Source organism: Lacrimispora xylanisolvens, from assembly GCF_002934545.1.
GTDB lineage: Bacteria > Bacillota > Clostridia > Lachnospirales > Lachnospiraceae > Lacrimispora > Lacrimispora xylanisolvens.
Map to the genome: position 1 here is coordinate 173,015 of NZ_PTJA01000003.1, position 115,343 is coordinate 288,357.

Consider the following 115,343-nt stretch of genomic DNA (forward strand, 5'->3'; position numbering starts at 1 on the left):
ACGGGACAAATATATCCATTCAGGAACTAGAGAAGCAAATTGTAACGGATTGGCTTCCAACATCAGGATATGAATATGGGAATGCACCGGATGTTGAGGTTTATATTAATCCAAACCCGGAAAATGCAATATATGAAGTTTGGATTCCTGTAGTTAAAAAGAATTGAGGAGCTTATAATGGTACATTTAGTATATTGTGAAAATATTGGTGTGACAGGTAAGAGAGTATTAGATAAGATTAATAGTGGAATAAAAACTATGGTTGTAAGGGGGGCGGCTGGACGCAAGATACCACATAGCAGAGTTTTTGAAGGTGAAATGTTATATTTTATGGAAAAAGGGACAGCAAAGATATCCACGAAAGCTATCGTGAAATCTGTCCAAAATTACGTAAAGCTAACCGATGATGAGATTGTAAAAGTACTTGCAGATAATCAGGATAAACTCAATTTAACAGAAAAACAAAAAATACGTTGGCACAAGAAATGCTTATGTCTGATAGAATTTCAAAATGTTACAGCAATTACTCCTGCGCTTGACTTTGACCATCAGGGAAACATGGATGATTGGTTTATGATTGAAAAGATTGATGATGTTGTTGTTGGGACAAGTATTCCATATACTTATCAAAAATCAAAGTTTTAGTTTATGTTGATGAGAAATTCTTGGCGGAGCAACGATAAAAATATGGAATGTGATCGCTTTTTTTGTAAGTGTATTTGAAAAAGCTAAGGGAGAGTAGCTTGCAGCTTGCTGTTTTCAAGTATAAACGACTCAATGAACAGTACCACCGTCAGGACTTTTTCTTTCTACAATTTGCGTATCGTGGCGACTATGATGCCCTAAGTGCAAAATAGATTGCTATATTGGACAACCCTATAGTGGTTATGCTGCTAAAAGAGAATCAGATGAAGAAGGTATCATTATCGGTGTGTTAATTCGGAAAGAAATATTTATTCGGGAATTTCTTGCGTCATTTTCCACAGACACTGCTATGCTCAATTTCTTTCTTGAACAGCATAAAAATCAGTACGCAGATGAATTCGTTCATTTAAGAATCCCAGATTCTTCTCCCAATAGCAGCAATTTCTATAAAGCATTTAATCAGTATTTTGGAACTTCTCCAAGACAGTTGTGACATCATTCTGTAATACTATATTCTCATAGAGTAATTTTTACCTCGTCATTACCTCGATAAACTATAATAATAAGGTATTGACTTAAAGTTAACTTAAAGGTTTATAATAAATTATGAGGAGGTAATCTAACATGAGATATATGAAATTGGGTAAATCTGATTTACAGGTGCCAACTATTGCAGTTGGCTGTATGCGTATTAATGAGCTGAGTACAGCCGATGCAGAGCGTCTTGTTCAGACTGCTCTGGAGGGCGGAGTGAATTTCTTCGATCACGCAGATATTTATGGCGGCGGAACATGTGAAGAATTATTTGCAGAGGCCATACACATGAACAGTACTGTCAGAGAAAAGATAATCCTGCAATCCAAATGTGGCATACGGAAAGGGATGTTTGATTTTTCAAAGGAACATATCTTAGAGGCGGTTGACGGCAGTCTGAAACGGTTGAAAACCGATTATTTAGATGTACTTCTTTTGCATCGCCCGGACGCACTGGTTGAGCCAGAGGAGGTTGCTGAGGCATTTGATAAGCTTTACAGCAGTGGGAAAGTACGTAATTTTGGCGTTTCAAATCAGAATCCCATGCAGATTCAGCTGCTTGAAAAATTTTTACACCAACCAATTATAGCAAACCAGTTACAGCTTAGTATCACCAATGCCACTATGATATCCGCAGGACTCCATGTCAACATGGCAGATGACACTGCTGTTAGCCGTGATGGAAGTGTACTTGATTTTTGTCGCTTACATGATATTACGGTACAGCCATGGTCTCCATTTCAATATGGATTTTTTGAGGGAGTTTTTCTAAATAATGATAAATTCCCAAAACTAAATGCGGCAATTGATAAAATAGCAGCAAATTATGAAGTGTCAAATACCACAATTGCATTAGCATGGATTCTTCGGCATCCGGCACATATGCAGCCTGTGACAGGAACGATGAATGCTGACAGGCTAAAAGACTGTATGAAGGCAGCGGATATTTATCTGACCCGTGAGGAATGGTATGAAATCTATTGTGCAGCCGGTAATGTTTTACCATAGTTTTGCGGAAGGTCCCATGCGGGAAACTTCTGTTTATATTTATTATATTGCAGACACGAAAATTGAATATACTAAATAGTTTTATTAACTAATTGGGTAAGGGGAAGCCTTGAGGGTATAGTCTCTCAAGGCTCTTTATTATCCGCTTTACAAAAGAAATTAGAAGAATACCTTCTAAATTAAGATAAGGAATATAGATAGCAAATGGATCAAAATAGTGATTTTCTAAGAAAACCGATACAAATAGAGAAAGTATATTCGATACCGGGAATCTTCCTGGTATGTTTTGCGACCGTACATAGCATATCACTTATTTTAGCAGCCGTTAGTACACTTGCTGCAATCCTGACGACTCTGACCCTGATTACATCTATTATAATTGTTCCCGTTCTACTTATAATAATTATCGTGCAGGTGATTATGAACCGGAGACAAAAATCATATTTAATAAAAGGTCTGGGATCTGTTTGCTTATCGTTCGTACTCATTGCTGGCAGCTGGCTGGTAGAACCATATATATCACCTTTGCTGACAAGTTATAAAACAGATTTACAGATTAGCAGGTATCAAAAAGTCGTTGATAAAATCCACAGAGGAGATAATAAGGAAGATATGGCCTATTCTGTAGGGGGGAAAAGTGGACATGAGGATGTGGCTTTTCTACAATATGCAATTCGTTTCGGGGCATCTGAATTTATCGTTTATTCAGAGGACGAGGAGATTGAAACGAATTTATTGCTGGAATATGATTATGATCAAAGAACCGATGTAAAAATTAAAGAAAACTGGTATCGAATAAACATTGAAAATTAAAAAATAATTTTTGAGGGGGATAAAATGAACAACATAGAGAACTCATAGAGAACTATACCATTAGAATTGAACAGGCAAAGGATCACTGGAATGTGGAGGATTTAACCAGAAAGGCCTTTTGGAATTTAAATGTTCCGGGATGCAGTGAACATTATATGGTACATGTCATGAGAAATCATCCGGATTTCATACCTGAACTTGATCTTGTCCTTGAAAAAGACAATCGCATTATCGGAAATATCATGTATACCAAGGCAAAGCTGGTAGATGAGGAAAACTGTGAAAAGCAGATACTTACCTTCGGGCCCTTAAGTATTCATCCTGACTTCCAAAGAAAGGGATATGGAAAAGTCCTGCTTGAATACTCCTTTGCAAAGGCAAAAGAAATGTCCTACGATGTGATCGTAATTTTTGGAAATCCGGATAACTACGTTTCCCGTGGATTTAAAAGTTGTAAAAAATTTGATGTTTACGTTAGAGAAGGCATTTATCCGGCAGCCATGATGGTAAAGGAGTTAACGGAGGGGTTCCTGGACAAGAGAAAGTGGCGTTATGTCGAAAGCGAAGTCTATGAGGTAGATGAAAGAGCGGCAGAGCAGTTTGATACGAATTTTGAAAAAATGGAAAAGAAATTCCAACCAAGTCAGGAAGAGTTTTATATTCACAGTCATTCAAGAATTGTTTAAAGTCATGGAATTATAATGAACATAATGGAATTATAAAAACAAATGCATCTTGAGAAAGCTATTAAAAGCCCATTCAAGATGCATTTGTTTTATATTGGGATATATTGCAGCTAAAGAGGAATTATGGCACCTGGTTTTTATTTTTCGTTGATGATCGAACGATCAGATTAGGAAGAGTTACAAAGGATTGAACTTGAAGCCCCGGATTCTTAATCTTCCTCAATAAGATAGAGGCCGCCTGTTTCCCCATTTCATGGACATCTATATCAATCACAGTCAGAGGAGGGTCAATGAGCTGTGAGAGAGGATAATCGTCAAATGTAATAAGTCCCATATCCTTTGGTATGGATAATTGATGTTTTTCTATTGCCCCAACGGCCCCCATTGCAATCTGATTATTTTCACAGATAACGGCATCGGGGAGAGTGGGCTGACTTAGGAGTTCTTCCATCATTAAAAATCCGCTTTCTTTTGTATAGGTACCGTATTTTATAAAATCATCTTGTATGGTGAGTCCATTAATATTCATATACGATACAAAACCTTGCAGGCGGTGCCTTGATATTTCATCGCTTTTAGGTCCTCCGATAAAAGCGATCTGAGAATAGCCGCATTTTTCCAAATATTCCATTGCCATTTGTCCGGAAACACGATTATTGGTATCGATCCAGGAAGAGGGACTGGCAAATGGGGGCCTCCCGATAATAATGTGTGGAAAGTTGTTTTTAGATAAAAAGTCAACCAATGCCCTTGAAGTGGCAGAACCATGGATCAAAATACCATCAGCTGTGTTACAACCAACGATTTTATTTGCTGAATCAAAAGCATCTTGTTTGTCAGATACGCCCAGGAAAGACAGATTATAGTTTTTGTCCCGGATTACATTTTGCGCACCGCATAGAATTTCAAACATGTGAGGATTATAAAAGGCAGTATGTATTTCCGTAACAGCAAGAAAGATAATGTTGCCAGTACGTTTGCATTTGAAATTACTGGCTTGTGCATTGGGATGATAATTGAGACGCTTCATTACTTCCATGACACGCTGAGTCGTACTTTCTGAAATATAAGGCTTGTTGTTCAGTATTTTAGATACCGTAGCCGTGGATACTCCGGCTTCCCTGGCAACATCTTTTATTGTAACAGCCATTGGACACCCCTTTCTTAAACTCCATTAGAATAGTATATCGTTTACCTAAAAAAATCAAGCAATATGTATAAAAAAACTTTGTTATTAGGAGTGACATTGTTATAATTTGCTTATAAATACCGGTATTTTATAAAACAGTAAACTACATATCAAGAATGGAGAAGGAAGGGGAAATGGTATTGAAAAAGATCTTAAAACGTATTGTAAGCTTTGTACTTTGTTTTATTATGACAATGCCTCTGTTACCTCCAATGGAGGTAAATGCAGCCGATAGTCTACGGGGAGAGTCTATTTATCAGATTATGGTTGATCGTTTTTATGATGGGGATAAAACGAATAATGCAACTGGAGAAGCTTTTCGATATGCAGAGAACTCAGAAGAAGATTATCGTTATATGCACGGTGGTGACTGGCAGGGAATCATAGATAAGATTTCTTACATTAGGGAAATGGGATATACCGCAATCTGGATTTCACCGGTATCTGACCCACAGCTATGGGGAATACCGGATTCCAGTGGCAAACAGTGGCCAACTGCCTATCATGGCTATAATGTATTTGATCCCAACCGGGCCAATCGTTATTTCGGTTCAAAAGATCCACAGGCCAGCAAGGATAAGCTAAAGGAATTAGTAAACATTTGCCATGAAAACGGAATTAAGGTCATTTTTGATGTAGTTCCCAATCATGTAGGAGATTATCTGCAGGGAATCGGAAGCAATGCACATTATACCAACGGTACAGGATTAAAGGAGGGCACTCAGTTACAGCCTGCGGCGCCGTTTAATAATGTCTCATGGTATCACAATAAAGGAGATATCAACTTTAACATAGAGCATCCTCATACATCAACAAGCACACAGATGCTTGAAGATCATGATCTGGGTGGACTGGATGATATTGACTTTGATAATAAAGATGCCAAGGGTGCAATGTTCGACTCTATAAAAAACTGGTTTACCTATACCGGGGCAGATGGGGCCAGAGTGGATGCGGCAAAATGTATGAAACCATCTGATATTCATGAATTACAGGAATATTTGGGAGTTGTAACCTTTGGCGAGAACTTTGATATGCATGTGGAATTTATTAAAGATTGGGTTGGAGATAACGCTGAAACAGGTATGCTTGATTTTCCTCTTTTTCAGGCTATTGTAAATGATTTTGCATATGGTAAGAATTTTAACAACACATCGGAAATCTCACTTCAATCCATTTTGGCACAGGATTATCTTTATGGCACTCACCTGAATGATATGGTTACATTTATTGATAATCACGACAGAAATCGTTTTCTGACAGAAGCTGGGGGTGATGTTGATAAACTCCATAATGCGTTAACGTTTATATTTACAGCAAGGGGAACCCCGGTGGTCTTCCAGGGAACAGAGCAAAACAGAGGAAATGCCAATGGTCAGGGGATTAATGGGATTGCAGATACCTGGAATCGTTGGTCCATGGTAACAAAAGATCAAAATGGCAATGTAATAAAAGATTATTTTAACACATCCACCAATACATATAAGCTTATCCGGACTTTAAATGATCTTCGGGAAAAATATGAAGCTTTAAGCTTTGGAACACAACGTGAGATGTGGACTTCCATGCATACTTATGCGTTTTCAAGAAGAATGGATAGCGGAAAGAATGCTGGACAGGAATTAATTTGTGCGTTTCATAATTCAAAAGGAACGGATACTGAAACGATGTCAATACGTGCCGAAAGTTCCATAAAGGCAGGGACTACGTTAGTAAATGTAATGAATCCCAATGATAAAATAACCGTATCCCAAGATAAGAAAGTTACAATAACCCTTACCGGAGACACCTCTAAAATATATGTGGCTGATGAAAATGCAGGTGATACCATTCCCGTGACCATTCATATTCGCAATACGTCTACGGACTGGGGACAGAATGTTTATATTCTAGGGAACTGTGCTGAACTTGGTAACTGGGATCCAAGCAAAGCAGCAGGGCCTGCGGCCTGTCCCAATTATCCAGAGTGGATTTTAACCGTATATATTCCGGCAGGTCAGAAAATTGAGTTTAAAGCAATTAAGAAGAATGCGGCAGGAAATGTCATTTGGCAAAGTGGAGATAATCGCAGCTTTACGGTGCCAGCGTCGGGGGCAGGAACAGTGAATATAGACTGGTAAGAGATTCGTAACATAGTTTTTAAATTTTGAATGGAGGGCATGAGAATTGAAGAAGATGGCACTGATTTTGTGTATTGCAATGACTGCAGCAATGTTTACAGGATGTAGTAAAAATACGGACAGCGTTGCAGCAAAGCAGGGGAATAAGGAAGCACTCAATACCATCCGTATCTGGCATGATGGAGATAAGGCAATGATACAGCTGATGGAAGATCATCTAAATGAGGCTTTAAGTGATGATGGAATCAATGTAAAATTCGAGCAAAAGAGCGGGTTAACAGATCAGATTAAGCTATATGGAAGCGATGAGGTGAATGGACCGGATCTTTATATGTATGCCCATGATTCTCTTGGAATGTTTGTGGAAATGGGGGCTTTGGCACCAATTACGGATGTGATTGATAAAACCGTTTATGCGGATATGCTTCCCATGACGCTGAAAGCAGGGAATTATAAGGATGCTCAATACCTGATGCCTGTCTACTTTGAAACACTGCTTTTTATTTATAATAAGGATTTGTGGGAGGGAGAAGTGCCTTCCACCACAGAAGAACTTTATTCCTACATGAAGAACCATACAGATGCCACTACAGGAACTTATGCTTTGGTGAACCAACATTCAACTGCTTATAATGTAGCTCCCTTTATAAACGGATTTGGCGGGTTCATTATCAATGAGCAGGCGAAGCCAGGACTAAATGATAAAAAGACCATGGAGGCAATTGAATATAATAAAAAGTTTGCAAAATTAGAAGCGGACGGGGACTATAATACGGTGAATGCCCTGTTTAAAGACGGAAAAGCCGCAGCAATTATTGGCGGACCATGGCTGATATCAGGTGTGAAAGAAGCTAAAATCAATTATGGAATAAAATCCTTATGTGATTTCAAACTGCCAAACGGTAATACACTGGTGCCATATTCAGGTGTGCAGGGAGTTGGTGTTATGAAGCATGCAGCCGAAACTAAAAAGGATGCGGTGGAAAAGGTGCTGAAAGAAATTGCTGAACCCCAGCTTGGAATTGATCTGGCTGAAAACTCCAGATGCGCTCCTGCGAATCAAAAATCCTATGAAAATCCAACGGTGTCAAAGGATGAAATGATAGCTGCTATGAGAAAGACTGCTGATACTGCCCAGCCAATGCCAAACATTCCCCAAATGAGCGTAATGTGGGGACCGGCAGAATCACTTCTTGCGGCAGTTAATAAATCTGGCAAAGATTTAAACAGCGTTGCGGATGAATATCAAAAGCAGGCAGAGACTGCAATTGCAGATATGCAATAAAAGTGTATGTACGTAGGAAGTTAGCAGAGGGTGTTTTTTAGCTCTTTGTATGACCGGTTAACTTGTTTTATATAGTTAATCGGTCATACAGTAGAAAACTTGTCTTACGATTATGTAGAGACACCTACCTGTCCTTTATAGGATAGATTGCTGCAGATTGGGGATATAGGAGTAGGCAATTTATGAACAAGAAAAATAAAATTCTTCCATGGGAATATAGTTTTCCCTCAATCATATTAATCGGATTAATTGTAGTATTTCCCATTATATATACCATATATATTTCGTTTACAAATATGAATCTGTATCATTGGACGGACTATGAATTTATAGTCTTGGATAATTATAGACGTGCATTAACCAAACTGGATTCAGGTTTTATGTCTGCATTATTAACTACAATCATTTGGACCGTTTTAAATATGGTCATACAGATTTTGGCTGCCTATTTGATTGCACTGGGATTGAATGCAAAAGGGCTAAAACTGGCGAGACTTTATAAAACACTCCTGATGTTTCCTTGGGCGATGCCGGCTTATATATCCATTTTATTATGGAGAGTAGGTATTTATAATCCGCAGTATGGTTTGTTGAATAAAATACGTTCTGCGCTGGGGCTATCCAGCATGGACTTTTTATCTGAAAACATTCCGGCTTTTATCTCTTGTATGGTGTTAAACTTATGGATGGCGCTGCCATTTCTCATTATGATGATGGATGGGGCGTTGCAGAGTGTGGATATCAGCTATTATGAAAGTGCAAGATTAGATGGAGGCGGATGGTGGGCTCAAAATTTATATATCACAATACCATGCATTAAGCCCATATTAGCTCCTTCCATAATTATGACGACATTTACCACCTTTAAGCAGTTTGACATTATCTATTTATTAACGATGCAAAAGGGCTCTCTTACAGGAGCAACTCTTCAGACAGTTATTACCTATGCGCACCAAAATGCGTTTGTATCTAATAATTATGGTCTTTCTTCCGCTGTATCAATTGTGATTTTTGGATTTATTATTCTATTTTCTTTATTTGTCAATCGAGGCATTCGGGAGGAACACGTATGAGAATAAAAACAGCAAGACGCATAGCCCGTTTAAGTATCTTAAATGTATTTTTTGTATTGTTATGTTTTATTACTTTAATTCCTATTCTATATGCATTTTTGCTTTCCGTAAGCAGTGATAGTTCTGCATTTGGAAACGGATTCTTACTTCCCCAGAGTCCTACCTTAAAAAATTATAAAGCCATCCTGGTGGAGGAGCCATTTCTTATTTGGCTTAAGAATTCAGTCGTTCTTAGTCTTGGGACCATGATACTTGCAATGGGAACTTCGGTGACAGCGTCGTATGCATTTTCCCGATTTCGGTTTCGGGGGAGAAATGAGATGTTAAAGCTATTGTTAATTTTGAATGCGTTTCCACAAATTTTATCGATGTTTGCTATATTTAGATTATTTAAAAACATGAATCTATTAAATAATTACATTGGTTTAATCCTGATTTATGCGGGAAGCATGTGTATATTCAGTATCTGGAATATGAAAGGTTACTTCGATACCATTCCTATCGAAATTGAAGAATCTGCAAGAATTGATGGCGGAAGTTCAGGACAAATCATATGGAAGATCATATTACCCCTTGCCAGACCTTCCATTATTGTGACTGCTGTCATGGTATTGATTTTTGTATGGAACGAGTATCTGTTTGCAACTACATTTATAATGAAAGAGGAGAACTATAACCTTGCAGGCGGTCTCTATCAGCTTCAGGCCAATGATTACAGCAGAAGCTGGTCGTTATTTTCAGCAGCCGCAATTTTAGTTTCAGTACCTATTTTGATCCTGTTTTTTTCCATACAAAAATATATGGTATCAGGATTGACTACAGGAGGAGTGAAAGGATAATGAAAAACAACATGAAAATAAATCATGAGGCTGTTTTGCATATTCCGTTATCAAATTATGCATTTGCCAATTCGGAACATAGATTGACCATAAGAATACGAACAAAAAAGGACAATGTTTCAGCGTGTACCTTATACTATGGTGATCGGGCTTGCCCTGTAACACCCGTCGTTTTTGAAGAAATTCAGATGGAAATAAAAGCAAGGGATGAATTTTTTGATTATTATGAAGCGACCTTTGAAACACCATATACCCGTGTATGTTATTATTTTAAGCTGCAAAATGAAGGAGAGTGGACTTATTATTACTCAGAACGTTTTTCAAATGAACTTGCAATTCTTTATTTTGAACGTAACATTATGGAAGAAAGAAGCGAGTATTATCAGTACCCCTACATATTAAGAAATGAAATACCAGATGTGCCAGCCTGGTTTAAGAAGGCTGTTGTCTATAATATATTTCCCGATAGCTTTGTCGGTGAGGAATCTGGTTCGCTTACACAGCCAAAGGAAGTGGTATTAGAAAATGGAAAGGTCTGTAGATCAAGATTAGGAGGAACGCTAAAAGAAGTTATAAAAAATCTGGATTATATCCAGGCACTTGGCGTTAACTGCATTTATTTTAATCCCATATTTGCAGCAGGAGAATACCACAAGTATGATACCATTGATTATTATCACATTGATCCGTGTTTTGGAACCAATGAGGAATTTAAACACTTAGTGGAAGAAATTCACAAACGAGAGATGAAGATCATTATAGATGGTGTATTTAATCATTGCAGCTGGGAATTTTTTGCCTTTGAAGATGTTATGGAAAAGGGAGAAAATTCAAAATATATTGATTGGTTTTATGACTTAAAGTTTCCGGTTTGCCGGCCGCAGTCGGAAAAAGAAAAACCTGGTTATGCCTGCTTTGCTTATGAGCCTAAGATGCCCAAACTAAACACTTCAAATGAAGAGGTGCAAAAGTATTTTGCCAATGTAGGTACTTATTGGATTCGTGAGTATCAGATAGATGGATGGCGACTAGACGTAGCAAATGAAATCGACCGAATTTTTTGGAGAAAGTTCAGGGAAGCAGTAAAAAAAGAAAATAAGGAAGCAATCCTCATTGGCGAAGTGTGGGAGAATGCAGAAAGCTGGCTTCGGGGAGATATCTTTGATTCAACCATGAATTACGAATTCAGACGAATTTGCCGTGATCACATCATCGGTGATAATAAAAATGCGATAACAGCTGCCAAACAGCTGGAACAGATGAGGCTTCGTTACCCTACCAATCTTGTAAACGGGCAGCTGAATCTTCTGGATAGCCATGATGTACCCAGATTTTTATCTCTTTGCAGGGGTGAACTGGGAAAATGGAAATTAGCTTGTATCCTTCTTATGCTGTTCCCGGGGGTCCCCAGCTTATTTTACGGCGATGAACAGGCAATTTGCGGAATGAAGGAACATGAATACAGGAATCCCATGGTATGGAACCAAAATCCACAACTATATGAATTTGTGCAGAAGATCATAGAGATAAGAAAAGAATATATAGAGAAAGACACTTCCTATGAAGTATTATGGAAAGAAACCGATGAACGAGTGTTGACTTTTGTGAGAGATGGAAGAAAGGGAAGATTATTTGTAAGTCTGAATGTTTCAGAAATGGATCAGGAGTGGAATAGAGGGGATAAAAATATGATTCTTGCCTCCACAGAAAATGAAGAGCTTCTGGAAGCAATGGGATATAAACTATATTTATAGATTTAATGGAAAGCGGTATCTTGCCATTTGTTCAAATCATCAATGGCAGGGTATCGTTTTTTTGATTGGTCAACAAGATACCAGGGGAATTGCATGGTACACTTTCTCTGTTGTAAATGATATTTTATTATGATAATATAGCAGTATTCTTGCTGCGTTTCATAGTAATTGCAGCTTAAATTTTTTTAGTGACACTGGAGCACTGTATAAAATAGGGGCTTTTCGTTGATGATAACGCTGTGTTTGCTTCGTCATATTAGTTATACTAAATTACACTTTACTACAATCAGCAATAAGGAGATAAAACTATGAATCCAATCATTCAGGTTAAAAACTTCACAAAAAAATATGGTGACTTTATCGCAGTAAATGATATCTCTTTTGATGTGGAAGAAGGCAGTGTATTTGCATTTCTGGGACCAAATGGTGCTGGAAAAAGCACAACCATAAATACGTTATGTACCATTTTTGAAAAAACTTCCGGTACGTTATTGATCGATGGAAAAGATGTGAGCAGGCAAAAAAGCGAGGTACGGTCTTCCATTGGAGTTGTATTTCAGGATTCCACTCTTGATGCGAAAATGACCATTGAAGAGAATTTAAAAATGCACTGTGTATTTTATAACATTCCAAACAAGGAAGTGGATGAACGAATTAAGTTTGTTCTCAATCTGGTGGATTTAACAAATGAAAGAAAGAAAATGGTTTCCGCTTTATCGGGAGGAATGAAACGGCGTGTTGAGATTGCCAGAGGCCTGGTGCATTATCCGAAGGTTTTATTCCTTGATGAGCCAACAACAGGGCTGGATCCCCAGACCAGGGCACATATATGGGAATATATTATGAAGCTTCAGAAAGAAAGAAACATTACAATCTTTCTAACCACCCATTACATGGAAGAAGCCGAGATCTGCAATAAGATAGCGATAATGGATGGCGGGGTAATTGTAGCACATGATACTCCTTACGCATTGAAGAAAATGTATACGAAGGATAAAGCTTATATCAATACAAATGATGAAGAAGAGTTTAAACGCCTGCTGACGGAGCATCAATTAAACTATTCAAAAAAAGATGGTTATTATAAGGTGGAAGCAGAGTATCTGGACCGCCTGCTGGAGGTGTTAAGCGTTCATAAGGAGCACATTACCAATATTGAAATTAAAAAAGGAACCTTTAATGATGTGTTTTTAGAGATAACAGGAAAAAAGATCAGGGAGGAGGGGTAATATGAATACAGTACTCGCCTTATGGAAAAGAGGGTTAAAAGCATTTGTACGAAATAAAACCGGGTTAATATTTTCGCTCATATTTCCTTTTTTCTTTGTATATGTGTTTGGTGCAATATTTAAAAATGATTTCATAGAAAATCCCATCGCTTACATGCTTTCCGGTGTTATTATCACCACTGTTTTTGAAAGTGCGCTAAACCTTGCGTCTTCAACGGTTGATGATATGGTCAGTGGTTTCATGAAAGAAGTTTTGGTCTCCCCTGCAAAGAGAGTTTATGTTGCGATGGGACAATTACTGTCTGCAGCAACGGTAGCCACCTTACAGGGTATCCTGATCCTGGTAATTGGTTTATTTATTGGTATAAAGTTTACCAGCTGGAAAACTCCTCTGTTGGTGCTCGCTTCCATGATTTTTATCGGCATCGTATTTTCTGGCGTTGGGTTATTTTTAGCCACGAAGGTACGCAACGGTCAGACATTCCAGATCGTCAAAACAGCAGTAACGATGCCCCTCACATTTCTGTCCGGTGCCTATGTTCCATTGTCCATGCTGCCAGGCTCTTTAAAGTTTGTAGCTTACCTTAATCCAATGACTTATGCCACAGCATTTTTTAGAATGATCGTCTTGGAAAAAGGGAATCTTCCTGTTTCCGAACTGATTAAAGAAGGTTTGGTAGTTGAAATAAATGGGTATGCAATTACTCCGATTATGACGTTTGGAGTTATTCTGGTCATTGGTTTGGTGTTCCTGCTTCTTTCAACTATATCCTTTGTTAAGACAGATTTTTCCCGTTTGAACCGAAGTGCCACCGATGCGAATGCGCTTTGGGGATAACAAATAGTCTGGTTATAACAAGCCTTGGGGGATATCGCCTCAAGGCTTGTTTTTTTATATCAGTTACCAATTACATACCAGTTGACATCTGGTTTAATCAGGCTATAATTGTTTCAGGGGAATAGTCTAATTAGACTAATAGTGTATTGAATAATTATAAACAAAAGAGAGGATAAACAATAATGAAATCTTTTTTAATGATCGGGCAGTCTAATATGGCTGGACGAGGTTTTGTTCATGAGGTGGCGCCGATTTATAATGAAAGAATACAGATGTTACGTAATGGCAGATGGCAGATGATGACCGAACCCATTAATTATGATCGTCCTGTTTCAGGAATAAGCCTTGCTGGTTCTTTCGCTGATATGTGGTGTCGTCAGAATCAGGAAGATGTGATTGGTCTGATTCCCTGTGCGGAAGGTGGCAGCATGCTGGATGAGTGGGCTGTTGACGGGGTACTATTTAAACATGCCGTAACAGAAGCTAAATTTGCGATGCAAAGCAGTGATTTAGCGGGAATATTGTGGCATCAGGGAGAAAGCGACAGCTCTAATGGAAACTACAAAGTATATTATGATAAATTGTTATTAATCATTGAGACGCTAAGAAAAGAGTTAAATGTCCCCAATATTCCAATTATCATTGGCGGGTTAGGTGATTTTTTGGGCAAAGAAGGGTTTGGGAAAAGTTGTACGGAATTTAAATATGTTAATCAGGAATTAGAAAGATTTGCATTTGAACAAGATAATTGTTACTTTGTCACTGCAAAAGGTTTAACATCAAATCATGATGGGATACATTTTGATTCAATTTCTCAAAGGAAATTTGGGGTACGATACTTTGATGCATTTTCTAATAAGCATCATGTATCAGAGCCATTGATGAATGAGAATGAACTGTTAAGCCTTATTCAATCCAGAACATATACCAAAACAGAAAAAAGTTATATAAAAAGTATGGAGTTTGCATTGGGGAAAATATCATATGAGGAATTCATATCCCATGTAATGTAGATTAATCATTCTTTAGAGGAGGTATTTCTTGATCCCATTACTAATTTTAGGTTTATTGAAACAAAATCCCGGATCTCACGGTTACGAATTATTATCCTTAATGGAAGAGAGACATTATAAATATATTGTTAATTTCACCAAAGGATCCTTTTATTACAATCTTCAACAATTAGAAGAGAAAAAATATATTGAGAAAGTTAACCAGTCAGAGAGTACAAGAGAGACAAATAATTATATTATCACTGAGTCAGGTAATCGGGAATTTGAAAAGCTGATGTTCAAGTATGGCTCTAAAACCGACTATATAAATTTATCCTTTTATATAGCCATGTTATTTGGTAATGAGTATAATGATAATGAACTGAAAAAATTAATAGAAATACAAATTGAAGAAACCAAAAAGAAAATATTGCTATTAGAACAATCAATTCAGCACGATAAAACTATCTCTGATAATTTTAGAAAGATGCTGGAAAATTCACGTTCTCATCACTTGGTTAATGTTCAGTGGTTTGAAGGTCTGTTAAAGGATATGGAGCTTTAGGGGTCAGTATTAAGAAGGGGGTATCTAAATATATGGAGAAGGTTAATATTAATCCGGATTGGGTGTTTAGTCCACAGCCAATGTATATCATTGGTACAAAAAACGAAAATGGCACTCCAAACTTTTGTATTATCACATGGATAGGATTTTCATTTGATAAGACACCACATTTAATGATGACCATAGGCGGAAGCAAGCTTACCAAGTCAAACATACTTCGGGATAAAATGTTCTCTGCTAATATGATTACTGAGGATAATCTCTGGCTTGCAGATTACTTTGGTAATACGCAAGGTGAGGAAGCCATGAAAAACAAAGTATCTTATAGCTATGAATGGGGAAAATGCCTGGAAGTTCCTATCGTAGAGGAATGTCACTGGGCATATGAATGTGAAGTATCCAAAATAATTGAGCTTGATGGTGCCCATCTATTTCTGGCTGAGATAAAAAATATTCAAATTGATAAAAAATATGAAACCATGGATCTGAAAAAAATTGATTTAACCGAATTGAAACCTGCAATCTATGCTCCTTATCATTATTTTTCCATTGGAAAGAAATTAGGTGAGATGGGTGAGTGGGAACGATACATTGAGTAAATTTATATGCAAACAGGATATAAGAAGTCTTAGTGGCTGCTTATATCCTGCATTCGATTGCTAATTTATCGTCTCTGATCCCTTTAAAAACTGGCTGCCGGAAGCTGTCTTTTTCGGTTGGCATGGATTCAACAATACATACCAGTTCCGGCGCCAGCCAAACAGCATCTTCGTTACCTTTGGGCACATAGCCAAAAGGAGAATAGTCAATAATCTGATACTTATGCTCATTTAATATCCTGAGACTTACCCCCAGGGTAACATGTCCCTTGTACACTAATAGATCATCGTCGTATTGACCCAGTATAAGGCTGGTCATGTTATTTTCCTTTGGTATATAACCGCAGATAACACAATCATCTGAAGCCATTATTTTACACTTAATCCAATCTTTTGATCGATTCCCCGGCCAGTACAGGCTGTCTTTTCTTTTTGCAACAATTCCTTCTAACCCTTTTTCTTTTACAAGGTTAAATAACATAATTCCATTGTTCTCAACATATCGGGAGACAGAGATCAGATGATTCTCAATAATCGCATCATCTAGATATTTCTTACGTTCCATAAGTGGGAGCATGGTGATATCTTTATCTTTGTAATATAAGATATCGTAGGCGATAATACTGGCGGGATATTTACTGGCAGCTAATTTAATTTTAAACTGATTGCTCATTAAAGCTCTTTTCTGGACTTCGTAGAAATCGGGCACTCCGTTTCTAAGAACTAGCAATTCATGGTCCAGAATGCACTTTACTTTTACCTGTTTATATAAGTCTTCCAACTCCGGGAATAGAGGTATCATTAATTTATTTCTTTTATTCCGCATATCAGTTTTATCGCTTAAAAATGATATGCATCGAATTCCGTCCCATTTTATCTCATAGATATGATCTGGTGAGTCAAAAGGGGCTTTCATCTCATAGATCAGCATGGGACTTACATTCTTACTGTCAAATAGATCCATCAGGCTAACCCTTTTGTACCTTTTGCCATCTCAACCGTTCTCTTCATGGCTTCCATCAGGTCAATGATATTATTCTGACTTTCCGTATCTGCGTTTACAATCTCTTTGCCTGCTATTTTTGTTTCAATGGCCTGGCGCAGTCTTTCCTGGTATTCGTCATGATAAAGGCCTGGATCGAATGTGGAAGTCATGGAATCAATTAAAGTTTTCGCCATATCTATTTCTGCCTTATTTACCTCCGCCTTGGCTGTTGCAACAGGTACTGCCTGAATTTCTGCCTGATAGAATAGGGTCTTTGCAATAATTCCATCTTTCGTCGGGTACAAAACCATTAAATTCTCAGTTGATCCGATTACTGTTTTTGCAATACCAACTTTCTTTTGTGACAGCATTGCCTGACGCAGCAATTCACAGGCTTTTTCTGCTCCCGGCTCAGGAACAACATAATAATTCTTCTCATAATAAATTTGATCCACGTCTGTTAATTTTGCAAAATGCTCAATATGGATTGTTTTATCTTTCTTGGTCTTGATTTTTTCCAGTTCATCCTCGGTAAATGTAACATACTTACCCTTTTCATATTCATAACCTTTAATGATTCCGTCAGGTTCCACCTCTTTATTACAGGAGGGACAGATCTTTTTGTATTTTACCCGTTCATGAGTATCTTTACAAAGCTGATTAAAACTAACAGAAATATCTTTCGTGGTTTTATATAATCCAACGGGGATATAGAGCATTCCTACACTGATTGCACTTTTATGAGCTACGGCCATTGTAACGCCTCCTTTTATTTTTATTATTGTTTGATAAAAGAATAAAAATATTCATTACGGAGTGGTTTTGAGCCATATTTTACGGATAAAGGTCACCTCAAGTCCAGTGACAGATGCCTTTTAAGAATGATCATTTCCTCACCGGTAACTGCTGCCGATTAACCCGCTCCATAACCTGTTTTAAAAAAGGAGCTGGTCCAACTACTCTAACTACCGGACCGAATGCAAGCACTTGAATTAACAGTTCGGTTTCCCTGGTTTTGTCATAGTAAATGGAACAGAGGTATTTTCCCGTTTCCTCCATCCGTTCCACTTTTTTCTGATAACTGGAAAAATGAAGCATGGTTCTTTCCAATGCATTGCGCTCATCTGAAATTTCCATAACCAGTGGTTCCTGACAGAGTGTATCATCTGCAAGTCTGTCTATTTGGACTGGTTCTTTGATGTAATATCCTGTTTCTTCTATTTTAACAATACGTCCAATATGTAAAACATCCATGCGCCAGCCATTTCTTCGTCTATATAGGGCGTAAAGCCGAAACTTGCCATCTTTGGCGGAATATTCAATCCAGCAGGGAAGATAAGTAAATTCAATCAGCCGCTGTTTGACCGAATAATAGGAGATTTTAAGCGTCTGGTGTTGTTCCACCGCCTTTAAAATCAGCTGAAAATGATGACGGAAAGAGGCGTTTATCACATCGTGATCCTGAAATTGATCAAAATAGTGAAAGGCCGATGGATCATAAAGCGGTGAGGCATCTGCTAATTCCTCCTGAAGCAGTTCCAGCTGTTGGTCAGTAAAAAACAGACGGATCCGTTCGTCTTTAAGCAGAACTTTCAGCCAGGATTTTTGAAGAGAAGTTAGCGGAAAACGAACGGGATTGCACAGGCGTGAAGTGAACTTTTTACCGCTGTCATCAGGTGAAAATAAAGCCCAGTCCCCATTTAGCAGATGGGGGATGATTGACAAGGCACTTTCATCGTAACCATATCTTTGGGCAATTTCCGTCATCTCGTTCTGGCTGACAGGCTTATGGGCCGCTTCCTCCAGTATTCGGGCGACAACCTGATAATAACAATTATATATTTCTGAAAAGAGTTCCATGTTACTGTCCTCCTGAAGGTATTGTATCAATATTTTCCCAGACATACATCTGCTGCATTTTCTTCATATCGTTCCAGAAACGTTGTTCCACCCGTTTATTTGAGCAGGTGAAATCAAGAATCCGTCCGGTGAAGGTTCTGATCCAGGGAAGTATTTCGGCGCTGTCCCAACATTCAATGGTATATTCGTAAATATCTGGCTGTATCCGTTTCAGCTGGCCTTGTCGGCCTTCCCGGTTGATCCTGTTAATCAGATAGCGTTCCGTCTTTTCTTCTATACTGAGCTGCAGGCATACCTGTTCCGGTTCCCTGCGGCAGCCAAACGAAACACCCCAGATATAATCGCTGTTATTCTCATAACCCGCCAGATACCGGTCGTAATTTATATCTGACTTAAGAAGGGATACAGTTTGTATGCTGTCCAGCCGATACGAAGCCAGACGTCCGTTTGTCAGTCTTCGTACACATACGTAGCGGCGGCCGGTCTGGGTACTGATCCGTATTTTTAAGGGCACACACTCAAATTCGTTGATATTACCGCTTCGAATATATTTGATTTGCATTCGTACTCGCTGTTTCTCCCTGATGGCCGTAAGAAGCGGAAGCAAAATCTCATCCTCCAGGGTGTGGGCCAGATAATCGTGTCGAAACCGAAAGTGGTCGTTTCGGCATCGCATTGAATCCAGTATGGTGCTTCCAATAAAACCAAAAGGAGCAGCAGTCTGATAATAGGAGGCAGCTTCTTTTAGACCATGATATAAATCCGGATGGCTGGTCAGCAGATCCGTGCATGCCGTGTACAGGTGCTGACGGCCTTCTTTTCTTACTGAGAACAGTCCGTTCTGCTCATATTCTATCAGTTTCTTGCGAACTGTCTGCACCTCAAACAGAGTCAGATAGCGTTCCTGTAATTCATCATTTATTGTTTCCACACTGCGTGATTTTCCATCCTGCATCAGATCCAGAAGAAAAAAGTGCAGCATGATATCGTTATTTGTAAAGCTTTTGCTTTTCCATACATGAAATAAAGGGTTACTGTCCATTCGGTTACTGTCCATGGTGATGGCAATTGATTTCTTATGGCTGGAGTCATAATCATACTGAATGTAATCAGCAAACCAGCTTTCGATCCGCCTCCGTTCATTATCATAAGTGCGTCTGCCAGATTCCGGATAATCCATACGGGATTTAAACCCATAGACATAGAAATCACGTACATAAGTGCGTACTTTATTAAAATGTTTGATCAATTCATTAAATTCTGCCATGTATTTTAGCTCCTGCACGATTAAATTGTGTTTATTTAATCTATTATATATGGATAATAGTTAAGTTCGCAACTTTTTTTAAATGATTAAAAGTATTTACGGTGCTATGATATAGCCATGGTAAGAAATGGAAACGGAGGAATCAATATGTTTGTTATTTATAATGAAAAAACAAGAAGGCCAATTAAGGTATGGCTGGAGAATATAGATCAGATTGAAAAAAGCTGTTTGGAGCAGGCGTATCACCTGGCTGATCTGCCATTTATACATAAGTGGGTTTGCCTGATGCCAGATACACATACCGGAAAGGGAATGCCCATTGGCGGAGTGATCGCCACCGAAGGTGTTATTATACCCAATGCCGTTGGAGTGGACATTGGCTGTGGAATGAACTTCATCTCCACTAATATTAAAGCTGCAGCGCTAAAAGAAGTGGTAACTGGGAATGGCACGCTTGTGCAGACCATAATTGCAGATATAATGCGGGAAATTCCTGTTGGTTTTAATTCACATACGGAAAAACAGACTTCCCATGTACTGGATCAGGCACTTGAACAGGCCGAAAAATATGATAGTAATCAGGAATTGTTTCCCTTAATCGAATCTGCCTATTTTCAGGTGGGAACTCTGGGCGGCGGAAATCATTTTATAGAGCTTCAGGAAGATCAGGATGGTCATTTGGGAATTATGCTTCATTCCGGCAGCCGCCACTTTGGCAAACGTATCTGTGATGCTTATCATAAGAAAGCAAGAACTCTAAATGAGATGTGGTATTCACAGGTTCCTGATGAGTATCGTCTGGCATTTCTTCCGGTTGATTCAGAAGAAGGGCAGGAATATATTACCTGGATGAATCTGGCTATGGATTACGCCTTTGAAAACCGCGCCAGAATGATGCAGCGCGTAAAAGATATTGTGGCAGAGAAAATTCAGAAACATTCTGATCAGAAGGTTGTATTCGGCGAAGAAATTAACTGTCACCATAACTATGCGTCTTTGGAACATCATTATGGTAAAAATGTCTGGGTACACAGAAAGGGTGCCACCAGAGCAAGAAGCGGTGAGCTGGCAGTAATACCCGGTGCAATGGGATCTTATAGCTATGTGGTAAAAGGCAGAGGAAATGAAGAAAGCTTTTGCACCTCTTCTCATGGTGCCGGACGTGCTTATTCCCGTAAAGGTGCAATGGAAACATTTAGCTGTGAAGCCGTATTAAATGATCTGAAAGAACAGGGTATCGTTCTTGGTAAAACAAAAAAGGCAGATGTGGCAGAAGAAAGCCGCTTTGCTTACAAAGATATTGAAACTGTAATGGATAATCAGAATGATCTGGTTGAGATTGTATCTAAATTAAAGACCATTGCAGTAGTAAAAGGATAATTATCTGCTATATACCAGCGTTAAATGCTGGATGGTGCCGGCTGTAATACAGTTCGGTATGCCGCAGAAATTATATAAATGCGAGGTGTGGGAAAAACCACATTCGCCCAAATGATTATTTGCAGGTTCGAATCCTGCCGGTTATGAAACCGATTCTCAATGGAAGAGAGATCATACAGACACCTGTCAAGTGTCCAACTTAATGAAATGTAAATATGGTATCTGCCAGTCAGTTCGCTTTCAGTGCCAGAAAACCGGCATTCTCAGTTTTTTGGAAAATTCCGGTGCTGGTATCTGCCAGCTATGACAGCAGAGCGGCAGCTTTGTACTGGTCGTTTCCTTCAGAACAGTTTATGGTCCCATTTCCTACAGGATGGAGAGTCAAAAGAAGGCTTTCCGGGCAGCAGGAAACCGGATCAGAAACCAGGCTTAGGCCGGTCAGTCCGCCGCTTCTCTGAGGCAGATATCAGACTTACATTCCCAAATAAAAAAGAAATAATATAAATAAGAGGTGACAGACTATGAAATATATAATCAATCAGAATGAATGTGGTTATTTAATAAAAAATGGTGTTTTTATCAAAACCTTATACTACGGTACGCATCGCTATTCCAGAACGTTTGGCTATCAGGTTATAATTGAAAAGATGGAAAACATGGTTGATTTTGAAATATTGCCCATAGAGGTATTGTTAAAGGATCAGTCATTTGCTGATAGAATTTTACATATCAGGATTCCGGAGGGACACATCGGCATATTGCGATATAATGGTGTGGTACAGAAGGTGCTGACTGAGCCTGTATATTTGTATTGGAATAACTGGAAACAATATGAGTATGAGCTTTTGGATATGAGAGAGACGAAAATGAAATCAGAAATCACAAAATCATGTCTGGCTCATATTCCGCTAAAATATTATAAGAAAGTGGAGATTAAAACAGGTGAAACCGGTATTTTATTTTTCGACAACCAGATTGTGGAAGAATTAGCGGCAGGTACTTATTATTACTGGACGTATGCCAAGGATGTATTATGCCAGGTGATTGATTTGAAAACTAAAACATTAGAGATAAACGGTCAGGAGATCCTGACAGCCGATCGAATCGGCATCAGAGTTAATCTGCTTTGTACATACCGGATTACTCAGGCACAAAGAATGCTTGAGACCATAAAGAATCTGGAAACTCAGCTGTATGCCTGCGCGCAGCTGGTGGTAAGAGAATATATCGGTTCCTATCGTCTGGATGAGATTTTAGAACAGAAAGAAGAGATCTCAGGTTTTATCTTTGCACGGCTGAAAGAGGTTCAGGAGGACTACTGCGTAGAATATCTGACTGCCGGTATCAAAGATATCATATTACCAGGCGAGATCCGGGATATTATGAATACTGTACTGATTGCAGAGCGGAAAGCACAGGCCAATGTTATCACCAGGCGGGAGGAGGTGGCTTCCACCCGGTCACTGCTCAATACGGCAAAGTTAATGGATGAGAACAAAACTCTCTATAAACTAAAAGAGTTAGAGTGTCTGGAACGTATCTGCATGCAGGTAGGTAATATCAATGTAGCAGGCAGCGGCGCATTGCTGGGACAGCTCAGAGAGTTAATGGGCAGCGGTGTGTAATTAAAAAACAGGTAGGGGGCAGATAAGAGAATATGAAAGATTTTAAAAAACTAATTAATTCAACTGAATATGATTTCCTTAGAAGTCATGAAAGATTGGGGAAAAATATTATCCTTCTTGGTTTGGGCGGCAGTTACGCATATGGAACAAACAATGAGAACAGTGATATTGATTTCCGTGGGATTACTCTCAATATGCCATCTGACCTGATTGGCTTAACAGAATTCCAACAGTATGAGGATTTAAAGACAGATACAGTCATTTATTCATTTAATAAGATAGTAAGATTGTTGCTTGAGTGTAATCCGAACACCTGTGAGATTCTTGGACTGGATGAAGACCAGTATTTAATTAAAACAGAACTGGGTCAGGAATTACTTGATAATAAGAAGCTTTTTCTCTCCAGAAGGGCGGCGAAATCTTTTGGAGGATATGCAGGTGCACAGCTGAGACGTCTTCAAAATGCAATAGCCAGGGATTCTATGCCTCAGACAGAAAAGGAGATACATATCTTAAATTCCGTCAAAAATGCACTGGAGGATTTTCAGCGGCGTTATGACAGCTTTGATCAGGGAAGCATTCATCTTTATATTGATACAGCTAAAAACCCTGAATTTGACACAGAGATATTTGTAGATGCCTCCTATAAGCACCTGCCGCTGCGTGATTATGAAAACATGTGGTCCGTTATGCATAATGTTGTTAAGGATTACGATAAGATAGGAAAACGGAACAGAAAAAAGGATGACAATCATCTGAACAAGCATGCCATGCACTTAATCAGGCTGTTTATGATGGCAATTGATATATTGGAAAAGGGTGAGATTAATACCAGCCGCAAGAATGACCTGGATCTGCTTAAAAAGATAAGGAGCGGCAGTTTTCAACGGGATGATAAAACATTTAACAGTGAATTCTATGATATACTTGCAGATTATGAAGGCAGGCTTGAAAAAGCAATAAAGGTAAGCGTTTTACCAGATAATCCGGATATGGATAAAGTGGAGGCGTTCGTCGAGTATATCAACAAAAAAGTGATAGAGGGTGATTATTAATGCTTGATATAAGTAAAGAAATTCAACAAAAGTTGTTGGAAATTGAAAAGAAAGAAACGGTAAAAATATTACATGCAGTGGAGTCAGGAAGCCGGGCATGGGGATTTGCATCGCCGGATAGTGATTATGATGTCCGATTTATTTACATCAGGAGAAAGGAAGATTATCTCAGACTAAATGAATCAAAGGATGTGATAGATTGGCAGCTTGATGAAGTGCTGGATATCAATGGCTGGGATTTAAAAAAAGTATTAAAACAGTTCTACCGGGGAAATGCAACTTTATTTGAATGGAGTAATTCTCCGATTGTATATAAGACAACTGAATTATGGAAACAGATATATGATGAAGCAAAAGGCTGCTTTTCAATAAAAGCAGCGGCATATCATTATTATGGTACTGCGAAAAGCACATATATGAAGTATTTGCAGGATGAGTCTGTGAAGTATAAAAAATATTTCTATGCATTAAGGCCTTTGCTTGCAGGAAAGTATATACAGGAATTTCAGGGTCCGCCTCCGGTATTATTTGATGATCTTATGAAAATGAATATTCCGTCAGAACTTCGTAATGGAATTGATGAGCTGTTAGAAATCAAAAAAAGGAGTGATGAAAAAGAAAAGGGTGCACAAATTTCCGTGATTCAGGATTTTATCATCAATGAATTAGAAAATCAAAAAGCTTATGTGGAAAGCATTTCGGATGATAGAAAACATGAATGGGATGATTTGAACCATATTTTTCTAAAAACGCTGAGTTAAAGATGTATAGCGCAGTAAGGAATTCTTTTGGTTAATAGTTGCATTTACACACAATAGATGATAAGTTAATTACTGTAAAGAGATAACTTCAGCTTGAAAGAGGTGATACAAAATGAGTAAATACAATGCATTATGGGAATACGTCCAGAAAAATGGCAGTCCGTCCTTTAAATTGACGTTTGATGAGATCGGCGAGATAGCAGGAATCCCTTTAGACCACTCTTTTTTAACATATAAAAAAGAACTGGCTGAATATGGATATCAGGTAGGAAAGATATCCATGAAAGAAAAAACGGTTATCTTCAATATTTTATAGGTGAGGGGGAATCTTCTGTGGAGGAAAAAGCAAAAATTAAGGGTAAATTTACGGATGGTAATCTTTACTGGATCAGAGAACTGAAAACCTGCGAGATTTCAGATGACAGAATTGAAATGATTACGGAGCCTGGAACTGATTTATGGCAGCGCACGTATTATGGATTTCAGAATGACAATGCTCCGGTACTTCAGCTGAAGACGAAAGAAACGTATTTTTCCTTTGTTGTAAAAACCGAGTTTGCAAGCGGCCATCGCTTTGATCAGTGTGGCGTAGTCATGTATCTGGACAGTGAGAACTGGCTGAAGGCATCTGTTGAATATGAAAATGAAGAATTTCAGCGGCTGGGAAGTGTTGTCACAAACCATGGCTACTCAGATTGGGCAACTACAGATATTGATGCTTCCATAAAAGAAATGTGGTATCGGTTAAGCAGGCGGGAGTCCGATTATTGCATCGAATGCAGTCTGGACGGAGTGAATTTTAAGCAGATGCGAATCTGTCATATGTGGGAAGGGGCAGAAGAGATATCTTTTGGGATCTATGCCTGCAGCCCGGAAGACTCCTCCTTTAAAGCAGTGTTTACACAGATGGATATCACGGAATGTATGTGGAAGGAACACAAATAAGTTGATTTTGAGAAAACCTTGAGTGGAAAGACTCCGGGTTTTCTTTTTTTTAGAGGCGATTTACATGAAATTAGTGGAATAAATATCCCCTCCCCTGGCTTGTGGGTAAATCAACATTAAAGTATAATTGCAACTATGTGAAAATGGACCATTTGCGTAGTTTTACATTGTACAGACAGAACTGGGGGCAGAATTAATGAACAGAGATGAACGACAGAAACCATGGGGAGATGGGGAGGACTATAACCGTTACATAGTTTCAGAACTGGCATCCTTTCGAAAAGATGCATGGAAAAGACAGATTGGAAAACATCTGAATGGAAGAAAAGGGTTAAAAATATTGGATGCCGGCACAGGACCCGGCTTTTTTGCGTGTATTCTTTCAGAGGAAGGACAACAGGTGACTGGAATTGACTATTCGGACGGTATGATTGCATGTGCCAAAAATAATGCAGAAAAACTGGGAGTGTCAGCAGATTTTAAGAAAATGGATCTCAATCATCTGGAGTTTGCGGATGAAGAATTTGATGTGATTGTTACAAGAAATGTGACTTGGACATTGGAGTATCCCAAACAAGTCTACAATGAATGGAAGCGGATCTTAAAGAAGAACGGAAAGCTCTTAATTTATGACGCCAACTGGCATCTTCATTTCTTTGATGAAGAAAAACTCAGGCGTGTCAGAGAAAGAGAAGAACGTTACTTACATAAATATGGACAAAAAGAGGTCGTAGCAATTGAAAATATGGAATTCTTTGCAGCTTCTCCGCTGACAAGTACACTGCGTCCGGTATGGGATAAACAGACACTTGAAAATATTGGCATGAGTGTGCAGATAAAGGATAATATTGGTGAAAACGTATATGAAGAATGGGAAAAGGATCTGTACGGGGAGTCTCCCCTGTTCGAGATCTGTGCCACAAAATGTTAATGAAGGGATTGTATCAAGGTGACAAATAAAACCATAGCCAGTCGTATCTTGCAGATTATCATCGTATTGTTTGGAATTGGCTTTTTGACTTTCGGCCTTACTTACCTGGCACCTGGTGATCCTGTAAAGGCAATGTATGCCGCAAATGGTGGGGTTCCCAGTGAAGAAGTGGTAGAGGCCATGCGGGAGAAAATGGGATTAAACAAACCATTTCCGATACAGTATTTCAACTGGTTATTCAGCTGTCTCCACGGAGATCTGGGTACTTCCTATTCACTGAATAAACCGGTTGTGTCTCTGCTGTTGCAAAGATTGTGGCCCACATTAAAACTTGCACTGTTTTCAATGATTCTCATGCTTGCAGTATCCGTTCCATCTGGTGTTCTTTCAGCAGTAAAACACAATAAGGCAGTTGACTATATCATACGAACCTTCTCATTTGTGGGAGTTTCATTGCCAGGCTTCTGGCTTGGCGTAATGCTGATTTACATTTTTGCACTGAAGTTTAAGCTGCTTCCTGTTATATCCTCTGATACAGGGTTTAAGAAAATGATTCTGCCGGCTGTCACTCTCGCTTTTTCCATGACAGCAAAATATACCAGGCAGATACGTGCTGCCGTATTAGAAGAATTACATCAGGATTATGTTGTAGGTGCACGGACAAGAGGATTAAAGGAGAGTACGGTCCTCTTTGGGCATGTCCTTCCTAATGTACTGCTTCCGTTAGTCACATTGCTGGGCTTATCCTTTGGATCCCTTCTTGGAGGAACCGCGGTGGCAGAAGTCATCTTTTCTTACCCGGGGTTAGGCAATCTGGCTGTATCGGCAGTAGCTGCCAGAGATTATCCGCTGATTCAGGGGTATGTTCTATTGGTTGCCCTGATTTATATGGTGATCAATCTGATTGTTGATATTGCCTATGAGAAGCTGGATCCCAGGACGAAAGTGAGGTGAGAGACATACAGAAGATACTTGCATTTTGCAAAAATCATAAACAGTTTACGGTCTTTTGTATCTTAGCTCTTGTTATAATTGGGACAGCTGTTTTTGCTCCTTTTATAGCTACTCATAACCCGTATGAAGCGGTGATAGCAAATGCAGAACAAGAGCCGGATGCAAAGCACTGGTTTGGAACAGATAAACTGGGACGAGACCTGTTTTCCCGAGTTATATATGGAACACGAACGTCTCTTACTTCGGCACTGCTCTTAGTGGTGATTACGCTTTTTATTGGATCGGCACTTGGCACTCTTGCAGGCTATTTCGGAGGAGTCACCGATTCTGTTATTATGAGAATATCTGATATGATGATTTCATTTCCCGGACTTGTACTGGCAATCGCAATTGCCGGAATTCTCGGTCCCAGTCTTTTAAATGCAGTCATTGCGATTGTAGCTGTCAGCTGGACAAAGTATGCGCGTCTCGCCCGGAGCCTGGTACTTAGAATAAAGCATAAGGATTATATGTCAGCAGCCGTACTGACTGGATCGAAGACTGGTTATATCCTTAGAAACTATATATGTAAAATGACGATGCCTGTTTTGATTGTTACGGCTGCTACAGATATAGGCACTATGATGCTTGAAATAGCTGCACTTTCCTTTCTTGGATTTGGAGCACAGCCACCAACCTCTGAATGGGGGATGATGCTTAATGAGGGACGTTCTTATTTACAGACAGCTCCGTGGATGATGTTTTTTCCAGGTCTGGCTGTATTTATTGTTGTTGCTGTGTTTAATTTGCTGGGGGATAGTCTGAGAGATATCCTGGATCCATTGAGTGATTGATGAAAGACCGGCAGCAGGAGGAAATTATGCTGGAAATACAAAATATTTCAGTTAATTATAATAAAAGCGGCAAACCAGCAGTTGAAAATTTCTCCCTGGCTGTAAAACAGGGAGAAATCTGCTGTCTGGTGGGAGAAAGCGGAAGCGGGAAAACTTCCGTTATCCGTGCAGTTATGGGGAATCTGCCGGGACAGGGAAGGATAGCACAGGGAGATATCTTCTTTGAGGGAGAATCCCTTTTATCCTATACTGCAAATGACTGGAGAAACGTTTATGGCACAGAAATTTCCATGATTTTTCAGGATTCAGGAGCCATGCTGAATCCAATCCGTACAATCGGTTCCCAGTTTGTTGAATATATCCGTGCCCATAGAGCTTATAGCAGAAAAGATGCATGGGAAAAAGGTGTTAAGATGCTGGAATACGCGTGTCTGCCTGATGGGGAGCACATTATGAAATCCTATCCGTTTCAACTTTCCGGCGGTATGAAGCAGCGTGTTGGAATTGCGTTTGCCATGGCTTTTAAGCCGAAGCTGCTGCTTGCCGATGAGCCTACCAGCGCACTTGATATCACAATGCAGGCGCAGATGGTTCGCCAGATGATGAAACTGAGAGAGGAATATGGTACCAGCATCATTATGATAACCCATAACCTGGCTCTTGCAGCATATATGTCGGATCATATTGTGGTGATGAAAGATGGAAAAATAGCAGACAGCGGAAACAGAGACCATATTTTGCATAACTCCCAGGCTGAATATACAAAGAAACTCTTATCTGCAGTGCCGTCACTGGGAGGTTATTATTATGTTTGAACCGGATGATCTGATTATTGAAGCCAGGCATCTAACAAAATCATACCAACTATCCAGGCATAGATTTCTGACTGCCTGTGATGATGTCAGCCTTAATTTCTACAAGAACCGCACCCTTGGTATCGTTGGAGAGAGTGGTTGCGGAAAAAGTACTTTTATCCGAATGGCAGTAGGGCTGGAAAAACCGACTTCCGGGGAAATATTATTTCATGGGAAAAATATCACAGAGCGAAAAGGCGAAGAACTGCGTCTAAGCCGCAGAAATATTCAGATGATTTTTCAGGATCCAGGGGAAGCATTTCACCCGCGGATGAAAGTGAAAGAAATAATTTGTGAACCACTTATTAATTTTAATCTGATTAAGAAAAATGAAATAGATTCAAAAGCCAGAGAACTTCTTGAAATGGTAGAGCTTCCGGGAAGCTTCGCAGAGCGTTATGCCCATGACATGAGCGGTGGCCAGCGGCAGCGTGTCGGGATCGCCAGAGCATTGGCACTGGAGCCGGAAGTGATTATTTGTGATGAAATAACCTCGGCACTTGATGTTTCTGTGCAGCAGACGATTGTGGAACTGCTTTTAGATCTGCAAAAGAGGAAACAGATATCCATAGGCTTTATCAGCCATGACCTGGCATTGGTACAGCAATTTGCACACCAGATAGCAGTTATGTATCTGGGCAATGTTGTTGAGATTTTAAGCGGAAAAGAAGTCGGCACAAAAGCCAGGCATCCGTATACACAGGCGTTACTGAATTCTATTTTTGACCTGAACATGGATTTTTCAAAGGAAATAGTCAGCATGGAAAGTGAAATACCAAGTCCATTGAATATACCAGATGGCTGTCCGTTTCAAAATCGCTGCATTCATTGTATGGATATATGCAGGGCAGAAAAACCAGGATTATGGGAGATAGAGCCTGATCATCTGGCAGCCTGCCATCAATTTAATCGTTTTAATTACCGGGAGGATAAATGAAGAAAGCAGGAGTTAAAAAAATAATTGCAGTTTTTATATCAGCAGCCCTATGCGGCAGCTTATTGTCTGGATGCGGGGCGGAGGCCGGCATTGGGAAGACATCAACTGGCGCAGCGGAAGGTAAAAAGACTCTGGTAATCGGAAGCGGTCAGTCAGCGGGTACTTTGGACCCCATTAAGGCTTATAATGGCTGGTATCCGGTACGTTATGGCATATCACAGACTATAACAAAAATGAATGATGATTATTCCATAACCGGCTGGCTTGCAGAGAATGATTATTTCTCCAATGTGGACAATACGGTATGGACTTTTACCATAAAAGATAATGTGACATTTTCCAATGGAAGCAAGCTGGATGGAGAGGCCGTTAAAAAATCCCTGGAGAATGTCTTTAAGAATGGAGAAAGAGGTGTGGAATATTTCACTCCTGTTTCCATAGAAGCTGATGGCCAGAAGCTGGTGATTACCACTCAAAAGCCGGAACCCATTTTACCCAATAAGCTGGCTGATCCGTTATTCTGCATCATTGATACATCGGTTGATAACAGTAAAATCGATGATAACGGTCCAATCGGAACTGGTCCGTATGTATGTGAATCGTTTGATACTGCCACAAAGAGATGTGTAGTAGTTAAAAATGAGAATTACTGGAATGGTGAAGTAAAGACGGATCGGATTGAATTCGTTTACTCTGAGGACCAGTCCACAATCAGTATGGGACTTCAGTCAGGAGACTTCGATGCGGTCTATAATGTCAGCATGAATGATATTGGTACATTTGAAAAAAACAGCGATTATAAAATTAAAACAAACCCCAGTGGGCGTACCACCATTGGCTTTATGAATCAGAACGGACCATTGGGCGACAAAGTACTTCGTGAGGCAGTCCTTCAGATGCAGGACAAAGATTCTTACTGCAAAATTTTGCTGAAAAATCAGTATGTTCCAGGGAAAACACTGATAACATCCGCATCTGATTATGGATATGATACACTGACGGATCCCAACGCTTACAATCCTGAGAATGCAAAAAAACTGTTGGATGAAGCGGGCTATACCGATACGGACGGAGATGGTTTCCGTGAAACTCCGGCTGGAGAGCCATTAAGTCTTCGTTTTGTTTATTATACCGGGCGCCCGGAACAGCAGATTGTTGTGGAGGCAGCTCAGGCAGCAATGACCAAGGTGGGAATCAAAGTTACCCCGGAAGTCCATGATACCCAGACTGTTATGGATATGCAAAAGACAGGTGATTATGATTTGCTTTGTATGAGCATTAACATCATGAACTGCGGAGACCCTGAGAATCAGATCAATACTTATTTTAAAGCAGGCGGCACCTATAATGCCACTGGATATAACAGCGAAGAGTTTAATTCTCTTATGGATCAGGTGCATGTAAGCGCAGATCCGAAACAGAGAAAAGATCTGATCAAACAGGCAGAGCAGGTTCTTTTAAATGACGGGGCAGCAATTTATTTTTGCTATCCCATCATGAACTTTGTTATGAAAAAACATGTTGATGGAATTAATTCTACCCCTGCAGATTTCTACTGGGTTGATGAAAATACAACGGTTAATCATTAGAAGGCATTGGAGGAGTAGTTACTTATGAATGAAGTAAATGACATAAACTTAAACAAGAAAATTAAAGAAGAGGTGACGGACTACTGGTCCTCACGCGCAGAGATATTTAATGAACTAAAAATACAGGAGCTGAATTCTGATATGCGGGGGCGATGGCTGAAGGAGCTTCGAACCTATCTTCCTGCTAAAAAAGGTCTTAAAATACTGGATATTGGTACAGGAACAGGTTTTTTCTGCTTTTTACTTGGGGCAGAAGGCCACGATCTGACGGGGATTGATCTCACTGAGAAAATGATCCTGGAAGCAAGAAAATCATCGTCCATTTTAGGGATACCTGCTGAATTTTATGTGATGGATGCAGAGATGCCGGATTTTCCGGATAACAGCTTCGATGCGATTGTCACCCGCAATGTAGCATGGACATTGCCGGATCTTAAAAAAGCTTACGAGAAATGGCATGATCTTTTAAAAGAGGATGGCGTACTCATTAATTTTGACGGAGATTACAGCAGAGAGAATGAACAACAAAAACTTCCGGAAAATCATGCACATTCAAAGATTACACAGGAACAGTGGAGTGCATATGAACATTTAAAAACGGAGCTGCGTCCCATCTCAAATCCAAGACCTGCATGGGATGTTCAGCTTTTGAAATCTGCCGGATTTAAGGAGATCAGGCTGGATGAACAGGTGGGAGACAGAATTTACAGTGAGATCAACCAATTCTATAATCCTACCCCTATTTTCACAATAGCAGCTAGAAAATAATAACAGATTACGTTACTCCGGATGTTTCTCCTCCATACATGCTTGACCTGCCGATGTTGTTGAATTAATATGGTTTTAATTGTATAATATGACTAAGCATGTCAGGAAGCAGGAGGATAAGATGTTCAGCCCAATTAAAAACACGAAGGTTTATGAACAGGTAATGGATCAGATCAGGGAAATGATTGACAACGGAGTTTTGAAAAAAGGAGACAAGCTTCCTTCTGAGAGAGATTTAGTTGAAGAATTACAGGTGAGCAGAGCATCAATCCGGGAAGCTCTTCGGGCGTTGGAAGTCATTGGATTAATCGAATGCAGGCAGGGAGAAGGAAATTTTATTAAATCAAGCTTTCAGGATAATTTGTTTGAGCCTTTATCTATCATGTATACACTGGAAGGAACCAATCCGGAAGACATCCTGGAATTAAGAAAGATTATGGAAGTTGAGGCTTCCGGTCTGGCTGCAAAGAGAATAACGGATGAACAATTAGGCGAATTAAAAGAGATCATGGAGCGGTTTGAACACTGTACAGATGAAAAAATGAATGCAATGATCGATAAAGAGCTGCATTATAAGATTGCAGAGTACTCAGGAAATGTGTTGATTTTTAACATTCTAAGAACCGTTTCACATCTGGTAGATGATTTCATTAAAGATACCAGAAAATTAATCATAGCAGACCAGGAAAAGAAAAAAGCACTACTGTTACAACATAAGGAAATCTATCTGGCCATTGAAATGCACAGCTCTGTTGCAGCACGTAAAGCGATGCGTCAGCATCTTGATTACACCAACAAGTATATTAAAATGATCTGATGATAAGGAGAAAAAATATGTTGGAACTATACAAAGCCATTGCAGACTGCGATCCCAATAAAAGAAATATGGTTGCGACAGTGATCGATGGAGAAGCATTGGGGCAGAAGGCATTATTTTCTGATGGGCTGCTAATCTGTGAGACGAAAGGGTCCGGTTATTTTTCTGGGCATGCTGAAACAGTATGGAACGTGGCAAGTGATAAAGATCAATGCAAAAAAGGGTTGATTACTCTTGATGGCAGGCGCATTTACTGTGACTGGCTGGGCCAGGACATTCATCTGGTGATATGCGGTGCAGGTCATGTGTCAATTCCGGTAATACAGATTGGCCTCATGATGGGGTGTGAAGTCACCGTGCTTGAAGACCGCCCCCAATTTGCAGACAACGCAAGGCGGGCAGGAGCGACAACGGTTATTTGTGAATCATTTGAGCAGGGTCTGAGTCAGGTGGAGGGCAGCAGCAATACGTATTTTGTTATTGTGACAAGAGGCCACCGCTATGATCAGACGTGTCTGGAACTGATCGCCGGGAAAAAACATGCCTATATTGGAATGATTGGAAGCCGGGCACGGGTGGCAAAGGTAAAAGAGACCGCATTGTTAAATGGTTGCGATAAGTCGGTTCTTGATCAGTTATACAGTCCCATAGGCCTGAGTATCAATGCGGAAACACCGGTTGAAATCGGAGTTGCTATTATGGCAGAGATCATTGAAGTGAAAAACAAGAAGATGCGTTCCAGCGGATATTCCAAAGATATTTTGCATGCCATTTTGAAGCCGGAAGAAAAAACAGGACGAAACGTTCTGGTTACCATTGTGGCAAGAAAGGGGTCAGCTCCCCGGGAGGTTGGCACAAAGATGCTGGTAACGCCGGAGGGAAGGTGTATTGGAACCATTGGCGGCGGTTGCATGGAGTCAGAGGTTCTTCAGATCGCATTCCAGATGCTTCGAAGTGACAGTGAGAAATCCCAGCTTTTCCATGTGGATATGACCGGAACAGATGCAGAAGAGGAAGGCATGGTGTGCGGCGGGGTTATTGATGTATTGCTTGAGGTTATATGAATCTGATGGTACAAGGTCAGAACGGCTTAAAATCAAAATGATGAGCCGCTCTGACCTTTTTATTTTGATATTTTTACTATAATTCTTGAAAATGTATAGATGTTTTTTTAATATTGTGATATTATGGCAGTAAGTGGTCAGACCATTATACCAATAAAGCGATACAAATCCATATTACGTTTGTATGATTTGCCACACTATATTTAATACATAGAAAGAGAGGGATAGGAATGGATATTCTAGTCTGTATCAAGCAGGTTCCGGATACATCAAAAGTTGAAGTAGATCCGGTAACTGGTGTTTTAAAAAGAGATGGTGTAGATTCAAAAATGAACCCCTATGACTTGTATGCGTTGGAAACCGCACTGAGAATGAAAGAGCAGCAGGGCGGAGTGGTAAAGGTGATCACCATGGGACCGCCTCAGGCGAAAGAGGTTATTAAAGAAGCATATATGATGGGAGCAGACGACGGAGCCTTAATAACGGACAGAAAGTTTGCAGGAGCAGATGTACTTGCCACCTCTTACACCATTTCCCAGGGCGTAAGAAAAATGGGGGATTTTGACCTTATCTTATGCGGAAAGCAGACAACAGATGGTGATACCGCTCAGGTAGGACCAGAGATGGGGGAATATCTTGGTATCCCCCATATTACCAACGTTCTAAAGATTGTAGAAATAAAAGAAAAATCAATCATAGTAGAAATGGATATGCCGGACACCATTGAAGTCGCCGAAATCCAGTTTCCATGTTTAATCACCGTCGAGAAAGATATTTTTCAGCCAAGACTGCCATCTTACAAGAAAAAGTTAGAGGCAAAAGACAAGGAAATCAAAATCCTGACCATCAATGATTTTGAAGATAAAGATGAGATGAAATATGGGTTAAATGGTTCCCCCACACAGGTAGAGAGAATATTCCCCCCGTCCGTCAACAATGACAGAGAGATATGGACCGGAACCGGCGATAAACTCAGCTTACAAATGGCATCAAAACTGAAAGAGTTAAAATTCATATAAAGAAGGGCGGGGATTTTATGGGCAAGTTGATATGTAACCAGGAGAATGTGAATGAGTCAAATATCGAAGAATTATTAAAAGTCTGTCCTTTTGGAGCAATTGAATACACGGACGGAAAAGTACAGGTGAATGCAGGCTGTAAGATGTGTAAGATATGTGTGAAAAAGGGTCCCGCAGGGGTAATGGAATTTGTTGAAACAGAGACAAAAAAAGTTGATAAGAGCCTGTGGAGAGGAATTGCCGTTTATGTTGATCATGTAGAAGGAACCATTCATCCAGTGACAATGGAGCTGATCGGAAAAGCCAGAGAGCTCGCCTCAGTTGTTAAATTTCCAGTGTATTGCGTTTTTATTGGTCACAATATAAAAAAGAAAGCAGAGGAGCTGCTGCATTACGGTGTGGATGAAGTCTTTGTATACGATAACAAAGAATTAAAGGATTTCAGAATCGAAACTTACACGGCAGCCATGGAAGACTTTATAAATAAAGTGAAACCATCTTCCATACTGGTGGGTGCCACCACCACAGGAAGATCTCTTGCTCCCAGAGTAGCTACCAGATTCAGAACCGGATTAACGGCAGACTGCACCATACTTGAGATGAAGGAAAATACAGATCTTGTTCAGATCAGACCGGCCTTTGGCGGCAATATTATGGCTCAGATTATATGCCCCAATACAAGACCCCAGATGGCAACGGTAAGATATAAGATTATGAATGCACCAGAAAGACAGAGGGATCCAAAAGGAACAATAACGGTATGTGAACTGGAACCGGAAAAATTAAAATCTCAGATAGAGGTTTTAAAGGTTACAAAGAAAAAAGTAGAAGAAAATATTTCTGATGCAGAGGTAATCGTTGCAGTAGGCAGAGCCATAAAATCAGAAAAAGACATGGCTATGGTGCAGGATCTGGCAGATCTGCTTCATGCCCAGATTGCTGGAACAAGACCTCTTGTGGAGGCAGGGCTGATTCCGGCAAAGAAGCAGATTGGCCTTTCCGGGAGAACGGTGAAGCCAAAACTGATTATTGCCCTGGGAATATCCGGTGCCGTTCAGTTTGTGGCAGGAATGAATCACTCAGATCGTATTTTTGCTATCAATAAAGATGAAAACGCTTCGATCTTTCATACAGCACATTATGGAATCGTAGGAGATATTTATGAAATCGTTCCACAGCTTGTGAAAGAATTAAAGTGTACAGGAGCGTAGTTAACAATTTTTACATAGAATGCGGGTCCATTTGCTGATAGAAAAATTACGAATCAAGGAGGGAATAAATGTGATGGATTATAAAAAAATTGATACCGGAGACGTGGAATATCTGGTGACTCTGCTAGGCAGGGACAGAGTATTTACTGATGAAGAAATTAATGATGACTTCAGTCATGATGAAATGGGCGGAATAAGCCGGAAGCCAGATGTACTGGTGGATGTTCTTACGACAGAAGAAGTATCAAAGATTATGAAATATGCCTATGACCATAGAATTCCTGTTGTAGCCAGAGGATCAGGTACTGGTTTAGTGGGAGCATCCGTTCCGGTTTACGGCGGAATTATGATCAATATGTCTAAAATGAACCGGATACTGGAGCTAGATGAAGAAAATCTCACCCTGACTCTGGAACCGGGAGTCTTATTAATGGAGATCAGTGAATTTGTTGAAGAACATGATTTGTTTTATCCGCCAGATCCAGGTGAAAAATCAGCGACAATTGCTGGTAACATCAATACCAACGCAGGAGGCATGAGAGCGGTTAAATATGGAGTTACCAGAGATTACGTAAGAGGGCTGGAGGTTGTTCTTCCAAACGGGGAAATCCTTGAAATCGGTGGTAAGGTGGTAAAAAACTCCTCTGGCTATAGTATAAAGGACTTAATATGTGGCTCAGAAGGAACCCTTGGAATCGTAACAAAGGCCATTTTAAAACTGCTTCCCCTGCCTAAAAAGGCAATATCCCTGTTAATTCCATTTCCCAGCCTGGATATGGCAATCAGTACGGTTCCGGAAATCGTGAAATCAAAAGCTGCTCCCACTGCCATAGAATTTATGCAGAGAGAAGTAATTCTGGCAGCTGAGGAATACTTAGGAAAGAAATTTCCTGACAATTCTTCGGATGCATATCTCTTACTGACATTTGACGGAAATAACAGGGAGGAAATCGAACGGGCATATGAAAAAGTAGCGGATATCTGCCTGAAGGAAGGTGCCTGCGATGTATTTATTGTTGATACAGATGAGAGAAAGGACTCTGTGTGGTCTGCAAGAGGAGCATTTCTGGAAGCTGTGAAAGCATCAACCACAGATATGGATGAATGTGACGTAGTAGTTCCCAGAAATAAAGTTGCCCAGTTTATTAAATATACCCACGAACTTCAAGACAGATTTCAAGTAAGAATCAGAAGTTTTGGTCATGCAGGAGATGGGAATCTTCATGTATATGTATTAAAGGATGAGCTTTCAGAGGAAGCCTGGAAAAAGAAACTTTCAGAAGTATTTGAAGCCATGTACAGTAAATCAAGGGAGCTAAGCGGCCTGGTATCGGGAGAACATGGAATTGGTTTTGCCAAGAAAGCATATATGCTGGAACAATACAGTCAGGAGTATGTGGAACTGATGAAAAATATAAAACTGGCATTTGATTCCAGAAATATTTTAAACCCAGGGAAGATTTTTCAGTAAATCAATCTGGTAAAAAGATCGTGAGGGAATCTTATGGCCAAAATAAAAATACCATATTCAAATAGACTTTTAGAGGTTGAAATTCCAGATCAAAATCTGGTTGGAATATTAGAATCAAAAGCCCATACTTATCACGCCAGCGGCAGTCAGGAGGAGATTGTAAACAAAGCTCTGGATCACCCAATCGGAAGTGCCACCTTAGAAGAACTGGTTCAGGGCAGGAAAAACATGGTGATTATAACCAGCGATCACACAAGACCGGTGCCAAGTAAAGTGACAATGCCCATCCTTCTTAAACGGATCAGAAAAGCCAATCCGGATATTGACATTAAAATATTAATTGCTACCGGATTTCACAGACCCGATACGACGGAAGAACTAATTCATAAGTTCGGACAGGAAATAGCAGACCATGAAGTGATCATCAATCATTTATCAGAAGATGAAAACAGCGTAGTGAGAGTGGGAACTCTGCCTTCCGGCGGAGAACTTTGGCTTAACAAGCTGGCAATGGAAACGGAGTTATTGATTTCCGAAGGATTTATAGAGCCTCATTTTTTTGCGGGATTTTCCGGAGGAAGAAAGAGTGTACTTCCAGGCGTGGCATCGGCAAAAACCGTAATGGCAAACCATTGCTCCGAATTTATAGCAAGCGAATACGCCAGGACGGGAGTCATTTATAACAATCCCATTCATAAGGATATGCTTTATGCAGCCAGACAGGCAAAGCTTGCATTTATACTGAATGTTGTCATTGACAGTGAAAAAAATATTATTAATGCTTTTGCAGGAGACAGCGAACAGGCGCACGCAGAAGGCTGTAAATTTGTTATGGATCTGGCTTCCGTCAAGGCTGTAAAAGCAGATATCGCCATAACCTCCAATGGAGGATATCCTCTTGACCAGAATGTATATCAGTCTGTGAAAGGAATGACGGCAGCAGAAGCTGTGTGCAAAGAGGGCGGAGTTATTATTATGGTCTCTGCCTGCAATGACGGGCATGGAGGGAAGTCCTTTTATGAAAACATGGCAAATGCAAAGAGTCCGGAAGAAGTTCTTAACCGTGTCATGAAAACCGGAAGAAATGAAACAATACCCGATCAATGGGAGTTCCAGATACTTGCACGGATACTTAAAAAGCATACAGTCATTCTGGTTTCCGATCTATGTGATCCGGAAATGATTAAAAAAATGCATATGCAGCATGCATATACATTTGAGGAAGCACTTAAGAGGGCTTTCGAAATAAAAGGGTCAGATGCTGACATAACAGTCATACCCGATGGGGTGGGAGTAGTAGTGAAATGAATCAGGGAAAGGAGTTCTTTTTAGAGAGCTCCTTTCCTGTTTTGCGTTTATAATAATTATGTAGTTACTGTTCCTGCTGAATTGACGAAACCGGGATATTACAGTACTTCTCCATCACAGCTGCGTACCTGCCCCAATCAAAATCGTTATAAAAATGTTTATTATCTACGATTTTGAAATTGCTGTACCCGTAAGTAGTAGTCCATGAAAGCTCGTCAGGCGGCGGATTGCTGAGTGCCAACTCGCTGAATATTTCCTCTCCGGTTAATAAATCCACAATGCGTATTTTTAAACTCATAAGATACACAGCAAAATTTCTGCTGCCAGTGTAAGTGGAATAATACTTCCCATCTGTGTATTCTTCATAAACTGCAAAACGGGCATCCGCAGGATTGATTACAGGAACCAGAGCATCGGACTCTCTTGCATATGCATAAGCGCCATACACAGAGTCATTTAAGTTATACTTATCAATCAAATCCCCGTGGGCAGAATTATCCATGATACGAATATATCCTCCATCCCACGAGCCTGCAGGTGGAAACTCCTTCATCAGCTGCTCTGCCTCGTCCAATGAAAAAACGTGGACCGGACTATCGGCGTAATATATATACCGGAACTTTTCAGGGTCGATGGCTTGCATAAATCGATTCTGAATGTCATCGTCTGCGTTTTGAAAGGCGGTTTTAATATCATTTGAGAGGTAAGTCAGAAAATCCGGATTTATTTTTTCTAATAAACCGGGGCTTGTTATTTCGTAATAAAACCAGATGCCCTCGCTTGTCGCCGGATCGTACAAGTCTTCCCCCAGAATGTTTTTCCCGCATTCAGCCAGAACCTCCTTAAGCCCTGTGTGCTCCTCTGGAATATCAGAGTCCGGCAAAAGCAACATAAGCCACATCACCTCTTCATCGCTGAACCACACCGTTTCTGATTTCGTATTATACTGATGGTCACGCGGCCAATCGTTATAATATGGATTGTCGGACGCAGCTTTGGATCGCAGCCCTTCTGCAATAAAGTCAAAGTTTCCAAGCTTAGTTAGCAGTTCCACATTTTTACGGGTATCTCTGTAAGAAAAATCATGATCTGACAGATAGTATTTCCATAGATCTCTTAAATTCTGTTCCATGGAATTTTTCTCTTTCAGCAACTTAAAGTCTTGATTATAGCCGACTTCGTGAAGAGAATGAACCAATCGGGAATAATCATCCCCACGTTTTTGCAGTTCCACTTCGCTTAGTGACGGTTCACAACTTGATAATAGTATGGAAATAGTAATTGCAAATAATAAAAATATCATCCTTCGTTTCATCTCATATCCCCTGTATTATATAAAATTTTCGCGCCTGTCATTAAAAATGTATTCTGACACTTAAAGGTCTATTATATCATAATGATTGCTATTATCAAATAATTAATAAAAAGTTTATTTGCATTGGGAACGGATGTTCTATATACTGGTAGCATATAAAATCATTGGTATTTGATTTTATATTTTTGGTATATTATAGTCAGATGGTAATTATAAAGAAATGAGAGGAGAGAATCATATGGCTGGATTATGCAATGAGAATCTTATATATAACAATTTAATCAATGGGCAGTGGACAGAATCTGCATCAGGAGACGTCATCACCATTACATCACCTGCGGACGGTTCTTTCGTAGGTAAGATACAGGCAATCAGTAAGGAAGAGGTAGATGAAATTGTCCGGTATTCCAAAGCCGGTCAATCCCAGTGGGCTGCTGTACCCATATACGAAAAAGCAGCGATCCTTTATAAGGCAGCAGCGCTCCTGGAAGAACGGACAGAAGAAATATCAGATATCCTCATGATGGAGATCGCAAAAGATAAGAAATCTTCCGTATCAGAAGTCAAACGAACTGTGGATTTTTTACGTTTTACTGCAGATGCAGGGAAAAGTCTGGAAGGTATTGCAGTGAGTGGTGAGAATTTTCCAGGGGGCTCACGAAATAAGATGTCCTATATAAAGAGAATTCCCCTTGGTACCGTATTGGCAATATCCCCCTTTAACTATCCAATTAATTTATCGGCCTCTAAGATAGCACCGGCACTTATGGGAGGCAACGCGGTCATATTGAAACCGGCAACACAGGGCGCCATCAGTGCACTTCACCTTGTAAAGGCATTGCAGGATGCGGGACTTCCGGCAGGGGTGATACAGACGGTAACCGGAAAAGGAAGTGAGATCGGCGATTACATTGTAACCCACCAGGGAATTGATTTTATTAATTTTACAGGCAGCACGGAGGTGGGCAGGCACATATCCCAAATTTCTTGTATGACGCCCCTGCTTCTGGAACTTGGCGGCAAGGATGCGGCTCTTGTACTGGAAGATGCAGATTTGGAGTATGCGGCAGATAATATAGTGGAAGGCGCATTTTCCTATTCCGGACAGCGCTGTACAGCGGTGAAACGAATTATTACTACAGATGAAGTAGCAGACCAGTTAGTCACCATGCTGAAGTCAAGAATTGAAAAATTATCCGTAGGAGATCCCAGAAAATCTGCGGTTGTTACACCCTTAATTGATCAGAAAGCTGCGGATTTTGCGGTATTTTTAACTCAGGATGCCATCGACAAAGGGGCTGAACTGATTGTGGGTAATAAACGAGAGGGGAACCTGGTTTATCCTACCTTGTTAGATAAGGTGACAGTGGATATGGAGATTGCGTGGAAAGAACCATTTTCGCCCATTCTGCCGATTATCCGGGTAAAGAATATGGATGAAGCAGTGGAAATCGCCAACCGTTCCGAGTATGGTTTACAATCTTCTGTATTTACAAAAGACATCAATAAGGCATTTCTCATTGCTGAGAAATTAGAAGTGGGAACAGTACAGATTAATAACAAGACAGAACGAGGACCAGATCATTTTCCGTTCCTGGGAGTAAAGGCTTCCGGTATGGGAACGCAGGGGGTAAGATATTCCATAGAAGCCATGACAAGACCAAAAGCAGTTACGATTAATATCACACAATAATTCCAAAATACTGCAGCCTGCCCGATTCAAACGGGCAGGCTGCAATTTTATGTCTGATAAGAACCGGATCAGCTTTCATCGTTTTGAATGCTGTCGGCCTTGGTTGGATGTACGGTGCCCCATTCGTAGTGAGGAGGAGCATAAACAGAAGTCATTCTAAGGGGCTGGTTTCCAATATTAACAATATTATGCCAGATGCCTGCAGGAACAAAAATGCTGTAATTGTCAAATACCAGATATTGGGAATCCATGGAAAGCTTTGAAGTTCCAAGCTGAACCAGACCCAGGCCTTCCTCCACTCTCAAAAACTGGTCAAGATCGGAATGGACTTCCAGCCCCACGACCCCTTTCACCGGTATGTTCATCAGTGTGACCTGAAGATGGTCTCCGGTCCACAATGTAGTGCGAAAATTGTCATTTTGTCTGGCTGCTTTCTGCATGTCAATAATAAATGGATTTGGACCGAAATCTGAGGGAAATTCCGGCAGATTCGTCATTTCAGAATCGAATTCGGTTTTGTCATTTTCAAACATAGCATCATTCACCGATTTAATCGTTTCTATTATTATATGAGCTGTAAAATATGAGTGATACCGTTTTTGGTGATATTTGGAAAAAATATGACTTAATAAACGAACCTTTGTAATCAGACCAGTAAACCTTTTGACAAAATACGCCATTATATGATATTGTTGTATAATACAAAAGGTAATAATCATTATTAATTACAGGAGGCTTTATTCTATGGCGGGTACAAAAGTTGTTATAGTTGATGATTCTCCCTTCTCTATCGCGTTTATCAAAGGAATTCTTGTTAGAAACGGTCTTGAAGTAGTTGGAGAAGCAGGGACACTGGAAGAAGTAAAACAGGTGATACAGGAAACAAAGCCTCAGCTTGTGACGATGGACATGACACTGCCTGGAACCGATGGATTGGAGTGCACCCGTGCAATTCATGAAATTGACAGAAACATTAAAGTTATTGTTATCAGTTCCATGATGGATGATGAAATTGTGAAAGAAGCAAAAGAAAACAAGGTTTCAGCTTATGTACAGAAACCAATTGATGAAGAGGAGCTGATGACTGCGGTAAACCGTGTCATGTCATCGGAAGAGCTGTTTCGCTTTTTATCAAGTGAGTATATTAAGATTTTTAAAGAAGCACTTCTTGACGGAACAAACAAACTTACAAAGTCGCTGATCCAGTATAAGGACGAACATGTCTGCAGCCAGGAATTCCAGTCAGAAGGTCTGGCAGTAATCGTAGGTATCATCGGTAAATTTTCCGGAAGAATGCTGATTGATGTAAAGATGGAGACAGCTTATAAGCTGACAGCTTCCATTATGAAAAGAGAGGCTTCGGGCATTGATGAGGTACTTGCAGTACTTGGGGAGTTTACCAACATTGTATCCGGGAATGCCTGTTCTATCATTAACAGAATGAATAAGGCCTATGGACTCCGGGTGGCACCACCCACAATCATGCATGGGGAAAGTATCCATATTACTGCTCCTGGATATACAACAACAAACATACTGGCAGATTCCGATTTTGGAGAAATTTTGTTAAATATAGGTTTTCAAAGGGGTGATGATCAGTGGATGTAAAATACATAAATCCTTTTATTGAAGCATTTCTTTCTGTTATGCCGCAGCTGGGATTTGAAAAAGTTGAAAAAACCAATTTAAGCCTGAAGGATTGCAATCTGACTTATACAGGAGTCATTATGACAGTTGGTATTGTAGGCGAGATAAAAGGAAATGTTGTCTATTATCTGGATCTGGAAAGCGCAAAAAAAGTAGCATCTACGATGATGATGGGGATGCCAGTGAATGATTTTAATGAAATGGCGCAGAGCGCAATTTCAGAACTGGCCAATATGCTGACTGCCAATGCAGCTACATTTTTTTCCAACATTGGTATTACGGTAGATATCTCAACTCCTACGCTGCTTTATGGTGATCAGGTTTCTGTGAAGATGAATTCCAATCAGATTCTTTGTATTCAGCTTCTGGCAGACGATATTCCGATTGATATTAATATTGCATTTTCATAAAGTAATTGAAAAGACCTGTGAATGAGGAATCACAGGTCTTTTTTATCAGGTAAAAGTAGAGATCTGTTAAAAAAAATGATGCATGTCTATTCTGCCATATCCCCATATGTTATTTGGATAGAAGTAAGCGTTATCACGTCTTGCGCAGCGTATGATCATACGGTTTGCCTTCACCCCGGTGATCGGAGTATGGTTCCCTCTGACAAATCCCCATTCCATTATCATTGCAGCAGCACCAGCGGCATGAGCGGCTGCAGCGCCGGTGCCAGTAAGCGTACCGTACCGGTTTTCCGGAAGAGCGCAGGGAATTTTAAAACCAGGAGCAGAAACATCCGGAACAATCTCGCCAAACCGGGAGAAACCTCTGCCGGATTCTTCCAGAAAACAGTTGTCAAGTTGATTATAAGCCGCTACTGTCAGGGGAACACGTGCATCACCTGGGGCAGTAATGGTGGTATTTGGATCTGATTGATAAAAACAGGTATCAGTAGTAATAAGGTTTCCCGAGGGGAGCCAGCAATGAAAGGAAAAGGGCTCATTCCCTTCGCTTTTAACCCTGCAGTGCCAGATGCCGGGTAAGGGATTGTTGAAACGTACCAGAATCATCTGATCTCCTGTAGAGCCCTCCAGAATAATATTATTGATTAAGACAGAACTCTGTCCCTGCAACAGATTGAAGGTCTGACAGGTATTAATGGAAGTATAGTGACTGCTCACTATTTCACAATCGGGAGAGTAAAGTTCAAGAGTGATCCGCCCAGCTGGAAATGGCCAGATTTCCATGGAGAACATTCGGTCCTCTGTCCCTACTTTTAAATCAAAGCTGCTGTAATAGGGCGGAGTATGAGAATAACAATAATAATGCCGCTTAAGGGCTGCTTCATTGCCTGCTGCAATGACAGTACCAATACGTGGCTGTCTGGTCAGCTGATCTAAATAGGAACTAAGAGGTCCACGGCCATCATGTCCCCCCTGACTGCTGCCCATGCAGATACAAAGAATCAGAGGCCGGTTTAACTGTTCCGCCACACCCAGAAGATATTGGATACCAAGCATAATATCAGATTCCTGATAACACAGGGAGTCTTTCGGAATAAAATAAATCTGCTTTAAATTATCTTTTGCTTCTTTTAGTTTTACAACAGCCAGCTTACTCTGTGGAACAATTCCCATAAAAGAATTTTCCTCATTATGGCTTCCTGATATGATACTGGAAATGGCAGTTCCGTGTCCGATTGTATCAACTTCAGGGACAATATTGAATGGAAGAGGAGATCTTAAAGCAGTATTAATATGATTCTTTGTATATTCAGAGCCAAACGCAAAACCGGACGGAGGCTTGCCGGTCTGATCAGTCTGGTCCCAGATTGAAAGTATTCGGGTTGTTCCATCGTGATTTTGAAAAGCAGGGTGGGAATAATCAATGCCTGTATCTATGATACCAATTACAATTCCAAGCCCCATATAATTAGAAAGAAGCTGGTCAGCAAGGGCGGCATAGTCGGGAGGATCCGTGGATATGTTGGAGGTCAGTGTAAAAACAGAAGGAAAATTTTCGTATGGATGTAAGCCTAAATCGCAGGCCTGCATGTTTTTTTTTGCCAGATGAAGCAGAGAATAGTCACTGTTTAATTTTGTGACATTTTCTGAAAAGTCATTAGAAGGGATCAGGGTGTTGCTGATGATAAAGTCATAATAATCATTATCCAGTATTTTGTTCATGACAAGCCTGCCTTTCTATATACAGTATATAACCATTTTATGCCAATGGAGGAACCAAATACCAAACAAATGACGGAATACAGGAAAAAACAAAAAAACGCCCATTGACAATTAGTCAGTACTGAGTATAATGAGAATTATAAATAGTCAGTACTGACTAAAAAGGAGCAGATTCTTATGATACCATTGTATATACTTGGAATATTACTACGCTTTGGACCACAGCACGGCTACCAGATTAAAAAAATTATGGAAGAGCAGCTGGAGGATTTTACTAAGATCAAATTACCTAATGTGTATTACCATCTTGAGAAGATGGAAGCTTCCGGCATTTTAACAGCCCTCAGAGATAAGCAAAGTGCCAGACCTGAAAAGACTGTTTACTTTGTGGGAGAGAGTGGGGCAGAAAAATTTAAGGAGCTGCTAAGGCAGACTCTGAATATGAATTACCGTCCGGTTTTTGATGCTGATGCTGCATTCTATTTTTCTGAATATCTGACTGCATCTGACTTTTTACAGAGTCTGACTCTTCATATCAGGAAGCTGGAACAGGTAATAAAGAGAATTGAAGATCACAGAACGGAGATGGAAAAAGTAATACCGGAAGAAATGAAGATTTATGCTGATATTATATTTAATCACCATCTGATGCATTACAAGGCTGAGCTGAGCTGGGCCGAAGAATCCATCGATGCGATTGGGAAGAAAGGAGCAGGTTATGACAGCAGCAAGAATAATTGAAACCAATGAGGGAATTCAGAGTGAAGTGACAGCAGAGATATTCGATGAGTTTGCAAAGGGTATGAGGGATAAGGGCTGGAATGGAGTTGCTGAGATGATGGCTTCCGGGATCAATGGGGGAGATATACTGGAAATAGGCCCTGGCCCTGGTTACGTTGGCCTGGAGCTGGCGAAACAGGTAAATCCCAGATCATTTACTGGCTGTGAGATCAGCCCTGCCATGATTCGTATTGCAGAGAAAAATGCCAGGGAATATGGAATTCCAGCTCGTTATGTACAGGGCAATGGAATGAATATGCCTTTTGAGGATGACACATTTGATGGTGTGGTATCCAATGGATCTCTCCATGAGTGGGAAAATCCAGTTCAGGTATTTAACGAGATTTACCGGGTTCTGCGCATGGGAGGAAGATATTGTATCACAGATATGAGACGGGATATTGGTTTTTTAAAAAAATATATGATATATTTCAGTACAAAGCCCAAAGAGATAAGACCTGGATTTCTTTCTTCGCTGTATGCATCTTATACTCAGGAAGAGATGCAGAAACTTCTTAACAGCAGCAGGCTTAAAGGGGGAGTAGTGGTAAAGGATTTTATGGGACTAAGTATAACCGGTGAGAAACACTAGCCGGTTCCTTTTGAACTAATTATTTTTCAATAAAAATGTTGACAAGAGAGAAAAAAAAGATTATATTGAGTATACACTCAATGAGTTGGTGGTCATTAATATGAAATCAAAAAGACAGATACAAAAAGAAAGTACCAGGCAGAAAATTATTGATACTGCATACCGGATCTATTCAGTGGAAGGTTTCTCCGCTTCAACAGCCAGAATTGCCAAAGAGGCTGGGGTCTCACATGGAACTGTTTTTGCCCATTTCCAGTCCCTGAATGAATTGCTGGAGTGCATCATTGGTGAGTTTCAGATCAGCCTTGCCGCTGAATTTCACAATATGGGAGAATCCAGTGCCAGTGTCAGTGACTTTCTTGATGCACATTTAAAGATTCTCATGGATCATGAGGAGTTTTATCTGCGCCTGATTACGGAGAGAAGCCTTTTGCCAGAAGAGGTACAGTATGTGTATGCGGATCATCAATCCACAATCGCCCATCATTTTAATCTCCTATTATCGAGAGAAATTAAGAATGGAATTGTAAAAGAGGTTCCTGTCCATATGCTTTTTAATACCTGGCTTGGCATGATCCATTATTATTTATGGAACAAGGATTTCTTTTCCCCGGATGAACCAGTTTTAGCCCGCTATGCAGGAGACTTGAAGCACACATTTTTAAGTCTGATTACGAAGTAGAAAAGGAGAGCAATATGAAGGTATGTATCGCCTGCGGTATGCCTATGGAAAAGAAATCGGATTTTCCACAGGGCGACGAGCAGAAAGAATACTGTGTTTATTGTGCCAGACCTGACGGAACCATGCGGTCTTTTGAAGAGGCAAAAGCCGGTATGACAACGTTTATTATGGAAACACAGGGGTTTGATGAATCAGCAGCAGAGAAAATTGCAGTGAGCAGTATGAAGAAACTGCCCGCCTGGAAGGATGAGTTTTCTAAAGAATAAACAGAGTCACATAGAAAGAGAGGAGTAAACGTATGCAGGTAAGCAATGCATTTTCAGTATTTGCACAGGAAGTACCGGAGGTTCAGACCCCATGGATGGAGATGATCCACAAGCTGGATTCAGTAAGCAGCCTTGATAAAAAGACAGAGGAACTTGCATATATAGCCGTTATGGCTGTTATGCGGCTGGAGAGTGGTCTGCCTTTCCATGTTCAGATGGCAAAAGCCCATGGAGCCACAAGAGAGGAAATAATCAGCAGCATTCTGGTGGGGCTGCCTGCAGCGGGTAATGTAGTAATTCAGGCGCTGCCCGTTGCACTGGAAGCTTATGATAAAGAATAAAGGTTGGAAAAGAGAAGGGAGAAAGCCGTGATTTCGGCTTTCTCCCTCTTGCTTATTCCAGTGTAAGATCTACACGATATTCTGTTTTTCCAGCCTGGAATGGGATCTCATTCCCCTCAATGGCAGAACCATCTACCAGGAAGGAAGAAATGTTATTGCCTGTTTCCCCTTTTCTTACTACATGAATGTGATAGGTAGCCCCCCTGAATTTACGGATCGCAGAAAATTCTCCGATTGAATCCGGAAGACAAGGGTTAACAATCAGCCCATGGAAGCCGGGACGTATTCCCAGGATGTGCTGGGAGATGCAGACAAAGGTCCAGGCAGCTGTGCCAGTCAGCCAGCTGTTCTTTGCTTCACCGAAATTAGCAGCATCCTTACCGGCGATCATCTGGGAATAGCAGTAAGGCTCTGTTTTATGGATCTCACTGATTTCCTCAGTATAAGCTGGAGCTGTTTTCCGGTATACTTCAAATGCACGGTTTCCTCTGCCAATCATGGTTTCTGCAATGGAAATCCACGGGTTATTGTGGCAGAATATGCCGGCATTTTCTTTATATCCTGGCGGATAGGAAGAAATTTCACCCAGCTCCTTATGGTATGTCTGATATGCCGGCTGATGCAGAACGATTCCATAGGTGGTATCAAGTCTTTCCTGTACACTGTCGAGAGCCTTCTTAGCCAGTCCTTCTTCAATTCCGATACCGCCCATTACGCAGAATCCCTGAGGTTCAATAAAGATCTGTCCCTCTCTGCACTCTTTAGAGCCGACTTTATTGCCAGCAGCATCGTAGGCTCTCAGGAACCATTCTCCATCCCAGCCGGATTTAAGGACTGCGTCATAAACCGCTTTTACAGAAGTCTCTGCTTCAATGGCTTCTTCTTCCAATCCCGTCATACGGCAGATTTCTGCGTATTCTTTTCCATACTTTACATACATTCCTGCAATCATCAGAGATTCCGCAACAGGTCCTTCAGACGGTCCGGTGGTCTGAAATGATTCTCCTGGCTCTGTTGAGAAGCAGTTTAAATTCAGACAGTCATTCCAGTCTGCACGGCCGATAAGCGGAAGCCCATGAGGTCCTAAATGGGATTTTGTAAATCCGAAGGAACGTCTTAAATGTTCCATTAAAGTCTGGCTTCTGTCAGCATCATTATCGAAAGGAACATTTTCTTTTAGAATATCCCAGTCGCCGGTTTCCCGTATGTATGCACTGACACCTGCGATAAGCCAGAGAGGATCGTCATTAAAACCGCTTCCAATGTCCATGTTTCCTCTTTTAGTAAGAGGCTGATACTGGTGATAAGCACTTCCGTCTTCAAACTGGGTAGAGGCAATATCAATGATGCGTTCTCTCGCCCGTTGGGGTATCATGTGCACGAAACCGAGTAAATCCTGGCAGGAATCCCGAAATCCCATCCCTCTTCCTGTTCCGGACTCGTAATAGGAGGCAGAACGGGACATGTTAAAGGTAACCATACATTGATACTGGTTCCAGATGTTAACCATGCGGGCTGTTTTTTCCTCATTCAGCGTTACGCTGTAGGTGGATAGAAGATCTGTCCAATACTGTTTCAGCTTTTCCAGCGCAGCTTCAATATCAGCAGCAGTGCGGTATTTTTTCAGCACAGCGTCAGATGGTGCTTTGTTAATCACATCTGGTGCACTCCATTTTAAATCAGGTTCATTCTCGGCATAACCAAGAACAAAAACAAAGGTTTTCTCCTCTCCGGGCTCTAAATGGAGTGTGATCCGGTGAGAACCGATGGGAGACCAGCCGCTTGCCATGGAATTACCGGAAGTATTTTTTTCTACCATAGCAGGGTTCTGATTGGAGCCATAGACACCTACAAAGGTATTCCGGTCAGTATCAAATCCCTGGATCTGAGAATTGACGGAATAATAGGCATAATGATTTCGTCTTTCTCTGTATTCCGTTTTATGGTAAATAACAGAACCTTCTACCTCAACTTCACCGGTACTGAAATTCCGCTGAAAATTGGTCATATCATCCATGGCATTCCACAGACAAAATTCCACATAAGAATACAGGGTAAAATCTTTGGATGCAGTGCTTTCGTTCTTTAATGTTACCTGGTTGATCTCGCAGGAGTCTCCCAGTGGTACAAAGGATGTCACATTGGCTTTTAAACCATTCTTCTTTCCAGTGAAACGGGTCACTCCAAGTCCATGACGGCATTCATAAAAATCCAACGGAGTCTTTGCAGGCTGCCAGCCCGGATTCCAAATAGTGCCGTTTTCATTAATGTAGTAGTAGTGTCCGTTGCTGTCCAGAGGAACATTATTGTAACGGTACCTTGTGAGCCGGAGCATCTTGGCATCTTTATAGAAGCTGTATCCCCCTCCGGTATTGGAAACCAGCGAAAAGAAATTCTCGCTTCCCAGATAATTGATCCACGGCAGAGGAGTATCTGGAGAAGTAATTACATATTCTTTGTCCTGGTCATTAAAATATCCATATTTCATAGTTGAATAACTCCTTCCTGTTGGATGACCCAAATCCCTAAAAACGACATTTTTCGAAAACGATTAAGAAAGATATTAGGGAGTTATACGGTCATAATAACGCGGGTTGAGAAAAAAAACAAGAGGAATCTTTGAAATTATAAGAGAAAAAATATATCAGCCTTTTTATTAATGTAAATATGCACAAAAACAGTGAATAAAAACTATTTAAACTAGACAAAAAAGAAAAAACATATTGATTTTTGTAAAAGAAAGGGGTATAGTGAAAATACGAAAACGATTAAGTTAAAAGGATGAGACATATGATTTCTATGAAAGAACTGGCACAGCACTGCGGGGTTTCCGTTGCCACAGTGAGCAAGGCGCTTAATGATCAGAGCGACATCGGGGAGAGTACTAAAATAAGAGTTAAGCAGGCAGCGGAAAAGCTGGGGTATTTTCCCAATGCTGCAGCAAGGTCCTTAAAGACAAACAGAAGCTATAACATAGGGGTTCTGTTCGTTGATGAGGCTAACAGCGGTCTGACCCATGAATATTTTGCCGCGGTTCTTGAAGGGTTTAAGGTAGAGGCGGAAAAGCAGGGTTATGATATTACGTTTATTAATGGGCAGATAGGAAAAAAGAAAGTTTCCTATTATGAACACTGCAAATACAGAAATGTAGACGGAGTGGTGATTGCCTGTGTTAAATTTGACAACCCTGAAGTGGTTGAACTGTTAAACGGGGACATTCCTGTTGTAACAATCGATCACATCAATGAAAACTGTTCTTCTGTATTGTCCGATAACGTAAAAGGCATTGAAAGTCTGATGGAATATGTTTACGAAAAAGGACATAGAAAGATTGCTTACATACACGGACAGGCGAGCACTACCGTTACAAAAGCCAGACTCACCAGCTTCTATCGATTTCTTGAAAGCCGGGAACTTTCAGTACCAGATGATTATGTACTGGAAGCAGACTATCTGGATGTCAGCCAGGCTATGGCATGTACCAGTGAGTTGTTAGACAGAAAAGATCCACCAACCTGTATTCTATATCCGGATGATACCGCACTGATCGGCGGACTGAATGAAATCCGGAGGAGGGATTTAAGGGTTCCAGATGATATCTCAATAGCCGGATATGACGGCAGCAGATTATCACAGATATTAAACCCAAGGCTTACTACCATTCGCCAGGATACATCAGCAATTGGTATGCAGGCCGCTAAAAAACTGATAAGCACGATCGATAAACCGAAGACGACTTTCACGGAACAGATTATTGTGGAAGGCGAACTGATTACAGGGGAATCGGTTGGTAATGCTAATATTTCATGATAGTAATATCAGAAAAGGAGAGGGAAATATGAAGAAGAAAGTTGTAAGCGGATTATTATGCGCGGTGATGGCAGCTTCACTGGTTGCCGGATGCTCCTCAAAGAGCGCACCGAGCGAAAGCGGAAGCACAGCTGCAGACACGACCACTGCCAAGGAAACTGAGGCAAAGACGGAGACGCAGAAAGAAGCTGGTGGTGAAGGAGGAAAAGTGATTAATATTTATGTCTGGAACGATGAATTCAAAGCCAGATATGAAGATTATTATGCTTCCAAACTTCCGGCAGGTTATAAGGTTAATTTTGTGACAACTCCCAGTGAGAACAACGCCTATCAGAATGCTCTTGATGAAGCACTGTTAAATCAGAATGACGCAAAGCCTGATGATAAAGTGGATATGTTCCTGGTTGAAGCAGATTACATTCTGAAGTATGTAAATTCCGACGCCACCATGGATTTAAAGGATGTTGGTGTTACGGAACAGGATATGTCAAAGCAGTATGACTATACGAAAGTAATCGCTAAGGATTCCAAGGGAGCACAAAAAGGTATTTCATGGCAGGGCTGCCCAGGACTTTATATTTATCGCCGCTCCATTGCCAAAGCAGTACTTGGAACCGATGATCCTGCAGAAGTTCAAAAAGCGATTAATGACTGGGACTCTTTTGACAAAACAGCTGCCAAGATGAAAGACAAAGGTTATTTTATGCTTTCCGGCTATGATGATTCTTACCGTACTTTCTCTAACAATGTAGCTGCTCCATGGGTAAATGGAAAGAAGATAGCTATTGATCCAAACCTTGAAAAATGGGTTGATCAGACAAAGAAATACACAGACAGCGGTTACAATCAGAAGACCACACTCTGGGCAGCTGAATGGGCTTCCGGACAGGGTCCTGAAGGAAAAGTATTTGGTTATTTCATGCCTGCATGGGGCGTAGATTTCGTTCTTGCTAAAAACTCTCTTGCAAAAGCAGAAGCAGACGGAGGAAAGCAGGAAGTAGGGAATGGTGTTTACGGTGACTGGGCTGCAACCATTGGACCAGAATCCTATAACTGGGGTGGAACCTGGCTGTGTGCAGCAACTGGTACGGATAACGCTGATATCGTAGCAGATATTATGAAGACAATCTGCTGTGATGATGCAACCATGAAGAAAATTGTAGAAGAGAAGAATGACTTTGTTAATAACAAGACAGTTATGGAAGCTCTTGCAAAGGGCGATTACAAGTCAGCGTTCCTTGGCGGACAGAATCCTCTTCAGATGTACTGTGACGCTGCAGAGAAGATCGATATGAGCAAGATTTCTCCTTATGATCAGGGTCTGAATGAAAGCTTCCAGAATGCTATGCATGATTATTTTAACGGTACTGTAGACAAAGATACAGCACTTAAGAATTTCTACATTTCAGCACAAGAGAAGTATCCGGAATTAGAAACACAGTAGCAGCAAAATACAGGGCGGGATTTTCCCGCCCTGTATGAAAACAGGAGGCTCCATCATGGTAAGAGAAAAAAAGGCAAAAGCCAGAAAGAAAGTCAGCTATTCAAAATGGGGATATATTTTTTTAATACCTTTCTTTGCTACATATTTAATATTTTCCTTTATCCCCCTGGTAACTACGTTTTATAACAGCATGTTTGAAAATTACCGTTCAGGGTTAACCCAGATCGGACCTAATTTTGTGGGATTTGAAAATTATATTTCTATTTTTCAGAGTGATCTCCTGAAATACCTGGGCAATACGGTGATTCTCTGGATAATCGGTTTTATTCCTCAGATTTTCTTTTCCCTGATTCTGGCGGTTTGGTTTGCTGATTTCAGAATGAAGCTAAGAGGAAGTACTTTTTTCAAGACAATTATTTATCTTCCTAATGTAATTATGGCAGCGTCTTTTGCCATGCTGTTTTTTGCCCTGTTTTCAGATGACGGTCCAATGAACAATCTTTTGATAAGAATGGGACTGATCGACAGTCCGATCCGTTATCTCACCACAGTATGGGGAACCAGGGGACTGGTAGGTTTTATGAATTTTATGATGTGGTTTGGCAATACCACCATCCTTTTGATGGCGGCTATTTTAGGAGTGGATTCTGCTTTGTTTGAAGCTGCGGCCATCGATGGGGCGAAATCTCTTCAGATATTCACCAAAATTACCATGCCTACCATTAAACCCATTTTTATTTATGTGCTGATTACTTCACTCATCGGCGGACTGCAGATGTTTGATGTACCCCAGGTACTTACCAATGGAAAAGGTACACCTGACCGGACCAGCATGACGTTAATTATGTTTCTGAACAATCATTTATACAGCAAAAACTACGGTATGGCAGGAGCGTTATCTGTAATACTCTTCATTATAACAGCAGCACTCAGTCTCGTAGTATTTTTCATACTTACCGGTTCAGGTAAAGAGAAAGGAGGATCAAGATAATGGGAAAAATGAAGAATTTAAAAAAGGCAGCAGCCTATATTGTATTGACACTCTTATCGTTTCTTTGCCTTTTTTTCTTTTATTGCCTGATCATCAATGCGACCAGATCCCATCCGGAAATAGCTAAGGGATTCTCATTTTTACCGGGAAAATCATTTGGTCCTAACTTATTTAACGTACTGCACAACAAGAATCTGCCTGTAGTAAGTGGAATAATAAACAGCTTATTTATTGCCAGTGCATCTGCAGCTCTTTCGGTATACGTATCAGCACTGACTGCATACGCGATTCACGCCTATGAATTTAAGTTCAGAAATGCTGTTTATCTTTTTATCATCCTGATTATGATGATTCCCAATCAGGTAACCACCCTTGGATTTTTAAGCCTGATTGGTAAAATGGGGCTTATGGACAGTTTTGTTCCACTAATTCTTCCATCTATGGCTGCACCAGTGGTATTTTATTTTATGGTTTCTTATTTTCAGAGTAATTTACCCTTAGAAATCGTGGAATCAGCCAGAATCGACGGATCCAATGAATTTTTCACCTTTAATTATATTGTAATTCCAATTGTAAAGCCTGCTTTGGCAGTACAGGGAATCTTCGCATTCGTGGCTTCCTGGAATAATTATTTTGTTCCTTCTCTTGTACTTAAATCCAATACGAAAAAAACACTTCCCATTCTGATTGCCCAGCTGCGAAGTGCAGATTTCTTAAAATTTGACATGGGTCAGGTTTATATGCTGATTACCATTGCCATTGTACCGGTTGCAATCATCTATCTGTGCCTGTCAAAATTCATCATTGGTGGTGTGACAGCAGGAAGTGTGAAAGGATAGATACGATGGACTGGAAAAAAGACTTTATATGGGGAACCGCAACTTCATCCTATCAGATAGAGGGGGCAGCTTTTGAGGATGGAAAAGGGCTGTCTGTATGGGATGTCTTTGTAAGAGAGAAAGGCAGAATTTTTGAAGGACATACGGGAGACGTGGCATGTGATCATTACCACCGGATGAAGGAGGATGTAGCCCTGCTTGCAGAACTCGGAGTGGGGGCTTACCGCTTTTCCGTTTCCTGGCCAAGAATTATGCCTCATGGTACCGGAAGTGTCAATGAAACGGGGCTTAAATTCTATTCAGATCTGATTGATGAACTGTTAAAGCATCATATTACTCCATATGTGACCTTGTTTCATTGGGATTATCCCAATGAACTGGAGATGCAGGGCGGATGGTTAAATCCCAGCAGCCCTGATTGGTTTGCCCAATATACAGCAGTTGTAGCAAACGCATTTGGAGACCGGGTAAAGCATTACTTCACGTTTAACGAGCCTCAGATATTTACCTGGCTTGGATATGACAGATGCACCCATGCTCCTGGAATCAAATATCCGGTCGGCAGAATCCTTGCCATGTGCCGGAATATTGCTTTGGCACATGGGAAATCTGTGCAGAAATTAAGGGAGTTGGTACCAGATTGCCGGGTAGGATATGCACCTACCTGCGGCAATGCCTACTGGCCTGTAGAAGAAACTGAATTGCTGGCTGCAAAAGCAAAGGAGCTGCAGGATTCCATAGGAGCGGAAGACTGGATTCATTCTTCCGCATTCTGGAATGAACTGTTTATAAAAGGAAGATTTCACCGGCAATGTCCTCAATTATTCGGGGATGACCTGCCAGAATTATCGGAAGGGGACCGGCTGCTGATCAGCCAGCCTCTTGATTTTTGTGGGATGAATCTCTATCAGGGAACCTCTGTTTGCTTATCCGAAGCAGGTGAGCTGATTCTGGGTGAACTTCCTGCCGGGCATGGGAAGACTGGAATGGGCTGGCCCATTACTCCGAAAGCCATGTACTGGGCAGTAAAAAACTTTTATGATACTTACCAGCTGCCTTTGTTTATTACAGAGAACGGTATGTCAGCCCTGGATGTAATATCCTTAGATGGCGGTGTTCATGATCCGTGCAGAATTGATTACCTGGAGCGCCATCTGTCTGAACTGAAGCGCGCAGTATCAGACGGAGCGAAGGTGGAAGGGTACTTTTTATGGAGCTTTCTGGACAATTTTGAATGGGAAAAGGGTTATGATGACCGGTTTGGAATAGTTTATGTAGATTATGAGACCCAGAGAAGAGTACCAAAGGACAGCTTTTACTGGTATCAGAATACAATCAAATCGTAATATTATTGAAAAAGGACCATTGCTCCATATGTGTAAATCACTTATGGAGCAATGGTCCTTTTTTATCACCCCAGTGGGGTGGTTTGTCCGGTTATCTCGTCATATTGAAAGCCTACGCTGTTGTCGTTGCAATCACATAAATAGGTAGCAACATAGGATAGTGTATTGTCTGGCAGCCGTTTGTAAGTCCGCACGGTGTAGTAGTTCTTTCCTTCGATTTTAGTGATTCCGGGAGAAGCTATAAACTGGTAGGAATCCGCACTTTCTGTCAGCTTTAATTTTTCCTGCCCCTGGGAACGAACTGTGTTCTCTGCTATTTCAATGGAAGTTTCTGACTTAGGCTGCTTTTGTATATCGGAAATTACTTTTTTCTGCTCATTCCACTGGCTTTTGAAAAAATCGTTCCAGGATTCGCTGCCTTTGCCTGCTGTTACAGTCACACTGTCGCCTGCAGTTTCCAGCGTGATGGAAAGGTAGGTCTTAGAGTCAGTAGAAGGACCCGCCAGCCTATAACATTCCGCATTCTCGCTTTTAGTTTCACTTTCCGTGCTTTCTGCTGTTGCGTTTTCCTTAGTCACATCGATAAAACTTTTCTGGGTTTCCAGGTAATCCTTATAGGTTTTTAAATCTGCTGAAGCATTCTCCAGATGTACATATTTGTATGTGTCTTTTGCTTCATCTGAAGCGGCTGTGTCACCTTCGGAAGCTGCCTTGCCTTCTGCCTCTGTACCAGATTTTGCTGCATCGTCGGAATCCTTTTTTTCAGCGTCTGATTTTTTGGTTTCCTCTGAGCTTTCAGGAACAGGTGCTGGTTCTTCGTAGGTACGTTCACCTACAATTGTAGTGAAAGAGGAGATATCCTCATCTTTTGAAAAATAAAATTCCGGAGCCTTGGCCACCTTTTCTTTTACCGTATTCTTATTTTTCATGGATAATAAAATTATGGCTTGTGCGGAGCCGATAATAACAATGAACAGGGCCGCGACCAGAAGGACAACGACTCGTTTGTTTTTCGGCAATAAAGATTTTTTACCAGTTTTAGCAGGCTTTTCTTTCTTTACTCTTGCAGCTTTTGCTTTTTTAAGTTTTGTTTTTGGTTCTTTTTCTTTCGTTTTCTTTGTAGGCATAATGATCGTCCTTATGTAATATTTAATGCAAAAGATTAGATACAGTTACAAAATCCAACTAACCATATATCGGTCAATACTTGTTGAAACATAAGGATTGTCTTATATTTATCACACAATTATACAGTTAGAAGATTTTTGCAGTTCCCATTATAATCTTATCCACGAATTCTGCAACTTCTTCTTTGGGCTGCTGCATATCGGTATTGAGCCACTGTTTAAAAACTCCGGTAAGTCCGTAAGTTATGAATTCCAGAAAATAGTTTAAGGTTACATCCTTTGCGTTGGGGTATTGCTCTTTGATGATGGCAGTTCCATTTTTTAAAATAAGAGTATGGAAGCGATTAACAAAATCATTGGATGAACTATTTTCAAAAAGGATTTTACATATCTTTTTGTTTTCTTCAATATATTGTATGATGGGAATTGTTACTGGCATGAGAGAAGCCTTTTTAAAAGCCTCCCGATAGCCGTTTACCATGTTTTGAAAGTCTCTTAATACTTCCGTTTCCATTTCCAGCAGAAGACTGTAAGTATCTGCGTAATGGAGATAAAAGGTTCCGCGGTTTAAATCTGCCAGCTCGGTAATATCCTTTACGGATATATTTTTAAAATCCTTTCTCTCCATAAGCTCAAGAAGACTTTCTTTTAATAATCTTTGAGTTTTTCGTATGCGTCGATCCTGCTTTTGCATGTCCATACAATTCCTCCCCCTGCGCTTTGATGCGCCCTCTGGTTTTAATTGACAATATTCTAAATGGTGTTGAGTATTATGCTGGAAAATATTCAGTGATTATTAATAGATTTATCAAAATAGATTGATTATTGAATGTTATGTACACGAGTATTATAATATACACATGTTCAAAAGTCAATAAAGTATCCATTAGTAGATTAACGATTATAAATGGAGGGGGATATGGAAAAGAACAGAAGTTTTTTTGACAAATTTGTACATTTTGTTGTATTTAAAGGAAAATTGATTGAGAGCGTTTTTTTAGTAGGGACCATTATCTGTGCAGCGTGCTTTCCTTTCGTAAAAGTCAACTATGATTTAAGCAAGTATCTGCCGCAGTTTGCCCAGACAAAACAGGCTTTGGATGTGATGGAGGATGAGTTCGGATATCCTGGCATGGCCCGGATTATGGTAAAGAATGTAAGCCTTCAGGAAGCGAAACGGATCAGGAGTAAAATCTCAGATCTGGAGGGCGTGGATGTGGTAATAGGACCTGATCTTACAACAGATGTATATATGGGCGCCTCCTTTGCAAATGAGGGACTATCAGATATGACTTCACTTGATTCATTTTCCATGAATAACTATTACCGTGATGGAAATGCACTGATGGATGTGATTTTTAAAAAAGGAGACGACAATCCGCTCACCCGTTCCGGTATAGAGGATATATACCGAATTGTCGGAAAGGATCGGGGGTGTTTTGCCGGAAGTGCAATATCAAGTAAAGAGAGAGAAGAATCGATTACACATGAGATTACCATAGCTATTGGTATGGCGCTGGTTATTATCTGGCTGATACTGGCACTTACGACTACATCCTGGATGGAGCCATTTTTATTTATTTTGATTATGATAATTGCAATTATACTGAATATGGGATCTAATCTGATGTTTGGTACAATCTCATTTTTTACATTTTCAACAGCTGCTATTTTGCAGCTGGCAGTTTCTATGGATTATTCAATTTTTCTCTTACATACGTTTACTGCCATAAAAAAAACGGGAGTAGAAATACATAAAGCCATGGAAATGGCGGTAAAGGAATCCTGCAGTTCTATTTTGGCCAGCGGAGCAACTACGATTGTTGGATTTATTGTCATTGCGTTTATGCGTTTTACCATTGGCCGGGATGTGGGATTTGTTTTGACAAAGGGAATTCTCTGCAGTCTTGCAACCGTACTTTTCCTGATGCCAACCCTGATCCTGCATTTTGATCATATAATAGAAAAAACAGCTCATAGGCCCTTTGTACCTACCTTTGACCGGTTTGCAAAGCTGATGAATCAGTTAAGAAAACCTGTGTTTATTATAGCAATTCTACTGGCTGTTCCCTGTTACTTTGGCCAGAATATGAATGCCTTTTACTATGGCGATGATGCCATAGGGGCAGGGCCGGGAACAAGAGTCTATGAGGATACCAGAAAAATCAATGAGGTGTTTGGAAAATCCAATATGATAATCGGAATTGTGCCTAATGGTTCGGTGGTAACGGAAAGACAACTGACAGATGCACTGGAGGATCTGGATTTTGTAAATTACGCCATTTCCATGTCGGGTACAGTACCCAGAGGAATTCCGGAAAGCTTTCTGCCGGATAAGGTGAGCAAGCAGTTAAGAAGCAGCCGGTATGCCAGATTTTTAATATCCATGAATACGGTTCAGGAAAGCCAGTATGCCTTTGACTGCAGCCAGAAGCTTGAGAAGGTAATACGTGAATTTTATCCTGATCATGCTTATGTGATTGGTATGACACCGACTACCATTGATATCCGGGATATCCTCACAGATGATTATAATAAGGTATCTAATCTGTCGCTTGCGGGAGTTGCGCTTGTAGTGTTAGTAACCTTTCAGGCGATCCTGGTTCCCATTCTTGTCATTATCCCCATTGAGGTGGCAATCTACTTAAATATGACGTTGCCCTACGTTATGGGAGACAGCATGGTATATATTGGCTATATTATCGTCAGCTGCCTTCAGCTGGGTGCTACCATTGACTATTCCATATTGATGACCAACAATTATCTGGGTTTCAGAAAAACCATGAATAATACAGATTCAGCAATGGCGGCTATTTCTAAGAGCACCTTATCCATTCTCACATCAGGAGGCATTCTGACAGTGGTGGGTTATCTTCTGTATTTTACTTCCTCCATTCAGGCAATCTCCCAGGTAGGAAGGCTTGTAGGCAGAGGTGCTTTGCTTAGTATGATATTAGTATTATCTCTGTTACCGGCACTTCTTAGTTTGTTTGATAAACAGATACAAAAACAGCAGGAACGCTCCATAAGACGAAAAGAAAGGCGTCGCTTAAACTATACAAAAGTGAGAGGAACGTTAAAAGGAGGGGATGTAAATGAATAAGCATAAAAAAATATTATCCATAGGGCTGGCTGCTGTTTTTTCCACGCAGTCTGTGCTGATGCCGCTGGCATCCCAGGTTCAGCCTCCATACGATGAAACTCTTTATGTAACAATGGATCCCTATGGAGAAATAAAAGAAAGCAGTATTGTAAAGATTTATAATACAGATGGAAATGAGTCACTGGTGGATTATGGAAATTATGAAAAGGTAATTAATCTTACTGATCATTCTCAGCCAGTAATCGGAGAAGACGGATCCGTAACGTTTACTCCCGAAGCAGGAGAGAAGAGGTTTTATTTTGAGGGGCAGACAAAGACAGAAAAAAAAGAACTGCCCTGGGATATTACAGTCAGTTACAGGCTTAACGGAGTTGAGAAAAATGCAGAGGAACTTGCGGGTGAAAAAGGTCTGGTAGAAGTAAATGTGGATCTTAAGCCCAATGAAGGACTATCGGATTTTTACAAAAATAATATGACATTGATGGGCAGTGTTGTCGTAGATATGGATAAAAACTTAAGTCTGGAAGCAGAAGGCGCCCAGGTACAAACGGTTGGTAATTTAAGTACAGTTGTTTTCTTTGCCCTTCCAGGCGAAGACGGACATTATTCCATCCGCATCGGAACTGATGATTTTAAATTTTCCGGCGTTGTTTTTGCCATGGTCCCGCTGACAGTAAGTCAGCTTGACAAAGTTAAAGATCTTCGGGAAGCAAAGGAGACCATGGAAGATTCCGCCGATGCAATCAGTGACAGCCTGGATGTGGTGCTGAATACCATGGATCAGATGAAGAACAGTATTGACAATACATCGGATGGAATCAGAGGTCTTGATAAAACCAGACAGATTGTGGCGGATTCCAAAGGAACGGTTTATCAAAACGCCGATGATGCCCTTACTGCCCTGGATGGACTGTCTCAGACACTTCGGCCGTTTTACAATCACACAGAGAATGCCAAGACGGCGTTAAATGATTTAAGAAGCCAGACCAATCACCTGACTGAAATCCTTAGTGATCTCACTCCGGATTTAAACGATCTTCAGGAAGGCGTCAGGGATTTAAGAGATGAACTGAAGGAATTGCAGAAACTGGTGAATTCTCCGGAAACAGCTATGAAGACCCAGATGGTTTTAAAGCAGCTTGATAAAACACAAGACCATTTAAATACACTGACAAACCAACAGCAGACACTGGCGAAGGAACTGGAACAGCTGGCAGAGATACTCCCCCAGATGGTGTCTTTAAGCGGATCACTAAGCGCTTCGGCGCAGGCACTTGGAGATGAGGATCTGGAAGACTTACTTGAGGATATCAAAGCAGAAGATCTGGCAGACAGTGATGAGATTTCTTCTTATTTATTTAATGAAAAAGGCTATTCTGTCACAGAAATCAATGCATTAACCAATTATTTATCCTCTGCACTGGGAGCCGGGAATATTGCTTCCCCCAGTTCCGCAACAAATGCTGCAACAAAGACCGCCATACAGGCAGCAGCGCCACTGGCACAGCTTTTGCCCCAGCTGGCAGGAAGCGGGGCAGGACTCTCCGACGATATGTCAAAGTTTCTCGGATTGACAAAAGCACTTCTTGGTGACCTTTATACGGAAGGAAACCATATTAACGGGGCAACAGACGGAGTAATAAAAACCACGGATGCCGTTGGGAAACTTTGTGATACTGCAGATGATCTGATTGGAAATGCAGAGGAGCTCAATGGAATTTTAAACCGTCATCACGATGAGATGCTTAATACGCTGACGGATATGGGGAAAATGACAGACAGTGCATCAAGGAGTATTGATTCCATGAATGTATTCTTCCGTTCTCTGGAGAGTCAGTTAAAGACGGTGGGAAACTCGTTAAACGGCAGTACACAAAAGACGTTAAACGGGCTGGCTGATACCCTGGATATTGCGGGAAACGGACTTGATCAGACTGAAGTTCTGAGAAATGCAAAGGATACAATTAAAAATATGATCGATGATAAGTGGGATGAATATACCACTGAGGATACAACCCTGTTAAGTATTGATTTAGAAGCAAAACCGGTTTCCATGACGTCGGTAAAGAACCCATCACCAAAGAGCATTCAGATCATACTGAGAACAGGGGAAATTAAACAGGATGAAGAAGACAAGGATCGTAAAGTAGATGAAGATTTTCATCCCGATGGGAATGTGCTTCACCGCATAGGAAATATTTTTAAAAACATATTCGGATTTTTTACTTCTATATTTAAATAGAAGAAATCAGATAAAAATCATAGGTTTTTAAGAAATTCTACATTGTTATTTTTTGATTTCCTGCTTATAATAGTTTCAGGACATTTAAAAGGAGGAAGTTAACATGGCGATATTAGTGACCGGTGGTGCTGGATACATAGGAAGTCATACCTGCGTAGAACTGCTGAATGCCGGCTTAGAGGTAGTGGTAGTTGACAATCTGTGCAATTCCAGCAGGGAATCCATGAATCGTGTTATGGAAATAACAGGAAAAAAACTGAATTTTTATGAGGCCGATTTATTGGATCAGGAAGCGCTGGAACAGATTTTTAATAAAGAGACAATTGATGGCGTCATTCATTTTGCAGGGCTGAAGGCGGTTGGTGAATCAGTTTACAAGCCTCTTGAATATTATCATAATAACATTACAGGAACGTTAGTGCTCTGTGATGTTATGAGAAAGCACGGAGTGAAGAATATTGTGTTTAGTTCTTCCGCTACAGTTTATGGAGATCCTGAATTCGTGCCCATTACAGAAGAATGTCCCAAGGGAGAAATCACCAATCCTTATGGAAGAACCAAGGGCATGTTAGAACAGATCCTGACGGATTTAAATACTGCAGATCCAGAGTGGAATGTTATGTTATTACGTTACTTCAACCCCATTGGAGCTCATGAATCCGGCCGGATCGGAGAAGATCCAAAAGGCATTCCGAACAATCTTCTTCCTTATATTACTCAGGTAGCGGTAGGAAAACTGGAACGCCTGGGAGTGTTTGGAAAGGATTACGATACTCCGGATGGAACCTGTGTCCGAGACTACATTCATGTTGTTGACCTGGCATTAGGCCATGTGAAGGCATTAAAAGCCATGTCAAAGCAGTCAGGCGGAGTGCAGATTTATAATTTAGGAACAGGAATTGGATACAGTGTTCTTGATGTAATCGGCGCATTTGAAAAAGCAAATGATCTAAAGATTCCGTATACGATTATGGATCGAAGGGCAGGAGATATTCCCACCTGCTATGCAGACCCGGCCAAAGCAGAAAAGAAACTTGGCTGGAAAGCAGAGAGGGGAATTATTGAGATGTGCCGTGATTCCTGGAACTGGCAAAAGAATAATCCAGGGGGATTTGAAAAATAAATATAAATAGCGGGCTTAATCAGCAGATGGAGACGGGGAATTTCGCCGTCTTTTTCTGTTGCCTGTTTCCTGTATGAAGCAAGGAATTCAATTACCAGAAAAAACAGAACATATATTCGGGAAGTACTTGAAATAATTTAAAATATATGATAATATTCTTGGTAAGAACAAATGTTCGAGGTGGAGAGATGCTAATACAGGAATCATTAAGTGTTCAGGAAAAATTAGAGATATTGTCGGATGCAGCCAAGTATGATGTGGCATGTACTTCCAGCGGAGTAGACCGTAAAGGGAAGGCGGGTACCATCGGCAATGCCAGTAAAGCAGGTATCTGCCATAGCTTTTCAGCAGATGGCAGATGTATCTCTTTGCTTAAGATATTATTTACAAATCAGTGTATTTACGATTGCAAATACTGCATCAACAGATCTTCCAATGACGTGGTACGCACTGCGTTTACTCCGGAGGAGGTTTGCCAGCTTACCATACAGTTTTATCGACGCAATTATATTGAGGGGTTATTTTTAAGCTCTGGTGTACTGACCAGTGCAGATTATACCATGGATCTTATCTATCAGACGTTAAAAAAGCTGAGGGAGGAGTACCATTTTCATGGATATATTCATGTAAAGGCCATTCCCGGTGCAGATCCCCTTTTAATTGAAAAAACAGGATTTCTTGCAGATCGTATGAGCATTAATTTGGAACTTCCCACTGCAGAAGGGTTAAAAAAACTGGCTCCAGGTAAAAACCGTGACAAGATATTAAAACCCATGAAGCAGATCCAGAACGGGATTGTAACCAACCGCTTTGAGTTAATGGAATATAAAAAGACTCCTGCCTTTGTTCCGGCAGGCCAGAGTACCCAGATGATTGTGGGTGCCACACCGGAGAATGACTACCAGATGATGATGGTGGCAGAGGCATTGTACAAAAACTATGACTTAAAGAGGGTATTTTATTCTGCGTTTGTTCCAGTGAATCAGGACAGCAGTCTGCCTGCACTTCCAGGAGGACCGCCGCTTTTAAGAGAACACAGGCTGTATCAGGCTGACTGGCTGATGAGGTTTTACGGATTTCAGGCCCAAGAACTGCTGTCAGAAGACCGCCCTAATTTTAATGTCCTTCTGGATCCCAAGTGCGATTGGGCACTGCGGCATCTGGAACAGTTTCCGGTGGAAGTGAACCGGGCTGATTATTTTACCCTCCTGAGAGTTCCAGGTATGGGAGTGAAGTCTGTAAAGCGGATTATTGCGGCCAGACGAAGTGGGATTTTAGATTTTGAGGCACTAAAGAAGATGGGAGTTGTACTGAAAAGAGCACACTATTTTATCACCTGCTCCGGGAGGATGATGTACCCGGTAAAGATTGAAGAGGATTATATATCCAGACATCTGGTGGGAGAAGAAAGAAGAAGTGTCTGGGATATCAGCTCTGCCAATACGTACCGGCAGCTGTCTCTGTTTGACGATACCAGTCTGTCGACACAGGTAAATTCCGGAGGTATTGTGGTATGAAGACGATATATCTTTGTGACAGCAGTATAGAAGGGGTTTTAAGCGGTGTTTATGCTGCATGGGCCAGCGGGAAAGGCCATGACAATGGTAAGCTCCGGCTGAAAGATGATGGTGCAACCATGGAGTTGTTCTGCCAATATGAAGAAGTACCCGTTGATTCTCAAAAAGCGGATAAGGTGATTACGGCAATCCGGAATAAGATTTCTGAAGAAGCCTATGAAGTTGTTTACAAAGCAGCCCTGAGCAATGATATGGAGCGGGCAGATAAGATTTATCGTTTCCTGATCTGTGGCTTTCGTGCGGGAGCGGGCGTTGTAAGTATGCTTCAGAACCAGGCTGTTTATGACATTTTTCAAATGTGCTGTTTTGTGGATAATGAGACTCACCTTTTGACTGGATTTGTTCGCTTTACTGAGATGGAGGGGAATTTACTGGTAGGAAAAATTGGCCCTAAGAATGATGTAATTGTTCTTCTTGCACCCCATTTTGCAGATCGTTTGTCTGGTGAAAACTGGGTGCTATATGATGTTAATAGAAAAAAAGCAGTCCTTCACCCTGCATATCGTCATTGGTATCTGACTGATTTTTTGCCATCTGATTGGGAAGATAAGATTGTAAAAACATCGGTGGAGGATGAATACGAAGACCTTTTTAAACGTTTCAGAAAGAGTATTTCTATTAAGGAACGTACCAATCCTATATGCCAGCTGAATCATATGCCCCTTCGTTACAGACCATATATGCCAGAATTCTCTCAGGGATTAAGGGACGTCTGACGATATATGACAGTGATTTCTTTTTTTAATTCAAAAAAGCAGAAAAAGCCAGAAAACAGTTGTTTTTTTCTGCTTTTTAAGTTATTATAAATTTAATCCGATTCCGGATATTCCAAGTGCATTTCTGCATAAATTTCCATTTTTAATTTCCTTTATTGAAAGGAGCATTCTATTGTATAGTAAAGTTCATAGTATCGGTATTACCGGTGTAGAAGGCGTTCCCATACTTGTGGAAGCAGATGTGAGTGATGGGCTCCCTGGTTTTTCCATGGTTGGATATCTTTCTTCTCAGGTGAAAGAAGCTCAGGACCGTGTCAGAACTGCCCTCAAAAACTCTGGTTTTCGTATTCCTGCAAAAAAAATAACCATTAATTTATCCCCTGCAGATATCAGGAAAGAGGGGACGGCTTTTGATCTTCCTATTGCAATCGCCATTTTATCTGCTTCTGGTATGATCCAGTCTACAGATTTGTCCGACTGTGTGTTTTCAGGAGAACTGGGGCTTGATGGTACGGTAAAACCCGTTCCTGGAGCTCTTTCCATTGTAATTGCAGCAAAAAGAGAAGGAAAGAAAATCTGTTACCTGCCAAAAGAGAACAGAAGAGAGGGTGTTTTCATAAACGAAATACAGGTTATAGGGCTACATACTTTAAAAGACCTGACAGATCACTTAAATGGAGGGAAGAATTTCTCCCAACTTCCAGATGATCCTGTAGTATTAAAAACTGAAAAAGATATCTATGATGTCGATTTTTCAGACGTAGGTGGACAGCCGTTTTTAAGACGGGCGACTGAAGTTGCTGTAGCAGGTATGCATAATATCATGTATATTGGTCCCGCAGGTACAGGGAAAACCATGTTTGCCAAAAGAATCCCTACCATTATGCCGTCTCTTTCTTTTAGGGAAATCATGGAAATCTCAAAAATTTACAGCGTTTGCGGTTTGCTTTCCGGAGAAACTCCAATTATGAATTCCCGGCCGTTTCGAAGTCCCCATCATACCATAAGCCCTCAGGCATTTGCGGGAGGTGGGCGAATCCCAAGACCGGGAGAGATTACTCTCGCCTCTGGAGGTGTTTTATTTCTGGATGAATTGTCTGAGTTTCAAAAATCCACCATTGAGATTTTAAGACAGCCTCTGGAAGAAGGCGAAATTACCATATCAAGAAGTCATGGAGCTTATCTGTTTCCAGCTAAATTTCTATTGGCAGCCGCCATGAATCCGTGTCCATGTGGCTTTTACCCGGACAGGACAAAGTGCAGATGTTCGGAAAGCCAGGTAAATAAATATTTAGGAAGAATTTCAAAACCAATTCTGGACAGAATTGATATCTGTGCAGAATCCAGCCCGGTAAGTTATAAGGAGCTGAGGCAAGGGGAGAAAGGAGAATCCTCTGAAGCCATCAGGAATCGTATTGAACAGGCAAGGGTAATGCAGATGGAACGCTTCAGGGGGACCAATATACTTTTTAACAGTTTTATGAAGAAACCGGATCTGGAAAAATACTGCGGCCTTTTTGAGACGGAAGAATTATATTTAAAACAAATCTACGATTCTATGTCACTCAGTGCAAGAGGGTATGAAAAGGTTCTTAAAATAGCAAGAACCATTGCAGATCTGGAAGGTTCTGAAAATATTTCAAAAAAACATCTGGCAGAAGCTGCCGGCCTGAGAAGCCGGGAAGGAAAGTTTTGGGGAGGTATCTATGGATAATCTGGAAGAACGGGAATACTTATACTGGCTTTCCCATATTCCATTTCTAGGAGCTGTGAAAATAAAAAAACTGTATGACTACATGGGAAGCTATAAGAAGATATATAATATAGAAAGAAAAGAGCTGGAAAGCTGCGGGCTTTTAAAAGAAAGTGAGATTTTGTTTTTTGAAGAACGAAAGTCTTACATGGATTCTGTTCGCAGGCAGCTGGAGCAATTAGAAAAAAAGGGAATTCGTTTTATTGCACATTTTGATCCTGATTATCCCAAGCGGCTTCTGTCTATTTATGGATACCCTATGGGTCTATGTGTAAATGGACAGCTTCCTGAAGAAGAGAAACCTGCAGTAGCCATAATAGGAGCCAGAAACTGCACCAATTACGGGCGTCAGATGGCTCAGAGCCTGGCAAGAGAGTTATCAGCTGCTGGTATATCAATAATCAGCGGTCTGGCATATGGCATAGACGGAGCGGGACATGAAGGAGCACTGGAGGCAGGTCAGGAAACTTATGGAGTGCTGGGGTGCGGAATCAATGTTTGTTATCCCAAAGAAAATTATGGATTATTCAGCCAGATGATAAAATGCGGAGGCATTTTAACGGAATTCATGCCGGATGAAGCTCCGAAGCCTCAGAATTTCCCCATGAGAAACCGGATTATAAGCGGACTTTCTGATACAATTCTTGTAATTGAGGCAAGAGAAAAAAGTGGTTCTCTTATTACGGCGAATCTGGGGCTGGAGCAGGGAAAAGAGATTTTTGCCCTTCCTGGAAGAGTAACGGATCCCTTAAGCGCAGGTTGTAACCGCCTTATTTCTGAAGGCGCAGGGGTTTTACTCTCTCCGGAGACAGTGTTGGAATATTTTAAGTTACAGAACGGTAAAATATTAAGAGTTCATGAAAAAAATAAGAACGGGCTTGCCAAAAAAGAAAAAATGGTGTATAGTTGCCTAGATTTGCAACCGAAGAATCTGGAAGAGATTGTGAGCTGCAGTGGATTGTCTGTCAGCGAGTGCATGAGTGTCCTCCTGGAACTGGAATTAAAGGGCAGCATTATACAGACATCCCATCAATATTATGGTAAGAAACAATAGGCGAGGAGTTTGGTATGGCGAACTGTTTAGTAATTGTGGAGTCACCCGCAAAAGTAAAAACTATAAAAAAGTTCCTTGGAGCAAACTATGAAGTAGATGCTTCCAATGGACATGTAAGGGATCTTCCTAAGAGTCAGATGGGAATCGATGTGGAACATGATTTTGATCCAAAATATATAACGATCAGGGGAAAAGGGGATATTCTTGCTAAACTGAGAAAAGAAGTGAAGAAAGCGGATAAGATTTATCTGGCAACTGACCCTGACCGTGAAGGAGAAGCGATTTCCTGGCATCTGATGAAAGCATTAAAATTAGATGAACTGAAAGAAAAACAGGTATACCGCATCAGCTTCAATGAGATTACCAAGAATGCAGTGAAAACTTCATTAAAAACCCCAAGAGATATTGATATGGATCTTGTGGATGCCCAGCAGGCAAGAAGAGTTCTTGACCGAATGGTTGGATATATGATCAGTCCTCTTCTATGGGCAAAGGTTAAACGGGGGTTAAGTGCCGGTCGTGTACAATCCGTTGCTCTGCGCCTTATCTGTGACCGGGAAGAAGACATCAACGCTTTTATACCGGAAGAGTACTGGAATCTGGATGCAGTCTTAAAGCAGGAAGGAAGCAAAAAGACTTTAACAGCCAAGTTTCACGGAGACAAGAATGGCAGAATAGCCATTCATAATAAGGAAGAGTTAGATGAGATACTGAAAGGTCTAAAGAAGAAAGAGTACCAGGTGGAAGAAGTTAAGAATGGGGAACGGGTTAAAAAAGCCCCCATTCCATTTACTACCAGTACACTTCAGCAGGAAGCCTCCAAGGTTCTTAATTTCTCGACTCAGAAAACCATGCGATTAGCTCAGCAGTTATATGAAGGAGTGGAGGTCGCAGGCCACGGAACAGTGGGTTTGATCACCTATTTGCGTACAGATTCTACCAGAATCGCAGAAGAGGCTGATGTTGCTGCAAGAGAGTTCATTGAAAAGCAGTACGGCAGCCGTTATCTGGCAAATGGAGAGCAGAACAAAAAAAGCAATGTTAAGATACAGGATGCCCACGAGGCGATTCGTCCCACTGATATTGCACTGACACCGGTAATTGTAAAAGAATCACTCCAGAGAGATCTATTCCGTCTTTATCAGCTCATCTGGAAGAGATTTGCAGCCAGCAGAATGCAGCCGGCTGTGTATGAAACAACTTCTGTGAAGGTGAAAGCGGGAAACTATTTTTTCACCCTTTCTGCTTCAAAACTTCAGTTTGATGGTTTTATGTCAGTCTATGTACAGGAAGAAGAGAAGGAAGAAAATAATGTTCTTCTTGGCAATCTGGAAAAAGGCAGTATACTTAAGTTGGAGAAGCTGGAAAACAGTCAGCATTTTACCCAGCCCCCGGCTCATTTTACGGAGGCATCTCTGGTAAAGGCAATGGAAGAACAGGGAATTGGTCGTCCAAGTACTTATGCTCCTACGATTACAACGATTATAGCCAGACGGTATGTGGCGAAAGAAAATAAAAACCTTTACGTGACAGAACTGGGAGAAGTAGTCAACAGCATGATGAAACAAAGCTTCCCCAGTATTGTAGACATCACATTTACTGCAAATCTGGAGTATCTTCTTGATAAAGTTGGAGATGGAACGGTACAGTGGAAAACAGTTGTGAAAAACTTCTATCCTGACTTAAAGGAAGCGGTTGATAAGGCACTGGTAGAACTGGAATCTGTTACCATAGCAGATGAAGTAACAGATGAGATTTGTGAACTGTGCGGCCGTAATATGGTTATAAAATACGGACCTCACGGTAAATTCCTTGCATGCCCCGGTTTTCCAGAATGTAAGAATACGAAACCTTATCTGGAAAAAACAGGAGTTCCCTGCCCGAAGTGCGGTAAGGATGTAGTGATCAAAAAGACAAAAAAGGGCAGAATTTATTATGGATGCGAGGCAAATCCTGAATGTGATTTTATGTCATGGCAAAAGCCTTCCACCCAGAAATGTCCAAAATGCGGTTCATATATGGTTGAAAAGGGCAACAAGTTACTGTGCTCTAATGAGCAGTGTGGATACAGTACAGATAAGTAGGAAAAAAGAATAATTATTAAGAAAATCGAAAATCTTCAAAAAACTATTGTTATTTGAAAATAATAGTGATAATATTTAATTATTAAAAGCGTTTTTCGAATTTTAACATCAATTATAAAGGAGGTTTTCGGCAATGAGCGTACAGTTGTTGGACAAAACTAGAAAAATTAACAAATTATTGCATAACAATAATTCGCATAAGGTCGTATTTAACGATATCTGTGAAGTGCTTACCGAGATCCTGAATTCCAATATTCTTGTTATAAGCAAGAAGGGCAAGGTGCTTGGCGTAGGTCTTACGCCTGACATTGATGAGATTCAGGAACTGATTGCAGATCAGGTAGGTGGTTATGTTGATACTATGCTGAATGAACGACTGCTCAGTATTCTTTCCACAAAAGAAAATGTAAACTTGGAAACGCTTGGTTTTACCGGTGATAACATCAGAAAATATCAGGCCATTATTACACCGATTGATATAGCAGGGGAGAGACTTGGAACTCTGTTTATTTACAAATCGGATTCACAATATGACATTGACGATATTATTTTAAGTGAGTATGGAACCACCGTTGTGGGACTTGAGATGATGCGATCAGTAAATGAAGAGAATGCAGAAGAAACAAGAAAGGTTCAGATCGTAAAATCAGCGATCAGCACCTTATCATTCTCTGAATTGGAAGCAATCACACATATTTTCGAAGAACTGGATGGCAATGAAGGCATTCTTGTTGCAAGTAAAATTGCAGACCGTGTTGGAATTACCCGCTCAGTGATTGTCAATGCACTGCGTAAGTTTGAAAGTGCCGGCGTCATTGAATCAAGATCCTCCGGTATGAAAGGAACCTATATAAAGGTTTTAAATGATGTGGTGTTTGATGAGCTGAAATCGATCAAGGCAGGCAATACAAAAATCATTGCAGAGCGTCGTGAATTAAAGGATTTATAGTGTATAGATAAGGGTGAAAAAGGTAATCATTCATGATTACCTTTTTTTGCGGATACAAGACAGAAATCTTCTGATTTGGACATAAAATATAAAAAATTACTTGCATCACTAAAAATATTGTGCTATACTAGCAAGGCTTACAAAAAACACGTCTGCGGATTCCAGAGGAAGGTGCCATACTATGGTCTCCCCGGAAGCAAGAGAAACGGACGGAAGTAAAACCAATGGAGGTAATAACATGAGCGTTATTTCAATGAAGCAGCTTTTAGAGGCTGGCGTGCACTTCGGTCATCAGACCAGAAGATGGAACCCTAAGATGGCTCCTTATATTTACACAGAGAGAAATGGTATCTACATCATCGACTTACAGAAATCTGTGGTTAAAGTAGACGAAGCTTACAAGGCAGTATCTGATATTGCAGCAGAAGGCGGAAAGATTCTTTTTGTTGGAACAAAAAAACAGGCTCAGGATGCGATTAAGTCTGAAGCAGAGCGTTGCGGTATGTATTTCGTAAACGAGAGATGGCTTGGCGGTATGCTGACTAACTTCAAGACAATTCAGTCCAGAGTTGCAAGATTAAAACAGATCGAGACTATGTCCCAGGATGGTACATTTGAAGTTCTTCCTAAGAAAGAAGTAATTGCTCTTAAGAAGGAATGGGAGAAATTAGAGAAAAACTTAGGCGGAATTAAAGATATGAAGAAAGTTCCGGATGCGATTTTTGTCGTAGATCCTAAGAAGGAAAGAATCTGCGTTCAGGAAGCTCACACACTGGGCATTCCGTTAATCGGCATTGCTGATACAAACTGTGATCCTGAAGAACTTGATTTCGTAATCCCAGGTAATGATGATGCGATTAGAGCTGTCAAGTTAATTGTATCCAAGATGGCAGACGCAGTAATCGAAGCAAACCAGGGCGAGGCAGTAGCTGAGGAAGCAGAAGCAGCTCAGGAGTTAGAAGAGACTGTAGAAGCTTAAGATTCAGACGGATGTATGCTTCGGTCTGCTGTATGGCGGGTCGAAGCATATTTTTATGAACAGACCTTTTTGTAATATCAATTACGTTTAATCGATGATGGAGGGAAAACGAATGGCAGCAGTTACAGCTGGAATGGTAAAAGAATTAAGAGAGTTAACCGGTGCAGGAATGATGGACTGCAAGAAAGCACTTGCAGAGACTGATGGTGATATGGACAAGGCAGTTGAGTTCTTAAGAGAAAAGGGACTTGCAGCTGCATCTAAAAAGGCAGGAAGAATTGCTGCAGAGGGTGTTGTTACAACTGTAGTAAGTGAAGATGGAAAATCCGGAGCAATCGTTGAAGTTAACAGTGAAACAGATTTCGTTGCTAAGAATGCTCAGTTCCAGGGATATGTTGCTGATGTAGTAGCTCAGGTTCTTGCTTCTGATGCAAAAGATATGGATGCATTCATGGCTGAGTCATGGAACAGTGACAGCTCTTTAACAGTAGCACAGGCATTATCCGCTCAGATTTCTGTTATTGGCGAGAATATGAATATCAGAAGATTTGAAAAAATCACAACAGATGGTGTAGTTGTTGATTATATTCATGGCGGCGGAAGAATTGGTGTTTTAATTGAAGCCGGTGCAGAAGTAGTGAACGATGCCGTTAAAGAAGCTTTAAAGAATGTAGCAATGCAGATTGCTGCTTTAAATCCAAAGTATGTTAAGAGAGATGAAATCTCTCAGGAATTTATCGATCATGAGACTGAGATTTTAAAAGTTCAGGCTAAGAACGAAAATCCTGACAAGCCTGATTCAATTCTTGACAAGATGATTGTTGGTCGTTTGAATAAGGAATTAAAAGAGTTCTGTCTGGTTGACCAGGCTTATGTAAAAGACGGTGACTTAACTGTTGGAAAGTATTTAGAGCAGGTTTCTAAAGAAGTCGGCGGAAAAGTTGAAGTTAGAAAGTTTGTTCGTTTCGAGACAGGCGAAGGCCTTGAGAAAAAAGAAGAGAACTTTGCAGAAGAAGTTGCAAAACAGATGCAGTAATCTTGTAACAGGATTCTGGGGGGAATCCCATGGGTATCCATGGGATTTTTCTATTCAAACAGTGTCCGTTTCCGATTGACATATGTTTCCAGTCGGACGGACATCAACACAAAAGGAGTTGATGAGAATGGCGAAATATATTATAAAACGTATTGCTATGGCAATTATTACGATATTTGCTGTTGCTACCGTAACATTCTTTGTCATGAACATGGTTCCAGGTGGACCATTTATGGCAGAAAAGGCAATCAGCCCACAGGCCCAGGCGGCATTAAATGAAAAATATGGACTGGATAAGCCATTAAGTGTACAGTATGCAACCTATATGAAGGATATTCTGCATGGTAATCTGGGGTTAAGTGTAAAACAGCGCGGACGTACTGTTAATATGATTATTGGAACTAAATTCCCGGTTTCTGCAAGAATTGGCGGAATGGCTATTTTGGCAGCAGTTATGATTGGTGTTCCCCTTGGAAGTATTGCGGCATTTAAGAGAGGTACTCTGGTCGATAATATTATTATTGTTTTCAGTACCTGCGGAATTGCGGTACCAAGCTTTGTGGTCTGTACCATACTCATGTATATTCTCAGTTTAAAGCTGGGGCTATTACCTACGTATGGACTTGGATCCTGGAAGAATTATATCATGCCGGTTATGGCACTGGCTCTTTATCCATCATCCTATATTTCAAGATTAATGCGTTCATCCATGTTGGATGTTATGGGACAGGATTATATGAGAACAGCCCGTGCAAAAGGTCTTTCCCAGTTGGTAAGTATTTTCAAGCATGCACTTCGTAATGCCATTCTTCCAGTGGTTACATATTTAGGACCGCTGCTGGCTTACACTGTAACAGGAAGCTTCATTGTTGAAAAGATATTTACAATTCCAGGGCTTGGATCTGAATTTATTGGTTCCATTACAGGACGTGATTATCCTCTTATCATGGGGACAACAATTTTCCTTGCGACTTTAATGGTTATCATGAATGTACTGGTGGATGTTGCTTATAAATTTATTGATCCGCGAATTAATCTGAAGTAAAGGAAGGAGAAAGAAGATGCCAAAGAATAAATTATCAGTGCAGCTTAATGTGGAAGACTTTCTCCCGGCTAGTGATGCGGAAAGAGAAAGCCTGACAGTCATGCGTAAAAGCGTTGGATTCTGGAAAGATGGAATCAGACGTCTTAAGAAGAATAAGATTTCAATGATCAGCCTTGTTGTAATCTTGCTTGTATTTATTTTATCATTTATTGTACCTCAGCTTTATCCATATAGCTATGAGCAGCAGATCAGAGGAAGTGAAAATCTTGCTCCCATGCAGTATTCCCAGAAAGAAATTACTGCCATGGACTCAGGGGAGAGTGTATTTCCACACATTTTGGGAACCGATAACCTGGGCCGCGATTATGCAATCCGTGTTATGATGGGAAGCCGTGTTTCTCTGACTGTCGGTCTGGTAGCTTCTGCTATTATTTTGCTCATTGGTTCTCTTTATGGATCGATTGCAGGTTTCTTCGGAGGCTGGGTAGATATGATCATGATGAGAATTGTGGATATGATTTATACGGTTCCGGATATTCTGATCATTGTACTTTTATCTGTAGCCTTTGATCAACCTCTAAAAGCGCTGGCTCAAAGGCCTGGATTCCAATGGATTCAGCTTATTGGTGTTAACTTAATCAGTATTTTCGTTGTATTTGCACTGCTTTACTGGGTTGGTATGGCCCGTATTGTGCGAAGCCAGATATTGATTTTAAAAGAGCAGGAATATGTAACGGCTGCACGAGCTTTGGGAGCTTCCAGCGGACATATTATTAAAAAACATCTGCTTACCAACTGTATTGGTACATTAATTGTAACAACAACGCTTCAGATTCCTTCTTCTATCTTTACCGAGAGCTTTTTAAGCTTCCTTGGATTAGGTGTTGCTGCACCCATGCCTTCACTGGGAAGCCTTGCAAGTGCTGCATTAAATGGTCTGCAAAGCTATCCACACCGTTTGTTTGCACCGGCACTGATGATTTCAGTTATTATTTTAAGTTTCAACCTGTTGGGCGACGGTCTTCGGGATGCATTTGATCCGAAGCTGAAAGATTAAGGGAGGAGAGATTCCATGAGTGAATATTTAGTTAATATTGAGAATGAACGTCTTTCTTTCTTTACTCCGGCTGGAGAAGTCAAGGCGCTTAATGATGTATCACTTCATCTTCGTGAAGGTGAGGTTTTAGGAATTGTAGGAGAGTCTGGTTCCGGTAAGTCTGTAACTGCTTACAGTCTTATGGGTCTTACGGCTTATCCAGGTCGTCTTATCGGCGGTTCCCTTCAGTTTAACGGACATCAGATCGAGAAGATGACGGAAAAGGAAATGAGAAAGATAAGGGGTAATGAAATTTCAATTATTTTTCAGGACCCAATGACCAGCTTAAATCCGGTTTATACCATTGGAAACCAGATTACAGAAGTGGTAATGCTTCATACGAATAAAAACAAACAGCAGGCTACTGAAAGGGCAAGAGAACTTCTAACTCTGGTAGGTATCAATGAGCCGCAGAAACGTTTAAACCAGTATCCTCATGAGTTGTCCGGCGGTATGCGTCAGCGTGTTATGATCGCAATTGCTTTGGCTTGTGAACCAAAACTTCTGATTGCGGATGAACCGACTACTGCATTAGACGTTACAATTCAGGCACAGATTCTGGAACTGATGATGGAATTAAAAGAAAAACTTGGTATGGCAATTATCATGATTACCCATGACCTTGGTGTTGTTGCCAATATGTGCGACCGTATTGCTGTTATGTACGCTGGTAAAGTGGTAGAGTACGGCAATACAGATGATATATTCTATAACCCAAGTCATGAATATACCAAGGGTCTTATCCGCAGTATTCCAAAACTTACGGAGAAAGAGCATAATAAGCTGATTCCTATTGAAGGAAGCCCGGTGGATATGCTGAATCCGCCTGCAGGATGCCCCTTTGCACCAAGATGCAGAGCCTGCATGAAGATTTGTCTGCGTGAAATGCCAGAATATACGGATATAACCGATATACATTACAGTGCATGCTGGCTGCTTCAGAAAGAAGAGTTTGAGAAACAGCAAAGACAGAAGGGAGATGCATGATGGATAACAAATATCTTGTAGAGGTACAGAATTTACAGCAGTATTTCCCTGTTGCCGGTGGTAAATTGTTTGAAAAGAAAGTTGTAAAAGCAGTTGATAATGTTTCCTTTGGAATCAAAAGAGGGGAAACCCTCGGACTGGTTGGAGAATCTGGCTGTGGAAAGACGACTACAGGCCGCACACTGCTCAGACTTTATGAGCCCACTTCCGGAAAGATCTTTTTTGACGGACAGGATATTACTAAGGTAAACATGCTTCCTTATCGTCAAAAGATGCAGATTGTATTTCAGGATCCATATGCAAGCCTTGATCCCCGTATGACGGTTGGAGATATTATTGGTGAGGCAATTGACATTCATCATCTGGCTGCCAGCAAAAAAGACCGTCAGGATCAGATTATCTCTGTTTTATCAACGGTAGGACTTAACTCAGAGCATGCGAACCGCTATCCTCATGAATTTTCCGGCGGACAGCGTCAGCGTGTAGGTATTGCCAGAGCTCTTGCAGTAAATCCTCAGTTTATTGTATGTGACGAGCCGGTATCTGCTTTGGATGTTTCCATTCAGGCACAGGTTGTTAATATGTTTGAAAAGCTACAGGAAGAAATGGGGCTTACTTACCTGTTTATTGCTCATGATCTTTCTATTGTAAAACACATTTCCAACCGGATCGGTGTTATGTACTTAGGTAAGATGGTAGAGCTTGCTGACAGCTATGAACTGACATTCCATAGTGTCCATCCATACACCAAGAGTCTGATCTCAGCAATTCCAATCGCGGATCCGGAGACCAGCCGTAAATCCAAGAGAATTGTTCTTGAGGGAGATGTTCCTAGTCCTGTAAATCCTCCATCAGGCTGTCGCTTCCGCACCAGATGTCCTTACGCGGACGAACTTTGTGCAGCGCAGGAACCAGAATGGAAAGAAGTTTCAACCGGACATTATGCTGCTTGCCATCATTTGGATAAAGTTAATTAAAATCAGATTGAACTTTTAACGCATTTATGTTATGCTAAGAAAATGAATTGGCGCAGTAGCCGAATAAAGTGCTACTGCGTTAATTAAAATAATTTTATAGGAGGAATCGTTATGAAAAAGATGTCACTTATGCTTGCTGTACTTGCAGCCTCTGGCATGATGCTTACTGCTTGTGGCGGCAATAAGCCAGCAGAAACAAAAGCAAGTGCTGACACAACTACAGCTGCTGCGGCTGGCGAAACTACAGCTGCTGCAAATGGAAATTCCGCGGGGCTTGACCTTGCAGTTCAACTTGGACCGAATCCGGAGACCATTGATCCGGCTTTAAACTCTTCAGTTGATGGTGCAAATATGATTATGCATGCCTTCGAAACCTTATTGATTGTAGATAAGGAGAACAAAATTGTTCCAGGACAGGCAGAGTCTTATGATATATCCCCAGATGGCCTTACTTATACTTTCAAGCTGCGTGATGGCTTAAAGTGGAGTGATGGTTCACCACTTACTGCAAATGACTTTGTTTATGCATGGAAGAGACTTGCAGATCCCAACGTTGCAGCTCCATACGGCGCTGATATGTTAGGACCGGTAAAAGGATATGAAGAAGCAGCAGCTGGAAACCTGGATGCTCTGGGCGTTTCCGCTCCTGATGACAAAACCTTTGTAGTAGAATTATCTTCTCCTTGTGTTTACTTTATCAAACTTGCTACTCATGCTTCCATGGTTCCTGTACAGAAAGCAGCTGTAGAAGCAGCTGGTGACCAGTGGAGCTTAAAGCCTGAGACTTATGTTTCCAACGGTCCTTTAAAGATGGTTGAGTGGGTTCCAGGTTCTCACATTACCTTTGCAAAGAATGAAAACTACTGGAATGCTGATAAGGTAACTTTAAACACCTTAAAGTTTGTTCTTATGGAAGATTCCAACGCTGCTTACAGCGCATATCAGGCTGGTGAATTACAGATGATCAAGTATGTTCCTACAGAAGAGATTCCTGCACTGAAGGGAACAGATGCTTTCCACATTGATCCTAGCATGAGCGTTAGCTACCTGAATTTCCAGACTCAGAAAGAACCATTTAATAATCCTGATGTCCGCAAAGCATTAAGCCTTGCAATTGATCGTAAATACGTAGCAGAAACTGTTATGCAGGGTACCAGCGCACCAGCAACAAACTTTGTACCAGATGGTGTATCTGATGCAGAGGGCGGTACTTTCTTTAATGATGTAACTGCAAAAGAAGGAAAAACTTTCTTTAATATCGATGATCATGCTGCAGATGTTGCAAAAGCAAAAGAACTTCTTGCTAAAGCTGGATATCCTGATGGACAGGGATTCCCAACATTTGAGTATATGACCAATGATGCTGGATTCAATAAGCCAGTTGCAGAATATTTACAGAGCTGCTGGAAAGAGACTCTTAACATCAATATGGATATCAAAATTGTTGAGTGGGCAACCTTTACACCTACCCGTCGTGCAGGCGATTATCAGGTATCACGTGGAGGCTGGGGATTTGACTTTGATGATCCTTCCAACCTGCTGAATGTAAACCTTTCTACCAGCGGTAATAATGATGCTAAGTACAACAATCCTGAATTTGATAAGCTGCTTAACGAGGCTAATACAACTGCTGACGTAAAAGAGCATTACAAAAAACTGCATGAGGCAGAGACTCTGCTTCTTGAAGATTCTCCGATTGTACCAATTACCTATAAGAATGAATTCTATTTACAGAATCCAAAGCTGAAAGGCACATGGTACTCTCCATATAGCTACTGGTTCTTCCAGTATGCAACCATGGAATAAGATTGATCTCTTATGAAACAGACACCCAGGAATATTCCTGGGTGTTTTTTTGAGCAGATAAAAAGATTTGCTATGACTTACATTCCATCAGCTGGGAAACTTCCTCTTTCCAACCATGTAAAAGTATGCTATAATCTTTTAAGACAATACAAAAGTACAGGAGAGTTTAAGCTATGAATCCAAGACGTGTATTATTAAAACTCAGCGGTGAAGCTCTTGCCGGTTCCAGTAAGACAGGATATGAGGAGGCCACTGTTAAAGAGGTTGCACGGCAGGTTAAGATATCCGTTGATGCTGGCGTTCAGTTGGGAATTGTCATAGGCGGAGGAAACTTCTGGAGAGGCAGAACCAGTAATGCAATTGACCGCACAAAGGCGGACCAGATCGGTATGCTTGCCACCATTATGAATTGCATTTATGTTTCGGAAATTTTCCGGAATGCTGGAATGGACACCCGGATTCTCACCCCCTTTGAATGTGGTTCCATGACAGAACTGTTTTCCAAAGACCGGGCTAATCAGTATTTTAAAGAGGGCAAAGTGGTGTTTTTTGCTGGTGGCACTGGCCACCCATACTTTTCAACTGATACGGGAATTGCACTCCGTGCCATCGAGATGGATGCAGACTGCATTCTGCTTGCAAAGGCCATTGACGGAGTTTACGACAGCGATCCCAAGTTGAATCCCAATGCAGTAAAGTACGATGAAATTTCCATTGATGAAGTGATAGAAAAGCAGCTTGGGGTAATTGATCTGACCGCTTCCATAATGTGTATGGAGAATAAGATGCCCCTTGCAGTATTCAGTTTGAATGAAAAAGATGGCATTGCCAATGCAATGCAGGGAAAAATAAACGGCACGATAGTGACCGCATAAAACAGGAGGACGATATGCAGGAGAGTTTACAGGTATATGAAGATAAAATGAATAAGACATTAAAAGCGCTGGAGAATGATTTTATGACCATTCGCGCAGGACGTGCCAATCCCCATGTACTGGATAAAATCAGGGTGGATTATTATGGTACTCCGACACCAATTCAGCAGGTAGGCAACGTTACAATTCCGGAAGCACGTATGATCGTGATTCAGCCATGGGAGAAGGCTTTGTTAAAAGCCATTGAAAAAGCGATTCTGACTTCTGATCTGGGAATTAATCCAACGAACGACGGTAATGTCATTCGTCTGGTATTTCCTGAACTGACAGAAGAGCGCAGAAAAGATCTTGTAAAAGATGTAAAGAAAAAGGGAGAAGCTGCGAAGATTGCAATCCGTAACATTCGCCGTGATGCCAATGACTCTTTTAAAAAGCAGTTAAAAGCAGAAGAGATATCTGAGGATGAACTTGCTGATGCAGAAGACAAGATTCAGAAATTAACAGATAAGATGGTTGCGCAGATTGAAAAAGCAACTGATGAGAAGTCTAAGGATCTTCTTACTGTATAAAATAAACAGGGGGGCAGGCATTATGCCTGTCCTGTTTTGTGTTTTAAAAGGAGTGATACGTTATGGATAAAGAATTGAATAATATGGTGATTCCAGAGCACGTTGCCATAATACTTGACGGAAATGGCAGATGGGCAAAAAAACGGGGACTTCCCAGAAGCATGGGTCATAAGGAAGGCTGTGTCACTGTAGAGAAGACCGTTGAGGATGCAGCAAGACTGGGAATTAAGTATTTAACGGTATATGGTTTTTCCACAGAGAACTGGAAGCGTTCCACAGAGGAAGTGGGAGCGCTGATGCAGCTGTTTCGTTATTATATGGTAAGACTCTTAAAAGTTTCAAAGGCGAATAATGTTCGTGTAAAGATGATTGGAGACAGAGAACGATTTGACTCTGATATTGTAGAGGGAATTGGACGTCTGGTGGAAGAGACGAAGAATAATACAGGACTGACCTTTGTGATCGCGGTCAACTACGGCGGCAGGGATGAAATCGTCCGTGCTGCGAGAAAGATCATGGAAGACACCAGAGAGGGAAAGATTTCACCGGAATCCTTAACGGAAGATAAATTTGCCGGTTATCTGGATACAATAGGAATCCCTGATCCGGATCTTCTGATCCGTACCAGCGGAGAGTTAAGGCTGTCTAACTATCTTTTGTGGCAGCTTGCATATACGGAGATATATGTATCTGATTGCTATTGGCCTGATTTTAATATGGAAGAAATGAAAAAAGCCATTACAGCGTATAATAGCAGAGAACGGAGATTTGGAGGAGTGAAGTGATCACGAGGGAGGAAGCGGGATGTTTACAACCAGGCTGATAAGCGGAATTGTTCTTGTTTTGATCGCATTGATAACAGTAGGAAGTGGTGGGCTCCTGCTGTTTGCGACAACGATTTTCATATCCATGATCGGCTTGTATGAGCTGTATCGTGTGCTTAAGATCCATGATCATCCCATGGGATATATGGGATATTTCATTGTAATTGTTTATTACGGGCTGTTATGGTTTCAGATGCAGCAGTATGCATTGTATATGTCTATCGTTTTTATGATGCTTCTTTTATGTTTTTATGTTTTTGCTTTTCCAAAATATAAAACAGAGGAAGTGACTGGGGCGTTTTTTGGATTTTTTTATGTGGCAGTTATGTTATCCTATTTATATCAGGTTCGTACCATGAATGACGGAAAGTATCTGGTATGGCTGGTGTTCTTAAGTTCATGGGGCTGTGACACCTGCGCATATTGTGTTGGAAATCTCATTGGAAAACATAAACTTGCACCTGTACTCAGCCCTCATAAATCCATAGAGGGAGCCATTGGCGGAATTTTAGGGGCCTCACTTCTGGGATTTATATATGCGACAATTTTTGGCGGGGCAATGACTGTACTTGATTATCCGCAGATTACCTGTACTCTTGCATGTGCATTTGCCGCAACGATATCACCAATTGGTGATCTTGCTGCATCTGCCATAAAACGGGATCATCAGGTTAAGGATTATGGAAAACTCATACCAGGACACGGTGGAATACTGGACCGTTTTGACAGTATGCTTTTTACTGCCCCTGTTATTTATTTTGTGGTTACATTTATTCGATAAGAGCCTGACAAAGTATTACCTTAAATCGGAATTTAGGAAAAGAAAAGGAGTATACAGCATAAGATGAAGAAAATAGCAATCCTTGGGTCAACAGGATCCATTGGGACGCAGACTTTGGAGGTGGTGGAGAACCAGGGCGATATTGAAGTGACTGCTTTGGCTGCAGGAAGCAACATCCGCCTGTTGGAGGAACAAATCAGAAAATTCCGCCCCAAAATAGTTTGTGTCTTCGAAGAAGAAAAAGCGAAGGAACTGAAGGAATCAGTAAGAGATCTCACGGTTCGCGTTGTTTCCGGTATGGAGGGGTTAATCGAGGCTGCTGTGGAAGAAACTTCAGAGATTGTTGTCACTGCAGTAGTTGGGATGATAGGAATCAGGCCAACCATTGCGGCGATGGAAGCAGGGAAAGATATCGCTCTTGCCAATAAGGAGACTCTGGTAACTGCCGGTCACATCATTATGCCTCTTGCAAAGAAAATGGGTGTCAGGATTCTTCCAGTAGACAGTGAACACAGTGCCATATTTCAGTGTCTGAATGGAGAAAATAAGGGATCTGTCCATAAGATACTTCTGACTGCTTCTGGCGGTCCGTTCCGTGGTAAAACAAGAGAAGAGTTAAAGAATGTGAAAGTAGAGGATGCACTCAACCATCCAAACTGGGCGATGGGCCGAAAGATTACCATAGATTCTTCAACCATGGTGAATAAAGGGCTTGAAGTCATGGAGGCCAAATGGTTGTTTGGCGTTCAAATGGATCAGGTGCAGGTAGTAATTCAGCCGAAGAGCATCATTCATTCTATGGTAGAGTTTGAAGACGGAGCAGTTATGGCTCAGATGGGAACTCCGGACATGAAGCTTCCGATTCAATATGCACTTTATTATCCGGAGCGGAGATATTTAAAAGGAGATCGTCTTGATTTCTGGTCCATTGGTCAAATTAATTTTGAAAAACCGGATCTTGTTAATTTTCCGGGTTTGAAACTGGCTTATGAGGCCGGATGTGCCGGTGGAACGCTCCCGACTGTTTTTAATGCTGCTAACGAAAAGGCAGTTGCCAAATTTTTGAACAGAGAAATTACATATCTTACTATCACAGATATGATAGAGGGAGCGATGAACGGGCATACTGTAAAAGAGAATCCTACCGTGGAAGAGATTCTTGATGCAGAGGCTGCAGCTTATGAATATATAGAAAGCAGGTGGTAAATTGTCCAGTATTATCGTAGCAATTCTGGTATTCGGTTTAATTGTTTTAATTCATGAATTAGGCCATTTTTTATTTGCAAAAATGAACAAAATCGCAGTAGTGGAATTTTCCATAGGAATGGGACCCCGTCTTTTGCATTTTAAGAAGGGAGAAACGACATATTCCATTAAATTGCTTCCTTTAGGCGGATCCTGCATGATGCTGGGAGAGGATGAAGAAAATCCTGATGAACGGGCTTTTCAGAACAGATCCATTCCTGCAAGAATGTCAGTCATAGCTGCAGGTCCCATCTTTAATTTTATTCTTGCCTTTTTACTTTCTTTGGTTCTGGTAGGTATGAGTGGATATGACATTACTTATATAAAAGAAGTAACAGAAGGTTCGCCCGCTTATGAAGCAGGAATGCGCTCCGGAGATAAATTGTTAAAAATTAACGGTGAGAAGGTTTCCATGTATCAGGAGTATATTCTTTATAAGCTGATGAAACCGGATGACAAGATGAATCAGGTGGAATTTTCAAGAACAGATCCTCAGACAGGAAAACAGGAAATCCAGACTGTGTCTGTTACTCCCCAATATTCAGAAGAGAGTAAAAAATATCTGATCGGTATATTAATTGCGCCTGAGAACAAAAAAGCGGCAAATGCCGGTGATCTGGTTAAACATGGTTATATGGAGATGGAATACGATGTAAAACTGACTGTAAAGAGCCTTGGTATGCTGTTTACCGGAAAGGCCAGTGTCAATGATTTAAGCGGTCCGGTAGGAATCGTTGTAATGATCGATGATTCTGTGAAAGCGGGTCTTACTGTCAGTGTAGTTGCGGCACTAATGAATGTCATCAGTATGTGTATTCTTTTAAGTGCCAACTTAGGCGTGATGAATCTGCTCCCTATACCAGCTCTTGATGGTGGGAGATTGTTGTTTTTAATTATAGAAGCAATACGTGGAAAACGAATGGACCCGGAAAAAGAGGGTCTTGTAAACATGATCAGTATGGCAGCTTTGATGGCGCTGATGATTTTTGTAGTATTTAATGATATCAGCAGATTCACCTGATAAAGTATAAATGGAGGAGCTTATGAACAGGGATCATACGAAAATAATTCAGATCGGAAACAAGGTCATCGGTGGAGGCAATCCGGTTCTGATCCAATCCATGTGCAATACGAAAACTCAGGATGTTGCATCAACAGTCAATCAGATAAATGCGCTGACCGCGGCAGGATGCGATATTATCAGAGTTGCTGTTCCTGATATGGAAGCGGCGGCAGCTATTAAGGAGATTAAGAAGCAGATCAGTATACCTCTGGTAGCCGATATTCATTTTGATTATCGGCTGGCTGTGGCTTCTATCGAGTCAGGAGCTGATAAGATCCGGATTAATCCGGGCAATATCGGCTCGCTGGATCGTGTAAAAGCGGTTGTGGATAAGGCAAAGGAATATCAGATTCCCATACGCGTGGGAGTTAACAGCGGTTCCCTTGAAAAAAATCTCATTGAAAAATATGGTGGAGTTACTGCAGAGGGAATTGTGGAAAGCGCATTAAATAAGGTGCGTATGATCGAGGAGATGGATTATGGGAATCTGGTGATCAGCATCAAATCATCTGATGTACTTATGTGTATCAAGGCCCATGAACTGATCGCAGAGCGAACGGATTATCCCCTTCATGTGGGTATTACAGAGGCTGGAACCCTGATATCTGGAACCATTAAATCTTCCGTTGGGCTGGGCATTATTCTTCATAAGGGAATTGGTGATACCATTCGTGTGTCTCTTACCGGCGATCCGCTTGAGGAGATAAAGGCAGCTAAAACCATTTTAAGAACTCTGGGCCTGAAAAGAGGAGGGGTGGAGGTTATATCCTGTCCCACCTGCGGCAGAACCAGAATTGATTTAATTTCCCTGGCCAATCAGGTAGAAGATATGGTTTCTGCTTACGACCATTTGGATATTAAGGTGGCAGTAATGGGCTGTGTGGTAAACGGACCAGGTGAAGCAAGAGAAGCAGACATTGGAATTGCCGGTGGAATCGGAGAGGGACTTCTTATTAAAAAAGGAGAAGTAATCAGAAAGGTTCCGGAAGAAGAACTTCTTAGCGCCCTTCAGGAAGAACTTATGAAAATGCAATAGGTGATAGAATGGCAAAGAAATTTTTGGAAGTTTTTCCAAACTTACATATTACTGACGAATTAAAAGAGCTTTTAAATCTGGTAGATGTGGAAAAGGTCACATCAAACAGGGATAGAAGCTCTATTCGTGTTTATTTAATCAGCCCCAGGCTGATACATAAGCAAAATATTTACAGCCTGGAAAAAGGAATCAAAGAACAGTTGTTTCCTTCCAAGCAGATCACAATTAAAATCATTGAACGGTTCCGCCTGTCAGGACAGTATACGCCCCAGAAGCTGTTAAAGATCTATCGGGAAAGTCTTCTGGCGGAACTTAAAAATTACAGCATCATTGAGTATAATATGTTTCGGAAGGCACAGTGCCAGTTCCCGGAACCTGATCTTTTGAAGATGACAGTGGAGGATACCATTGTAACCCATGAAAAAGCCGGCGAATTAAAGCGGGTGCTGGAAAAGATTTTTCACGAAAGATGCGGCCTGCCTGTTGAAGTTCAGTATGAATTTATTGAGCCTAAGGAGAATGTCCTGGCGAAACAAAAAGAACTTCAGATGCAGAGAGAAGTAGAGGAAATCGTTAGCAGAACTTCTTTTGCCGGGCAGCAAAAAAGCCAGACAGACGAATATGGCGGACCTTCCATGGCAGATGCCCCTCTGGAGGCATTGGCAGCCACTTATTCTGATGAAGTGCCCTTCACACAGGAAGCCCAGCCTCCTGCAGCCACACTACGCATGGGTGGTAAAAAAGAAGGAGATAAAAAAGAATCCGGTAAAGCAGCAGAGTCCGACTCCGGAAAGAAGGAATGGAAAGATTACCGGAAGAATTCCTATAATGGCCGCCGTTCTGATAATCCGGATGTTTTGTATGGCAGAGATTTTGAAGAAGAAACCATGGAAATTGAAAAGATAGATGGGGAAATCGGAGAAGTCGTGGTTCGTGGTAAGATTATTATGACGGACAGCAGGGAATTAAGAAGCGGCAAGACCATTATTATTTTTGATGTAACAGATTTTACGGATACGATTACAGTGAAGATGTTTGCCAGGGAAGAACAGCTGGATGATCTGAAAAACGCAGTGGTAAAAGGTACCTTCATCAAAATAAAAGGAGTTACAACCATTGATAAGTTTGATGGGGAGCTGACTCTGGGATCTGTTGTAGGTATTAAAAAATCAGAAGATTTTACTGGGAAAAGATCGGACAACAGTCTGGAGAAACGGGTGGAGCTTCACTGTCATACAAAGATGAGTGACATGGATGGCGTCTCTGAAGTGAAAGATCTTGTAAAACGTGCTAAAAAATGGGGGATGCCAGCGCTTGCAATTACGGATCATGGGTGTGTACAGTCCTTTCCGGATGCAAACCATGCGCTAGATAAAGGTGATACATTTAAAGTTATTTATGGAGTGGAAGGATATCTGGTTGATGATTTAAAGCAGCTGGTTGAAAATTCCAGGAATCAGACCTTTTCTGATTCCTACGTGGTCTTTGACATTGAGACAACGGGTTTCAGTTCATCCAGAAACCGGATTATTGAAATTGGTGCAGTGAAGGTGATAGATGGAAAAATCAAGGATAAATTCAGCGCATTTGTAAATCCGGATGTACCAATTCCTTTTGAGATCGAACAATTGACGGGAATCAATGACAGTATGGTGCTTCCTCATCCAAAGATTGATGTAATTCTCCCCCAGTTTCTGGAGTTTTGCAAAGATTCTGTATTAGTCGCCCACAATGCTTCGTTTGACGTAAGCTTTATCTCTTATAATGCTCAGCAGCTTCAAATGGAGTTTAACCCTACAGTAATAGATACTGTGGCTCTTTCCAGGCTTCTTTTACCCAGTTTAAACAGGTATAAACTGGATACTGTAGCCAAAGCCTTAAATATTTCCCTGGCGAACCATCACAGAGCGGTTGATGATGCAGGATGTACAGCAGAGATATTTGCGGCATTTGTAAAAATGCTCAGAGAGCGGGGAGTGGAATCATTAGATGAGTTAAACAAACTCAGTGCCATGTCGGCGGATATGATTAAAAAGCTGCCCACCTATCATGTGATCATCCTTGCAGCCAATGATGTGGGCCGGGTTAATTTATACCGCCTGATATCCCGCTCTCATATCGATTTTTATGCCAGAAGACCGAGAATTCCCAAAAGCGTTTTAAATGAGTACAGAGAGGGATTGATTATTGGTTCTGCCTGTGAGGCGGGAGAGTTATATCAGGCTCTTTTGCGGGGTGTCCCGGATGCAGAAATAGCCAAACTTGTAAACTTTTACGATTATCTGGAAATACAGCCCCTTGGTAACAATGCATTCATGTTAAGAGACGAAAAGAGTACGGTAAAGACCCAGCAGGATTTAATTGATATCAATAAGCGGATTGTGACCCTTGGGGAACAGTTTGGTAAGCCTGTCTGCGCTACCTGCGATGTTCATTTCCTTGATCCGGAGGATGAGGTTTACCGGCGGATCATTATGGCTGGACAAGGTTTTAAAGACTCCGATGACCAGGCCCCCTTATATCTTAGAACTACAGAGGAGATGCTTCAGGAGTTTGAGTATTTAGGCCCTAACAAGGCGGAAGAAGTAGTAATAAAGAATACCAGAAAAATAGCGGACATGTGTGAATGGATCTCACCTGTACGGCCGGATAAATGTGCACCTGTCATTGAAAATTCAGATGAAGATTTAAGAAAAATCTGTTATGACAGAGCTCATGCCATTTATGGACAGGATCTCCCTGTGATAGTGACTGAGCGTCTGGAGAGAGAGTTGAATTCCATTATATCCAATGGTTTTGCGGTTATGTATATCATTGCACAGAAGCTGGTGTGGAAATCCAATGAAGATGGTTATCTGGTGGGATCCAGAGGATCGGTTGGATCTTCTTTCGTTGCCTATATGTCGGGAATTACAGAAGTAAATTCTCTCAGTCCTCATTATTACTGCGAGAATTGTCACTACTATGATTTTGATTCGGAAGAAGTTAAGGCATTTACAGGAATGGCTGGCTGCGATATGCCAGACAAGGTATGTCCGGTTTGCGGGCACCCGTTATCAAAAGATGGTTTTGATATTCCGTTTGAAACATTCCTTGGTTTTAAGGGAGACAAGGAGCCTGATATCGATTTGAATTTCTCCGGAGAATATCAGAGTAAGGCCCATGATTATACAGAAGTTATTTTTGGAAAAGGGCAGACGTTCCGTGCAGGAACTATCGGTACTCTTGCAGATAAGACGGCATTTGGTTATGTGAAAAATTATTACGAAGAACATGGAGTGAGAAAACGGAACTGTGAAATTAACCGGATTGTTCAGGGCTGCGTGGGTGTGAGAAGAACCACTGGCCAGCATCCGGGAGGAATTATTGTTCTTCCCCATGGAGAGGAGATTTATTCCTTTACACCGGTTCAGAGACCGGCTAATGATATGACAACGATGACGGTAACCACTCATTTCGATTACCACTCCATCGACCATAACCTTCTAAAGCTTGATATTCTGGGACACGACGATCCGACCATGATCCGTATGCTTCAGGACCTGATCGGTTTTGATCCAGTAAAGGACATTCCTCTGGACAGCAGAGAAGTTATGTCACTTTTTCAGGACACTTCAGCACTTGGAATTATGCCGGAAGATATCGGCGGCTGCAAGCTGGGAGCGCTGGGAGTTCCGGAGTTTGGTACCGATTTTGCCATGCAGATGTTAATAGACACCCAGCCGAAATATTTCTCAGATCTTGTCCGCATTGCAGGGCTTGCTCATGGTACGGATGTGTGGCTTGGTAATGCCCAGGCTCTTATTCAGGAAGGGAAGGCAACCATTCAGACCGCCATATGTACCAGAGATGATATTATGATATATTTAATTTCCATGGGTATTGAAGAAGGTCTGTCTTTTTCGATCATGGAGAGCGTACGTAAAGGTAAAGGATTAAAACCCGAATGGGAGGAGGAGATGACATCCCATGGGGTTCCGGACTGGTATATCTGGTCCTGTAAAAAGATTAAATATATGTTCCCCAAAGCCCATGCAGCTGCTTATGTTATGATGGCGTGGAGAATCGCGTACTGTAAAGTGTTTTATCCACTGGCTTATTACGCATCGTTTTTCAGTATCCGTGCCAATGGCTTCAGCTATGAGCTGATGTGCCAGGGAAGAGAAAAGCTGGAGCATTATCTGGCTGATTACAGGAAACGGATCGACACGCTTTCCAAAAAGGAGCAGGATACTCTTCGTGATATGCGTATTGTCCAGGAAATGTATGCAAGGGGTTATGATTTTACTCCTATCGATATTTACCAGGCAAAAGCCAGACATTTTCAGATCATTGACGGTAAATTAATGCCGTCTTTAAGCAGTATAGATGGACTGGGAGAGAAAGCAGCAGATGCGGTTGTAGATGCCAGTAAGGATGGAAAATTTTTATCCAGAGAGGATTTCAGAAACCGGACAAAGGTCAGTAAGACTGTTTGTGATCTTATGGGTGATCTGGGACTTCTGGGGGATCTTCCCGAATCCAATCAGCTGTCTCTGTTTGATCTGGCATAATGAAGTTTCCGCTGCGGAATCGCATTCTTTGTTCTGCAGCGGAAGTTTTAAAGAGTAACTGAAATCTGCTGTTATTTTTCCAGTATTTTTAAAAAATAAAAAAATTTTGAAAATACGGTTGACATTGTCTCAAATTTATATTATACTACGTAACGTAATCGAGGCGTGGCTCAGTTTGGTAGAGCGCTGCGTTCGGGACGCAGAGGTCGCAAGTTCGAATCTTGTCGCCTCGATTTTGTATGAATCATATTCGTACTGGCCTATTGGTCAAGCGGTCAAGACGCCGCCCTCTCACGGCGGAAACCCGAGTTCGATTCTCGGATAGGTCATAATAAAAACCTTCAGGATTAATCCTGAAGGTTTTTTGCGTTAAAGCGGGATCAGCAGGGTTTATCTTTATAACACCAGAACCAGTCCATGCAATTTAAGTTTTGAGCCTGTGGATTATTAATCCGCTCTATCATCTGATCATACGTGCGGGGTGGGGGTACCATAGCAGGACTGCCTGGCTCCCAGTTTGCCGGAGTTACAACATTGCAGCGGTCTGTTGTCTCAAGTGCGGTCAGGAGTCTTATGATCTCACATATATTTCTTCCATTTGTAAGAGGATAAACGAGTATTGCCCGTATAATCTGATCAGGATCGATGAAAAAGACGTTACGGACAGTTTCCTGTTTGGAGGCATCGGGCGCTATCATGCCGTACATACCCGCCACTTCGGCCATACGATCTGCTATAATAGGAAATGGAATCTGGACGCCTGTCAATAAATAGATCTGATTTACCCAGGCAAGATGAGACGGATTGCTGTCTATGCTTAAACCGATCAATTTGGCATTTAAGGCTTCAAATTGGTCATTGGCCTGAGCGAAAGCAACAAATTCGGTTGTACAGACCGGAGTAAAATCGCCGGGATGGGAGAATAGTATTACCCAGTGGCCTTTGTAGTCAGATAATTTTATGGGTCCAAATGTTGTCATTGCGGAAAAGTCTGGAGCTTTCATTCCAATGCTTACGTTCATATGTAATCCTTAATAGCTTTTTGTAATAATATATGGTGGTTATGGAAGAAATAGTTCTATAAACTGAGTGTATTTAATAAAGTGGTGATATCTTAAAAAATATATGTTGGTATTATATAAAATTCATGGTATAATATAATTCGATGTAATAACCTTCTATAACATTCTGTATTTCTAGTATTATTTAGATTCTTCAAACTTAATTCCTTAATTATTTTGTTCACTTAAACGCTCTATGGATTTAACATTTTTATTTATTTAATCTATTTATTTTTAATCTTTTTATATATCTCAAATTTAATTTCTTGTATCTCATTTTCTTTATTATATTCCAAATACATATATAAATTTTTTGATTAAACGAAATTTGTTTGCATAGAAAGGAGGATAGGTGGTCTGCTGAATAAAACTGGCAGATATGACTTAGATGTAATAACTAAATAATATTAAATAAAAGAAGATTGGTGGTATGAATGAAAAAGGGAAAATCGCTGGCTTTATTAAGTCTGCTATTGTCATTTCTATATATTCCAATTTTAAGCTATGGAGAATATATACAAGATGATGTTAATCGTATTTATAACGAAAGAAAGGCAACTGGAAAGAATGGCTGGCAGCTGATAGCTGATAATTGGTATTACGTTAGTGAAAACGGCGATATTGCCACAGGCTGGAAACATATTTCCGATAAATGGTATTTTTTTAGTCCAATTACTGATGAAACAAAAGGAAAGATGCTGACTGGCTGGCAGTGGATTGATGGAAAGTGCTATTTCCTTTCTTCTGCAAATGAGGGAAACTGGCCGCAGGGTTCCATGTATGAGAATGGTATGACTCCTGACGGATACATTGTTAATGAATCCGGTGCATGGATTAACGAAGGAAGTGTCGTTGAAATTCCGGGGAAAGGGATACAGACGGTTGTAGAAAGGAAAACATTATCAACAGGTAAAATCAAATTTTCTGGAGCTTCCGGTGGCGGAGGATCTAGCGGAGGTGGCGGAAGTCGAGGTCACAGCAGCTCAAACAGTTCCGTGAATGAAAACAATGGTGAAAAGCTTGATAGTAAGCCAGAACCTGTAAAGCCAACTGATCCGGATGAAAGTGGTGGGAAGGAAGTCTCGGAAGTCCCGGTTAAACAATTCAAATTTACCGTAAGGTATATGGATATTGCTGATAAAACAATTCTTCAGATTATGACTGGAACAGGGGATGAAGGAGAAATAATAGAGCTGATCCAGCCGGACGTTGATGGATATACCATATCTAAAGGCCAGAAAGAGACCCTTGTGTTAACCAGTGATCAGATCATCTTGAATATTTATTACGAGAAAGATATCGCAGCTTCCCCATCTGAGGCTAGAAAAATTGACTGGGACTTAAAGTTTATTGAAGAAGGAAAGCCAGACAGGGAGATTTTTAAAGGGCAAAAGGGTAAGACGGAGGAAGGTAAGGAACTTTTTATTGATTTTCCAGAAACAATTATAGGAAGTGATCAATATTACTACCATTCCCTGGTGTCCAGTCCATGGAGTGTTGTGGTGAATGGAAATGGTACCCAGAAATATTATATCGAATACCGGAAAGGTGATCGTTTGCCGGAAATACCAGATTCAGATGAAGATATGAAAGAAAGATTAAATTACTGGCTTGATGTTTCCAGTGAGACAGATCAATACATTACAGGAGTAAGGTCATCGGTCGGACAGCTTATCAGTCAAAGCCAGACGGAAGCAAATGAGAGACTTCTTAACCTGGTATCCATGGCTGATGGGGCAGACCGGATAGAGGTTTATGTAATAGCAAAGGGATATACCCCAAATGCTGCAATTATCAGTCAGAAGTTTCCAGCGGTCAAAAACTTATCTGAGCTTTCATTGGAACAATTAACAATTGCTGATGAGACATATACCATTTTACGGGTTGGGTTTGAGAAAACATATGATGAAAACACCTGCAATCACAGCTACAAAGTGATAGACCGGGTGGAATTATCCTGTATGGATAATGGTTATGAAACCGTACAATGCCTAAAGTGCAGAAAGGAGGAAACAGTGTTATTACCTGCTATGGGACATATAGATACGGATCATGATGGAACCTGTGACGTTTGTTATCAGCCAGTAAAGGAAACACCAGAAGCCGTCCATTACAGTATTGGGGATGTCCAGTACCGTACCATTGGAAACAAAACCTATTCATTTCGATGCATTGATGAGGATTATGAGGATTCCATAAACAACAGTCAGAAAACAGCTTTGTTTCTATGCGACAGCGTGATCCGGTCCGACATTATGGGGGCATCGAAAAAGCTTAATTTTGGAGACAACAATAATTATAAATATTCAAAGGTGAGAGAGTGGCTGCAGAACAATGCTTCAGATTCGCGGTTTTTACATAATACCTATATAGGAATTACCAGATCATACATAGGATCAACTGGAAAAGGAACATATGAGCAGCTAAAAGAGAGTAGTTTAATGGGATATGACCATCTATATCAGTCTATGGAGGATAAAGTCTTTATTCTATCCGTGGAAGAGGCGTTAAAGTACCGGTATAATCTATGGAAATTTAATGGTAGTGAAACCAATAATCCGGATTCTCAGATCTCAGCTTATTCAAAAGGCTATTATCTGCGGACTCCTCAAAATGGCGGTTTGGATGATTTTTGGTACGGAGAAGGCATTTACGCCGTTAGCCTGACAGATGGGAATATACAGCCGGTGAATGCTTCGGAGACAAATATCGGGATCAGACCAGTTATGACGATTCCTCAGGGATAGGAGAGATGTATGAACATACTGCCTTTTGTATTGTTTGGTTTTATCTGTGCCTCCATTGTGGTTTTTATTTTCATCTCAGTATCTTTTCTGGTAGTTGCGAGCTCCAGTAACAAAGATCAGGAAAATAAGGATCAAATCCAATGGATTAATGAATACAAAGATAAGAAATTAAGGGAGAAAGGAACATGAAAGGAAATGCAAAAAGAGTTATTTGCCTCTTCCTTGCTGCCATCATTGTAGTAACCACGGTGGGATATGCACCACCATCTTTTGTGCTTACTGCAATGTCTAATTCAAGAATGGAGGAAGCAGACGAAATTGTGGAAGAAGTGGCTACCCCATCAGAGGCAGAAAGCCCAGGGGATAAGGCAACGCCCTCGGAGGCAGAAAAGCCAGAAGATAAGGCAACCTCATCGGAGGCGGTGAGAAAGTTTGTTCAGGTGGAGCCAGAGGAAATACCGGAATATTATTCTCAGGTGAAAAAAGCCGGAAAACGGTTCTGGAAATTTGAGGATCGTAATGGAATGATTCAGTATAGGGATTATGGATATGTAGATGGTGAAGCGGAATTCCCTCTCTGGAATGAAGCAGATCAAGTAGGAAGTGTTGGAGATATGTCCTCCTCCATCAACTTGGATGAGGAATATTATAGTTTAGCTCCATACATATATAAAAGTGTCGTCCCGGACAAAAAAGCTTGGACAGATTTATCCTGGAGATTATTTTTTGACAGTTTTAGTATCGAAGAATATGTCAAAAAAAACATAACCGGATTTAAAAACTGGGATTCTTCATCTTATGATATCTGGAAACTGACTGGTGCACAAGATGACCTGGGTTATCACTTTTATGGAGTCCTGGTTAATGAGACACAAGAGGAGAGAGAACCGGGTTGGTATTATGCGGATGAGACAGGAACAGTATTTAATGTTTCAAACATGTTAATGGCCAGTCTTTTGGAAACTCAGAATATATATCAGTATCAGGATATTCCCGGAGGATATAGACAAAATATTCCTACCTTTAAGTCTTCAGTTAGTACAAGCACCTTTGAACTTAGGCCATCTGGTGATAGCTATGGCTCGCGGGTAAAAACTGATGAAGTATTAAGCAGAGTAAATTTTAGTTCAAATTTTGTAGGTTGGAGTACAATCAGATGCTATAACAATAGTTTTACTATACTTGATGGTGGTAACAATTATGTTCAGGTAAATGGAGATCCTGCAGACACAATTGAATATCTATCAGGTGGTGATTTATATCCACCTTACTATATGCTAGATCTCACGAAGGATTACACTCGAAATTTTTATGGAATTTGGTGTCCCCAAAATGCAGATATGTACATTTTCTCCAATGATGAATATGTCAATACCTACGATAAAGTAAAGTATGGGATTAACTCAATTATAGTCAGAAGGGATACATCGCTTAATATTGATTCTATCAGGCCCGCCAGTAAACAGGGATTTACATTTAAAGGTTGGTACTATCGTTCAAATTATAATGATATACCCATATTACCTAATACCGAGTTACGCTTCGGAAGTAGCGCAAATGTAACCTGGGTATATCCGAATTATGAAAGGAATGTAAACAAGGTAGATTTTCTGGACATAGATGGGAATAATTTAAAAACAGATATGGTATTAACGGGAGAAGCTGCCATACCCCCACAAGCACCTGAGATAGAGGGAATGGATTTTGTTGGTTGGGATAAAAGTTTTACGAATGTATCTCAAGATATGGTAATAAAAGCACAATATAAAAAACTACCCAATATAACTATTATATACCGTGATGCTCCGTCTTCAAGTGCCAATATTCTTAAAACTGAAACTATTATTGCAAAGGGAAAGACAACTCCTCCAGTGGTAGATCTTTCAAGTTTACCAACATCTAAGACGGGCTATCATTATTCTGGCACATGGTATGGTATACCCAATGTGGATTTGGATTGTATAGAGACATTTGATTCAAAGACCTATTACAAGGATAGTACTGTGTATTTGTACCCAAAGCAAGAAGGTAATATGATCAAAGTAACGTTGCATTCCAATGATGGACAAGATGTCACCAAAGTGATCGATGTTCAATACGAAAGTAGCTTATATTGGTCAAGCGTAATTGATTCTCAGATCTTAACTAAGGGTTTGGTGGAGACTAGAACCGGATATACGTTTAATGGGTGGGGAACCACTCCAGAAGCGAATTATTCTAATCTTAATAATGTACAGCCATATGATCAGGACTTATATCAAATTTGGAAACCGGTACCATACTACGTTATCTTTGATAAGTGTGTATCTGGTGAAAGCAGCCCTTATAAAGTACAGGTAATATATGATAAGCCAATAGGCAAGCTTCCAGAAGTAACCAGTAAAGGATTAGATTTTTTGGGCTGGTTTACCTATTATTATGGCGGAACCCAGGTGACAGAGGAAACATTGATGCCTAACCGTGATTTTAATCTATATGCTCAGTGGTCAAGGTATCCTACAAAAATAACATTAGATTACCATTATGAGGGTGCGCCAAATCCTTATACGTACTCAATATATACGGCAGATTATACATATTATCAGGTATATACCAACATTGCTGATCGAACACCGTATACCAGAAAAGGATACAGTTTTAAGTGGTGGAATACAAAACCAGATGATACAGGTAGAATTTTTTATAAGGGTACTAATTCATCTTATGTGCCAGAAAGCCGTGACATCACTGTGTATGCTATATGGGAGCCTTTGAATATATATATAAGATTATATAAAAACACAAGCAGTTCTGACACATCAGAACTCAGTTTGGCATCACGAAAATTCGATTCACCTGTTGGAAAACTGGCTGTGCCAACGAATGGAGATAAAATATTTAAAGGTTGGTACACAGCTAGAACTGGTGGAACTTTAGTGAGCGAAAATGACATTGTTAATAACTACACGGTTAATGGCACTTCAAATAACTGGTACTTATATGCACAGTGGGCAAATTCCCAAAACAAAGTAACTTTTAAAGACTGGGACAACTCAGTACTAAGTGAGCAGACAATAGACTACGGAAAAGATGCAATTCCACCAGAATTACAGGAAAGGGCAGGATACCGTTTTGTTGGTTGGGATAAACCATACGAAAATATCCAAGGGGATACTGTATTAACGGCTCAGTATGAGATTATTTCTAAAACTCTAAGGATAGTCGGCAATGGTGGGAATTTATCGGATCAGTCAACAATAGACAAGACCATCGTTCCAGGCGAGTCTTTAGATCAAATACTTTCTAATGAAAAGAATACTGCATTACGTAAATTTTATACTTATGATGGTTGGTATACAGATCCGACTGGAGGAAGCAAATATCCGGATAGCGGAAATAAAATGCCAGATTCAGATCTTGTAATCTATGCTCATTGGACAAGAAGCTCCAGTGAGGTTGTATTTAAAGATTGTAACGGATCAGTCTTAGATACCCAGGAAGTTACAATCGGAGCAGATGCAATATCACCGGCAGCCCCGGAAAGAATCGGCTATACATTTACTGGCTGGGACAAGCCTATTATCAACATTCAGGATCATACAATCTTAACCGCTCAGTACACCATTAACAGCTATAAGCTGACTTTAAATGGTAATGGGGGAACTCTGGCGGGTGAGGAGACGAAAAGCCAGGATTTTAATTTTGGTGAATCCTTAGATCACATATTTGTAAATGAAAAGAATGGTGCAGCCCGAAATTATTATACCTTTACCGGGTGGTATACAGCTCCTTCAGGAGGAAGTAAGTATCCGGAAAGCGGAAATCTCATGCCAAATGCAGACTTGATTGTATACGCCCACTGGGAGAGAAGTTCCAGTGAAGTTGTATTTAAAGATTGGAATGGAACAACTTTAGATACCCAGGAGGTTCATGTTGGGGCGAATGCAATTCCACCGGCGCCACCGCAAAGGCTTGGATATACATTTAGTGGCTGGGACAAGCCATATACCAATATTCAGGATCATAGCACCATAACCGCCCTATATACCAGAAAAAGTTATAAGCTGTCTTTAAACGGCAACGGTGGGACATTAGCTGGAGAAGAAACCAAAGACCAGGTGTTTGATTACGGAGAGTCCTTCGACCATGTGCTTATTAATGGTAAGGCTGATGCAGCCCGAAGATTTTACACCTTTACCGGATGGTATACAGCCCCTTCAGGGGGAAGTAAATATCCGGAAAGCGGAAACCTTATGCCGGATGCGGAAGTAACAGCATATGCTCACTGGGAAAGAAGCTCCAGTGAAGTTATCTTTAAAGATTGGGACGGAATGACTTTAGAGAAGCAGGAGGTTGCTATCGGAGCTAATGCAACACCTCCTGAAGTACCGGAACGGCAGGGCTATACGTTTAATGGCTGGGATAAATCTTACTCAAACATTCAGGATCACAGTACAATAACTGCCCAGTATACCATTAACGGATATTTATTAACACTTGATGGCAATGGCGGGACTCTGGCGGGAAATGCCAGGAAAGAGCAGGTACTTTCCTTTAATCAGTCATTTGATCAGGTACTTAAGGACGGAAGAGATTTAGTAAGCCGGCCAGGATATGGCTTTGATGGCTGGTATAACAGTGCATCAGGCGGAGGCAGCTATTCCTATAGCGGAAATCAGATGCCAGCAGCCAATGTTACATTGTTTGCTCACTGGTCGCCAAATACATACAAAATTACTTTTGATCCGGATCATGTAAGGTGGGACGGGGATGCAACAATAGAAGAACACACCTTTGATACCAGACTTGGAATCCTTCCTATGCCAGAAATTTACGGTTGGAGATTCACCGGATGGTGGACGGGAAAGAATGGAACAGGAACGGAAGTTACAAATGACTCCATGGTAGAGCCAAAGGATGTGGTTTATTACGGCAAATGGCAGCCAGAGACATACCAGATCCGTTTTATTTCAAAGGCGGAACAGCCAGAAGGAGAATCGGTACAGGCGTTTACCGTTGGGCTTAGATATGACCAGAAATTTGGAAATCTTCCGGTACCAGAAGAAAAAGGATATACCTTTATGGGCTGGTATGATGAGGACAATAAGAAAGTAGATTCTCAGACTATATTTAATCCTGATTCGGATGCTGAAGCTAAGACCTATCATGCAGGCTGGAAAGGAAAGACCTATCAGATTCGCTTTGTTTATAACGATTCTGACGGTAAGCCAGTGGTGAAAATCATTGATGGAACTTATGGAATGCAGATTGGAACGCTTCCGAGTCCGGAAAAACCGGGATATACCTTTGCAGGTTGGTTTAGGGACAATGGCGAAGAGGTAACATCCGGAAGCTGGGTGGAGCCTGGTGATACGGAGTATAAAGCCAAATGGATACCAAACAAGTATACCATTCATTTTAAGAGCAACCTGGACTCCATGAGTGATCCAGAAGATAAGACCGTAACGTATGCGCTTCCTATTGGAGATCTGCCATTATTACACGCAACAGGATATGTCTTCCTGGGCTGGTATACGGAGAGTTCAGGAGGAAGTCTAATTAAAGAGACCACGCTGGCAGCACTGGGCGATCAGACCTATTATGGTCACTGGTCTATAGGCTTAATTAACAATGGAAACGGCACATACAGAAAACCCGGATCAGACGGTAAATGGAATACAGCGGACGATGAACTTTGGTGGTATGGACCGGATGCAAATATAGGGACTGAGGATGACAGACAAATTTATCTTATGCCCGGAGGGAATGGTTATTACGTAGACTATGGAAATGGTTCTTACTTAAGACCGGGAGCCGGAGGAGACTGGATAAGCGGAACCGAACTCTGGTGGTATGGAACAAATGGAAAGCCGGGAGCCGGTGATCGCCCGATTTACCTCATGCCCGGAGGAAATGGTTATTACGTAGACTTTGGTAATGGTTCTTACTTAAAGCCGGGACCTGGAGGAAGCTGGACAATCGGAACCGAACTTTGGTGGTATGGATCAAATGGAAAACCAGGAGCCAGTGATCGCCCGATCTATCTTATGCCCGGAGGCAATGGCTACTTTATCGACAATGGAAATGGAAGTTACACCAAACCAGGGTCAGATGGAAGCTGGACAAACGGAACTGAAACGTGGGTGTATGGACCAGGTGGAAAGCCAGGAGCGGATGATCGTCAGATCCATGTAATGCCCGGAGGAAACGGCTACTATATCGACAATGGAAATGGAAGTTACACTAAACCAGGATCAGATGGAAGCTGGATAAATGGGACTGAAACGTGGGTGTATGGCCCCGGAGGAAAGCCGGGAGATGATGATCGTCAGATTCATGTAATGCCCGGAGAAAACGGCTACTATATCGACAATGGAAATGGAAGTTACACCAAGCCAGGATCAGATGGAAGCTGGACAAATGGGACTGAAACGTGGGTGTATGGCCCCGGAGGAAAGCCGGGAGCGGATGATCGCCAGATCCATGTAATGCCGGGAGGAAACGGCTACTATATTGACAATGGAAATGGAAGTTACACTAAACCAGGATCAGATGGAAGCTGGACAAATGGTACTACATGGGTGTATGGCCCCGGAGGGAAGCCGGGAGCGGATGACCGCCAGATCCATGTAATGCCGGGAGGAAACGGCTACTACATCGACAATGGAAATGGAACATACACAAAGCCGGGATCAGATGGAAGCTGGACAAATGGAACTGAAACATGGGTGTATGGACCTGGAGGAAAGCCGGGAGCGGATGACCACCAGATCCATGTAATGCCGGGAGGAAACGGCTACTATATCGACAATGGAGATGGAACTTACACGAAGCCGGGATCAGATGGAAGCTGGACAAACGGAACTGAAACATGGGTGTATGGCCACGATGGGAAGCCAGGGGCGGATGATCGCCAGATCCATGTAATGCCGGGAGGAAACGGCTACTATATCGACAATGGTGATGGAACTTATACGAAGCCGGGTCTAGATGGAAGTTGGACAAAAGGTACGGAACACTGGTCGAGTGGTCCAGATGGAAAAATCGGCACTTCTGATGATAAAAAGATTGGGAGTGATCCGGAACCTACAAATCCGGAACCTACAAACCCAGAACCGGCAAACCCACAGCCGATAAAGCCAGAGTCAGAGAAACAGGAAGAAGAGAAAATTGTAACTGCTCCAGTAATTCCGGTTATTGACACTACTGTAAAACCAGTAGTACCTGATACCGGAGGAACATTTACCGTTAACCCAAACAATCCTCTTGAAGTCACCTATACAAAACCGGATGGAACTGTAGCAAAAAATGAGTGGGTTGGTGATGGAAAAGACTGGTACCACGTGGATGAATCCGGAAATCTTAATTATGACTGGTACCTGGAGGGAGAAAGAACCTGGTATAAGCTTAACAAAGAGACTGGAGATAGGTTCGGAGCGGCACTGATTGGCTGGAATTACGAACCAATGGACGATAAAAGGTATTTCTTTGATCCCAGTACAACAAAGATGCTTACCGGATGGCAATACATTGACAATAAGTGGTATTACTTCACAAAACAAAATGAGTCACAGACTTATTATGGAAGTAATCCTAAGGGCTGGAAGTATGATCCAACAAAGCCAGGTAAGCCTTATGGATCAATGTATCAAAATGAGATCACTCCAGATAGATACCTGGTAGATGAAAATGGAGTTTGGAAAAATAAATAGGAGGAACGATGAGAAAAAAATTTGTGAGAGGGCTGGCATACGTTATGTGTGCCACCCTGACAATTACCGCAGTACCGCCTTGGGCGGTATATGCGGAATCAGGGACAGAAGTTTCCGGTTCAAAAGTGGCTACGCCTTCTGAGGCAAGCCGTGACATAGAATCAGAGGTAGAAGAACCCGTTAATGAAGAGGGCGTAGAAGGAGAACTGCCAGAAGTAGAACCGGAAGAGATCCCATCTGCAGACCCAGATCCGATTGAAATACCAGAAACAGATCCGGTAAATATTGCTACACCATCTGAAGTAGTAGAACCTACTTTTACGGATGTAAAAAAAGCTTTAGCAGCTTCCCTACTTTCTTCTGTTACCTCTTCCAGTTCTTTGGGAGATATCTGGGATTCCTGGTCAGGAAAGACCAGTTTTGAATTCTTAAATGGAAGCCAGGGAGAGGGAACGGAAGAAAAGCCATACCTGATCAAAAACCGGGAGCAGCTTATGGGACTATCTGAGCTTACGGCCATGGGTATGATGGTGCCGGAGGCAGAGGGAGCCAAATATGCCGGAGATTATTCCGGATGTTACTTTGCCCTGGGTGCGAATATTGATCTTCAGGGAGTGGACTGGATTCCTATTGGCTTTTATCAGGACTCTTCTGAACAGACTGGGGAAGTTTCCCACACATTTAATGGTTTCTTTGATGGAAATGGAAAGACCATTAAGAACTTAAAACTGACTTCCTTTGCCGGTTATAACAACGTAGGACTCTTTGGATCGGTATCCAATGCAAGCATCCATGACCTGACCATAATTCCTGATAGCAGTTCTATAAAAGGAAATGACCGGACTGGTGTGGTGGCAGGGTATGCAGAAAACAGTGAGATCCGAAACGTAACCGTAAAAAATGCTGATATCAACTCCACTGGCATTTCTGGAGGGATCGCCGGAGAGATCAGTGGTACTGTGATTGAAAATGCCACCTGTGAAAAAGTCATGATTGATGCAAAAGGAGGAAATGAAATCATTTATGCCGGTGGAATCGCCGGAGTTGCCTCCAATTCCTCTATTGTTGACTGCGAGGTATCCACCGGCACAGGTACTACCGCAAGAATTCAAGGAACCGGATACATTGGTGGCATCGTAGGGTATCAGAACGCTTCTAATGTATTTAACACCTATGTAAGCGGAACCATTGGAGGTTATCACTCCACTGCCATCGGAGGGATTACAGGGAAGTATGCAGCTGGGAAAATAAAAGTGGCCCGTTTTGCTGGAACCATTGGAAACTCTCAGCTTGGCTCCATGGCAAGGGAAGGCACCTTTATCGGAATCAGACAGGGAGCTGCAACTAGCTTTAACTACATTGAAGATGTGGCATATCTGTTTGCGGATACGGAGAGTAAAATAAGCGCCAATGTCTGCGGTTCAGAGATTGAGGATGACAATGATTATACCTACGCTGCCCATATCGGTTACTGGCACACGGGAGATCTTTACTATACTCTGGTTCAGGGCGGGGTACAAAAGACCATATCGGATCAGTACTTTTATGAAGAACTGGAAAAAGGGATCCTGACTGTTCTTGATGAGGAGTCTGGAGATTATATCCTGGATCACTTTGCACCGGATTCTTTGGGCAGGCCCGTAAGAGGGTATCTATTAAATGTCAATCAGATTGATACCATAGCAAACGGCCAGAACTATTATGATATTGCCACCTTGGAGGTACGGGGAAGTTCCCAGTATTCCAAACCCATGGATAAAGAAAACCGGGGAGCCATTGCAGCTGGTACCGCAGTCACCGTGACAACAGCACCAAACAATACGGATACGGAAAAATTTCAGATCGAAGGCACTCCTTTCTATGTAAATAGCAAGGGTATAAAAAAGAGCAGTACTTATTCCGACAGCAGCCATGCCTATACCTTTACCATGCCAGAAGATAACATTATCCTTTCAGCACTTTATAAAAAGGTGGCAGTATCCGTAAAGGTAGATCCGGAAAGCTATACCTTTGCAGTCACTCAGACCAGGACTGGAAACCGGAAGAATCCGGTATTAACAACAGAGATTAAAAACAAGGAAGGAAAGCTGATCGCCCGGTATATCAACGGTGTGTTAGAAAAAGGAACTGAGGTGCAGCCGGTAAATATCAAGGCTGTGATTGATGCAAACAATGACGTAGCAGACAGCCGGGTGAAGTGGAGCATTGATGATCCTCAGCTCATCACTCTGGCAAAGAACAATGATGAGGAAACTGACGGATATACTTCACAGTCAGCTAGCCTTTCCGTCAATCTTTCCTCCTCCTTCTTTCAAACCATTATAGCTGATGCAGAAAAGAAACAGGCAGATGAAAATTACCAGTATAAGATTCCGAATACCATTTACGGAGCTGGGCACCAAAACGGAGGCGTTGCAGTTTTAACGGCGCAGACCAGACCTTCTACTTCCTTTGAGGGGAAACCCTGTGCTGCCAACAGTCGGATTAATGTCACGTTTCAGATTATTGACAATACCTTAGTTGCCACGGAAGGTGCAGTTCTTGATAAACAGGCGCTTACCTATACAGTCAAAAGGACTCTGACTGGGGATCGGATCAATCCACAGGAAACGGTTACAGTAACAGCCCCCCAGTCCTTAACGGCAACATTCACTCCGGACTTCTTTTCTAAGGATGAAGTGGTATGGACCAGTTCCGATCCGGCAGTGGTGCAAGTGGCGCAGGATAATGATGCATACCGGGAAGCATCGGTCAGTGCTTTTATGGATGCCGCTTGGATACGTAACATCATAGCTACTGACAATGGAATCAAAAGCAATGATCCATATGCCAAAGTATCAGGAAGCGGAAGCCGGGATGTAGTGATTACTGTTGATGGAAAAGACAAGCTGGGGAATAAAGCTTCTGCTGTCTGCCAGGTAAGTATTAACTTTGTAACGGATGACCAGACCAGAGTAGTCCCGGAAGGAATTAACCTGGATCAAACAGAACTATCCTATGATCTTGGCTATCAGATGGCGGGAGATATCCATTCTCAGATTGCAGATAAAAAAGGATTTATTGCAAAGAAACTGTCTGCAACGGTTCTCCCGGATCTTGATGAGTCAGTAGAACATAAGCCCTATGACCGGACTGTAATCTGGACTTCCTCTGATCCGGGAGCGTTATCCGTTGATGAGCAGGGAAATATAGTGCCAGTTGATGGTGCTGCCTGGATCAATGAAGCATGTTACAAAGCTCCATATCAGGGAGAAAAGAATGTGGTGATTACGGCCACCACAAGAGATGGAAAGAAAGCAGCCTCCTGTCTGGTGAAACTTTCATTCCAGGCAGAATGCCTGGAAGCAGACCGAAATAGTGAGACTTTTGATCTGGCACTAACCAAAACAGGAAGAAGAAATAATCCTACTTATACCTGGAGTGGTATGGAAGCCAAGAAAATTTCCGCTTCTGTTTATCCTGAAAATAGGGGGAAGAAAATCCAGTGGAGGTCCTCTGATTCAGGAATCCTTTCCGTAGATTCAGAAGGAAATGTTGGAGCCATAGTAATTAATGAAAAACAGGAAGTAATTGCTGGCTGGATCAATGAGATACTGGGGAAATCACAGTACTCTGGAAGCACAAACGCTATTGTATATGCAGAAAGCAGTGATGGAAAGCTTTCTGATCCAATCCAGGTAAGATTAAACTTAAAAGTCATTGATAATACCACTTCTGGAGGCAGCTCCGGCGGAGGAGGAGGTGGTGGTGGCGGAAGCCGATCCGTAGGAGTAACGGCGGCAGGAAATATCAAAGGACCGGCAGCGCCATCTGGAGCCATCACCGGCACCTGGACCCAGACTGGAAATGGGAAATGGATCTTTGCTTCTGACCGGACCTATACCGATGAATGGGCATATATTAGTAACCCATTTGCAACGGGAGATCAGGAAAAGGCTTCCTGGTTCCGGTTTGACAAAGATGGATTCATGGTAACGGGCTGGCTGACAGATGCAGATGGGAATATTTTTTATCTAAAGACGGCTACCGATGGAACCCAGGGACAGATGCTCACGGGCTGGCAGAATATAGAGGGAACCTGGTATTATCTCAACCCCGTATCAGATGGGACAAGAGGAAAGTTAATGACTGGAATGGTCGTAGATGGACAATATGAACTAAATGAAAAAGGCCAATGGATTAAGGACGGGAAAGTGGTTACTGCAATGCAGTAGCCACCCGTGTGGCCAACATCACAGCACCTTGATAACCGAATATGAACCGATAGAAAAAAATTATGTGCCTTGGAATTAAAGGAAAACAAAAAAGAGATTCTATTTTAAGAATCCCCTTCTTCTACGTACTCCATGATATCCCCTGGCTGCAGCTTTAGGTAACAGCAGATTTTACATAAGATATCTGTTTTCACAGTCTCTCCTTTCGATAATTTGGCAAGTGTAGGACCAGAGATAATCTCCAGTAAATCAGTTTTTTTCATACCTTTACGATTGATTTGATCAAATAATTTATAATATCTCATTCCCATTATGGAAACCTCCTTTTTTATAAGTATATACTAAAATAAAATAAACGTCAATTATAAAAATATTAACAAAAGCTAATGAAATATGTTGACACTTATTTAACTGTATGCTAATATAATATCAACAAAGGGTAATAAATATTAGCAAAAACAAAAAGGAGAACTACATATGAAAGCTAAAATCGATAACAAGGTTTTGGAAGTAGAGGTGATTATGATGAACTATAACGAGACTTCAGCAGAAGTTGTTATTAAGGAGGGAAATCACACAGGGTGTTATGCCATTGTAAGGCATGAGGATCTGATTAAAGATTCAGTACCTGTTAAAGCTGTCAAAAGCAAATTAAGCTTTGATCAGTGTGATATAGATTACCGCCGTACAACAAATATGTTTATGGGAGAGTATATATACGGCTGGAAAGCCATATTTAGAGGGCATTTATTAGCCAGTGAGAGAACAAAGGCAGAATGTAAGAAGATAGCCAGAGGGGAACTTAGAAGGCTTGTAGATCAAGGGGAAATCAGAAATGTATTGCCGTAGTAATACGGTTTTAGAAGTAAGGTACCTATATGATATGCCGAAAATGTATTAATTAATAGGAGATATAAGAATGGCAGCGATTATGGAAAGCGGTGTAGTGGGAACTGAGGAGGCCCTTGATTATTTTACTGAAAAGTTTAATGCAGATAGAGTAGACCTCAATAATTTTGAACAAGCTTGTTACATGCAAGTGCTTGTTCTACTTGAAATAGAACTGATGAGAGAAAGGAACATAGGGAGTTAAGTGAAACCTGTGAAAGATCAAGAAAGGAGTTCTTAAATGAGTAACTTGAAACAGGCAATAGAGATATTAAAACAGACTAAGAGATGTAATGACAATATGGTGGCAGATGCAAAAGAAAAAAAGGCTTTTGGAGAAGCATTTGATGTTGCCATACAGGCGGTAGAAATACAGATTCCTCAAGCGGTTTCAGATTGGCATGAAGATTATGGGGATTGTCTATGGTGGAGTTTCCCCATTGATGAGCCACCATACTGCGGTACGCCTCTGGACTGCGACTTTCCGGATCGTGTAACGCATTTTACAAGATTTGCCATTCCGCAAAATTAGAATTTTCCGGAGGGAGAAATATGCCGAAGCAAAAATTTGTATTGAGTAAAAAACACGAGAAACTCATTGACATTGAAGTCGGTGTACCCAGTATCAGAGAGTTTAATCATATAGCTGTTAATAAAGAGTGGGTTATTGTAGACCATAGAGGTAATGCAGAAAACAGCCTTATGATGGCGCTGGAAATAATATCACGAAACACTGCGTATGAAGAGGTATGTAAGAATATTGTGAGTAAATGTGAAGCCATTTTTCAGCACTATGATGATAGGCGGTAAAACCAAAGTTTAGCACAGCAGGTGCGGAAAGGATAATGTATGGACATTAAAGTATTTGACATATGTGAGTATGATATGGTTGCAGCTACATCAGAAGAAGATGCAAAGAAATGGTATGAACTGAATTTCGATAAGTTGGATGATGGAGATATTACAGAATTAGATATTGATAAAAATGGAATGTGGTATCCAACCAAAGAACCAAAAGACATGGAGAGAATAAAAAAGAGGGAGAATGCAAACATACTCCAACACAATTTAATGATCTTATGTGGTTTAAAGGATTTGTACATAAATTCACACCTTATAGAAAAGTGATTGAATTGAATGGAGAATATAAAGGCCCTTACATAATAGCATCATCTGAATGGTAAATTAGGATTTTGAGGAGGAACAATGAACTGTTATAGTTGTTATTTTTATGATATGAATGATCAAATTAATGCTTTTGGAACATGTGAACCCATAGGGGAAGATTTTCATTGCACTCATGAATGCAGTTTGTCAGAAGATGAGATACGGGAAACAGAGACACTTACCGGGTCAAAGCAGACGGATAGGAGAGCCTATTAGGGTAATTGAAATTAGGAGAGGACGACGATGGACAAATTTAAAAAGGATATTATTGATGAGTTTTGGAAATGGGTAGCAGAACACCAAGATAATGAGACTATCGTGGAGCATGATGGCGAAGGTAATTTATGCATTTGGATTGATTTTGATGATTTGGCTGATTTTACAGAACGGTATATAGCTGATGCAGAAGAAGCATTACAGACAGTTTTATTTAATGGGCATGTATGCGTTGAAGTAGAGGATTTCCTGGGTGGCCATGGGTTTACTATGGATGATGTTTGGACAGAGAAGCCCATCTCCTTAAGTTAGGATTTGAGGAGGGGAGTATGGATTTAAAGCAAGAAAATGAATTAATAAAATGGGATGCAGAATACGCCATGAAGGAATGTGAAAAGAGGGCGGATAGCAGATATTTGGAAAAGGATTATGTTGTAGCACAGTTCCTCAAAGAGTTCTCTCAAATGGCAAGGGATAAAGGCTATCTAAATTAAACTGAAATTTGGATAAATAGGAGCTAAAACATGACAAGAAAAAATCATAAGAATAGGATTGATATAGGCATGGCATACGATACTCTTTTAAAGTTATATCACAAAGATGATAAATTAAATATTATCATTGATCCCAAAATGGAAGTGGTGCATAACGTGAAAAATTCATTTTGCCTCACTTCAGGTGAACTAGGTATAGGTAGAGCAATCCACCCATGGGATGACTTGAAAAAATGCTTTTGTGGTGGTTATCCATATATGGTTGGTGCAGATGGAAAAGATTTTTGTAGCGGGAGTCCATATAAAGTTTTTTGTACCCAGTGTTTGAAGTGTACGGTTGCCAATGAAGATATTAGCATTATAAAGAAAGAATGGAATGAGCATTGTTTAATTCCAAGATAAGAATAAACACAATGTGAGAAGGGGAGATAAGATGAAACTTACAATGAGAGAAAAGAGCAGAGATATACCGGTTATGGTGATTTCAGAAAGTAAAGAGAGGTACGGTGTTGTCATAGGCACAAGTAATGATATTGTTGGGATACTGTTAAATACAGGAGAATACATAGATGCTCCAGCGACTGCGGTTAGAAGAATCCGCAAGTTAAAAAAGTGAGATTTTAATAGTCTTAAATAGATGATAGCATATATTAGGGCATTTCCCAGCGCCTTGATAAGTGGATTAATATATGTTATCATCATAGTAAGTGATAGGAGGGCGATGTATGAAAAAGAATTTATTAGTGGCAGCGATGTCAGCTATGTTAGTGATTGGAACAGCAATAACATCCTTTGCGGATACGTATGATCCACAATATCCTTTAAAAGGCTATATGGAACCATGGTTTATAAGTAGCCCGGTTACGGGAGAAACTGCTTGGAAGAGTGATCCTCATAATTTTATCAATGAGCCTGTTGGTCCTATGCAGTATGCTTTTGATCTTGTGGTCACGAATAAAGAGCCACTTTCTCTTAATTATTTTAGAGCAGAAGAATTGGCTGCTATTGCAAAGTTAACGAATTATCGAACGACAGGATTGAGTCCAGATCAGGAAAATGTTGATCGCCTGGCAACAGAGTTACAAAACTTTTTAAACAGCTTTGACTGGAGAAATGCTTCTGATTACGAAAAGGCAGTACAGGTTGCAAAGAGAATCACGAAAGCAGATTATCTGGATCAGGAAGGAACACAGTATGCTTATAGTTGCCTGGTAGACGGAAAGGCAAATTGCAATGGTTACACTAACGCTGCATATTTACTTTCAGCATGTGTTGGATTACCATCAAATGGGCTTGGTTATGTTAGCCATATTTATCCATCATTTTTGGTAGATGGTGTATGGTTGGCTTATGAACCAACCACAAAGGATAATTACTTTACAGTAGCAGATGTTTATGCTCCATCTTATTATTTAGTTGGAGAACCACAGTTAACACAATTAGGTGAATACTGTAAAGCAACTGGTTACCAAATTCCAGAAAGTGTAGAAGGAAAGTTCCCCAACATTTCCTATGGTATCATTTATGGAAAACAGGCACCATTTATAAAATTTAATTAAATATTGAATATTTCATAATAGATGAAGCTATCGGTTAAATATAATCGGTAGCTTTTTTGTGTTCAAAATTTTGTAATAGATAGAAATAAGGAGAAATAATGATTAAATACTGGAAGAAAGGTATAAAACTAAATCAAAGAATTGCTGCATTGCTTGCAATTGTCTTATTACTAACGCCTGTATTTACTTACTTACCGCCTGGTATGCTTGATTCCTGGGGGTTTGGACTGGTGTTTGTCAGTTCTGGTCAAGCAGGACATCCATATCTAAAGGGGAAGGCTCCTGGCGATAAAGGAGAAACCTATTTCTTTTGCATAAACAAAGGTGCTTCAGCTCATAGTAATTATGACTATTCCAAGGTGAATGCGGACATTGATTATAATAATGGAACCATTGAGCAGAAGCGTATGTTTTGGGCTTATATTGGAGCATTTGGCAGTTATGATGGAAATACAGCACTTACTACACAGTTTGGAAGTAGACGGGTTACTCCAGAAGTCGGGAGAGAAGTTGCATGGTCCAAGGGCAAAAGCAATGGTGGATCAACCTGGATCGAAAACATGGCCAATGATGGATTCATGTCATTGGAAAACGTACCGGAAGGCTGTAAAAGCCCGAAGGATATCCTTGACCTTATCAGTAAACACAATACTGCCGGACAGGCTATGTATATCAATGATCTAAGAAGTGGTCCCGGTCAAATAGATACGAAAAAACTGTATGAATTAACGGGGCTTAAAGATTGGGAAACCTTTGTAAAGTATTGCAGGATTGATCCGGTAACTCCAGGAATGGTCATTAATACAGAAGGACAGAACCTTTCCTGGAGTTTCCCCAATGCCCCGGCTGGTCAGAAACCATCAGAAGCGGTAATGAAGATCAGTTATGATCCAACTGTTTTTAGAGTATTAGAAGTCACAGGAAGCCTGGAGTATTTCCAGTGCAATGTACCAGGTTCCCAGCAGTTATACCGGGCAAAAGGAAATGTGAAAGAAAAAACATGTGAATTTTTCCTCACTACAAAATATAGCGCAAATGCCCCAACTCCGACGCCAGGAGATGGAGAAGTGTCACTAAAAGTATACCAGCACGATGAAACCTTTGAATCCAATTACAAGGTTGAATTGGAAAAGAGAGATTATGAAACAGGTAATCCTTTACAGGGTTCTACATGGCAGGTATTGGAGCAGTTTGATGATAGTCAATTAAGCGATGATGAAACTGATGGTGGAATTATTGAAGATAACATGAGAGAAGATCCAATAACATGGCAGGACTGGATGGTGTTTGATGATGACCTGGTTACAGATGCCAGTGGACGTATTTCTCATAAAGATACCCGCTATTACGATTTTAGTCATGCTTATTGCAATGGCCATCCAATTCCTCCGGAACCGGAAATAGATGAATCTGAAGAGGGGGAAGGTGAAGAGGGAGAAGGAAGCGATGAAGCGGATGAAGCTGCGGAAGAGTATGAAAGACTGATGGAGGAATGGCAGGCAGGAGTAGATGCCTGTGAAGCCCGTGCTGCAGCCAGTGGTGGAACCTTTCACCATTGGGAATGTGGAAGCGAGGAAGAACCATCTGAAGAAGAGGCTTTTGAAGCGTCAGGCTGTAAGGCAGCCAGAGACGCAGCTTATGAAACGTTTATCAATCTTGAATATGATTATACCTTCCGGGAAACAAAGCCAAGAGATGGTTATATCATTCATGATCCGGGCCATCCGGATGATGTGCCGATAGAAATTATCACAACAGCGGCATCGGAAGCCGAAAGATCAGCAAAATGGAAAAGTATCAGTAATGCGGATATTAGAGTTACCGGATATGTGCGCAACATGACTAAAGGTGGTTCGGATAACGAAGATTTCCAAGGATTTGCAGTCCAGAGTTTAGCAAACAGGGCAGATCTTGAATCAGAGGATTATGATCTTATCAGTGAAAATAAAATGTTACTTTCTGACAGTGATAATCTTTTAGCAAGTCCTTCCGAAAGTTTTGAAGATCCGGATCAAAGCACAGATTTAATCCTGAAAGAAACCTATGATCTTCCGCTGGGAGAAAGAATTATTAATAAATTGCTTAAATTTATGGGGCTTCCTACTTTTTTTGTAGAAGAGAAGGAAATAACCGTAAAGCTGGTTGCAAAAGATGATGAAGAGTTATTTGAAGACGAATTCCCGGAAGACGAATTTGAAGAGGATGAGGATGATGAATTTCTGGATGAATCCATAGATGATGATGAATCAACCCCCTCAAAGGCGAAAAAGAACTTTATTAATTATTCATTGAGATCTAGCCTGGCCACTGATTCGGAAGCCTCTATATCTGAAGTAAAAAGAGCCACAAGGAAAATCAGTCTATTTGCGGCTGAAGACACAGATGAAGAACCAGTTATGACAACAGCACTTCGTTTAAAGGCTCTTAGTGGTGATTTTGAAGGGGGAGAGGTAGACAGTCAGCCAGAAGTGGACAAAGGACCAGGTAATCATACGGCTCATACCTTTAAAGTGTACGATCATCGCATACCTGGACAGGTTCATTTTAATAAAAGAGATATGGTGCTAAAGGCAGGAGAATCCAAAAACTATGATTCCTTTGGAGATACCCAGGGGGATGCCACATTAGAAGGCGCTGTATATGGTTTGTTTGCAGCCGATGATATTTTCGGTCCAGATACCCAAAGAGATGAGAATGGAAATGTCTCCTCCGGAATTGGAGTGGTATTTGATGCAAATGATCTTGTTGCCGTGGCAACCACAGATAAAAATGGAGAGGGTTCTTTCTTAACAATGACAGAAAAACCTCACAGCTTTTACAATTATAAGACCGGAAAAATTGAATACACCGGAAAGAGCTATCCGGAAAATCTGTATGTGAAAGATGGATATGAAAAGGCGCAGCCACAAGAAGAGAGGGGGCGGATATACAGAAATAATAAATCCATGAATGGAGACGGCTGGATCGGAAGACCTTTAATCCTTGGCAACTACTATATTAAAGAACTTACCCGATCTGAAGGATA

Annotated in this window: 101 protein-coding genes and 2 tRNA genes (2 of these 103 running past the window's edge); 90 read left to right on the forward strand and 13 right to left on the reverse strand. The window is 41.0% G+C overall.

Annotated features, from left to right (window positions below):
* The 5 genes from BXY41_RS06460 to BXY41_RS06485 all read left to right on the forward strand — a co-directional run.
* A protein-coding gene (locus BXY41_RS06460; protein ID WP_104436009.1) for an AraC family transcriptional regulator crosses the window boundary here: on the forward strand, positions 1-167 show its end. 685 nt of this gene lie to the left of the window's left edge; 167 of the gene's 852 nt are visible here — the last part of the coding sequence; the start codon falls outside the window, past its left edge; its stop codon occupies positions 165-167.
* 10 nt (positions 168-177) lie between these two features.
* Positions 178-645 (forward strand): hypothetical protein, encoded by a 468-nt coding sequence (locus BXY41_RS06465; protein WP_104436010.1) that lies wholly within the window; start codon positions 178-180, stop codon positions 643-645.
* Between the two features lie 624 nt (positions 646-1,269).
* Complete coding sequence (locus BXY41_RS06475; protein ID WP_104436012.1) at positions 1,270-2,187, forward strand: aldo/keto reductase; 918 nt, start codon at positions 1,270-1,272, stop codon at positions 2,185-2,187.
* 204 nt (positions 2,188-2,391) lie between these two features.
* Positions 2,392-3,000 (forward strand): hypothetical protein, encoded by a 609-nt coding sequence (locus tag BXY41_RS06480; RefSeq protein ID WP_104436013.1) that lies wholly within the window; start codon positions 2,392-2,394, stop codon positions 2,998-3,000.
* A gap of 44 nt (positions 3,001-3,044) precedes the next feature.
* Complete coding sequence (locus BXY41_RS06485; protein WP_104436014.1) at positions 3,045-3,686, forward strand: GNAT family N-acetyltransferase; 642 nt, start codon at positions 3,045-3,047, stop codon at positions 3,684-3,686.
* Positions 3,687-3,807: 121 nt separating this feature from the next.
* Here BXY41_RS06485 and BXY41_RS06490 read toward each other — a convergent pair whose 3' ends face one another.
* Positions 3,808-4,836, reverse strand: a complete 1,029-nt coding sequence (locus BXY41_RS06490; protein WP_104436015.1) for a LacI family DNA-binding transcriptional regulator — start codon at positions 4,834-4,836, stop codon at positions 3,808-3,810.
* Positions 4,837-5,009: 173 nt separating this feature from the next.
* On the opposite strand from BXY41_RS06490, the gene BXY41_RS06495 reads away from it, so the two are divergent.
* From BXY41_RS06495 to BXY41_RS06540, 10 genes are all read left to right on the forward strand, one after another.
* Positions 5,010-6,995, forward strand: coding sequence for an alpha-amylase family glycosyl hydrolase (locus BXY41_RS06495; protein ID WP_104436016.1), 1,986 nt, complete (start codon positions 5,010-5,012; stop codon positions 6,993-6,995).
* A gap of 55 nt (positions 6,996-7,050) precedes the next feature.
* Positions 7,051-8,280, forward strand: coding sequence for an extracellular solute-binding protein (locus BXY41_RS06500; RefSeq protein WP_242980105.1), 1,230 nt, complete (start codon positions 7,051-7,053; stop codon positions 8,278-8,280).
* Positions 8,281-8,462: 182 nt separating this feature from the next.
* Positions 8,463-9,353 (forward strand): carbohydrate ABC transporter permease, encoded by an 891-nt coding sequence (locus BXY41_RS06505; RefSeq protein ID WP_104436018.1) that lies wholly within the window; start codon positions 8,463-8,465, stop codon positions 9,351-9,353.
* Entirely contained in the window at positions 9,350-10,192 is an 843-nt protein-coding gene (locus BXY41_RS06510; RefSeq protein WP_104436019.1) for a sugar ABC transporter permease, read from the forward strand. The genes BXY41_RS06505 and BXY41_RS06510 overlap by 4 nt, the downstream gene beginning before the upstream one ends.
* On the forward strand, positions 10,192-11,946 hold the full coding sequence (locus BXY41_RS06515; protein ID WP_104436020.1) for a glycoside hydrolase family 13 protein: 1,755 nt from the start codon (positions 10,192-10,194) through the stop codon (positions 11,944-11,946). Before BXY41_RS06510 ends, BXY41_RS06515 begins: the two co-directional genes overlap by 1 nt.
* Positions 11,947-12,254: 308 nt before the next feature.
* Positions 12,255-13,175, forward strand: coding sequence for an ABC transporter ATP-binding protein (locus BXY41_RS06520; protein WP_104436021.1), 921 nt, complete (start codon positions 12,255-12,257; stop codon positions 13,173-13,175).
* A 1-nt stretch (position 13,176) separates the two neighbouring features.
* Positions 13,177-14,013, forward strand: a complete 837-nt coding sequence (locus BXY41_RS06525; protein WP_104436022.1) for an ABC transporter permease — start codon at positions 13,177-13,179, stop codon at positions 14,011-14,013.
* Positions 14,014-14,195: 182 nt separating this feature from the next.
* Positions 14,196-15,026 carry a sialate O-acetylesterase gene (locus BXY41_RS06530; protein ID WP_432765504.1) on the forward strand — a complete coding sequence of 277 codons (831 nt, stop codon included), beginning with the start codon at positions 14,196-14,198 and terminating at the stop codon, positions 15,024-15,026.
* Between the two features lie 28 nt (positions 15,027-15,054).
* A complete protein-coding gene (locus BXY41_RS06535; protein ID WP_104436024.1) occupies positions 15,055-15,570 on the forward strand; it encodes a PadR family transcriptional regulator in 516 nt (171 codons plus the stop codon).
* Between the two features lie 32 nt (positions 15,571-15,602).
* On the forward strand, positions 15,603-16,169 hold the full coding sequence (locus BXY41_RS06540; RefSeq protein WP_104436025.1) for a flavin reductase family protein: 567 nt from the start codon (positions 15,603-15,605) through the stop codon (positions 16,167-16,169).
* A gap of 40 nt (positions 16,170-16,209) precedes the next feature.
* Here the strand turns inward: BXY41_RS06540 and BXY41_RS06545 are convergent, their stop codons facing one another.
* The 4 genes from BXY41_RS06545 to BXY41_RS06560 form a co-directional block, all read right to left on the reverse strand.
* Positions 16,210-17,133, reverse strand: a complete 924-nt coding sequence (locus tag BXY41_RS06545) for an ATP-dependent DNA ligase (protein WP_104436026.1) — start codon at positions 17,131-17,133, stop codon at positions 16,210-16,212.
* A complete protein-coding gene (gene ku, locus BXY41_RS06550) occupies positions 17,133-17,909 on the reverse strand; it encodes a non-homologous end joining protein Ku (RefSeq protein ID WP_104436027.1) in 777 nt (258 codons plus the stop codon). The genes BXY41_RS06545 and ku overlap by 1 nt, the downstream gene beginning before the upstream one ends.
* Positions 17,910-18,039: 130 nt before the next feature.
* A complete protein-coding gene (locus BXY41_RS06555) occupies positions 18,040-19,014 on the reverse strand; it encodes a WYL domain-containing protein (RefSeq protein ID WP_170072243.1) in 975 nt (324 codons plus the stop codon).
* A 1-nt stretch (position 19,015) separates the two neighbouring features.
* A complete protein-coding gene (locus tag BXY41_RS06560; protein WP_104436029.1) occupies positions 19,016-20,281 on the reverse strand; it encodes a WYL domain-containing protein in 1,266 nt (421 codons plus the stop codon).
* A 147-nt stretch (positions 20,282-20,428) separates the two neighbouring features.
* Between BXY41_RS06560 and BXY41_RS06565 the strand changes: the two genes are divergently transcribed.
* The 20 genes from BXY41_RS06565 to larA all read left to right on the forward strand — a co-directional run bounded on the left by BXY41_RS06565 (position 20,429) and on the right by larA (position 39,803).
* The gene (locus BXY41_RS06565) at positions 20,429-21,661 is read left to right on the forward strand and encodes an RtcB family protein (RefSeq protein ID WP_104436030.1); all 1,233 of its coding nucleotides are present in this window, start codon (positions 20,429-20,431) and stop codon (positions 21,659-21,661) included.
* Between the two features lie 215 nt (positions 21,662-21,876).
* On the forward strand, positions 21,877-22,119 hold the full coding sequence (locus BXY41_RS06570) for a hypothetical protein (protein WP_104436031.1): 243 nt from the start codon (positions 21,877-21,879) through the stop codon (positions 22,117-22,119).
* 63 nt (positions 22,120-22,182) lie between these two features.
* Positions 22,183-23,286, forward strand: coding sequence for a slipin family protein (locus BXY41_RS06575; protein ID WP_104436032.1), 1,104 nt, complete (start codon positions 22,183-22,185; stop codon positions 23,284-23,286).
* A gap of 32 nt (positions 23,287-23,318) precedes the next feature.
* Positions 23,319-24,341, forward strand: a complete 1,023-nt coding sequence (locus BXY41_RS06580) for a nucleotidyltransferase domain-containing protein (protein ID WP_104436033.1) — start codon at positions 23,319-23,321, stop codon at positions 24,339-24,341.
* On the forward strand, positions 24,341-25,102 hold the full coding sequence (locus BXY41_RS06585) for a nucleotidyltransferase domain-containing protein (protein WP_104436034.1): 762 nt from the start codon (positions 24,341-24,343) through the stop codon (positions 25,100-25,102). Before BXY41_RS06580 ends, BXY41_RS06585 begins: the two co-directional genes overlap by 1 nt.
* A 112-nt stretch (positions 25,103-25,214) precedes the next feature.
* Positions 25,215-25,418: a hypothetical protein gene (locus tag BXY41_RS06590; protein WP_104436035.1), complete on the forward strand. Its 204-nt coding sequence runs from the start codon at positions 25,215-25,217 to the stop codon at positions 25,416-25,418.
* 71 nt (positions 25,419-25,489) lie between these two features.
* On the forward strand, positions 25,490-26,047 hold the full coding sequence (locus BXY41_RS06595) for a DUF1349 domain-containing protein (RefSeq protein ID WP_242980107.1): 558 nt from the start codon (positions 25,490-25,492) through the stop codon (positions 26,045-26,047).
* A gap of 196 nt (positions 26,048-26,243) precedes the next feature.
* Complete coding sequence (locus BXY41_RS06600) at positions 26,244-26,978, forward strand: class I SAM-dependent methyltransferase (RefSeq protein WP_104436036.1); 735 nt, start codon at positions 26,244-26,246, stop codon at positions 26,976-26,978.
* Between the two features lie 18 nt (positions 26,979-26,996).
* Positions 26,997-27,932, forward strand: a complete 936-nt coding sequence (gene nikB, locus BXY41_RS06605; protein ID WP_185140345.1) for a nickel ABC transporter permease — start codon at positions 26,997-26,999, stop codon at positions 27,930-27,932.
* Entirely contained in the window at positions 27,929-28,765 is an 837-nt protein-coding gene (gene nikC, locus BXY41_RS06610) for a nickel transporter permease (RefSeq protein WP_341457810.1), read from the forward strand. The genes nikB and nikC overlap by 4 nt, the downstream gene beginning before the upstream one ends.
* 26 nt (positions 28,766-28,791) lie before the next feature.
* Positions 28,792-29,580 (forward strand): ABC transporter ATP-binding protein, encoded by a 789-nt coding sequence (locus BXY41_RS06615; protein ID WP_104436037.1) that lies wholly within the window; start codon positions 28,792-28,794, stop codon positions 29,578-29,580.
* A complete protein-coding gene (locus tag BXY41_RS06620; protein ID WP_104436038.1) occupies positions 29,573-30,556 on the forward strand; it encodes an oligopeptide/dipeptide ABC transporter ATP-binding protein in 984 nt (327 codons plus the stop codon). The genes BXY41_RS06615 and BXY41_RS06620 overlap by 8 nt, the downstream gene beginning before the upstream one ends.
* A complete protein-coding gene (locus tag BXY41_RS06625) occupies positions 30,553-32,145 on the forward strand; it encodes an ABC transporter substrate-binding protein (RefSeq protein WP_104436039.1) in 1,593 nt (530 codons plus the stop codon). The genes BXY41_RS06620 and BXY41_RS06625 overlap by 4 nt, the downstream gene beginning before the upstream one ends.
* Positions 32,146-32,169: 24 nt before the next feature.
* Positions 32,170-32,913 (forward strand): class I SAM-dependent methyltransferase, encoded by a 744-nt coding sequence (locus BXY41_RS06630; protein WP_104436040.1) that lies wholly within the window; start codon positions 32,170-32,172, stop codon positions 32,911-32,913.
* A 121-nt stretch (positions 32,914-33,034) separates the two neighbouring features.
* A complete protein-coding gene (locus tag BXY41_RS06635; RefSeq protein ID WP_104436041.1) occupies positions 33,035-33,730 on the forward strand; it encodes a FadR/GntR family transcriptional regulator in 696 nt (231 codons plus the stop codon).
* Between the two features lie 17 nt (positions 33,731-33,747).
* Positions 33,748-34,794: an XdhC/CoxI family protein gene (locus BXY41_RS06640; protein ID WP_104436042.1), complete on the forward strand. Its 1,047-nt coding sequence runs from the start codon at positions 33,748-33,750 to the stop codon at positions 34,792-34,794.
* 230 nt (positions 34,795-35,024) lie between these two features.
* Positions 35,025-35,813, forward strand: coding sequence for an electron transfer flavoprotein subunit beta/FixA family protein (locus tag BXY41_RS06645; RefSeq protein ID WP_104436043.1), 789 nt, complete (start codon positions 35,025-35,027; stop codon positions 35,811-35,813).
* 17 nt (positions 35,814-35,830) lie between these two features.
* Positions 35,831-37,024, forward strand: coding sequence for an electron transfer flavoprotein subunit alpha (locus BXY41_RS06650; protein ID WP_104436044.1), 1,194 nt, complete (start codon positions 35,831-35,833; stop codon positions 37,022-37,024).
* A 73-nt stretch (positions 37,025-37,097) separates the two neighbouring features.
* A complete protein-coding gene (locus tag BXY41_RS06655; RefSeq protein ID WP_104436309.1) occupies positions 37,098-38,495 on the forward strand; it encodes an FAD-binding oxidoreductase in 1,398 nt (465 codons plus the stop codon).
* Between the two features lie 33 nt (positions 38,496-38,528).
* Positions 38,529-39,803 (forward strand): nickel-dependent lactate racemase, encoded by a 1,275-nt coding sequence (gene larA / locus BXY41_RS06660; RefSeq protein WP_104436045.1) that lies wholly within the window; start codon positions 38,529-38,531, stop codon positions 39,801-39,803.
* Positions 39,804-39,867: 64 nt separating this feature from the next.
* Here larA and BXY41_RS06665 read toward each other — a convergent pair whose 3' ends face one another.
* A complete protein-coding gene (locus tag BXY41_RS06665; RefSeq protein ID WP_104436046.1) occupies positions 39,868-41,118 on the reverse strand; it encodes a hypothetical protein in 1,251 nt (416 codons plus the stop codon).
* A 238-nt stretch (positions 41,119-41,356) separates the two neighbouring features.
* On the opposite strand from BXY41_RS06665, the gene BXY41_RS06670 reads away from it, so the two are divergent.
* Complete coding sequence (locus tag BXY41_RS06670; protein WP_104436047.1) at positions 41,357-42,811, forward strand: NADP-dependent glyceraldehyde-3-phosphate dehydrogenase; 1,455 nt, start codon at positions 41,357-41,359, stop codon at positions 42,809-42,811.
* 68 nt (positions 42,812-42,879) lie between these two features.
* On the opposite strand, the gene BXY41_RS06675 is transcribed toward BXY41_RS06670, so the two are convergent.
* Positions 42,880-43,344, reverse strand: coding sequence for a cupin domain-containing protein (locus BXY41_RS06675; RefSeq protein ID WP_242980077.1), 465 nt, complete (start codon positions 43,342-43,344; stop codon positions 42,880-42,882).
* A gap of 211 nt (positions 43,345-43,555) precedes the next feature.
* Here BXY41_RS06675 and BXY41_RS06680 point away from each other — a divergent pair, with 211 nt between their 5' ends.
* Both BXY41_RS06680 and BXY41_RS06685 read left to right on the forward strand, forming a co-directional pair.
* A complete protein-coding gene (locus BXY41_RS06680) occupies positions 43,556-44,419 on the forward strand; it encodes a response regulator (protein ID WP_104436048.1) in 864 nt (287 codons plus the stop codon).
* Positions 44,410-44,868, forward strand: coding sequence for a chemotaxis protein CheX (locus tag BXY41_RS06685; RefSeq protein WP_104436049.1), 459 nt, complete (start codon positions 44,410-44,412; stop codon positions 44,866-44,868). The genes BXY41_RS06680 and BXY41_RS06685 overlap by 10 nt, the downstream gene beginning before the upstream one ends.
* Positions 44,869-44,934: 66 nt before the next feature.
* Here the strand turns inward: BXY41_RS06685 and BXY41_RS06690 are convergent, their stop codons facing one another.
* Positions 44,935-46,590: a S8 family peptidase gene (locus BXY41_RS06690; protein WP_104436050.1), complete on the reverse strand. Its 1,656-nt coding sequence runs from the start codon at positions 46,588-46,590 to the stop codon at positions 44,935-44,937.
* 177 nt (positions 46,591-46,767) lie between these two features.
* Between BXY41_RS06690 and BXY41_RS06695 the strand changes: the two genes are divergently transcribed.
* The 5 genes from BXY41_RS06695 to BXY41_RS06715 all read left to right on the forward strand — a co-directional run bounded on the left by BXY41_RS06695 (position 46,768) and on the right by BXY41_RS06715 (position 49,251).
* Positions 46,768-47,331 carry a PadR family transcriptional regulator gene (locus BXY41_RS06695; RefSeq protein WP_104436051.1) on the forward strand — a complete coding sequence of 188 codons (564 nt, stop codon included), beginning with the start codon at positions 46,768-46,770 and terminating at the stop codon, positions 47,329-47,331.
* A complete protein-coding gene (locus BXY41_RS06700; RefSeq protein WP_104436052.1) occupies positions 47,309-47,962 on the forward strand; it encodes a class I SAM-dependent methyltransferase in 654 nt (217 codons plus the stop codon). Before BXY41_RS06695 ends, BXY41_RS06700 begins: the two co-directional genes overlap by 23 nt.
* Positions 47,963-48,062: 100 nt before the next feature.
* Positions 48,063-48,644: a TetR/AcrR family transcriptional regulator gene (locus tag BXY41_RS06705; RefSeq protein ID WP_104436053.1), complete on the forward strand. Its 582-nt coding sequence runs from the start codon at positions 48,063-48,065 to the stop codon at positions 48,642-48,644.
* 14 nt (positions 48,645-48,658) lie between these two features.
* Positions 48,659-48,910 (forward strand): zinc ribbon domain-containing protein, encoded by a 252-nt coding sequence (locus BXY41_RS06710; protein ID WP_104436054.1) that lies wholly within the window; start codon positions 48,659-48,661, stop codon positions 48,908-48,910.
* 32 nt (positions 48,911-48,942) lie between these two features.
* Entirely contained in the window at positions 48,943-49,251 is a 309-nt protein-coding gene (locus BXY41_RS06715) for a carboxymuconolactone decarboxylase family protein (RefSeq protein ID WP_104436055.1), read from the forward strand.
* A 52-nt stretch (positions 49,252-49,303) separates the two neighbouring features.
* Here BXY41_RS06715 and BXY41_RS06720 read toward each other — a convergent pair whose 3' ends face one another.
* Positions 49,304-51,739 (reverse strand): glycoside hydrolase family 94 protein, encoded by a 2,436-nt coding sequence (locus BXY41_RS06720; protein WP_104436056.1) that lies wholly within the window; start codon positions 51,737-51,739, stop codon positions 49,304-49,306.
* A gap of 302 nt (positions 51,740-52,041) precedes the next feature.
* On the opposite strand from BXY41_RS06720, the gene BXY41_RS06725 reads away from it, so the two are divergent.
* From BXY41_RS06725 to BXY41_RS06745, 5 genes are read left to right on the forward strand one after another with little or no spacing between them, the layout of a single operon-like run.
* Positions 52,042-53,061, forward strand: a complete 1,020-nt coding sequence (locus BXY41_RS06725; RefSeq protein WP_104436057.1) for a LacI family DNA-binding transcriptional regulator — start codon at positions 52,042-52,044, stop codon at positions 53,059-53,061.
* Between the two features lie 28 nt (positions 53,062-53,089).
* Positions 53,090-54,505 (forward strand): type 2 periplasmic-binding domain-containing protein, encoded by a 1,416-nt coding sequence (locus tag BXY41_RS06730; protein ID WP_104436311.1) that lies wholly within the window; start codon positions 53,090-53,092, stop codon positions 54,503-54,505.
* A gap of 55 nt (positions 54,506-54,560) precedes the next feature.
* Entirely contained in the window at positions 54,561-55,496 is a 936-nt protein-coding gene (locus BXY41_RS06735; protein ID WP_104436058.1) for a carbohydrate ABC transporter permease, read from the forward strand.
* Positions 55,496-56,335: a carbohydrate ABC transporter permease gene (locus BXY41_RS06740; protein ID WP_104436059.1), complete on the forward strand. Its 840-nt coding sequence runs from the start codon at positions 55,496-55,498 to the stop codon at positions 56,333-56,335. Before BXY41_RS06735 ends, BXY41_RS06740 begins: the two co-directional genes overlap by 1 nt.
* Positions 56,336-56,340: 5 nt before the next feature.
* Positions 56,341-57,681, forward strand: a complete 1,341-nt coding sequence (locus BXY41_RS06745) for a GH1 family beta-glucosidase (protein WP_104436060.1) — start codon at positions 56,341-56,343, stop codon at positions 57,679-57,681.
* Positions 57,682-57,746: 65 nt separating this feature from the next.
* On the opposite strand, the gene BXY41_RS06750 is transcribed toward BXY41_RS06745, so the two are convergent.
* The gene (locus tag BXY41_RS06750) at positions 57,747-58,808 is read right to left on the reverse strand and encodes a PspC-like choline-binding domain-containing protein (RefSeq protein WP_104436061.1); all 1,062 of its coding nucleotides are present in this window, start codon (positions 58,806-58,808) and stop codon (positions 57,747-57,749) included.
* A 127-nt stretch (positions 58,809-58,935) separates the two neighbouring features.
* The gene (locus BXY41_RS06755) at positions 58,936-59,508 is read right to left on the reverse strand and encodes a TetR/AcrR family transcriptional regulator (RefSeq protein ID WP_104436062.1); all 573 of its coding nucleotides are present in this window, start codon (positions 59,506-59,508) and stop codon (positions 58,936-58,938) included.
* Between the two features lie 219 nt (positions 59,509-59,727).
* On the opposite strand from BXY41_RS06755, the gene BXY41_RS06760 reads away from it, so the two are divergent.
* From BXY41_RS06760 to BXY41_RS06885, 26 genes are all read left to right on the forward strand, one after another.
* Complete coding sequence (locus BXY41_RS06760) at positions 59,728-61,911, forward strand: efflux RND transporter permease subunit (protein WP_104436063.1); 2,184 nt, start codon at positions 59,728-59,730, stop codon at positions 61,909-61,911.
* A complete protein-coding gene (locus BXY41_RS06765) occupies positions 61,904-64,153 on the forward strand; it encodes a hypothetical protein (protein ID WP_104436064.1) in 2,250 nt (749 codons plus the stop codon). Before BXY41_RS06760 ends, BXY41_RS06765 begins: the two co-directional genes overlap by 8 nt.
* A gap of 103 nt (positions 64,154-64,256) precedes the next feature.
* Entirely contained in the window at positions 64,257-65,276 is a 1,020-nt protein-coding gene (gene galE / locus BXY41_RS06770; RefSeq protein ID WP_104436065.1) for a UDP-glucose 4-epimerase GalE, read from the forward strand.
* A 188-nt stretch (positions 65,277-65,464) separates the two neighbouring features.
* Positions 65,465-66,793, forward strand: a complete 1,329-nt coding sequence (locus BXY41_RS06775) for a putative DNA modification/repair radical SAM protein (protein ID WP_104436066.1) — start codon at positions 65,465-65,467, stop codon at positions 66,791-66,793.
* Complete coding sequence (locus tag BXY41_RS06780) at positions 66,790-67,569, forward strand: TIGR03915 family putative DNA repair protein (RefSeq protein WP_104436067.1); 780 nt, start codon at positions 66,790-66,792, stop codon at positions 67,567-67,569. The genes BXY41_RS06775 and BXY41_RS06780 overlap by 4 nt, the downstream gene beginning before the upstream one ends.
* A gap of 172 nt (positions 67,570-67,741) precedes the next feature.
* Positions 67,742-69,283, forward strand: coding sequence for a YifB family Mg chelatase-like AAA ATPase (locus BXY41_RS06785; protein ID WP_104436068.1), 1,542 nt, complete (start codon positions 67,742-67,744; stop codon positions 69,281-69,283).
* The gene (gene dprA, locus BXY41_RS06790) at positions 69,276-70,376 is read left to right on the forward strand and encodes a DNA-processing protein DprA (RefSeq protein WP_185140346.1); all 1,101 of its coding nucleotides are present in this window, start codon (positions 69,276-69,278) and stop codon (positions 70,374-70,376) included. The genes BXY41_RS06785 and dprA overlap by 8 nt, the downstream gene beginning before the upstream one ends.
* Before the next feature lie 14 nt (positions 70,377-70,390).
* Entirely contained in the window at positions 70,391-72,460 is a 2,070-nt protein-coding gene (gene topA, locus BXY41_RS06795) for a type I DNA topoisomerase (RefSeq protein WP_104436069.1), read from the forward strand.
* Between the two features lie 133 nt (positions 72,461-72,593).
* The gene (gene codY, locus BXY41_RS06800) at positions 72,594-73,409 is read left to right on the forward strand and encodes a GTP-sensing pleiotropic transcriptional regulator CodY (RefSeq protein ID WP_104436070.1); all 816 of its coding nucleotides are present in this window, start codon (positions 72,594-72,596) and stop codon (positions 73,407-73,409) included.
* A gap of 238 nt (positions 73,410-73,647) precedes the next feature.
* A complete protein-coding gene (gene rpsB, locus BXY41_RS06805; protein ID WP_097006003.1) occupies positions 73,648-74,388 on the forward strand; it encodes a 30S ribosomal protein S2 in 741 nt (246 codons plus the stop codon).
* Positions 74,389-74,500: 112 nt separating this feature from the next.
* Positions 74,501-75,424 carry a translation elongation factor Ts gene (gene tsf, locus BXY41_RS06810; protein ID WP_104436071.1) on the forward strand — a complete coding sequence of 308 codons (924 nt, stop codon included), beginning with the start codon at positions 74,501-74,503 and terminating at the stop codon, positions 75,422-75,424.
* Between the two features lie 127 nt (positions 75,425-75,551).
* The gene (locus BXY41_RS06815) at positions 75,552-76,469 is read left to right on the forward strand and encodes an ABC transporter permease (protein ID WP_104436072.1); all 918 of its coding nucleotides are present in this window, start codon (positions 75,552-75,554) and stop codon (positions 76,467-76,469) included.
* Between the two features lie 16 nt (positions 76,470-76,485).
* Positions 76,486-77,526, forward strand: a complete 1,041-nt coding sequence (locus BXY41_RS06820) for an ABC transporter permease (RefSeq protein WP_104436073.1) — start codon at positions 76,486-76,488, stop codon at positions 77,524-77,526.
* 15 nt (positions 77,527-77,541) lie between these two features.
* Positions 77,542-78,552: an ABC transporter ATP-binding protein gene (locus BXY41_RS06825; RefSeq protein ID WP_104436074.1), complete on the forward strand. Its 1,011-nt coding sequence runs from the start codon at positions 77,542-77,544 to the stop codon at positions 78,550-78,552.
* The gene (locus BXY41_RS06830; RefSeq protein ID WP_242980109.1) at positions 78,552-79,529 is read left to right on the forward strand and encodes an ABC transporter ATP-binding protein; all 978 of its coding nucleotides are present in this window, start codon (positions 78,552-78,554) and stop codon (positions 79,527-79,529) included. The genes BXY41_RS06825 and BXY41_RS06830 overlap by 1 nt, the downstream gene beginning before the upstream one ends.
* A gap of 111 nt (positions 79,530-79,640) precedes the next feature.
* Positions 79,641-81,335, forward strand: coding sequence for a peptide ABC transporter substrate-binding protein (locus BXY41_RS06835; protein WP_104436076.1), 1,695 nt, complete (start codon positions 79,641-79,643; stop codon positions 81,333-81,335).
* Between the two features lie 173 nt (positions 81,336-81,508).
* On the forward strand, positions 81,509-82,210 hold the full coding sequence (gene pyrH / locus BXY41_RS06840; RefSeq protein ID WP_104436077.1) for a UMP kinase: 702 nt from the start codon (positions 81,509-81,511) through the stop codon (positions 82,208-82,210).
* Between the two features lie 14 nt (positions 82,211-82,224).
* Positions 82,225-82,779 carry a ribosome recycling factor gene (frr, locus tag BXY41_RS06845; RefSeq protein WP_104436078.1) on the forward strand — a complete coding sequence of 185 codons (555 nt, stop codon included), beginning with the start codon at positions 82,225-82,227 and terminating at the stop codon, positions 82,777-82,779.
* Between the two features lie 62 nt (positions 82,780-82,841).
* Positions 82,842-83,564 (forward strand): undecaprenyl pyrophosphate synthase, encoded by a 723-nt coding sequence (uppS, locus tag BXY41_RS06850; protein ID WP_104436079.1) that lies wholly within the window; start codon positions 82,842-82,844, stop codon positions 83,562-83,564.
* 19 nt (positions 83,565-83,583) lie between these two features.
* A complete protein-coding gene (locus tag BXY41_RS06855; protein WP_104436080.1) occupies positions 83,584-84,384 on the forward strand; it encodes a phosphatidate cytidylyltransferase in 801 nt (266 codons plus the stop codon).
* A gap of 63 nt (positions 84,385-84,447) precedes the next feature.
* A complete protein-coding gene (locus BXY41_RS06860; RefSeq protein WP_104436081.1) occupies positions 84,448-85,590 on the forward strand; it encodes a 1-deoxy-D-xylulose-5-phosphate reductoisomerase in 1,143 nt (380 codons plus the stop codon).
* Position 85,591: 1 nt separating this feature from the next.
* Positions 85,592-86,650 (forward strand): RIP metalloprotease RseP, encoded by a 1,059-nt coding sequence (gene rseP, locus BXY41_RS06865; protein WP_104436082.1) that lies wholly within the window; start codon positions 85,592-85,594, stop codon positions 86,648-86,650.
* Between the two features lie 22 nt (positions 86,651-86,672).
* A complete protein-coding gene (ispG, locus tag BXY41_RS06870) occupies positions 86,673-87,728 on the forward strand; it encodes a flavodoxin-dependent (E)-4-hydroxy-3-methylbut-2-enyl-diphosphate synthase (RefSeq protein WP_104436083.1) in 1,056 nt (351 codons plus the stop codon).
* An 8-nt stretch (positions 87,729-87,736) separates the two neighbouring features.
* Entirely contained in the window at positions 87,737-92,281 is a 4,545-nt protein-coding gene (locus BXY41_RS06875; RefSeq protein WP_104436084.1) for a PolC-type DNA polymerase III, read from the forward strand.
* 159 nt (positions 92,282-92,440) lie between these two features.
* Positions 92,441-92,514, forward strand: a tRNA-Pro gene (locus BXY41_RS06880).
* Between the two features lie 24 nt (positions 92,515-92,538).
* A tRNA-Glu gene (locus tag BXY41_RS06885) sits at positions 92,539-92,610 on the forward strand.
* A 51-nt stretch (positions 92,611-92,661) separates the two neighbouring features.
* Here BXY41_RS06885 and BXY41_RS06890 read toward each other — a convergent pair.
* A complete protein-coding gene (locus BXY41_RS06890; RefSeq protein WP_104436085.1) occupies positions 92,662-93,303 on the reverse strand; it encodes a peroxiredoxin in 642 nt (213 codons plus the stop codon).
* Between the two features lie 473 nt (positions 93,304-93,776).
* Between BXY41_RS06890 and BXY41_RS06895 the strand changes: the two genes are divergently transcribed.
* The 4 genes from BXY41_RS06895 to BXY41_RS06910 are packed head-to-tail and all read left to right on the forward strand — an operon-like array spanning position 93,777 to position 107,994.
* Entirely contained in the window at positions 93,777-96,089 is a 2,313-nt protein-coding gene (locus tag BXY41_RS06895; RefSeq protein WP_104436086.1) for a DUF6273 domain-containing protein, read from the forward strand.
* Between the two features lie 9 nt (positions 96,090-96,098).
* Positions 96,099-96,278 carry a hypothetical protein gene (locus BXY41_RS06900; RefSeq protein ID WP_104436087.1) on the forward strand — a complete coding sequence of 60 codons (180 nt, stop codon included), beginning with the start codon at positions 96,099-96,101 and terminating at the stop codon, positions 96,276-96,278.
* Positions 96,275-103,780: an InlB B-repeat-containing protein gene (locus BXY41_RS06905; RefSeq protein ID WP_104436088.1), complete on the forward strand. Its 7,506-nt coding sequence runs from the start codon at positions 96,275-96,277 to the stop codon at positions 103,778-103,780. Before BXY41_RS06900 ends, BXY41_RS06905 begins: the two co-directional genes overlap by 4 nt.
* 8 nt (positions 103,781-103,788) lie before the next feature.
* Positions 103,789-107,994: a PspC-like choline-binding domain-containing protein gene (locus tag BXY41_RS06910; RefSeq protein ID WP_104436089.1), complete on the forward strand. Its 4,206-nt coding sequence runs from the start codon at positions 103,789-103,791 to the stop codon at positions 107,992-107,994.
* Between the two features lie 104 nt (positions 107,995-108,098).
* Here BXY41_RS06910 and BXY41_RS06915 read toward each other — a convergent pair whose 3' ends face one another.
* Positions 108,099-108,305: a helix-turn-helix domain-containing protein gene (locus BXY41_RS06915; RefSeq protein WP_104436090.1), complete on the reverse strand. Its 207-nt coding sequence runs from the start codon at positions 108,303-108,305 to the stop codon at positions 108,099-108,101.
* Positions 108,306-108,471: 166 nt separating this feature from the next.
* Here BXY41_RS06915 and BXY41_RS06920 point away from each other — a divergent pair, with 166 nt between their 5' ends.
* The 12 genes from BXY41_RS06920 to BXY41_RS06960 form a co-directional block, all read left to right on the forward strand.
* Positions 108,472-108,843, forward strand: coding sequence for a hypothetical protein (locus BXY41_RS06920; RefSeq protein WP_104436091.1), 372 nt, complete (start codon positions 108,472-108,474; stop codon positions 108,841-108,843).
* Between the two features lie 70 nt (positions 108,844-108,913).
* Positions 108,914-109,087 (forward strand): hypothetical protein, encoded by a 174-nt coding sequence (locus BXY41_RS26645; RefSeq protein ID WP_170072245.1) that lies wholly within the window; start codon positions 108,914-108,916, stop codon positions 109,085-109,087.
* Positions 109,088-109,123: 36 nt separating this feature from the next.
* The gene (locus BXY41_RS06925; RefSeq protein WP_104436092.1) at positions 109,124-109,414 is read left to right on the forward strand and encodes a hypothetical protein; all 291 of its coding nucleotides are present in this window, start codon (positions 109,124-109,126) and stop codon (positions 109,412-109,414) included.
* Between the two features lie 20 nt (positions 109,415-109,434).
* The gene (locus BXY41_RS06930) at positions 109,435-109,692 is read left to right on the forward strand and encodes a hypothetical protein (protein WP_104436093.1); all 258 of its coding nucleotides are present in this window, start codon (positions 109,435-109,437) and stop codon (positions 109,690-109,692) included.
* Positions 109,693-109,731: 39 nt separating this feature from the next.
* A complete protein-coding gene (locus BXY41_RS06935) occupies positions 109,732-110,010 on the forward strand; it encodes a hypothetical protein (RefSeq protein WP_104436094.1) in 279 nt (92 codons plus the stop codon).
* A gap of 78 nt (positions 110,011-110,088) precedes the next feature.
* A complete protein-coding gene (locus tag BXY41_RS26650) occupies positions 110,089-110,265 on the forward strand; it encodes a hypothetical protein (RefSeq protein ID WP_170072247.1) in 177 nt (58 codons plus the stop codon).
* A gap of 27 nt (positions 110,266-110,292) precedes the next feature.
* Positions 110,293-110,577 (forward strand): hypothetical protein, encoded by a 285-nt coding sequence (locus BXY41_RS06940; protein ID WP_104436095.1) that lies wholly within the window; start codon positions 110,293-110,295, stop codon positions 110,575-110,577.
* A 17-nt stretch (positions 110,578-110,594) separates the two neighbouring features.
* On the forward strand, positions 110,595-110,759 hold the full coding sequence (locus tag BXY41_RS26655) for a hypothetical protein (RefSeq protein WP_170072249.1): 165 nt from the start codon (positions 110,595-110,597) through the stop codon (positions 110,757-110,759).
* Positions 110,760-110,789: 30 nt separating this feature from the next.
* The gene (locus tag BXY41_RS06945) at positions 110,790-111,161 is read left to right on the forward strand and encodes a hypothetical protein (protein WP_104436096.1); all 372 of its coding nucleotides are present in this window, start codon (positions 110,790-110,792) and stop codon (positions 111,159-111,161) included.
* 31 nt (positions 111,162-111,192) lie between these two features.
* Positions 111,193-111,375: a hypothetical protein gene (locus BXY41_RS06950; protein ID WP_104436097.1), complete on the forward strand. Its 183-nt coding sequence runs from the start codon at positions 111,193-111,195 to the stop codon at positions 111,373-111,375.
* A 109-nt stretch (positions 111,376-111,484) separates the two neighbouring features.
* Positions 111,485-112,318 carry a hypothetical protein gene (locus BXY41_RS06955; protein WP_104436098.1) on the forward strand — a complete coding sequence of 278 codons (834 nt, stop codon included), beginning with the start codon at positions 111,485-111,487 and terminating at the stop codon, positions 112,316-112,318.
* A 98-nt stretch (positions 112,319-112,416) separates the two neighbouring features.
* Positions 112,417-115,343 carry the 5' portion of a SpaA isopeptide-forming pilin-related protein gene (locus BXY41_RS06960; RefSeq protein WP_104436099.1) on the forward strand. It continues 11,146 nt past the right edge of the window, so only the first 2,927 of its 14,073 coding nucleotides appear in the window; it begins with the start codon at positions 112,417-112,419; its stop codon lies off the right edge, out of view.

What these genes read in the sequence shown, in the direction of transcription:
- BXY41_RS06465 (WP_104436010.1), top strand. Translation starts at nt 178, where the DNA reads ATGGTACATTTAGTATATTGTGAAAATATTGGTGTGACAGGTAAGAGA.
- BXY41_RS06475 (WP_104436012.1), top strand. Translation starts at nt 1,270, where the DNA reads ATGAGATATATGAAATTGGGTAAATCTGATTTACAGGTGCCAACTATT.
- BXY41_RS06480 (WP_104436013.1), top strand. Translation starts at nt 2,392, where the DNA reads ATGGATCAAAATAGTGATTTTCTAAGAAAACCGATACAAATAGAGAAA.
- BXY41_RS06490 (WP_104436015.1), bottom strand. Translation starts at nt 4,836, where the DNA reads ATGGCTGTTACAATAAAAGATGTTGCCAGGGAAGCCGGAGTATCCACG.
- BXY41_RS06495 (WP_104436016.1), top strand. Translation starts at nt 5,010, where the DNA reads ATGGTATTGAAAAAGATCTTAAAACGTATTGTAAGCTTTGTACTTTGT.
- BXY41_RS06500 (WP_242980105.1), top strand. Translation starts at nt 7,051, where the DNA reads ATGGCACTGATTTTGTGTATTGCAATGACTGCAGCAATGTTTACAGGA.
- BXY41_RS06505 (WP_104436018.1), top strand. Translation starts at nt 8,463, where the DNA reads ATGAACAAGAAAAATAAAATTCTTCCATGGGAATATAGTTTTCCCTCA.
- BXY41_RS06510 (WP_104436019.1), top strand. Translation starts at nt 9,350, where the DNA reads ATGAGAATAAAAACAGCAAGACGCATAGCCCGTTTAAGTATCTTAAAT.
- BXY41_RS06515 (WP_104436020.1), top strand. Translation starts at nt 10,192, where the DNA reads ATGAAAAACAACATGAAAATAAATCATGAGGCTGTTTTGCATATTCCG.
- BXY41_RS06520 (WP_104436021.1), top strand. Translation starts at nt 12,255, where the DNA reads ATGAATCCAATCATTCAGGTTAAAAACTTCACAAAAAAATATGGTGAC.
- BXY41_RS06525 (WP_104436022.1), top strand. Translation starts at nt 13,177, where the DNA reads ATGAATACAGTACTCGCCTTATGGAAAAGAGGGTTAAAAGCATTTGTA.
- BXY41_RS06530 (WP_432765504.1), top strand. Translation starts at nt 14,196, where the DNA reads ATGAAATCTTTTTTAATGATCGGGCAGTCTAATATGGCTGGACGAGGT.
- BXY41_RS06540 (WP_104436025.1), top strand. Translation starts at nt 15,603, where the DNA reads ATGGAGAAGGTTAATATTAATCCGGATTGGGTGTTTAGTCCACAGCCA.
- BXY41_RS06545 (WP_104436026.1), bottom strand. Translation starts at nt 17,133, where the DNA reads ATGGATCTATTTGACAGTAAGAATGTAAGTCCCATGCTGATCTATGAG.
- ku (WP_104436027.1), bottom strand. Translation starts at nt 17,909, where the DNA reads ATGGCCGTAGCTCATAAAAGTGCAATCAGTGTAGGAATGCTCTATATC.
- BXY41_RS06555 (WP_170072243.1), bottom strand. Translation starts at nt 19,014, where the DNA reads ATGGAACTCTTTTCAGAAATATATAATTGTTATTATCAGGTTGTCGCC.
- BXY41_RS06560 (WP_104436029.1), bottom strand. Translation starts at nt 20,281, where the DNA reads ATGGCAGAATTTAATGAATTGATCAAACATTTTAATAAAGTACGCACT.
- BXY41_RS06565 (WP_104436030.1), top strand. Translation starts at nt 20,429, where the DNA reads ATGTTTGTTATTTATAATGAAAAAACAAGAAGGCCAATTAAGGTATGG.
- BXY41_RS06570 (WP_104436031.1), top strand. Translation starts at nt 21,877, where the DNA reads ATGGTATCTGCCAGTCAGTTCGCTTTCAGTGCCAGAAAACCGGCATTC.
- BXY41_RS06575 (WP_104436032.1), top strand. Translation starts at nt 22,183, where the DNA reads ATGAAATATATAATCAATCAGAATGAATGTGGTTATTTAATAAAAAAT.
- BXY41_RS06580 (WP_104436033.1), top strand. Translation starts at nt 23,319, where the DNA reads ATGAAAGATTTTAAAAAACTAATTAATTCAACTGAATATGATTTCCTT.
- BXY41_RS06585 (WP_104436034.1), top strand. Translation starts at nt 24,341, where the DNA reads ATGCTTGATATAAGTAAAGAAATTCAACAAAAGTTGTTGGAAATTGAA.
- BXY41_RS06590 (WP_104436035.1), top strand. Translation starts at nt 25,215, where the DNA reads ATGAGTAAATACAATGCATTATGGGAATACGTCCAGAAAAATGGCAGT.
- BXY41_RS06600 (WP_104436036.1), top strand. Translation starts at nt 26,244, where the DNA reads ATGAACAGAGATGAACGACAGAAACCATGGGGAGATGGGGAGGACTAT.
- BXY41_RS06615 (WP_104436037.1), top strand. Translation starts at nt 28,792, where the DNA reads ATGCTGGAAATACAAAATATTTCAGTTAATTATAATAAAAGCGGCAAA.
- BXY41_RS06620 (WP_104436038.1), top strand. Translation starts at nt 29,573, where the DNA reads ATGTTTGAACCGGATGATCTGATTATTGAAGCCAGGCATCTAACAAAA.
- BXY41_RS06625 (WP_104436039.1), top strand. Translation starts at nt 30,553, where the DNA reads ATGAAGAAAGCAGGAGTTAAAAAAATAATTGCAGTTTTTATATCAGCA.
- BXY41_RS06630 (WP_104436040.1), top strand. Translation starts at nt 32,170, where the DNA reads ATGAATGAAGTAAATGACATAAACTTAAACAAGAAAATTAAAGAAGAG.
- BXY41_RS06635 (WP_104436041.1), top strand. Translation starts at nt 33,035, where the DNA reads ATGTTCAGCCCAATTAAAAACACGAAGGTTTATGAACAGGTAATGGAT.
- BXY41_RS06640 (WP_104436042.1), top strand. Translation starts at nt 33,748, where the DNA reads ATGTTGGAACTATACAAAGCCATTGCAGACTGCGATCCCAATAAAAGA.
- BXY41_RS06645 (WP_104436043.1), top strand. Translation starts at nt 35,025, where the DNA reads ATGGATATTCTAGTCTGTATCAAGCAGGTTCCGGATACATCAAAAGTT.
- BXY41_RS06650 (WP_104436044.1), top strand. Translation starts at nt 35,831, where the DNA reads ATGGGCAAGTTGATATGTAACCAGGAGAATGTGAATGAGTCAAATATC.
- BXY41_RS06655 (WP_104436309.1), top strand. Translation starts at nt 37,098, where the DNA reads ATGGATTATAAAAAAATTGATACCGGAGACGTGGAATATCTGGTGACT.
- larA (WP_104436045.1), top strand. Translation starts at nt 38,529, where the DNA reads ATGGCCAAAATAAAAATACCATATTCAAATAGACTTTTAGAGGTTGAA.
- BXY41_RS06665 (WP_104436046.1), bottom strand. Translation starts at nt 41,118, where the DNA reads ATGAAACGAAGGATGATATTTTTATTATTTGCAATTACTATTTCCATA.
- BXY41_RS06670 (WP_104436047.1), top strand. Translation starts at nt 41,357, where the DNA reads ATGGCTGGATTATGCAATGAGAATCTTATATATAACAATTTAATCAAT.
- BXY41_RS06675 (WP_242980077.1), bottom strand. Translation starts at nt 43,344, where the DNA reads ATGTTTGAAAATGACAAAACCGAATTCGATTCTGAAATGACGAATCTG.
- BXY41_RS06680 (WP_104436048.1), top strand. Translation starts at nt 43,556, where the DNA reads ATGGCGGGTACAAAAGTTGTTATAGTTGATGATTCTCCCTTCTCTATC.
- BXY41_RS06690 (WP_104436050.1), bottom strand. Translation starts at nt 46,590, where the DNA reads ATGAACAAAATACTGGATAATGATTATTATGACTTTATCATCAGCAAC.
- BXY41_RS06695 (WP_104436051.1), top strand. Translation starts at nt 46,768, where the DNA reads ATGATACCATTGTATATACTTGGAATATTACTACGCTTTGGACCACAG.
- BXY41_RS06700 (WP_104436052.1), top strand. Translation starts at nt 47,309, where the DNA reads ATGACAGCAGCAAGAATAATTGAAACCAATGAGGGAATTCAGAGTGAA.
- BXY41_RS06705 (WP_104436053.1), top strand. Translation starts at nt 48,063, where the DNA reads ATGAAATCAAAAAGACAGATACAAAAAGAAAGTACCAGGCAGAAAATT.
- BXY41_RS06710 (WP_104436054.1), top strand. Translation starts at nt 48,659, where the DNA reads ATGAAGGTATGTATCGCCTGCGGTATGCCTATGGAAAAGAAATCGGAT.
- BXY41_RS06715 (WP_104436055.1), top strand. Translation starts at nt 48,943, where the DNA reads ATGCAGGTAAGCAATGCATTTTCAGTATTTGCACAGGAAGTACCGGAG.
- BXY41_RS06720 (WP_104436056.1), bottom strand. Translation starts at nt 51,739, where the DNA reads ATGAAATATGGATATTTTAATGACCAGGACAAAGAATATGTAATTACT.
- BXY41_RS06725 (WP_104436057.1), top strand. Translation starts at nt 52,042, where the DNA reads ATGATTTCTATGAAAGAACTGGCACAGCACTGCGGGGTTTCCGTTGCC.
- BXY41_RS06730 (WP_104436311.1), top strand. Translation starts at nt 53,090, where the DNA reads ATGAAGAAGAAAGTTGTAAGCGGATTATTATGCGCGGTGATGGCAGCT.
- BXY41_RS06735 (WP_104436058.1), top strand. Translation starts at nt 54,561, where the DNA reads ATGGTAAGAGAAAAAAAGGCAAAAGCCAGAAAGAAAGTCAGCTATTCA.
- BXY41_RS06740 (WP_104436059.1), top strand. Translation starts at nt 55,496, where the DNA reads ATGGGAAAAATGAAGAATTTAAAAAAGGCAGCAGCCTATATTGTATTG.
- BXY41_RS06745 (WP_104436060.1), top strand. Translation starts at nt 56,341, where the DNA reads ATGGACTGGAAAAAAGACTTTATATGGGGAACCGCAACTTCATCCTAT.
- BXY41_RS06750 (WP_104436061.1), bottom strand. Translation starts at nt 58,808, where the DNA reads ATGCCTACAAAGAAAACGAAAGAAAAAGAACCAAAAACAAAACTTAAA.
- BXY41_RS06755 (WP_104436062.1), bottom strand. Translation starts at nt 59,508, where the DNA reads ATGGACATGCAAAAGCAGGATCGACGCATACGAAAAACTCAAAGATTA.
- BXY41_RS06760 (WP_104436063.1), top strand. Translation starts at nt 59,728, where the DNA reads ATGGAAAAGAACAGAAGTTTTTTTGACAAATTTGTACATTTTGTTGTA.
- BXY41_RS06765 (WP_104436064.1), top strand. Translation starts at nt 61,904, where the DNA reads ATGAATAAGCATAAAAAAATATTATCCATAGGGCTGGCTGCTGTTTTT.
- galE (WP_104436065.1), top strand. Translation starts at nt 64,257, where the DNA reads ATGGCGATATTAGTGACCGGTGGTGCTGGATACATAGGAAGTCATACC.
- BXY41_RS06775 (WP_104436066.1), top strand. Translation starts at nt 65,465, where the DNA reads ATGCTAATACAGGAATCATTAAGTGTTCAGGAAAAATTAGAGATATTG.
- BXY41_RS06780 (WP_104436067.1), top strand. Translation starts at nt 66,790, where the DNA reads ATGAAGACGATATATCTTTGTGACAGCAGTATAGAAGGGGTTTTAAGC.
- dprA (WP_185140346.1), top strand. Translation starts at nt 69,276, where the DNA reads ATGGATAATCTGGAAGAACGGGAATACTTATACTGGCTTTCCCATATT.
- topA (WP_104436069.1), top strand. Translation starts at nt 70,391, where the DNA reads ATGGCGAACTGTTTAGTAATTGTGGAGTCACCCGCAAAAGTAAAAACT.
- codY (WP_104436070.1), top strand. Translation starts at nt 72,594, where the DNA reads ATGAGCGTACAGTTGTTGGACAAAACTAGAAAAATTAACAAATTATTG.
- rpsB (WP_097006003.1), top strand. Translation starts at nt 73,648, where the DNA reads ATGAGCGTTATTTCAATGAAGCAGCTTTTAGAGGCTGGCGTGCACTTC.
- tsf (WP_104436071.1), top strand. Translation starts at nt 74,501, where the DNA reads ATGGCAGCAGTTACAGCTGGAATGGTAAAAGAATTAAGAGAGTTAACC.
- BXY41_RS06815 (WP_104436072.1), top strand. Translation starts at nt 75,552, where the DNA reads ATGGCGAAATATATTATAAAACGTATTGCTATGGCAATTATTACGATA.
- BXY41_RS06820 (WP_104436073.1), top strand. Translation starts at nt 76,486, where the DNA reads ATGCCAAAGAATAAATTATCAGTGCAGCTTAATGTGGAAGACTTTCTC.
- BXY41_RS06825 (WP_104436074.1), top strand. Translation starts at nt 77,542, where the DNA reads ATGAGTGAATATTTAGTTAATATTGAGAATGAACGTCTTTCTTTCTTT.
- BXY41_RS06830 (WP_242980109.1), top strand. Translation starts at nt 78,552, where the DNA reads ATGGATAACAAATATCTTGTAGAGGTACAGAATTTACAGCAGTATTTC.
- BXY41_RS06835 (WP_104436076.1), top strand. Translation starts at nt 79,641, where the DNA reads ATGAAAAAGATGTCACTTATGCTTGCTGTACTTGCAGCCTCTGGCATG.
- pyrH (WP_104436077.1), top strand. Translation starts at nt 81,509, where the DNA reads ATGAATCCAAGACGTGTATTATTAAAACTCAGCGGTGAAGCTCTTGCC.
- frr (WP_104436078.1), top strand. Translation starts at nt 82,225, where the DNA reads ATGCAGGAGAGTTTACAGGTATATGAAGATAAAATGAATAAGACATTA.
- uppS (WP_104436079.1), top strand. Translation starts at nt 82,842, where the DNA reads ATGGATAAAGAATTGAATAATATGGTGATTCCAGAGCACGTTGCCATA.
- BXY41_RS06855 (WP_104436080.1), top strand. Translation starts at nt 83,584, where the DNA reads ATGTTTACAACCAGGCTGATAAGCGGAATTGTTCTTGTTTTGATCGCA.
- BXY41_RS06860 (WP_104436081.1), top strand. Translation starts at nt 84,448, where the DNA reads ATGAAGAAAATAGCAATCCTTGGGTCAACAGGATCCATTGGGACGCAG.
- ispG (WP_104436083.1), top strand. Translation starts at nt 86,673, where the DNA reads ATGAACAGGGATCATACGAAAATAATTCAGATCGGAAACAAGGTCATC.
- BXY41_RS06875 (WP_104436084.1), top strand. Translation starts at nt 87,737, where the DNA reads ATGGCAAAGAAATTTTTGGAAGTTTTTCCAAACTTACATATTACTGAC.
- BXY41_RS06890 (WP_104436085.1), bottom strand. Translation starts at nt 93,303, where the DNA reads ATGAACGTAAGCATTGGAATGAAAGCTCCAGACTTTTCCGCAATGACA.
- BXY41_RS06895 (WP_104436086.1), top strand. Translation starts at nt 93,777, where the DNA reads ATGAAAAAGGGAAAATCGCTGGCTTTATTAAGTCTGCTATTGTCATTT.
- BXY41_RS06900 (WP_104436087.1), top strand. Translation starts at nt 96,099, where the DNA reads ATGAACATACTGCCTTTTGTATTGTTTGGTTTTATCTGTGCCTCCATT.
- BXY41_RS06905 (WP_104436088.1), top strand. Translation starts at nt 96,275, where the DNA reads ATGAAAGGAAATGCAAAAAGAGTTATTTGCCTCTTCCTTGCTGCCATC.
- BXY41_RS06910 (WP_104436089.1), top strand. Translation starts at nt 103,789, where the DNA reads ATGAGAAAAAAATTTGTGAGAGGGCTGGCATACGTTATGTGTGCCACC.
- BXY41_RS06915 (WP_104436090.1), bottom strand. Translation starts at nt 108,305, where the DNA reads ATGGGAATGAGATATTATAAATTATTTGATCAAATCAATCGTAAAGGT.
- BXY41_RS06920 (WP_104436091.1), top strand. Translation starts at nt 108,472, where the DNA reads ATGAAAGCTAAAATCGATAACAAGGTTTTGGAAGTAGAGGTGATTATG.
- BXY41_RS26645 (WP_170072245.1), top strand. Translation starts at nt 108,914, where the DNA reads ATGGCAGCGATTATGGAAAGCGGTGTAGTGGGAACTGAGGAGGCCCTT.
- BXY41_RS06925 (WP_104436092.1), top strand. Translation starts at nt 109,124, where the DNA reads ATGAGTAACTTGAAACAGGCAATAGAGATATTAAAACAGACTAAGAGA.
- BXY41_RS06930 (WP_104436093.1), top strand. Translation starts at nt 109,435, where the DNA reads ATGCCGAAGCAAAAATTTGTATTGAGTAAAAAACACGAGAAACTCATT.
- BXY41_RS06935 (WP_104436094.1), top strand. Translation starts at nt 109,732, where the DNA reads ATGGACATTAAAGTATTTGACATATGTGAGTATGATATGGTTGCAGCT.
- BXY41_RS26650 (WP_170072247.1), top strand. Translation starts at nt 110,089, where the DNA reads ATGAACTGTTATAGTTGTTATTTTTATGATATGAATGATCAAATTAAT.
- BXY41_RS06940 (WP_104436095.1), top strand. Translation starts at nt 110,293, where the DNA reads ATGGACAAATTTAAAAAGGATATTATTGATGAGTTTTGGAAATGGGTA.
- BXY41_RS26655 (WP_170072249.1), top strand. Translation starts at nt 110,595, where the DNA reads ATGGATTTAAAGCAAGAAAATGAATTAATAAAATGGGATGCAGAATAC.
- BXY41_RS06945 (WP_104436096.1), top strand. Translation starts at nt 110,790, where the DNA reads ATGACAAGAAAAAATCATAAGAATAGGATTGATATAGGCATGGCATAC.
- BXY41_RS06950 (WP_104436097.1), top strand. Translation starts at nt 111,193, where the DNA reads ATGAAACTTACAATGAGAGAAAAGAGCAGAGATATACCGGTTATGGTG.
- BXY41_RS06955 (WP_104436098.1), top strand. Translation starts at nt 111,485, where the DNA reads ATGAAAAAGAATTTATTAGTGGCAGCGATGTCAGCTATGTTAGTGATT.